General features: G+C 39.4%; 96 protein-coding genes and 1 pseudogene (2 of these 97 running past the window's edge). 51 read left to right on the forward strand and 46 right to left on the reverse strand.

Features of this window, described 5'->3' with window-relative positions; genetic code table 11:
• The 3 genes from V6R21_RS12705 to V6R21_RS12715 form a co-directional block, all read right to left on the reverse strand.
• A protein-coding gene (locus V6R21_RS12705; RefSeq protein ID WP_334243994.1) for an alpha-amylase family glycosyl hydrolase crosses the window boundary here: on the reverse strand, positions 1 to 1,677 show its 5' portion. The gene continues 327 nt to the left of window position 1, outside the view; the window shows 1,677 of its 2,004 coding nt (coding positions 1-1,677); the start codon lies at positions 1,675 to 1,677; the stop codon falls past the left edge of the window.
• 289 nt (positions 1,678 to 1,966) lie between these two features.
• Positions 1,967 to 2,407, reverse strand: coding sequence for an AAA family ATPase (locus V6R21_RS12710; protein WP_334243995.1), 441 nt, complete (start codon positions 2,405 to 2,407; stop codon positions 1,967 to 1,969).
• A 49-nt stretch (positions 2,408 to 2,456) separates the two neighbouring features.
• Positions 2,457 to 3,086 (reverse strand): YdeI/OmpD-associated family protein, encoded by a 630-nt coding sequence (locus V6R21_RS12715; protein WP_334243996.1) that lies wholly within the window; start codon positions 3,084 to 3,086, stop codon positions 2,457 to 2,459.
• Between the two features lie 310 nt (positions 3,087 to 3,396).
• Between V6R21_RS12715 and V6R21_RS12720 the strand changes: the two genes are divergently transcribed.
• From V6R21_RS12720 to V6R21_RS12745, 6 genes are all read left to right on the forward strand, one after another.
• Complete coding sequence (locus V6R21_RS12720) at positions 3,397 to 6,294, forward strand: PAS domain S-box protein (RefSeq protein ID WP_334243997.1); 2,898 nt, start codon at positions 3,397 to 3,399, stop codon at positions 6,292 to 6,294.
• Positions 6,295 to 6,677: 383 nt separating this feature from the next.
• Positions 6,678 to 7,505 (forward strand): hypothetical protein, encoded by an 828-nt coding sequence (locus tag V6R21_RS12725; protein ID WP_334243998.1) that lies wholly within the window; start codon positions 6,678 to 6,680, stop codon positions 7,503 to 7,505.
• A complete protein-coding gene (locus tag V6R21_RS12730) occupies positions 7,502 to 9,517 on the forward strand; it encodes a ComEA family DNA-binding protein (RefSeq protein ID WP_334243999.1) in 2,016 nt (671 codons plus the stop codon). Before V6R21_RS12725 ends, V6R21_RS12730 begins: the two co-directional genes overlap by 4 nt.
• 94 nt (positions 9,518 to 9,611) lie before the next feature.
• Positions 9,612 to 10,478: a metal ABC transporter permease gene (locus V6R21_RS12735; RefSeq protein ID WP_334244000.1), complete on the forward strand. Its 867-nt coding sequence runs from the start codon at positions 9,612 to 9,614 to the stop codon at positions 10,476 to 10,478.
• A gap of 85 nt (positions 10,479 to 10,563) precedes the next feature.
• Entirely contained in the window at positions 10,564 to 11,115 is a 552-nt protein-coding gene (gene ruvC / locus V6R21_RS12740; protein WP_334244001.1) for a crossover junction endodeoxyribonuclease RuvC, read from the forward strand.
• Between the two features lie 158 nt (positions 11,116 to 11,273).
• A complete protein-coding gene (locus V6R21_RS12745; protein ID WP_334244002.1) occupies positions 11,274 to 12,089 on the forward strand; it encodes an enoyl-ACP reductase FabI in 816 nt (271 codons plus the stop codon).
• A gap of 105 nt (positions 12,090 to 12,194) precedes the next feature.
• On the opposite strand, the gene V6R21_RS12750 is transcribed toward V6R21_RS12745, so the two are convergent.
• Positions 12,195 to 12,773: a hypothetical protein gene (locus V6R21_RS12750; RefSeq protein ID WP_334244003.1), complete on the reverse strand. Its 579-nt coding sequence runs from the start codon at positions 12,771 to 12,773 to the stop codon at positions 12,195 to 12,197.
• 489 nt (positions 12,774 to 13,262) lie between these two features.
• On the opposite strand from V6R21_RS12750, the gene V6R21_RS12755 reads away from it, so the two are divergent.
• The 4 genes from V6R21_RS12755 to V6R21_RS12770 all read left to right on the forward strand — a co-directional run bounded on the left by V6R21_RS12755 (position 13,263) and on the right by V6R21_RS12770 (position 20,004).
• Positions 13,263 to 16,196: an FAD-binding and (Fe-S)-binding domain-containing protein gene (locus V6R21_RS12755; RefSeq protein ID WP_334244004.1), complete on the forward strand. Its 2,934-nt coding sequence runs from the start codon at positions 13,263 to 13,265 to the stop codon at positions 16,194 to 16,196.
• A gap of 331 nt (positions 16,197 to 16,527) precedes the next feature.
• Positions 16,528 to 17,406, forward strand: a complete 879-nt coding sequence (locus V6R21_RS12760; RefSeq protein WP_334244005.1) for a peptidylprolyl isomerase — start codon at positions 16,528 to 16,530, stop codon at positions 17,404 to 17,406.
• Positions 17,390 to 18,748: a peptidylprolyl isomerase gene (locus V6R21_RS12765; protein WP_334244006.1), complete on the forward strand. Its 1,359-nt coding sequence runs from the start codon at positions 17,390 to 17,392 to the stop codon at positions 18,746 to 18,748. Before V6R21_RS12760 ends, V6R21_RS12765 begins: the two co-directional genes overlap by 17 nt.
• Positions 18,749 to 19,035: 287 nt before the next feature.
• Positions 19,036 to 20,004 (forward strand): AAA family ATPase, encoded by a 969-nt coding sequence (locus V6R21_RS12770; RefSeq protein WP_334244007.1) that lies wholly within the window; start codon positions 19,036 to 19,038, stop codon positions 20,002 to 20,004.
• 62 nt (positions 20,005 to 20,066) lie between these two features.
• Here the strand turns inward: V6R21_RS12770 and cmk are convergent, their stop codons facing one another.
• The 3 genes from cmk to nagA all read right to left on the reverse strand — a co-directional run bounded on the left by cmk (position 20,067) and on the right by nagA (position 22,752).
• A complete protein-coding gene (gene cmk / locus V6R21_RS12775) occupies positions 20,067 to 20,750 on the reverse strand; it encodes a (d)CMP kinase (protein ID WP_334244008.1) in 684 nt (227 codons plus the stop codon).
• Positions 20,751 to 20,901: 151 nt separating this feature from the next.
• Entirely contained in the window at positions 20,902 to 21,390 is a 489-nt protein-coding gene (locus tag V6R21_RS12780) for an Mpo1 family 2-hydroxy fatty acid dioxygenase (protein ID WP_334244009.1), read from the reverse strand.
• A gap of 204 nt (positions 21,391 to 21,594) precedes the next feature.
• Positions 21,595 to 22,752, reverse strand: coding sequence for an N-acetylglucosamine-6-phosphate deacetylase (gene nagA, locus V6R21_RS12785; RefSeq protein WP_334244010.1), 1,158 nt, complete (start codon positions 22,750 to 22,752; stop codon positions 21,595 to 21,597).
• 479 nt (positions 22,753 to 23,231) lie between these two features.
• Here nagA and V6R21_RS12790 point away from each other — a divergent pair, with 479 nt between their 5' ends.
• Complete coding sequence (locus V6R21_RS12790; RefSeq protein ID WP_334244011.1) at positions 23,232 to 25,463, forward strand: tetratricopeptide repeat protein; 2,232 nt, start codon at positions 23,232 to 23,234, stop codon at positions 25,461 to 25,463.
• A 38-nt stretch (positions 25,464 to 25,501) separates the two neighbouring features.
• Here V6R21_RS12790 and V6R21_RS12795 read toward each other — a convergent pair whose 3' ends face one another.
• A complete protein-coding gene (locus tag V6R21_RS12795; RefSeq protein WP_334244012.1) occupies positions 25,502 to 26,200 on the reverse strand; it encodes an SIR2 family NAD-dependent protein deacylase in 699 nt (232 codons plus the stop codon).
• Positions 26,201 to 26,374: 174 nt separating this feature from the next.
• Here V6R21_RS12795 and V6R21_RS12800 point away from each other — a divergent pair, with 174 nt between their 5' ends.
• Positions 26,375 to 27,268 carry a 1,4-dihydroxy-2-naphthoate polyprenyltransferase gene (locus tag V6R21_RS12800; protein WP_334244013.1) on the forward strand — a complete coding sequence of 298 codons (894 nt, stop codon included), beginning with the start codon at positions 26,375 to 26,377 and terminating at the stop codon, positions 27,266 to 27,268.
• A gap of 135 nt (positions 27,269 to 27,403) precedes the next feature.
• On the opposite strand, the gene V6R21_RS12805 is transcribed toward V6R21_RS12800, so the two are convergent.
• Positions 27,404 to 27,781 (reverse strand): hypothetical protein, encoded by a 378-nt coding sequence (locus tag V6R21_RS12805; RefSeq protein ID WP_334244014.1) that lies wholly within the window; start codon positions 27,779 to 27,781, stop codon positions 27,404 to 27,406.
• A 299-nt stretch (positions 27,782 to 28,080) separates the two neighbouring features.
• Between V6R21_RS12805 and V6R21_RS12810 the strand changes: the two genes are divergently transcribed.
• The gene (locus V6R21_RS12810; protein WP_334244015.1) at positions 28,081 to 28,464 is read left to right on the forward strand and encodes a hypothetical protein; all 384 of its coding nucleotides are present in this window, start codon (positions 28,081 to 28,083) and stop codon (positions 28,462 to 28,464) included.
• Between the two features lie 239 nt (positions 28,465 to 28,703).
• Positions 28,704 to 31,670, forward strand: a complete 2,967-nt coding sequence (gene secDF / locus V6R21_RS12815) for a protein translocase subunit SecDF (protein WP_334244016.1) — start codon at positions 28,704 to 28,706, stop codon at positions 31,668 to 31,670.
• A gap of 501 nt (positions 31,671 to 32,171) precedes the next feature.
• Here the strand turns inward: secDF and V6R21_RS12820 are convergent.
• Positions 32,172 to 33,533 (reverse strand): hypothetical protein, encoded by a 1,362-nt coding sequence (locus tag V6R21_RS12820; RefSeq protein WP_334244017.1) that lies wholly within the window; start codon positions 33,531 to 33,533, stop codon positions 32,172 to 32,174.
• 419 nt (positions 33,534 to 33,952) lie between these two features.
• On the opposite strand from V6R21_RS12820, the gene V6R21_RS12825 reads away from it, so the two are divergent.
• Positions 33,953 to 34,999, forward strand: coding sequence for a glycoside hydrolase family 113 (locus V6R21_RS12825; RefSeq protein WP_334244018.1), 1,047 nt, complete (start codon positions 33,953 to 33,955; stop codon positions 34,997 to 34,999).
• A gap of 45 nt (positions 35,000 to 35,044) precedes the next feature.
• On the opposite strand, the gene V6R21_RS12830 is transcribed toward V6R21_RS12825, so the two are convergent.
• Positions 35,045 to 35,422: a RidA family protein gene (locus tag V6R21_RS12830; protein ID WP_334244019.1), complete on the reverse strand. Its 378-nt coding sequence runs from the start codon at positions 35,420 to 35,422 to the stop codon at positions 35,045 to 35,047.
• Between the two features lie 99 nt (positions 35,423 to 35,521).
• On the reverse strand, positions 35,522 to 37,783 hold the full coding sequence (locus V6R21_RS12835) for an ATP-dependent helicase (RefSeq protein WP_334244020.1): 2,262 nt from the start codon (positions 37,781 to 37,783) through the stop codon (positions 35,522 to 35,524).
• Positions 37,784 to 38,218: 435 nt separating this feature from the next.
• Here V6R21_RS12835 and V6R21_RS12840 point away from each other — a divergent pair, with 435 nt between their 5' ends.
• Positions 38,219 to 38,794 (forward strand): YqgE/AlgH family protein, encoded by a 576-nt coding sequence (locus V6R21_RS12840; protein WP_334244021.1) that lies wholly within the window; start codon positions 38,219 to 38,221, stop codon positions 38,792 to 38,794.
• A gap of 260 nt (positions 38,795 to 39,054) precedes the next feature.
• Entirely contained in the window at positions 39,055 to 41,028 is a 1,974-nt protein-coding gene (locus V6R21_RS12845) for a DUF349 domain-containing protein (RefSeq protein WP_334244022.1), read from the forward strand.
• Between the two features lie 71 nt (positions 41,029 to 41,099).
• Here the strand turns inward: V6R21_RS12845 and V6R21_RS12850 are convergent, their stop codons facing one another.
• From V6R21_RS12850 to V6R21_RS12870, 5 genes and pseudogenes are all read right to left on the reverse strand, one after another.
• Positions 41,100 to 42,824 (reverse strand): hypothetical protein, encoded by a 1,725-nt coding sequence (locus V6R21_RS12850; protein ID WP_334244023.1) that lies wholly within the window; start codon positions 42,822 to 42,824, stop codon positions 41,100 to 41,102.
• 101 nt (positions 42,825 to 42,925) lie between these two features.
• The gene (locus V6R21_RS12855; protein WP_334244024.1) at positions 42,926 to 45,475 is read right to left on the reverse strand and encodes a hypothetical protein; all 2,550 of its coding nucleotides are present in this window, start codon (positions 45,473 to 45,475) and stop codon (positions 42,926 to 42,928) included.
• Between the two features lie 134 nt (positions 45,476 to 45,609).
• A pseudogene (locus V6R21_RS12860) lies at positions 45,610 to 46,994 on the reverse strand (DEAD/DEAH box helicase).
• Positions 46,995 to 47,085: 91 nt separating this feature from the next.
• The gene (locus V6R21_RS12865; RefSeq protein ID WP_334244025.1) at positions 47,086 to 49,287 is read right to left on the reverse strand and encodes a hypothetical protein; all 2,202 of its coding nucleotides are present in this window, start codon (positions 49,285 to 49,287) and stop codon (positions 47,086 to 47,088) included.
• 296 nt (positions 49,288 to 49,583) lie between these two features.
• Positions 49,584 to 51,542 (reverse strand): enoyl-CoA hydratase-related protein, encoded by a 1,959-nt coding sequence (locus tag V6R21_RS12870; protein WP_334244026.1) that lies wholly within the window; start codon positions 51,540 to 51,542, stop codon positions 49,584 to 49,586.
• Positions 51,543 to 52,179: 637 nt separating this feature from the next.
• On the opposite strand from V6R21_RS12870, the gene V6R21_RS12875 reads away from it, so the two are divergent.
• Entirely contained in the window at positions 52,180 to 52,383 is a 204-nt protein-coding gene (locus V6R21_RS12875) for a hypothetical protein (RefSeq protein ID WP_334244027.1), read from the forward strand.
• A 9-nt stretch (positions 52,384 to 52,392) separates the two neighbouring features.
• Here the strand turns inward: V6R21_RS12875 and V6R21_RS12880 are convergent, their stop codons facing one another.
• Both V6R21_RS12880 and V6R21_RS12885 read right to left on the reverse strand, forming a co-directional pair.
• Positions 52,393 to 53,754: a DUF5723 family protein gene (locus tag V6R21_RS12880; protein ID WP_334244028.1), complete on the reverse strand. Its 1,362-nt coding sequence runs from the start codon at positions 53,752 to 53,754 to the stop codon at positions 52,393 to 52,395.
• Positions 53,755 to 53,868: 114 nt separating this feature from the next.
• On the reverse strand, positions 53,869 to 54,795 hold the full coding sequence (locus V6R21_RS12885; protein WP_334244029.1) for an MBL fold metallo-hydrolase: 927 nt from the start codon (positions 54,793 to 54,795) through the stop codon (positions 53,869 to 53,871).
• A 155-nt stretch (positions 54,796 to 54,950) separates the two neighbouring features.
• Here V6R21_RS12885 and V6R21_RS12890 point away from each other — a divergent pair, with 155 nt between their 5' ends.
• On the forward strand, positions 54,951 to 55,565 hold the full coding sequence (locus V6R21_RS12890; protein ID WP_334244030.1) for a DUF4290 domain-containing protein: 615 nt from the start codon (positions 54,951 to 54,953) through the stop codon (positions 55,563 to 55,565).
• A gap of 66 nt (positions 55,566 to 55,631) precedes the next feature.
• Here V6R21_RS12890 and V6R21_RS12895 read toward each other — a convergent pair whose 3' ends face one another.
• The 5 genes from V6R21_RS12895 to ruvX all read right to left on the reverse strand — a co-directional run bounded on the left by V6R21_RS12895 (position 55,632) and on the right by ruvX (position 59,278).
• Positions 55,632 to 56,600, reverse strand: a complete 969-nt coding sequence (locus tag V6R21_RS12895; protein WP_334244031.1) for a calcium/sodium antiporter — start codon at positions 56,598 to 56,600, stop codon at positions 55,632 to 55,634.
• A gap of 72 nt (positions 56,601 to 56,672) precedes the next feature.
• Positions 56,673 to 57,455 (reverse strand): amidohydrolase, encoded by a 783-nt coding sequence (locus V6R21_RS12900; RefSeq protein WP_334244032.1) that lies wholly within the window; start codon positions 57,453 to 57,455, stop codon positions 56,673 to 56,675.
• A 23-nt stretch (positions 57,456 to 57,478) separates the two neighbouring features.
• Positions 57,479 to 57,991, reverse strand: coding sequence for a hypothetical protein (locus V6R21_RS12905; protein ID WP_334244033.1), 513 nt, complete (start codon positions 57,989 to 57,991; stop codon positions 57,479 to 57,481).
• Between the two features lie 158 nt (positions 57,992 to 58,149).
• Complete coding sequence (def, locus tag V6R21_RS12910) at positions 58,150 to 58,710, reverse strand: peptide deformylase (RefSeq protein WP_334244034.1); 561 nt, start codon at positions 58,708 to 58,710, stop codon at positions 58,150 to 58,152.
• Between the two features lie 142 nt (positions 58,711 to 58,852).
• Positions 58,853 to 59,278, reverse strand: coding sequence for a Holliday junction resolvase RuvX (gene ruvX / locus V6R21_RS12915; protein ID WP_334244035.1), 426 nt, complete (start codon positions 59,276 to 59,278; stop codon positions 58,853 to 58,855).
• A 186-nt stretch (positions 59,279 to 59,464) separates the two neighbouring features.
• Between ruvX and V6R21_RS12920 the strand changes: the two genes are divergently transcribed.
• Positions 59,465 to 60,154 carry a hypothetical protein gene (locus tag V6R21_RS12920; RefSeq protein WP_334244036.1) on the forward strand — a complete coding sequence of 230 codons (690 nt, stop codon included), beginning with the start codon at positions 59,465 to 59,467 and terminating at the stop codon, positions 60,152 to 60,154.
• Between the two features lie 51 nt (positions 60,155 to 60,205).
• Here V6R21_RS12920 and V6R21_RS12925 read toward each other — a convergent pair whose 3' ends face one another.
• The 3 genes from V6R21_RS12925 to V6R21_RS12935 all read right to left on the reverse strand — a co-directional run bounded on the left by V6R21_RS12925 (position 60,206) and on the right by V6R21_RS12935 (position 62,484).
• Entirely contained in the window at positions 60,206 to 60,559 is a 354-nt protein-coding gene (locus tag V6R21_RS12925) for an arsenate reductase family protein (protein ID WP_334244037.1), read from the reverse strand.
• Between the two features lie 32 nt (positions 60,560 to 60,591).
• Complete coding sequence (locus V6R21_RS12930) at positions 60,592 to 61,485, reverse strand: bestrophin family protein (RefSeq protein WP_334244038.1); 894 nt, start codon at positions 61,483 to 61,485, stop codon at positions 60,592 to 60,594.
• A gap of 579 nt (positions 61,486 to 62,064) precedes the next feature.
• Positions 62,065 to 62,484 carry a thiol-disulfide oxidoreductase DCC family protein gene (locus tag V6R21_RS12935; RefSeq protein WP_334244039.1) on the reverse strand — a complete coding sequence of 140 codons (420 nt, stop codon included), beginning with the start codon at positions 62,482 to 62,484 and terminating at the stop codon, positions 62,065 to 62,067.
• 194 nt (positions 62,485 to 62,678) lie between these two features.
• On the opposite strand from V6R21_RS12935, the gene V6R21_RS12940 reads away from it, so the two are divergent.
• A complete protein-coding gene (locus tag V6R21_RS12940) occupies positions 62,679 to 63,617 on the forward strand; it encodes a D-2-hydroxyacid dehydrogenase (RefSeq protein WP_334244040.1) in 939 nt (312 codons plus the stop codon).
• Positions 63,618 to 63,699: 82 nt separating this feature from the next.
• Here the strand turns inward: V6R21_RS12940 and V6R21_RS12945 are convergent, their stop codons facing one another.
• The 3 genes from V6R21_RS12945 to V6R21_RS12955 all read right to left on the reverse strand — a co-directional run bounded on the left by V6R21_RS12945 (position 63,700) and on the right by V6R21_RS12955 (position 66,390).
• Positions 63,700 to 64,269 (reverse strand): AP2/ERF family transcription factor, encoded by a 570-nt coding sequence (locus tag V6R21_RS12945; protein WP_334244041.1) that lies wholly within the window; start codon positions 64,267 to 64,269, stop codon positions 63,700 to 63,702.
• Between the two features lie 212 nt (positions 64,270 to 64,481).
• Complete coding sequence (locus V6R21_RS12950; protein ID WP_334244042.1) at positions 64,482 to 64,748, reverse strand: hypothetical protein; 267 nt, start codon at positions 64,746 to 64,748, stop codon at positions 64,482 to 64,484.
• 379 nt (positions 64,749 to 65,127) lie between these two features.
• A complete protein-coding gene (locus V6R21_RS12955) occupies positions 65,128 to 66,390 on the reverse strand; it encodes a M48 family metallopeptidase (RefSeq protein ID WP_334244043.1) in 1,263 nt (420 codons plus the stop codon).
• Between the two features lie 226 nt (positions 66,391 to 66,616).
• Between V6R21_RS12955 and V6R21_RS12960 the strand changes: the two genes are divergently transcribed.
• On the forward strand, positions 66,617 to 67,078 hold the full coding sequence (locus V6R21_RS12960) for a hypothetical protein (RefSeq protein ID WP_334244044.1): 462 nt from the start codon (positions 66,617 to 66,619) through the stop codon (positions 67,076 to 67,078).
• A 75-nt stretch (positions 67,079 to 67,153) separates the two neighbouring features.
• On the opposite strand, the gene lpcA is transcribed toward V6R21_RS12960, so the two are convergent.
• Positions 67,154 to 67,735 carry a D-sedoheptulose 7-phosphate isomerase gene (gene lpcA / locus V6R21_RS12965; RefSeq protein WP_334244045.1) on the reverse strand — a complete coding sequence of 194 codons (582 nt, stop codon included), beginning with the start codon at positions 67,733 to 67,735 and terminating at the stop codon, positions 67,154 to 67,156.
• A 46-nt stretch (positions 67,736 to 67,781) separates the two neighbouring features.
• Positions 67,782 to 68,567 carry an ABC transporter substrate-binding protein gene (locus V6R21_RS12970; protein WP_334244046.1) on the reverse strand — a complete coding sequence of 262 codons (786 nt, stop codon included), beginning with the start codon at positions 68,565 to 68,567 and terminating at the stop codon, positions 67,782 to 67,784.
• 208 nt (positions 68,568 to 68,775) lie between these two features.
• On the opposite strand from V6R21_RS12970, the gene V6R21_RS12975 reads away from it, so the two are divergent.
• From V6R21_RS12975 to V6R21_RS12985, 3 genes are all read left to right on the forward strand, one after another.
• Positions 68,776 to 69,612, forward strand: coding sequence for a mechanosensitive ion channel family protein (locus V6R21_RS12975; protein WP_334244047.1), 837 nt, complete (start codon positions 68,776 to 68,778; stop codon positions 69,610 to 69,612).
• Positions 69,613 to 69,716: 104 nt separating this feature from the next.
• Positions 69,717 to 70,418, forward strand: coding sequence for a RadC family protein (gene radC, locus V6R21_RS12980; protein ID WP_334244048.1), 702 nt, complete (start codon positions 69,717 to 69,719; stop codon positions 70,416 to 70,418).
• A gap of 43 nt (positions 70,419 to 70,461) precedes the next feature.
• Positions 70,462 to 71,097 carry a DUF1684 domain-containing protein gene (locus tag V6R21_RS12985; protein WP_334244049.1) on the forward strand — a complete coding sequence of 212 codons (636 nt, stop codon included), beginning with the start codon at positions 70,462 to 70,464 and terminating at the stop codon, positions 71,095 to 71,097.
• An 82-nt stretch (positions 71,098 to 71,179) separates the two neighbouring features.
• Here V6R21_RS12985 and V6R21_RS12990 read toward each other — a convergent pair whose 3' ends face one another.
• Positions 71,180 to 71,500, reverse strand: coding sequence for a hypothetical protein (locus tag V6R21_RS12990; protein WP_334244050.1), 321 nt, complete (start codon positions 71,498 to 71,500; stop codon positions 71,180 to 71,182).
• A 533-nt stretch (positions 71,501 to 72,033) separates the two neighbouring features.
• On the opposite strand from V6R21_RS12990, the gene V6R21_RS12995 reads away from it, so the two are divergent.
• Complete coding sequence (locus V6R21_RS12995) at positions 72,034 to 72,636, forward strand: YceI family protein (protein WP_334244051.1); 603 nt, start codon at positions 72,034 to 72,036, stop codon at positions 72,634 to 72,636.
• 312 nt (positions 72,637 to 72,948) lie between these two features.
• A complete protein-coding gene (locus V6R21_RS13000; RefSeq protein ID WP_334244052.1) occupies positions 72,949 to 73,917 on the forward strand; it encodes a DUF4178 domain-containing protein in 969 nt (322 codons plus the stop codon).
• A gap of 84 nt (positions 73,918 to 74,001) precedes the next feature.
• On the opposite strand, the gene V6R21_RS13005 is transcribed toward V6R21_RS13000, so the two are convergent.
• The 4 genes from V6R21_RS13005 to V6R21_RS13020 all read right to left on the reverse strand — a co-directional run bounded on the left by V6R21_RS13005 (position 74,002) and on the right by V6R21_RS13020 (position 79,659).
• Complete coding sequence (locus tag V6R21_RS13005) at positions 74,002 to 75,264, reverse strand: asparagine synthetase B (protein ID WP_334244053.1); 1,263 nt, start codon at positions 75,262 to 75,264, stop codon at positions 74,002 to 74,004.
• 268 nt (positions 75,265 to 75,532) lie between these two features.
• Entirely contained in the window at positions 75,533 to 78,058 is a 2,526-nt protein-coding gene (locus V6R21_RS13010; RefSeq protein WP_334244054.1) for a PspC domain-containing protein, read from the reverse strand.
• Positions 78,059 to 78,534: 476 nt separating this feature from the next.
• Positions 78,535 to 79,254 carry a PspA/IM30 family protein gene (locus V6R21_RS13015; protein ID WP_334244055.1) on the reverse strand — a complete coding sequence of 240 codons (720 nt, stop codon included), beginning with the start codon at positions 79,252 to 79,254 and terminating at the stop codon, positions 78,535 to 78,537.
• A 15-nt stretch (positions 79,255 to 79,269) separates the two neighbouring features.
• Complete coding sequence (locus tag V6R21_RS13020) at positions 79,270 to 79,659, reverse strand: YbjN domain-containing protein (RefSeq protein ID WP_334244056.1); 390 nt, start codon at positions 79,657 to 79,659, stop codon at positions 79,270 to 79,272.
• A 228-nt stretch (positions 79,660 to 79,887) separates the two neighbouring features.
• Between V6R21_RS13020 and V6R21_RS13025 the strand changes: the two genes are divergently transcribed.
• From V6R21_RS13025 to V6R21_RS13040, 4 genes are all read left to right on the forward strand, one after another.
• Positions 79,888 to 81,765, forward strand: coding sequence for a glycosyltransferase (locus V6R21_RS13025; protein WP_334244057.1), 1,878 nt, complete (start codon positions 79,888 to 79,890; stop codon positions 81,763 to 81,765).
• 448 nt (positions 81,766 to 82,213) lie between these two features.
• The gene (locus V6R21_RS13030; RefSeq protein ID WP_334244058.1) at positions 82,214 to 84,331 is read left to right on the forward strand and encodes a nitrite reductase; all 2,118 of its coding nucleotides are present in this window, start codon (positions 82,214 to 82,216) and stop codon (positions 84,329 to 84,331) included.
• A 45-nt stretch (positions 84,332 to 84,376) separates the two neighbouring features.
• Positions 84,377 to 85,153, forward strand: coding sequence for a uroporphyrinogen-III C-methyltransferase (gene cobA, locus V6R21_RS13035; RefSeq protein ID WP_334244059.1), 777 nt, complete (start codon positions 84,377 to 84,379; stop codon positions 85,151 to 85,153).
• Positions 85,154 to 85,178: 25 nt separating this feature from the next.
• Complete coding sequence (locus tag V6R21_RS13040; protein WP_334244060.1) at positions 85,179 to 85,745, forward strand: precorrin-2 dehydrogenase/sirohydrochlorin ferrochelatase family protein; 567 nt, start codon at positions 85,179 to 85,181, stop codon at positions 85,743 to 85,745.
• Positions 85,746 to 85,841: 96 nt separating this feature from the next.
• On the opposite strand, the gene V6R21_RS13045 is transcribed toward V6R21_RS13040, so the two are convergent.
• Positions 85,842 to 87,683 carry a fasciclin domain-containing protein gene (locus V6R21_RS13045; RefSeq protein WP_334244061.1) on the reverse strand — a complete coding sequence of 614 codons (1,842 nt, stop codon included), beginning with the start codon at positions 87,681 to 87,683 and terminating at the stop codon, positions 85,842 to 85,844.
• 384 nt (positions 87,684 to 88,067) lie between these two features.
• Here V6R21_RS13045 and V6R21_RS13050 point away from each other — a divergent pair, with 384 nt between their 5' ends.
• The 3 genes from V6R21_RS13050 to V6R21_RS13060 all read left to right on the forward strand — a co-directional run bounded on the left by V6R21_RS13050 (position 88,068) and on the right by V6R21_RS13060 (position 92,211).
• On the forward strand, positions 88,068 to 89,060 hold the full coding sequence (locus V6R21_RS13050; protein ID WP_334244062.1) for a tetratricopeptide repeat protein: 993 nt from the start codon (positions 88,068 to 88,070) through the stop codon (positions 89,058 to 89,060).
• Between the two features lie 46 nt (positions 89,061 to 89,106).
• Positions 89,107 to 90,711, forward strand: coding sequence for a hypothetical protein (locus V6R21_RS13055; RefSeq protein ID WP_334244063.1), 1,605 nt, complete (start codon positions 89,107 to 89,109; stop codon positions 90,709 to 90,711).
• A gap of 129 nt (positions 90,712 to 90,840) precedes the next feature.
• On the forward strand, positions 90,841 to 92,211 hold the full coding sequence (locus V6R21_RS13060) for a coiled-coil domain-containing protein (protein ID WP_334244064.1): 1,371 nt from the start codon (positions 90,841 to 90,843) through the stop codon (positions 92,209 to 92,211).
• Positions 92,212 to 92,250: 39 nt separating this feature from the next.
• Here the strand turns inward: V6R21_RS13060 and V6R21_RS13065 are convergent, their stop codons facing one another.
• The gene (locus V6R21_RS13065; RefSeq protein WP_334244065.1) at positions 92,251 to 92,799 is read right to left on the reverse strand and encodes a thioesterase family protein; all 549 of its coding nucleotides are present in this window, start codon (positions 92,797 to 92,799) and stop codon (positions 92,251 to 92,253) included.
• A 284-nt stretch (positions 92,800 to 93,083) separates the two neighbouring features.
• Between V6R21_RS13065 and V6R21_RS13070 the strand changes: the two genes are divergently transcribed.
• From V6R21_RS13070 to V6R21_RS13100, 7 genes are all read left to right on the forward strand, one after another.
• A complete protein-coding gene (locus V6R21_RS13070) occupies positions 93,084 to 93,551 on the forward strand; it encodes a hypothetical protein (protein ID WP_334244066.1) in 468 nt (155 codons plus the stop codon).
• A 141-nt stretch (positions 93,552 to 93,692) separates the two neighbouring features.
• The gene (locus tag V6R21_RS13075) at positions 93,693 to 94,247 is read left to right on the forward strand and encodes a metal-dependent hydrolase (protein ID WP_334244067.1); all 555 of its coding nucleotides are present in this window, start codon (positions 93,693 to 93,695) and stop codon (positions 94,245 to 94,247) included.
• Positions 94,248 to 95,042: 795 nt separating this feature from the next.
• Entirely contained in the window at positions 95,043 to 95,744 is a 702-nt protein-coding gene (locus V6R21_RS13080) for a helix-turn-helix domain-containing protein (RefSeq protein ID WP_334244068.1), read from the forward strand.
• A 428-nt stretch (positions 95,745 to 96,172) separates the two neighbouring features.
• Positions 96,173 to 96,613 carry a hypothetical protein gene (locus V6R21_RS13085; RefSeq protein WP_334244069.1) on the forward strand — a complete coding sequence of 147 codons (441 nt, stop codon included), beginning with the start codon at positions 96,173 to 96,175 and terminating at the stop codon, positions 96,611 to 96,613.
• Between the two features lie 141 nt (positions 96,614 to 96,754).
• Positions 96,755 to 97,393: a flotillin-like FloA family protein gene (locus tag V6R21_RS13090; protein ID WP_334244070.1), complete on the forward strand. Its 639-nt coding sequence runs from the start codon at positions 96,755 to 96,757 to the stop codon at positions 97,391 to 97,393.
• Positions 97,394 to 97,765: 372 nt separating this feature from the next.
• On the forward strand, positions 97,766 to 98,245 hold the full coding sequence (locus V6R21_RS13095; RefSeq protein WP_334244071.1) for a hypothetical protein: 480 nt from the start codon (positions 97,766 to 97,768) through the stop codon (positions 98,243 to 98,245).
• A gap of 123 nt (positions 98,246 to 98,368) precedes the next feature.
• Positions 98,369 to 98,845, forward strand: a complete 477-nt coding sequence (locus V6R21_RS13100) for a hypothetical protein (RefSeq protein ID WP_334244072.1) — start codon at positions 98,369 to 98,371, stop codon at positions 98,843 to 98,845.
• 388 nt (positions 98,846 to 99,233) lie between these two features.
• Here V6R21_RS13100 and V6R21_RS13105 read toward each other — a convergent pair whose 3' ends face one another.
• From V6R21_RS13105 to V6R21_RS13115, 3 genes are read right to left on the reverse strand one after another with little or no spacing between them, the layout of a single operon-like run.
• Positions 99,234 to 99,926, reverse strand: coding sequence for an IS630 family transposase (locus V6R21_RS13105; protein WP_334242230.1), 693 nt, complete (start codon positions 99,924 to 99,926; stop codon positions 99,234 to 99,236).
• A 17-nt stretch (positions 99,927 to 99,943) separates the two neighbouring features.
• Positions 99,944 to 100,237 carry a helix-turn-helix domain-containing protein gene (locus tag V6R21_RS13110; RefSeq protein ID WP_334242229.1) on the reverse strand — a complete coding sequence of 98 codons (294 nt, stop codon included), beginning with the start codon at positions 100,235 to 100,237 and terminating at the stop codon, positions 99,944 to 99,946.
• Positions 100,234 to 100,872: a carboxypeptidase-like regulatory domain-containing protein gene (locus tag V6R21_RS13115; RefSeq protein WP_334244073.1), complete on the reverse strand. Its 639-nt coding sequence runs from the start codon at positions 100,870 to 100,872 to the stop codon at positions 100,234 to 100,236. Before V6R21_RS13115 ends, V6R21_RS13110 begins: the two co-directional genes overlap by 4 nt.
• A 253-nt stretch (positions 100,873 to 101,125) precedes the next feature.
• Between V6R21_RS13115 and V6R21_RS13120 the strand changes: the two genes are divergently transcribed.
• The 4 genes from V6R21_RS13120 to V6R21_RS13135 all read left to right on the forward strand — a co-directional run bounded on the left by V6R21_RS13120 (position 101,126) and on the right by V6R21_RS13135 (position 105,997).
• On the forward strand, positions 101,126 to 101,662 hold the full coding sequence (locus V6R21_RS13120) for a DinB family protein (RefSeq protein ID WP_334244074.1): 537 nt from the start codon (positions 101,126 to 101,128) through the stop codon (positions 101,660 to 101,662).
• A 148-nt stretch (positions 101,663 to 101,810) separates the two neighbouring features.
• A complete protein-coding gene (locus tag V6R21_RS13125) occupies positions 101,811 to 102,419 on the forward strand; it encodes a fumarylacetoacetate hydrolase family protein (protein ID WP_334244075.1) in 609 nt (202 codons plus the stop codon).
• A 118-nt stretch (positions 102,420 to 102,537) separates the two neighbouring features.
• A complete protein-coding gene (locus V6R21_RS13130) occupies positions 102,538 to 104,469 on the forward strand; it encodes an ABC-F family ATP-binding cassette domain-containing protein (RefSeq protein WP_334244076.1) in 1,932 nt (643 codons plus the stop codon).
• A gap of 148 nt (positions 104,470 to 104,617) precedes the next feature.
• Positions 104,618 to 105,997, forward strand: coding sequence for an HTTM domain-containing protein (locus V6R21_RS13135; RefSeq protein WP_334244077.1), 1,380 nt, complete (start codon positions 104,618 to 104,620; stop codon positions 105,995 to 105,997).
• A gap of 63 nt (positions 105,998 to 106,060) precedes the next feature.
• On the opposite strand, the gene V6R21_RS13140 is transcribed toward V6R21_RS13135, so the two are convergent.
• Positions 106,061 to 106,825: a DUF3592 domain-containing protein gene (locus tag V6R21_RS13140; RefSeq protein ID WP_334244078.1), complete on the reverse strand. Its 765-nt coding sequence runs from the start codon at positions 106,823 to 106,825 to the stop codon at positions 106,061 to 106,063.
• Between the two features lie 45 nt (positions 106,826 to 106,870).
• Positions 106,871 to 107,662, reverse strand: a complete 792-nt coding sequence (locus V6R21_RS13145; RefSeq protein WP_334244079.1) for a coiled-coil domain-containing protein — start codon at positions 107,660 to 107,662, stop codon at positions 106,871 to 106,873.
• A gap of 350 nt (positions 107,663 to 108,012) precedes the next feature.
• On the opposite strand from V6R21_RS13145, the gene V6R21_RS13150 reads away from it, so the two are divergent.
• The 3 genes from V6R21_RS13150 (at position 108,013) to V6R21_RS13160 (ending at position 111,157) form a co-directional block, all read left to right on the forward strand.
• The gene (locus tag V6R21_RS13150) at positions 108,013 to 108,909 is read left to right on the forward strand and encodes a DUF5675 family protein (RefSeq protein ID WP_334244080.1); all 897 of its coding nucleotides are present in this window, start codon (positions 108,013 to 108,015) and stop codon (positions 108,907 to 108,909) included.
• A gap of 137 nt (positions 108,910 to 109,046) precedes the next feature.
• The gene (locus tag V6R21_RS13155) at positions 109,047 to 110,063 is read left to right on the forward strand and encodes a hypothetical protein (protein ID WP_334244081.1); all 1,017 of its coding nucleotides are present in this window, start codon (positions 109,047 to 109,049) and stop codon (positions 110,061 to 110,063) included.
• 98 nt (positions 110,064 to 110,161) lie between these two features.
• On the forward strand, positions 110,162 to 111,157 hold the full coding sequence (locus V6R21_RS13160) for a YhdH/YhfP family quinone oxidoreductase (RefSeq protein WP_334244082.1): 996 nt from the start codon (positions 110,162 to 110,164) through the stop codon (positions 111,155 to 111,157).
• Here V6R21_RS13160 and V6R21_RS13165 read toward each other — a convergent pair.
• Entirely contained in the window at positions 111,144 to 111,920 is a 777-nt protein-coding gene (locus V6R21_RS13165) for a hypothetical protein (RefSeq protein WP_334244083.1), read from the reverse strand. The two genes, V6R21_RS13160 and V6R21_RS13165, sit on opposite strands and share 14 nt — an antisense overlap.
• Before the next feature lie 64 nt (positions 111,921 to 111,984).
• A complete protein-coding gene (locus V6R21_RS13170) occupies positions 111,985 to 112,758 on the reverse strand; it encodes an alpha/beta fold hydrolase (protein WP_334244084.1) in 774 nt (257 codons plus the stop codon).
• Between the two features lie 237 nt (positions 112,759 to 112,995).
• Here V6R21_RS13170 and V6R21_RS13175 point away from each other — a divergent pair, with 237 nt between their 5' ends.
• The 3 genes from V6R21_RS13175 to V6R21_RS13185 all read left to right on the forward strand — a co-directional run.
• The gene (locus V6R21_RS13175; protein ID WP_334244085.1) at positions 112,996 to 113,613 is read left to right on the forward strand and encodes a sigma-70 family RNA polymerase sigma factor; all 618 of its coding nucleotides are present in this window, start codon (positions 112,996 to 112,998) and stop codon (positions 113,611 to 113,613) included.
• A 301-nt stretch (positions 113,614 to 113,914) separates the two neighbouring features.
• Entirely contained in the window at positions 113,915 to 114,475 is a 561-nt protein-coding gene (locus V6R21_RS13180) for a YceI family protein (RefSeq protein WP_334244086.1), read from the forward strand.
• A gap of 130 nt (positions 114,476 to 114,605) precedes the next feature.
• Positions 114,606 to 115,343 carry the 5' portion of a hypothetical protein gene (locus V6R21_RS13185; protein WP_334244087.1) on the forward strand. Its footprint extends 576 nt past the window's final position, so only the first 738 of its 1,314 coding nucleotides appear in the window; its start codon is at positions 114,606 to 114,608; the stop codon falls past the right edge of the window.

A 115,343-nucleotide genomic window follows, 5' to 3' on the forward strand; every position in this document is an offset into this window, starting at 1 on the left:
CTGTTCCCTTAACTCACTTACCTGTTGGATAAATGGAATAATATGGTTGTCAGTATCCCAATTCAAAGCACTTTTGAAAAAGAGGGGAAGTTGCTTGTCTCGGAAGTAGTCATTTTCTTCCTTGGTGAAATTCAGCCCTGTGTTGACAGGCCAGTCTTCAGCCAGTTCAAAACCCTGATGAATCAAAGGAATACAGTTTGGTAGAAAACTGTTAATCACATAAGTACACTTGGTATGTGCGATTCCTCCTCTTTGTGTTGCCCTAGGTGTATTATGTGTTTCAGGAGTTCCATAAAAAGGAACTGCTAACCATTGGGCTGCATCTTCAATTACTCTTTGGATACCATCGGGCTTTGAAGTGACTCTCCATTCGTGTCCCAGTACCGCATTGTAGCCAGCTTCTCGGCTAGCTAAGGTAATGTCAAAATTTTCTTCACAGAATGCGAAATCAGGGTCAATAGCTCTTGCTTTTCCTATAATCTCTTCCATTAGGGGTTGTGGTACAGCATGCCCCATGTCCATCATGACCCCATCAATACCAAAGCTAGTCTGATAATGTGGAATAACACCGGCTAACCTGTCCCAGAGTGGACGGTTAACATTCGCAGGTTTTGCCAATTGCGGATCATAATACCGTATGGTATTGTAAGCGATGTAATTGAAGTCATTCTCGTCCTTCGCAAATGGGTAATTGTACATCCGTAAGTAGGTCACATCTGTCCATGCTGGCTGTATATCGTCTGGCGGCCAATCAGCAAAGGCTCCAGGAATGATTAGTTTCCCTTCTTTTGTGTAGGCAACATATTTTCCATTTTCAATTTTAATCTGCTCGGGTGTTGGAGGCTTTTTGAAAAGCGACCTGTATGTAGTACTTGGAGGAAAGTATGTACCATTTCCCTTAGGGATTTTCTTTATTTCAATTAATTCATCTTCTGGAAATTCTGGACTGTGATATTCATGGGAACGTGTGGCATCAATCCAGTAAAACCATTCAGGGTGCTCCATGACCCAATCACCTCCTAAAGAATTTGTTCTGAGTACAAACTCCATTACTACCCGCATTCCCATCATATGGGCAGCTTCTACAAACGCCTGAAACTGTTCATCCACAGAAAATGGAATAAGCGTGTCTGCTAACAGTTCATCGAGCTTGTATTGGTTTCTGATTGCATATGGTGATCCCAAGTCCCCTCTGTTGCCATCTTCCCCGATACTGGTCAATGGCAGGCAATAGACAGTGTTGATTCCCAAAGATTTGATATATGGCAACAGTGCTATACACTTAAGGAAAGTACCAGTCTCCCTAAAGCCATTCTGACTCATTGTGAGATCATCAGAGTGTGTACCTATTAGCCCATCATTGTCGTGGTCATAGGCAGCAGTCTGTCTTGGGAAAATATTGTAAAAATGTCCTGTATAGGTCCAGTCTCCACCTCTTCCGTGGACTTTATTCTGGATTTTGGAGAGAGGTTTATTGTAATCAATTCCACTTTGAGCACTTGCCAAAATGCCTTCAATTGCCTCTTTAAACCAACTTATTGGATTTACACCTACTGGACCACTTGGGTTATCCTGACTTAACCAAAGACCAGGGACATAGTAAGTCCTTTTTTCTTCGGTTTCATGTTTAGTCAAGTAGTCAAGAATCTTTTTAAGGATAGATTGGTGTGATGTCATGTCAATGTATTTATGAGGTATAAAGCCCAAAAAGTGATGTTGATGTATCTTCTTCGAAATTTTCAGTTTTAAAAAGAATTGGTCATTCTTGATATAGGTGTTTTAGACTTTTTCCAAGAATGTTTAGTGGGGAATCCACTGAATATGTCCGAAAATATTGTGAGGAAAGTTAAGATTACATGATCTCAATCACTTTTTTTGTTAATGAGAATGAAACCATATTTTCAACGGGTTGAAATAAAAGAGAATCGAATGTTTTTTGTACAAACCAAAGAAAAAGAGGAGCTAATTACTCCTCCTGATTTTCATAATATTCCTCATACATTTGCCTGATGACTTCTTCCCCAACGGAGTTTTGCCTTTGAGCATCACGTTGAATACACTCCTCTAGCTGCGTATCAAACTCTTCGATAGACACGGTGACTTCCTCTCCCGTTTCAACCTCTAGCATCTGTGCAATAGCCCTTATTTTCTTGAGGTGTATAGGGGCTAAGTTAGTGTCATCCACTATAACATTCCTGCCAGCCTTGATTGAAGACCTTATCAGCCAGTCTCTCAAAGTGAGGACAAATCGTTCGTTATCTGGAGAGTGAACGGAACTGTCCAACATCTCCCTCATTTCATCTCGGTTGACGCGTTTCCAAACATTAGGCTCTTTTTCAAGCAATGCTTTGGCAAAAGTTGTTTTGCCAGAGGCTGGTAAGCCTCTAAGGACAAGTATTTTTCTCATCTGATAGTGGTTGAAAGTCGTACGGTTAGCTTAATGGCTAAGCCAGTACTTAGGCATTGAGTTTACGCTCATCTTTGAGCAGTTCAATAGCCTTTTTTATTCGTGACTGGATTGTTTCGTCTTTTTTGGCATCACCAATCCACTGTGCGTATTCTTTTCGGTATGTATAAGCCAGCTTTTCAAAAAACTCTTTAGCTTCCGGATTTGCGTTTAGTGCATTTTGAAATACCTCTGGTACCTCAATCGCAGGCCTTCTGACTCCTTGTGTTCTTCGGGTAAGCTTCACATCATTCAAAGGGCGAAAGCGCAGCGCTGACCAGACTTCATCAATGGCAACTTGAGAAACAGGTACATACTGTAAGTTTTCCATAATATTCCAGCCTGTATCACGAGTAATGTCGGTTTTGATACCACTGGATTTTTTAGGGTAGGAGCACCAAAGAATCCCTTTTTTGTCTAAAACCTTTACAGCTGTAGGAACCAGCTTTTTCAGTTCTGCCTTATTGTGAGCGAAAACTTGAACAAACTGATAGGCCTGTCCTTTAGCTACCTCAGTATCAACCGATGAGAGATTCAGTGAACCTAAATAATGAAGGTACTCTTCAGGGGCGTTGATTATCAATATATTGTATTCAGCTTTTAGCTGAAGCTTTTGGGTAATGGCAGAAATATCGATCATATTCTTTGGTTTTAATATCGAACAATGAAAAAGGGTCTTGTTTTCAGGTGAAGAAGTTTATGTTGGGGCTTTCTTCAAATCCAAATTAAATGAAATAAAATAAAGATAAAATGCAAATATCTGTTACTGAAATCTTAAAGATTTGTCTGCGCTAATTACCTTGTGAGGATTGGTAGTTAATAATATTCGTCACTACCTTTATATCTTGGTGATTTAGTAAGACAAAAAATGGGTTGTGAGTTAACCTCAGACCCAAAGAGTAAAGTGCTGTTACTCATAATAGAAAGATTAATTACTGTGACGCTAACTGATGAGTTTTAGAAAGCCTTTGAAAATACGGAACGAGTCATTCTGGTTGATGCTCCTGCTGACAGCCCTTTCTTTCGGCTTGATAATATTTTATGTGTATTATCGGGCAGGGGAACAGGCAAAGAAAATGGCATTTGCTGTAATGACTTCAACAGCCGAAAAGCATGCACAAGGGATCGAAGGAAAAGTTGAGCTGGTTTTGGATCAGGTTGACTATCAGGGTGAGCTTGTTGAGATGAATTGTGAAGATGGAGATTTGGACCTGGATATCCTGAACCGAAGCCTTTTGCATTTGCTTTCTCATAATGGTAGTATCCATGCTACTTGGGCTACGTTTGAACCTGAATACTTGAAAGAAGCAGGTTTATTAGCCAATCAGAATAAAGACAGTGCAGAAGTAAGTCCTTTTTGGTATAGGACCAGAGAAAACGGAAAAGACGACTTCCTTTCTGATGAATTGCCCTACAGAAACGTAATCAATAAGCTGAATCTCAAATCAGATAAAACAGAAATCCTTCATACCCGCCACATCTTCCATGACTATGATCACAAGGTCTCAACTGGTGAGTTTTTTACAATTGTAACCCCCATCACACTTAAAGGAAAAAGGATTGGCTTGGTCGGTGCTGATATCAAAATGAGCAAGATCAAGCAGATGATTAATGGTACTTCCATGTTTTGGCAGGAATCAACCATTTTGATCTCTAATGATTTTCAGATCGTAGCACACCCTCATGAAGAGTGGGAAGGTAAGTATGTGGAAATGCCCGAGAATTTGCGTCGTAGGTTAGCTGCGATGAAACCAATTTCTAGGGTTCATTTTAATAGGGACGGTCAGGAAGAATATTACGAGACATTCATTCCTATGAATATTCGGGGGGTGGCAGAGCCGTGGTTCTTGTCAATTAGAATGCCGATGTACCTGCTGATGGAGACTTCAAAGCAGACAAGAAATTACCTGCTGGTGATTGTATTTGCTGCTTTGGTGGTGATCTCTCTTGGGATGTCCTATGTGGTAAGTAACTGGAGAAGGGAAATCAATAACAGAAAGCAAATCGCGGAAGAATATAAGCATACAAGTGAACTGTTGAGAGATATTCTGGATAACTCAGAAAGGCTACTCATGTTTACAGTTGACAAGGATTTTAAGCTGATCAGTTTCAATGCGGAGTTTGGAAGGATATTGGAAATGATATCAGGAGCTAAAGCACATAAAGGCAATGACATTTTCTCATTTTTCCCTGCCAACTACAAGGCGCTTGAAAGAAAGTATAAAGCTGATGATAGGCACTTCACTTTGGAGAAGTTTGAGTATCATTTGATTAGGGCATTGGATGGCGATGCATTCTCAATTACAGAGCTGTATGGTGAACTGAGTTTCGAGCAGTTCTATAACCCATTCAGAAATCAAGAAGGTGAAATCATCGGTGCGACCTGTTTCTTTATTGATGTAACTGAACTCAAGATAGCAGAAGAACAGCTAATGGAGTCAGAAAGTAAGTTCCGTCAGCTGTATGAAACCAGTGGAGATGGATTTGTGCTGATGTCTGTTGACCGTTATATCACCGACTGTAATGATACATTTGTTAGGATGATGGGGTATGATAACCGTAAGCAGTTACTAGGGAAACATGTCAATGAGTTTACACCAGAGAAATGGCATAGTCTGGTGGAGTATTCACTGAATGAAATTCAGGAAAAAGGTTACTCAGCACCTTACGAAAAAGAATACCTAAGAAGAGATGGAACCCCACTTCCTGTAGAAGTGAGGATCAATAGTATTACAGATGAGTATGGCAACCTGAAAGGTCTTTGGGGTAGTATTCGTGATATTTCAGAAAGAAAATATATTGAGGAGGAGTTGCAGGTTTATCGGGATCATCTTGAGTTGATGGTAAAACAGCGTACCAAGAAGATAGAAAACCAGAAGCTGGAACTGGAGAAACAATCTGAAAGCCTGAAAAAGGCGCATGATGAAATTCAGTCGAAAAATAGTGAGCTAGCCAAGCAACATGATATTGTACAGCAATCCCTGTCTGATTTGGAACAGGCTTATAAAAACCTGAAAGTGATGCAGGCCCAATTGGTAAATGCGGAGAAAATGGCATCACTCGGGCAGCTGACTGCAGGTATTGCACATGAGATCAATAACCCGATCAACTTTGTGTTCAATAACGTGACTCCACTGAAAGAGGACGTGGCAGAGATCAAGGAAGTGATTTCTCGTTATCGTGAAGAATATGCAGGGGAAGAGCTTCAGAAGCTGTGGGAAGAATATGATGTATCCTTCCTGTTTGAAGAAATAGAGTTGCTACTTCAAGGTGTGGAAGAAGGGGCTTCAAGAACTGCCAGTATCGTTCAGGAGTTAAAAACATTCTCCCGAACCAATGATCAGGTTTTTGATAAAGCCAATGTTGAGCTGGGCATAGATGCCACTTTAACGCTACTCAATAACAAGATTAGAAACAAGGTAGAGATCATCAAGGAATACGGTAATATCCCTGAGATTAGCTGTAATTTAGGTAAGCTGAATCAGGTATTTATGAATATCCTGTCTAATGCGGTTCAGGCAATTCCTGATGAAGGAGTAATCACAATTAAGACAGCCATTGCCGAGGGTAAAAAAGTACCTTCAATCAGCATTACAATCCGTGATAATGGTATGGGAATGGAAGAGCAGACTCAGAATAAGATATTCGACCCATTCTTTACGACCAAAAAGGTAGGAGAAGGTACAGGACTGGGCTTATCCATTTCTTTTGGTATCATTCAGGATCATGGAGGAACCATCAAGGTGAATAGTAAAGTTGGAGAAGGAACGGTGTTTGAAATTGTGTTGCCAATTGAGCAACCTGAAAAAAAGTCTAAAACAAAAGATAAGCAACAAGTAGATTTTTAGGATAAAAATAAGCCACCGGAAAAGGGGGGATGACTTTCCGATGGCTATAAAATTGGGGAGGGGGATAAGTTGGCTAGCTTGGAGATTATATATCTTATTTGGTTTAATTGTTAAGGCTTTTTCTATGATTAAATTTAATGGTTGTTCATGAATCCATGAAAGGCTGGATTGTAAAAAATTCATTTTACCTGAAAATTCTTTTTTTAGTGCAATTGTAGTGCTGCTTAGTTGCAAATCAGATTTTTGAAGGGAGTATGTCTTACCGTTAATCACTAACTTCATGAGGCTGTAATTCTTACATGGGTACTCTTCCTCAGTAATTTGACATAAGTATTTGGCGATAGCCATTAGCTTGAAAGTTCAAAAAAACTTTTAGCTAACTTATGAGAATTACCCTAGTCTTGAGCATACTTATTTTCATACCTAATTTCGCTCAACCCCAATCTTTTTTACATCAGGTTTCTGCTTCTAGTGCTTCTACTGGTTATGCGGATATCGCATCAGTTTATAGTAAGAGCATTTCCGGAAATCCTGCCATCATTTCAAATTTCAAGGAAGCTAGCCTACTTTCAGGTTTTGCCTATCGCTTTAATCATCCTTCTTTTTCTACCATGTCTGCTGGAGTGGTGATGCCTGTTGCTTCTCCCATCAGAGTCTCATTGCTTGCTGCCAGATTCGGAGATCGTGCTTTTCATGAGCAAGCTGTATCACTGTCAGTATGTCATCAGGTAGGGGAAACGTATTTGGGGCTCAGCTTGAATGTGATGGAAGAAGGTGGGGAGCAATTACTAACTGAGCGGAGTGCAACAATCGACATTGGAGTAGCTTTGCCATTACTTTCATCATTGAGGCTTGGAGCAATGGTGAAAAATATCCTTCGAACTGCCTATAGGTATGAAGAAAATTCTATCCCCACTTATATCCAGACAGGTATTGCTTATGAACCTTTATCCGATAAGTTAGAGTTACAGTTGGTAATCAGTAAAGAGGTAGCAGGTGAGAAGGCATTACATGCGGGTGTTTTTTATAAACCAATTCCTGAAATAAGCTTACAAACTGGTGTTAGAACATATCCCTTGTCTCAACATTTTGGAATTGGTTGTAAGCTGAATAAGGTCAGTGTCCATTATGTCATTGAGAGAAGCCAATATTTACCTGTCAATCATCTATTGGGAATGTATGTGCAACTTTCTAAGAAAGCGGCAATATGAAAATTGTACTCCTGATTTTCTTGATGTGTCTGTCATATTGGGTATTTCCGCAGTCAAGGCATCCTGCGTATAATACAAAAACAGCTGAGCCTTTTATGGAACAGTACTTGGCAGATGCAGAAACCACTTCTCCTGATTTTGAGCTCCTCATGCATTATTACCTTTCTCCGTTAGACTTGAATAAAGCGGATAAAACAGACTTACAGGTATTAGGTGTGTTGAATAATGAAGAAATTGACGCTCTGATTGCGCATAAGGCAAGGTTTGGAAAGCTACTTAGCATTTATGAGTTGCAGGCAGTGAAAGGGTGGAGTCAGCATACACTGGATAGAATCCTACCATTTGTCAAAATAAGTGATGCTGGAAATGATACTGATAGCCGACCATTACTTGAAAGAATTAGAAAGGAAGAAAATCACTACTTGCTCTTGCGTTGGCAGAGAGCATTGCAAAAACAGCAAGGGTTTATTGACAATAAGGAAGGGAAGTCAGCGTATCTAGGCAGCCCTGATAAACTATTTTTAAAATGGCGGTTGAGTAGACCAAGGGATTTTAGTTTCGGTATTACAGCGGAAAAAGATGCAGGTGAATCATTTAGATATGGAGCTGATTACATATCTGCTCACGTTGGGTTATTTAATAAAGGAGTGCTAAAGTCTTTGATTATTGGAGATTATCAGATGCAGATCGGGCAAGGACTTTTGTATGGAGGAGGTTTTACGACAGGAAAAGGAAGTGAGACCATTCTATCAGCCAAAAGGAACCACATAGGTATATTGCCATATTCATCGTCTATGGAGAGTGGTTTTCTTCGGGGTTGTGGTTTTACCCTAACAAAAGGAGCTTTTGATTTTACAGGTTTTGGTTCTTTAAGGAATTTGGATGCCAATACTGAAGCAGAAAACATTACCATCAAAGAAGACGGTTTTCATAGAACTGAAACTGAGGTTAAAAACAGGAAGCAGCTTACAGAGCTCTTGACGGGAGGACACTTGAGATATCAACCTTCGTTTTTCCCATTGCAAGTTGGATTGACTTATTCTCAAACCCGGTTTTCTCACCATTTATCTCCAACTCCTACTTATTACAATCAATTTTACTTTCAGGGAAAAAGATTAGCCCTTGTAGGTTTTGATTTGGATATAACTTGGCAAAACCTGACCATTTTCTCAGAAGTGGGGAAAGATTTAAATGCAGGGTTGGGGTATTTGGCAGGAGTAATGGCTGGCTTATCTAAATATGCTGACTTGACATTGTTGTATCGGGACTATGCAAGGGATTTTCATACGTTTTATGGAAATACTTTTGGCGAATCTTCTCAGAATATAAATGAAAGCGGGTTGTATGTAGGGTTAAAAGTTTATCCGAACAGACAATGGGAAATCTCCGCATATATTGATCAGTTTAAGTTTCCATGGTTACGTTTTCAGGTCAATAGACCTTCAGTGGGGTATGACAGCTTTCTGAGAGTGAAATGGAAGCCATCTAAAGCAATCGCCATGTACGGTCAGTATAAGTGTGAGGTGAAAGAGAAGAATACGGAGATTTTAGCCAATACGGAAGTGTCCCAATTGACGAAGCAACAATGGCGATTTGATGTTGATTATGGAGTTAGCAAGGAACTTAATTTAGGAGTAAGGTATCAGGCAAGTCAGCAATTGCAAGACGGAGCTGAAAGTACAAGCGGAATGGTCTTGCTTCAGGATGTGAGTTACCAATACAAATCCCTTCGGTTTAGTGCACGTTGGGCAGTTTTTGATACAGACGACTATGATAATAGACAGTACGTTTATGAAAAAAATGTATTGTATGCCTTTTCCTTTCCCGCATACTATGGGCAAGGTATGAGACAGGTTTACATAGTACAATACAAGCCTTCAACCCGAATGTCAATTTGGGGACGGTATGCTGTGTCACACTATAGTAATCAGGAAGTAATAGGGAGTGGTAATGACCTAATTGAAGGAACAAAAAAGTCAGAAGTCACCCTACAGCTTTTACTGAAATTTTGATTTGTATCATCATTGTCCATGCGATTATTTTTATTGAAAAAAACTATGTAATTTTGATCTATTGAAAAATAAATTTAGATAAGTCTAAAAATATATGGATGCATTTTGGATAATTCTGACAGGAGTTTTGGTCGCATCAAGTTGTGGACTGCTAGGTTGTTTTCTCCTTTTAAGGAAAATGACGATGGTTGGGGATGCCATCTCTCATGCTGTTTTACCCGGTATCGTAATCGCATACCTTATTTCAGGTTCAATCAATAATGTTCCAATGCTGGTTGGTGCGGCCATCTTTGGCGTGATTGTAACAGTGCTGATTGAGATGCTAAGTAAGCGAGGAGGACTTCAGGAAGATGCAGCCATAGGGGTTTCCTTTACCGCACTTTTTGCCATTGGTGTTATCCTGATTTCTTTTTTAGCAGGAAGTGTAGACTTGGATCAGGATTGCGTACTATATGGGGAGATCGCTTATGTACCCTTGGATGTGTGGGAGTGGAATGGTGTAGAAATGGGGCCAGCTGCTACTTGGATGCTAGGAGGCAATCTACTATTGGTCATTGCTTTTATACTGTTCGGTTATAAAGGTTTGAAGTTGACTAGCTTTGATCCTGTCTATGCAACCAGTATAGGAGTATCAGTAAACTTATGGCATTATGCCTTGATGGGAGCTGTTTCAATGACAACTGTGTTTTCATTTGAATCTGTAGGGGCTATTATGGTCGTGGCATTTCTGGTAGGTCCTGCGGCAATTGCATACTTACTGACAGAGAAACTTTCCATCATGTTGGCACTGTCTGTTGTGGCAGGGGTTATCGCAGCGATAGGGGGGTACTATTTAGCATTATGGCTGGATGGTTCAATCGCGGGAGCGATGTCTGCAATGATCGGAATAGAGTTTATGTTGGCATTCCTTTTCAGTCCAAGCCAAGGGATTCTCAATAAGAAAAAAAGGTTGGCTGTTTAGGTTCACCTGAGCATTTTGAATAATAGAAGAAGAGGTGTTGAAAATATTCCTTTCCTTTGCAGAAGAATAATGTGATTTTTGACGAATGGAGGAAAGAATAATTCTTGGGATAGACCCAGGTACCACTGTAATGGGATATGGTTTGATTTTGGCAAAGGGAAGTAAGCTATCACTGATTCAGTATGGTGTCATTCATTTGTCAAAGTACAGTAACCACGCCTTGAAGCTCAAAAAGATTCATGAGAGGATTACGCAGATACTGGAAGAGTACCATCCTGATGAAGTAGCTTTGGAAGCGCCTTTTTTTGGTAAAAACGTTCAGTCGATGCTTAAACTAGGTAGAGCTCAAGGAGTAGCGATGGCAGCAGCACTTATTAGGGATATTCCTATTACAGAATATGCACCCAAAAAAGTGAAATCTGCCGTAACAGGAAATGGAAATGCGACTAAAGAGCAGGTTGCCAAGATGTTGATGAACATCCTTAATTTTAGAACAGCAGCCAATGAGTTACTGGATGCGACTGATGCCCTAGGAGTGGCTGTTTGTCATGTCTATCAAAAAGGGGATAATACAAGTAAAACCAAGTCTTGGGGAAACTTTTTGGCACAAAATCCTGATCGAATAGTAAAAAAATAAGTACGAGTTTATAGATTTGTCAAGTTATTAGTCTAATTACGGGCTAATTGCACACATCGCTTTCAATTTTAGTGGCACGCTGATGGAAGAAGACTTTGAGAGAAGGGATTGGAAATGAGGGTGTTGCAATTTTTTGAAACCAAATTACATCGTTAACCATGTCTTATAATCTATTAAAAGGAAAAAGAGGAATTATCACAGGTGCTCTGGATGAGAACTCAATTGCTTGGCAAACTGCTGTCAGAGCAGTAGAAGAAGGTGCTGAAATTGTATTGACTAATGCACCAGTTGCCATGAGAATGGGTAAAATCCAAGAGTTGGCGGATCAGTTGAATACAATTGTGATTCCTGCTGACGCAACATCTTTGGAAGATATAGAAAACCTGTACAAAAAGGCACAAGAGCACTTCGGTGGTGAGAATATAGACTTTATCCTTCACTCAATCGGCATGAGCCCGAACGTGAGAAAAGGTAGAGAATATGGTGACTTGAACTACGACTATTACCAAAAGTCAATTGATATTTCAGCTCTATCATTCCACAAGATGATGCAAGTTGCTGAAAAAATGGACATCCTGAATGAGTGGGGTTCAGTAGTAGGACTGTCATATATTGCAGCTCAAAGAGCATATCCTGATTACAGTGATATGTCACAGGCTAAAGCAGTATTGGAGTCAATCGCAAGAAGTTTTGGTCAGCGTTTGGGTGAGAATAAGAAAGTTCGTGTGAACACGATTTCTCAGTCTCCAACTCCTACTACAGCGGGTCAAGGTATCTCAGGTTTCAATGTATTCCTGGATTACGCAGATATGCTTTCTCCACTAGGTAATGCAACAGCAGGAGAGTGTGCTGATTACATCATCACTTTATTCTCTGACCTGACTAAGAAGGTTACAATGCAAAACCTTTTCCATGATGGTGGTTTCTCAACATCAGGCATCTCACATGCATTGGTAGAGAGATTGAGCAAGTAATTTTATTACTGCTTTAACAAAAAAACGGTTGGTGTTATCAAAACACCAACCGTTTTTTTATGACCATCTTTATTTACTATTAGGAAAGCCAAATGAATAGCATTCCTACTTCAATGTTCCTTTATAAGTATTGTTGTTGAGTTCTTTCATTCGAAGAAGTTCTCCGAGTCTGTGCTCATGCTCATCAACCCACTGAATCTTGTTGTAATCATTGTTTGGATACATGTCAAAGTAGGAAACATATTCACTTCCAGCCTCTTCAAACTTATCCGTAAAGTACATTTCAATCATTACAAAGTTCTTGCTGATGTTACTGACTAGATCCTGATAAATAGGATCACTGGCAAACCTGTTATTTGTTTCAGCCTCTTCTGCTATTTTTCGCTCAATAATTTTCTTTTTAACAGCAGCTCTTCTTTTGTTTTCTTCCTTAATCAGTTTTTGACGCAAACCTTCATAAATTTTGTACTGGTCTTCGGGTAAATCAAATAAGTCTTTACCAAAATAGAGTTTCCAGAAGTAATCGTTGTCAGGCTGAGTTTTTAGTTTTGCCCAAAGTTCAGGCTTCATAAAAGGATCATTCATCGAAGCAATATCGTTCGATACGGTCTGAGCCTTTGCATTGGAAGTAAGAAGGTTAAAGGCAAAAAATAATAATATATAGAAAAAGGTTTTTCCTTTCATTGAATAGCGATAGTTAAATTCAGACATACTAGGTCTTTTGTATAAAACTCAAAACTTGCTGAAATATTTTTCCTGATAGCAGGATTCGCAGTTAAAGTATAATTTCTTGTATCAAATTAAGATTTTTTGTGCCTGTCTTCAAACTCATTTTAAGAAGATACGACGGAAGCGCTTTGTTTATAGGTGTATGCATGGATATATCAGACTAAAAGTTGGAAGATAATGCTCAATCTTCGAACAAGAATGGTCAAATCCTTGATTTCTGTGATGTATTTGATGGCATAAGAACTATTTTTGCACCTTAAAAGCTAATTCAGCTAAACAGGAATAGTACAAAAGCGTTGCCAAAACACTTTTATTTTGCAACTGTCTGTGAGATGGAGAGAAAGTTTTAGGGAAGAGGATTATTACAATATGATAAGGTTATAATTTTAAAGCTGTGCTATATTTGTATGGGATTTTGAGTTGGACCCAAAATGATTGATGAGAATGGACCACAATAAACTGAACAAACTTTCAGCTTCCCTAAAAGGAAAGCTATTGTACAATGATACCATCCGTACATTATACGCCACGGATGCGTCTGCTTACCGAGAAATGCCTTTGGCTGTTGCTATACCAGAAACAGAGGAGGATATCAGAAAGCTTATTGTCTTTGCTAATGAGCACAGCGTCTCATTGATCCCACGTACAGCGGGTACCTCGTTGGCAGGGCAAGTAGTGGGTAGTGGTATTGTGGTAGACGTTTCACAGAAGTTTACTTCTATACTGGAAGTGAATAAGGAAGAGCAGTGGGTACGTGTACAACCTGGCGTTATCCGGGATGAGCTAAATATGCACTTAAAGCCATATGGGTTGTTTTTTGGCCCTGAAACGTCTACGGCTAACCGTGCGATGATTGGGGGAATGGTCGGTAATAATTCTTGTGGATCCAATTCTGTGGTCTATGGAAGCACAAGAGATCACCTGATGGAGGTGAGAGGCTTTTTGAGTGATGGAAGTGAGGTAGTCTTCAAGGATATTAGTCCTGATGAGTTTCTTGCTAAATGTCAAGGACCCGATACGCTGGAAACGAAGGTTTACAATCAAGTCAGGGAAATGCTGTCTGATGAGGTAAACAGGGAGGAAATAGAGAAAGAGTATCCTAAAAAGACGATTCCAAGAAGGAATACAGGTTATGCATTGGACTTGCTGGCAGATACAGAACCATTCAATAACGATGGTATGCGTTTCAACTTCTGTAAGTTGATTGCAGGCTCTGAAGGTACTCTGATATTTATTACGGAAATTAAACTTCATTGTGATCCAACTCCTCCTGCCTATAAAGGGCTGGTATGTGCTCACTTCAATACAATTGATGAGTCTTTACGAGCAAACCTTATCGCATTGAAATATACGCCATCAGCAAGTGAATTGATGGACCATTATGTGTTAGAATGTACAAAAGCTAACATAGAACAGGCGAAAAACCGTTTCTTTGTGCAGGGAGATCCAGGCGCGATTTTGGTAGTGGAGATCAGTAGAGATAGTGAAGAAGAAGTGAAAAATGCTGCTGATGCTATGGTGGAAGAGATGAAGCAAGCAGGACTTGGTTTTCATTTTCCATATGTATTTGGTGATGATATCAAAAAAGTCTGGAACCTGCGTAAGGCAGGGTTAGGCCTATTGTCAAATACGCCTGGAGATATGAAGCCTGTGGCAGTAATTGAAGATACAGCGGTAGATGTTAATGACTTGCCTTCCTATATAGCGGACTTCAATGAGACACTTACAAAACACAACCTGTATTGTGTTCATTATGCTCATGCAGGTTCAGGAGAGTTGCACCTTCGTCCTATTCTTGACTTGAAGACAGAAGAAGGTAACCAAATGTTCCATACCATTGCTGATGAAATAGCCCATTTAGTAAAGAAATATAATGGATCATTGAGTGGAGAGCACGGAGACGGTAGACTCAGAGGAGAGTTTATCCGATTTATGGTCGGGGAGAAAAATTATGAGTTGCTAAAAGAAGTAAAGTTTGCTTGGGACCCGAAAAATGTATTCAATCCAGGCAAAATTGTGGATACTCCGCCAATGAACACAAGCTTGCGTTATATGCCAGGTATCGATACGCCAGATATTGATACAGTGTTTGATTTTAGCGCTACACAAGGTTTGGTAAGGGCTGCCGAATTCTGTAACGGTTCAGGAGATTGTCGTAAGACGGAGCTGTCAGGAGGTACCATGTGTCCAAGCTATATGGCTACCCGAAACGAGAAGCACACGACTAGGGCTAGGGCTAACATCATGCGAGAGTATTTGAGAAAGCCTTATGAGCAAAACCGTTTCAATCATAAAGAGATTTATGATGTGATGGACCTTTGTTTGTCGTGTAAGGCTTGTAAGTCTGAATGTCCTTCCAATGTGGATGTCGCAAAATTGAAGGCAGAGTTTCTACAGCACTACTATGATGCGAATGGTGTTCCTTTAAGAGCGAAGATGATAGCAGGTTTCAGTAAGTTGAATACATTAGCTTCACTAGCACCTTGGGCCTATAACTTTGTTTTCAAGTTTGGTCCTACAGCTGCAATAGCCAAGTCTGTGTCTGGGTTTGCAAAAGAAAGGTCTGTTCCTCTTTTGCATAAAACGACTGTCGATAAATGGTTTAAGAAGCACCAGAAACAACTGAAATCAGCACAGGTCAATACAAAAGGAAAGGTATACCTTTTCAATGATGAATTTACCAACTACAATGATACTCCTGTAGGTATCAAGATGGTATCTCTATTGGAGAAGTTGGGTTATGAGGTAATTATCCCTAAGCATATCGAAAGTGGCAGGACTTACCTTTCAAAAGGTCTGGTAAGAGAAGCAAAAGAGATTGCTATTCAAAATGTAAACTTGCTGAAAGACATCATCTCTGAAGAGGTGCCATTGGTAGGGATTGAGCCATCCGCAATTTTGACTTTTAGGGATGAGTATATTGACTTAGTACCTGATTACATGAAAGCAGATGCTCGTAACCTGGGAGAAAATGCACTGCTTTTTGATGAGTTTTTCGCTAAGGAAATAAAGGCTGGAAATATTACAGCTGACCAGTTTACTGAAAAGCAACAGCTCATAAAGGTTCACGGACATTGTCATCAGAAGTCAATGGCTTCATTGACACCAACAAAGCAGATGTTGTCATTGCCAACAAACTTTGAGGTGCATATGATACCTTCAGGGTGCTGTGGAATGGCAGGGTCATTTGGGTATGAGAAAGAGCACTATGAGACTTCTATGCAGATAGGAGAGTTGGTACTTTTCCCTACTGTTCGTAAGCAGCCAGAAAGTGTGATGATTGCTGCACCAGGAACAAGTTGCCGTCATCAGATAAAAGACGGTACTGGAAAAACAGCACTTCACCCAATTGAAATATTGCATGATGCATTGAAATAATGGTGCTAAAACCATCGCTTATAACAGAAAAACCGGATTTGCTAATCCGGTTTTTTTTATAGATAATCGCTACTTATTACAAAATAGACCTAAGCCCAAAGGAGATTTAAGGAAGAGGAATTTAGTCAATAATAGCGTTTGAAGACAGTGTAATATTTTGAAAACCTGAATAGTACTGTCAATTATTGTAAGTGAAATGGGTATTCGCCATTGTTAGATTCTGCTGTTAAAAAAGGCTAAATAGCATTAAAATCAGCCAACAGATACTAAAATACCTCACAGCCTTTCTACCTTTGTATTAGAACCATTAGAATTTGGATCAATAAACTTTATGAAAAAATATATTCTGCTGCTTAGCTGTGCTTATGCTTTTTGGGGCTGTGACCAGGTTCAGCACATTTTTTCATCTGGTACTGAGGAAGGTGGAAAAGGCGCAACGCTTGCTAGAGTACACGATAAATACCTATATGAATCGGATGTAAATGAGATTCTTCCTGCCCGCATTTCTCAGGAAGATAGTGCCAATATTGTTGGAAGATATATCAATTCTTGGATTAATAGAGAGCTGATTCTCTCCGAAGCTGAAAAGAACCTTGTGATGGATGAGGCGGAGATGGAGAGACGTATGCAGGACTATAAGTTTCAGTTGCTGATGTATGCTTACGAGCGTAAGTACGTAGATGAGCATCTGGACACTACCGTGACTGATACGGAGATACAGGCTTATTATGATGAGAATGAAAAGGAATTTCTCCTGAAATCAAATATTGTAAGAGGCTTGTTTCTGAAATTTCCAAAGGAAGCACCAAAGTTGGACAAAGTTCAGAAATGGATGCGTTCATCGAAGGAAGAGGATAAGGAAGAGCTTAGATCTTTGTCGTACAGTTATGCCGATTTTGCACACCTGAATGATGAGGTTTGGCTTGACTTGGATGAACTCTTGTTCGGAACGCCATTTATGAAAAGCACTTCTGATAAGATTCAGGCATTGAAACGTAACAATTTCTGGTCTGCTGAAGATGGCAGTTATCAGTATTATTTCCTGATTGAAGAATACAAGATTATAGATCAGGTTTCTCCATTGCAATTTGTACAGGAGCAGGTGCGTGAGATTATCATTAACCGTCGAAAACTCCAGCTTGCTAGTGAGCTTGAAAAGAAACTTTATGACCAGGCGACTATAAATAAAGACTATGAGGTATATCGTTAAAGGGATATTTTTGGGATTGCTGCTGATTTTTTGTGGCAGCGTGACATTGTTGGCGCAGAAGAATGCTGTGGTTGACAAGATTGTGGCTAAAGTTGATAACCACATCATTTTACTTTCTGATATTGAAGGAGGCTATCAGCAGATGCTGGCAAATGGACAGTATCCACCCAACACACAAGAAGCTAAGTGTGAAATCCTGAAGCAGTTGATCATGACTAAGGTAATGTATGCCAAAGCACAGATCGACTCCGTTGAGGTAGATGATGCACAAGTGGAAGCTGAGCTTGATCAGCGTATGCAGTATTTTATATTGCAGGCAGGCTCTCAGGAGAAGCTGGAGCAAACACTTGGTTCATCTGTAGCTGACCTTAAAAATGACCTGAGAGAGCAGGTAAAAGAGCAGCAGACTGTTCAGAAGATGCAACGTGATATCTTAGCTGAGGTTAAGATTACACCTGCACAGGTAAAAGAGTACTTCAATAACATCCCTGAAGACAGTATTCCATTCCTTCCTGCCGAAGTAAAAGTAGGGCAGATCGTAATGGAGCCTGAAGTTAGTGAGTCTGAAAAAGAAAAAGTCAGAAAGAAACTGGTTGATATCAAGAAGAGAATCCAAGGTGGCGAAGACTTTGCCCTTATGGCTCAACAATATTCTGAAGACCCAGGGTCTGGCAGAAAAGGTGGAGACCTTGGTTGGCACGGTAGAGGTGAGTTAGTACCTGAATTTGAGGAAACAGCACTGACTATCGAAGAGGGAGAGATCGCAGATCCTATTGAGTCTGATTTTGGATATCACCTGATTCAGTTGCTTGAAAGACGTGGTAACCGCTTCCATGCAAGACACATCTTGGTTCGTCCGCAATCTAACACGCAGGATATGGATAGAGCTGTTGCCAAGTTGGACAGTGTAAGAAATCTTGTGATGGGGGATAGTTTGAGTTTTCCAGAGGCTGCTCAAGAGTATTCTTCAGACCAGTTGACTCGTGCAAACGCAGGTTATTTCAAAAACCAGTCAACAGGTAGCTCTTATGTTTCTACTGAAGAGCTTGATCCAGTTGTTTTCTTTACGGTTGATACGATGAAGGTAAACAACATGACGAAGCCAATGCGCTACAGAACTGATGACGGTAAAGAAGCTGTAAGAGTAATTTATTATAAAGACTATAAAAACCCTCATTACGCTAACCTGAAGGATGATTTCCAAAAACTTTATCAGGCAACCCTGAACAGTAAGAAAAATGAGATCCTTCAAAACTGGGTGAAAAAGGCAAGAAAAGATGTCTACATTGAAATTGATGAAGACTTTCAAGGATGCAGTTTCCTAGAGGAATTTAGGCAGTGATACTACTGTTTGTTAGTCGAAAAAAAATCCATCTTGTAATAAGGTGGATTTTTTTTGTCTTAAAGCTGTAAATCCTATAATTTGATAGTATTAATTCCAGTTGTGTCAAATATTGTACTTTGGTAATATTTAAAGTGAAATTGAACCGATAGTGTATGGTTTGATACGGCTTTTTGGAGATCAGAACCCTTTATTATCCTGTTGCAAATTTTAATCTGCAAAGGTTTCAAGGCTTCTTATCACGATTTTGAAATTTGTTCAGGTGAACTAGAACCAGTCATAAACATATGTCAGTACATTTTCAATCAGACAAAGAAGCAGCTGATGCGCTGCATGCCTCCTACAAAAGATTAAGAGAAGAGATCGGAAAGGTGATTGTAGGTCAGGACGAAACAGTCAAGTTAGTCTTGACATCCATCTTTTGCCAAGGTCACTCCCTGCTTGAAGGAGTTCCAGGGCTTGCGAAAACCCTGTTGATTCAAACTGTATCATCAGTGTTAGACATGGAGTTCAATAGAATCCAGTTTACACCTGACTTGATGCCTTCTGATATTCTTGGTGCGGAAACTATGGATAAGGATAGGCATTTTCACTTTGTGAAAGGTCCTATATTCTCCAATATTGTCTTGGCTGATGAAATCAACCGTACACCGCCAAAAACACAGTCAGCCCTGCTTGAAGCCATGCAGGAGTATTCTGTGACTATTGCCAATAAACACTTTGAGCTGCCTAAGCCGTTTTTTGTGTTGGCTACTCAAAACCCGATTGAGCAGGAAGGTACATATCCACTGCCTGAAGCGCAGCTTGACCGTTTTATCTTTAACATTACTCTTGATTATCCATCTTATCAGGATGAGGTCAACATTGTCAAGAATACAACTACAGATGTACGAGTTAAGCCTGATAAGGTACTGGGCAAAGAGGAGATTATCTATTTCCAGAACTTGGTAAGAAAGGTACCAATTGCTGACAATGTAGTAGAATATGCCGTGAAGCTGGTTGGTAAGACTCGTCCAAACTCTGAACATGCTTCGGATTTCTCAAACAAGTACCTTGATTGGGGGGCAGGTCCAAGAGCATCGCAGTTTTTGGTGTTAGCAGCAAAATGTAATGCACTGCTAAATGGCAAGTATTCTCCAGATATTGAGGATGTACAGGAAACAGCAACAGCTATCTTAAGACACAGAATTGTCAGGAACTTTAAGGCTGAAGCGGAAGGTATTTCAATAGAGGAAGTAGTGAAAAGGCTAATGTAGCCTATAATAGACATATAAAAGAAAAGCACTTTAGATTACATTTCTAAAGTGCTTTTCTGTTTTTATTGAGCTTCTGCTACTTCCTTAGCCAACTGATAGATAATATCAATTTGCTCTTCAATAGTGGTGTTGGTAGTGTCAACAATTCTAGCGTCTTGCGCGACTTTCAAAGGACCTTCTTTTCGAGTTGAGTCAAGGTGATCTCTGTTCTTTAAGTCTTCTAATACGTCCTCAAAGTTCACCTGCTCTCCTTTTGACTCGAGCTCTATCTGTCTTCTTTTAGCCCTAACTTCCACATCCGAAGTCATAAATACTTTCAGTTCAGCATTAGGGAATACGACAGTGCCGATGTCTCTACCATCCATGACGATGCCTTTTTCAGTACCCATTTTCTGCTGCTGATCTACAAGGAAGTGTCTTACTTCAGGAATAGAAGCGACATCACTCACCTTGGAAGTAATCTCCATTGTACGGATTTTGCTTTCAGCAGATTCACCATTCAGGTAGATTTCAATATTCCCAGTCACATCATTTATAGCAAACCTCAATGAAATTTCACCCAGTGCTTTCTTTACTTCCGTTATATCTTGAATATCAATTTTATTCTCCAGAATGTAATAAGTTGTAGCACGGTACATAGCACCAGTATCAATGTAAATGTAGTTCATCTTGCGTGCTACAGCTTTAGCCGTGGTACTTTTGCCACATCCTGCATGGCCATCAATGGCAATTATTATTTTTTTCATCTTAAATCAAGTTCTAAATGTAATTGTAGCTTTGGTTTAAAAGGGATAGGCGGGCAAAGATAAGGAAAACAATGAAGATATTGGAGTCGAAAATTCAACGCTGAAAAGGTAAGAGATCACTACAAGCTGGGTGATCTCTTTTTTTGAAAGGCTAATATTTGATACCTATTTTAGCGAACAAGAAACTCATCACCCAAGCAGGCCCTACCAACAGAAACTGTAAATCTTTCAGGAATGAAGGTTTTTTGCCCTCAACCTTATGGCCATAAAATTGGAATATCCATGAAACAATGAATATCACTAATGAAACCTGCCAAAGTGGGGCAAAAGTGGCTATATAGTGACAGCCTACGATGGAAACAGCAGATAGGATTGCCATGCCTATTGTAATAACCAATGAGAGTCTCATGTAAAACAGGATCAGTATCAATATGCTGAAAAGTGTCGCAAAATGTGCATATGGCAGTAGTTCAGGCATAGAAGTAGGTACAAGCCCCTTTAGGAAATCAGCAGGAATAGAAGCAACTAAACCCACAATGCTGAAGTAAATGAGTGGTACTGCTAAAAAGTGTATGGCTTTATTCAGACTGTTTTGGTGGCTTTCACCGTACTCGCTAAAAAGTTTATCAATCTTTCTCATAGTCATTGTTTAGATAGGTTATGGAATAGTTGTCATTATTACGTGTATTAATGTAAATATTTCAACATTACTTTCCATCATGATTGGTGAGAAATTATTCACTCAATATTGATATTCAGACACAAAAAAAACCGACTCTATTGAGTGTCGGCTTTTCCAGCTCCAAAATATTCAACAAATCATGTCTATCGCAATTACTAATCTTTATACGCTTACTGCTGCCAGGTCGTACTTTATTTTTCCGTCTACAAAAGTTTTTACTATCTCAAAGTCATTGTCTAGCAAGACAATGTCTGCTTTATATCCAGCTTCTAGTTTTCCAACATTTTCAAGGCCTAGACTCTGTGCCTGATTCCATCCTGTGGTCATAACCAGTTTCTCCAATGGGATATTAGTTAGCTGGTAAACGTTTCTTAGTCCTTCGTTAAACTTTAAGGTGCTACCAGCCAAGCTACCTGATTGAAGTCTAGCCTCTCCATTCGTCACTGTCACATCTAATCCGCCAATATCATATCTACCATCGTCCAACCATGCGGCTTCCATTGAGTCTGTAATCAGCATAAGGTTTTCAATTTTCTGTACTTTGAAAATCAGCTGAATCATATCAGGGCAAAGGTGAATCTTGTCACAAATAAGCTCTAGCTTGAGTTCATTGTCCATCAACCCAGCGCCAACCAAACCAATCTCACGGTGGTGCAGTGGCGTCATTTGGTTACAGAAGTGTGTCAGGTGTCTAAGGCCATTGCGTTTAGCCATCTTCAGCTCCTTGAAAGTAGCTTCAGTATGGGCTGCAGAGCACATGATTCCAAGATCAGTAGCCTCCTTCACAAACTCCATAGCACCTTCTTTCTCAACAGCTAATGATACAACTGCTACATCATACAAATCGTTGAGTTCCTTGATCTCAGCACTGTTGGGTAACCTGATGAAATCAGGGTTTTGGGCTCCTGCACACTTTTCATTAATGTAAGGGCCTTCAATATGTACTGCCGGTACCTTCGCATATTCGGGCTTTCGGGCATATTTAGCGACCGCTTTCATGGCCGCTTTCAAATCTTCCTGAGGGGCAGTAAGGGTAGTAGGTAAAAATGAGGTAACCCCTTCTTGTACCTTGGCTCTTGCATGTATGGCAATTGCCTCACTGTCTCCATGCATTACATCAGCACCTAAGGCACCGTGTGTATGTATATCAATAAACCCAGGCATGGCCATCAAACCTGTTCCATCAATCACCTCCGTTACATACGGTATGTCTTTTCCTGGACGATAGACCTTGATGATTTGGTCTCCGTCAATCAGGATAGAAGCTTCCGTAATATATAGGTCCGGTGATACGACAGTTACATTGTTGATCAGTTTCATTATTTGCTTGGATTTAATTGCGAATAATCATTTGTGATTGCTATTTGATACTAATTAAGTGAAAATAAAGGGAGCATGGTTTCACTGAAAATGGTGAGTTTTTGTTTTTGGAATGTAAAATACCTGAAAGCAGTGAGTAGGGGTTTTGCTTTATGTGGCTGAAAAAAGTGAAGGTGAATCACCAATAATTATGAAGCATTGAAAATTTGTGTTTTTTTAAGTCAAATTGTGGTGTAGAACATCAGAACAGAATTAGTAATAAAACTCATGTGAATTTGACTAAATCAGGTTGGGTGGTTAAGTATTATTATCCCGTAAAAATTGTAAACACCTTGAACCCGAAGGTATCTTTAATTTTAACCCTACCCATATTGATTTCATGTCAAACTTAAATCAAAAGAACTCTCACAATTGTTTTACATAAGGTAGTTTGACAAATATCCGTACAAGCGGTATTTACATTTTTAGCATTGCTGATTATGAAACAGGCACTCTTGCTATTATTGCTTTCCTTGTTTACCCTAGGAACAGTGATAGCTCAATCACCCAAAATAGATAGTCTGAAAGATCAACTTGTTGAAAGGAATGATCCAGACAAAATTGAAATTTATGTAGAAATGGCTTGGCTTAGCCGAGACATAGCACCAGGTGCTACAGTTGAGTATGGTGAAAAGGCTTTAGACCTTGCTAGCAATACAGGCAACCTTGAGCTAATACCCAAAATCCTCAACTTTATAGGGATTGGTTACAGAAACCAAGGTAACTACCCAATGGCATTGCAAAGTCACCGAGAGAGCTTGTTACAGGCAGAAGAAGTGGGGAACAAGGTACAAGCAGGGTATGCCTATATTAATATTGCCAACCTTTATTTCTTTCAGGGAAATAATCTTAAAACGCTTGAAAACTTAGCCGAAGCCCTGGAAGTATCTGAAGAATCCGGAGACAAGCGCTTGATGTCATACTGTACACAAAACCTAGGAAATGTCTACTTAGAAGAAGGAGACTACGGAACGGCTCTCAAGTATCAGCATCAGACATTAAAACTACGTGAAGAACTGGCAGATGAAGAGGGGATTGTCTCTGCTATGTACAGTATTGGTGATGTTTACTTGAAAAGAGGGGATTTGGACCGTGCCTTGGATTATTATCACAGTGGTATAGAAAAGGCTCAGGCGATTCATTATCCTATTATGGAGTATATGCTTTACCAGTCGATTGGTAAGGCCTACGTCATGATGCAAAGCGATGATACTAATCAAAAAGCACTAGCGTACTTATTGAAAGCCAAGGAAGGCTTTGCTTCTTTTGGTCGATCTGAGAAGGGACCTGATCTCTATGCTGATATTGCTGAAGTGCTAAAGAAAGAAGGTGAAGTGGATGAGGCAACCAAGTATGCACATGAAGGATTGCTGAATGCAAAACTTATAGGGCAACGGTCTGTAGAGCGTCGACTGATGGGAATGTTGGCAGCGCTCTATGAGGAGCAAGGAGATACCGCCAAAGCGCTTACATACCTGAATAATTATGTAACCTTGGATAAGGAGTTGGATAACCGAGAGCAGATCAGTAAGCAGAATAGGTTACAAACCAATATGGCGCTTACAGAAAAGGAAAGAGAGATAATACGGCTTGAAAGTAAAAACAGTCGTGTATTGTCTGAGCTGAAAGCTCAGCAACTGATCCTATTACTGTTGGGGCTAGGATTGGTAACGTTGACGCTATTTGGTATTTACATTTTTCGATCTAGGAAAAGAACCGAGGAGTTCAATGCTCGATTGGTTTTACAGAATAGACAGATTGAAAGTCAAAAGAGTCATATCGCCGAGGTCAATACTGAATTGGAAAAGAAATACAGTGAACTGAAGACTACGATGGGGCGACTGAAAACAGCCCATAAACAACTATTGGAGGCAGAGAAGATGGTATTGTTAGGACAGTTGACTGAAAATATTACCCATGAGGTAATGGTGCCGGTCAACTTTATAGCCGAAAAATTGCCTCCTTTAAGACAAGATATCCAACATGTAATTGCACTCTTGGCCATGTACAAGGAGCTGACTCCTCAAAATGCAGCGGAGATTTTGAAACGTATTCATGAAATGGAGCAATCCATGGACCTTAACTACTCGATTGATGAGATTGACCAGTTGATTGAAGGAATCGAAAAAGGAACCATCAGGACTCAGGAGATCGTCAATGGGTTGGGGAGCTACACCAAGATGGATAACCTCAAATGGAAGGATGCTGATGTGCATGATATAATAGTAGCAACATTGAGACTGCTAAGAAGGAGAAGCCATGAGCATATTCCAGTAATCAAGCATTTTGCCTCTGATTTGCCACTTTTACGTTGTATACCAGGAAAAGTCAGTCAGGTGATGATGAATATCGTGGACAATGCTTATCAGGCCTTGGAAGGAAAGCAGGATGGGAAAATAGAGATATTTACAGGACTAGTAGAAGGCACCCATGAAGGTGAAGATGACTTTATCTATATCAGGATAAAGGATAATGGTGTCGGCATGTCAGAATATACCCAAAAGCACTTGTTTGAGCCATTTTACTCCACAAAAGAGATTGGAAAAGGCGTTGGATTGGGGTTAGCGATCTCTTATGGGATTATTGAAGAGCATCATGGCAAAGTGAAAGTGTCCTCTCATCAAGGAGTTGGTACCGAGATTACCATCTATTTTCCGGTTTCAGGTGAATAACAGAAATCCCTCATGAATTGAGGGATTTCTGTTGTATATCAATTTTCTTTTTTTAAAATATCCGCAACTTTTTTAAGTCCTTTGGTTGCAACATCTTCGATAAAGAAGAGGTCTGGGGTAGGCGGGAATTCCGTTTTTTGAGGATTGACCACATATATTGGAACTCCTGGGTTCGTCATAAATGCCAAACTTGCGGCAGGGTAAACGAGCATTGAAGTTCCGACCACAATCAGGAAGTCAGATTGCTTGACTACTTTTTCAGCTTCAAACATCATAGGAACTGCTTCCCCAAACCAAACAATATGTGGCCTGAGTTGTGAGCCTTTTTCACAACAGTCACCCATCTTGATTTCCCAGCCTTCTACATCGTAGATAAGTGTTTCATCATAAGTGCTTCGGGCTTTGAACAGTTCCCCATGTAGGTGAATGACATTCGTTGATCCAGCTCTTTCATGTAAGTTGTCTACATTTTGCGTAATGATGGTTACATCGAATTCTGCTTCAAGATCTGCTAAAACCTTGTGACCGTCATTAGGGAAAACCTCCAATGCCTTTTTCCTTCTTTCATTATAAAACTGTTGCACAAGGGTGGGATTACGATGCCAAGCCTCGGGAGTGGCGACATCCTCTACACGGTGTCCTTCCCAAAGTCCATCAGCACCCCTGAAAGTAGGAATGCCACTTTCTGCACTGATACCCGCGCCTGATAGTACGGTAAGTTTTTTCTTCTGAGTCATGGAGTTTTTGGTTGAATGTGATCAAGTATTTCTTTTAATGGCCAACTAAATTTAGTGAATCAGTCAAAAATATAGGAGGAAAACACAACTTTACCCCACTAATCGTTAATTTCGCGATTTTAAGAGACAGATAGAGCTTTTAAGCATTTCGAGAAATGAAATCGAAGAAAAACTATGAAACACTGGATTGAAGCGGCTAGACCTAGAACTTTACCTTTGGCATTGGCTAGTATTGGAATGGGCAGCTTTTTGGCAGCTGGACAAGGCGCATTTAGTTGGGATATTTTTGTACTGTGTAGTTTGACGACTATCCTGTTGCAGGTTTTGTCAAACTTTGCCAACGATTATGGAGATTCCATTCATGGTGCTGACAGTCAAGATAGGGAAGGACCAAGCAGGGCAGTACAATCTGGAGTGATCACATCTACTGGCATGCGCAATGCCGTTATTCTTTTCTCAATATTATCATTGGTTTGTGGTTTATCATTACTCTATGTTAGCCTGAGTAACTGGAATGAGTTTTTAGGTTTCCTAGGGCTGGGCGTTCTAAGTATTATCGCTGCAATCACCTACACAGCTGGTAAAAAACCTTATGGTTATGCAGGGTTGGGGGATATTTCGGTGATCATATTCTTTGGTTTGGTAGGTGTATTGGGTACGCTCTATCTTTATACCAAATCATTTGATTGGGTTTATGTGTTGCCGGCGATAAGCTCAGGCTTGTTTGCAACTGGTGTATTGAATGTCAACAATATTAGGGATATCGAATCAGATATAAAGGCAGGGAAGAAGTCAGTACCTGTCCGATTGGGTAGAGAGGCTGCGGTTTGGTACCACAAGTTTTTGTTGAACGGAGGGATGATTTGTGCCGTGGTGTTTACGATGCTAGATTTTAGAAGCGGATGGCAGCTAATGTTTTTGGTGACTTTACCGCTATTGAGGAAAAATGAAAAAGCAGTAAGAACATTAACGAAACCGTCTGAACTGGATCCATACCTGAAGCAGATGGCTATGACGTCTTTACTGTTTATGCTGACATTTGGAGCAGGTTACGTATTGTCCCGTTAAGACAGATAACAGTTTATATAAAATCAAAATAAAAGCTCTACAAGGACTCATCCATGATTCCTTTGTAGAGCTTTTTTGTTAGTTAAGTTTAGTAAAGTGGTGATAATGGGTATAGATCAAGTTAAACGTAATATTTTATTTGCTTTCAGAAGGAGTGTATTGAGCAATTGATTCCTTCTGTTCATTAGTCTTGATACGTTTTGTTTCAATGGCATAAGTAATGGTGTTCGCAGAAACAGTTATGCCATTAAATGTGATTTTTTCATTTGTGCCATCTGTATAGGCTTTGATGATATTATTAGCCCAGTCTATTTCTATCTTCGGAGCTTGTATTTTATAGTCGCTTCCCTCGATATAAGCATTGCCCACAAGTTCAAGCACTTTTTCCCTCACATCGAAATGGGACTCCTTGCTGTGATAATATGGAGGAGTCGTGTCATCCTTCACAGGGGAGATGGCAAAAGATTGAACTGTAATCAATAAGGCGAATGCTGCAAGCGTGAGTTTATTCATAACCAATTTCATTATTCTTATATTTCTATTGAAGAATTTCAAGTCGTACGATTAGATAAACATGAATGCGTTGTCAAAAGGTTCATTTAAAAGTCAGATTAAAGTTTTAATAGACTTTATTAATTTTCTTTAACTGAATATTCAGCTGTTTTTCCATATTATGTATTGATAAACAGCTCTTTGTTTAAAGATATTAAGATAGTATTGTGTTATTTTTATTTTCTTCTCAAAAGAATATTGTAATGAATTCAACTTTTTTAGTGTAAAAGTCCTATAATCGCCTATATTTGCGATTGATTATGAAAACATCTTCTCAAGACATATCGAAAATTCTGAAGCACGTAGTGCTGGTAATGCTGATTTTGCTGTCAGCATCAGCAGATATGCTATGTCAACAGGTAAGTGTTGAGGCAAGAAAGGTGGTAAGTCAGATGAATACTCAGGATGAGACTGAAGACGACGCAACCAATTCTGATAATGATGTTTTTGTAAAGGCACAAACTACAAAAGCGACTGTTCCCGCATCCTTGCAGGTGGACTTGGTGCGTATCGCCCATGAAGTGGAAGTCGTAGTTTATGAATCAGTATTGATTGAGGAGCCTGTTCAGATGCTGGTGCATCCAACACTATTGGACTATTATCAGCGATTGTTCAGTTACTATATTGTCGCCAACGCTCCATAATTTTTTCCCTTTCTATTTGGAACCACTTTTTATGGTCTCCATACCTTATCTCTTTTCCAATTATTTTATTGAATAGAGTATCATGCATCTCACAGTTGAGTGAGGCTGCTTGCTATACATCACAGAGATGAATTTGCTTGCTGAAGATAAGATTACTTCAGTTTGCAGGTGCTGATCTTTGTAAGACTTATTTCAACATCTATATATCCAAACAAAACACAGTTTAACTATTACTGATCATGAAAAACAGAGGCGGAATTATTTTGCTGGCGGTGATCGTAACAGCGTTCTGTTTGTTTGATTTGTCTTTCACATACGTTTCTAGACAAATCAACAATGATGCAGAAGCTTACGCTACCGATTCAGAGGGACATTTCAACTATTTCAAGAAGCAATCATACGTAGACTCGTTATGGAACGAGCCGGTATACAACTTCTTGGGAGTGAAAGAATATACACTTCGTGAAGTGAAAGAAAAAGAGCTTGCTCTGGGGCTTGACCTTCAAGGTGGTATGCACGTTATCTTGGAAGTTTCTCCAACAGATATCGTAAAAACACTGGCAGGTAACAACGTTGACAAAGCGTTTGAAACAGCATTGGAAAATGCAGTAAAAGAGCAGAGAAACAGCCAAGATAACTTCACTGACCTGTTCTTTAACGAGCTGGATGCTCAGGCTCCAGGTAAGTCATATGCTGAATACTTTGCTACTGCAGCTAACAAAGGTAAAGTAAGCTTTAACTCTTCAAACACTGAGGTGAAAAGAGTAATCGAGGCAGAAGTAAATGATGCTGTAGATAGAGCTTTCCAAATTGTAAGAACTCGTATTGACCAGTTTGGTGTAACTCAGCCAAACATCCAGAAGATCCAAGGTACAAGCCGTATCCAAATTGAGCTTCCAGGTGTTGACTCTCCTGAGCGTGTAAGAAAGCTGTTGCAAGGTGTTGCAAAGCTTGAGTTTATGGAAGTGTGGACTCCACAAGAAGCTACTCAGCACTTGGTAAGACTTAACGATACTTGGGTTAAGAAGCACAAAGCTGAGGAAACATTGGCTCCTAAGACTGAGGAGAAAGTAGAAGAGAAAAAAGGTTCTGAGTCTGATCTGTTCGAAGGTGCTGAAGGTGATTCAGCTACAGTAGCTGAGGCTGACTCTGCAAAGACTGAGGAAACTGCGGTTTCTCCACTGTTCGAATATGCTAAAGGTGGTTTGATCTACTCACTTGAGGACACTGCAAAAGTGAACGAAATGTTGAGAGACCCACAAGTGAAAGAACTGATTCCTTCAGACCTTGAGTTTGCTTGGGAAAACAAAGGTTTTGAGGCAGGTGAAGGTCAGGAGTTGATCAGACTTTACACTCTGAAAAGAGGTAGAAAGTCAGGTCTGACAGGTGATGCTATCGCTGATGCAAGACAAAGCTTTGACCAGAATGGTCGTCCTGCAATTTCTATGTCAATGAACGTAGAAGGTGCTAAGAAGTGGAAAAGAATCACAGCTTCTAACTTGGGTAACCCAATCGCAATCGTATTGGATAATAGAGTTTACTCTGCACCTACAGTACAGTCTGAGATCGGTGACGGTCGTTCAGAGATCACAGGTAACTTCACTGCTGAAGAAGCAAAAGACTTGGCTAACATCCTGAAAGCGGGTAAACTTCCTGCTCCAACTAGAATCGTTGAGGAAGTGGTTGTAGGTCCTTCACTGGGTGAAGTAGCACAGAATCAAGGTCTGACTTCAATCGTAGTAGGTTTGGCACTGGTAGTGCTGTTTATGATTGCTTACTACTCTAAAGGTGGTTTGATTGCTGACCTTGCGTTGGTGGCAAACATCTTCTTTATCTTCGGTATCCTTGCTGAGCTGGGTGCTGCTTTGACATTGCCAGGTATTGCAGGTATCGTACTGACAATCGGTATGTCGATTGACGCCAACGTACTGATTTTTGAGCGTGTACGTGAGGAAATGAGAAAGGGTCTTCCATTGGTGGACGCTGTTAAGACTGGTTACGACAGAGCATTCTGGACGATCTTTGATGCCAACCTGACTACTTTGCTGACAGGTTTCATGCTTTATACATTCGGTACAGGACCAATCAAAGGTTTCGCAGTAACATTGATGATCGGTATTGTATGTTCATTCTTCTCTGCGGTATTCTTGACTAAAGAGGTTGTAGCTTACTTGGTAGCTAAGAAAGGTAACGATGCAAAACTGTCGTTCTCGTCTCCAATTTCATCGAAAGTAAAAGACCTGAACTTCGATTTCATCAAGGGTAGAAAAATTGCTTACATAATTTCAATCGTAACAATCGTTGCTGGTGCTGCAGTAATGGCGACTAACGGTCTTAACCTTGGTGTAGACTTCAAAGGTGGTCGTTCTTATATCGTTCAGTTCTCTCAAGAAGTAACTCCATCAAAACTGGAAGGTACACTTGACAAAGCACTGAAATCAGCTGACGTAAAAACTTACGGTTCTGAAGACGTTCTGAAAATTACTACTGCTTACCTGATCGATGAGGAGTCTGCTGAAGCGGATGCAGAAGTAAAAGATGCGTTGGTAAAAGCTATTGAGTCTCACACAGGTGATAAGTTCTCTAATGCTAAGAATGCATCTGAAGGAACATTTATCATTTCTTCAAGCTCTAAAGTAGGAGCAACGATTGCGGATGATATCGCTAAAGGTGCGGAAGAGGCTGTAGTGTTCTCACTGTTGGCAATCTTCTTCTACGTTTGGGTACGATTCAGCAACTGGCAGTTTGGTCTGGGTGCAGTAGCTGCCCTATTCCACGACGTTCTGATTGTAATCGCAATCTTCGCTATTGCTACATTGCTAGGTGCACCATTTGAGGTTGACCAAGTATTCGTGGCAGCGATCCTGACAATCGTAGGTTACTCAATCAACGATACCGTGGTAGTATTTGACCACGTGCGTGAACACCTTGCTGAAAACAAAGGAACTTCACTGAAAGATACTTTCAACAAGGCAATCAACAATACGTTGAACCGTACGTTAATCACATCACTGACTACCTTGCTAGTAATCGTGATCCTGTTGATCTTCGGTGGTGAAGTATTGAGAGGTTTCTCATTCTCTATGATGGTAGGTATCTTGGTAGGTACATACTCTTCAGTATTCATTGCATCTTCAATTGTTTATGATACAAACAAGAAGTTCAACGTGAAAACTGGTGACAAGAAAGAGTCAGCTAATGCATAAGTGGATTAGCTTATAGATAAAGAAAACCCGAGGGAAACCTCGGGTTTTCTTGTTTTGGAGCTTTTGTAATAGGAGGTAAGTGTTTAGTTAAGCAGATGTATCATTGAAATTGGAAGTTTAAAACGCTTCAATGATTTATAGGTTCAACTCCTTTGGAGTTGGATAAATGGATTTACTTATACCGCAGGCTTTTGCCTACGGCTACTATTATTCAATCCCTTTGGTTTTTTCTTTTACAACAAACCATATTAGCTCCGGATAAAAGACGGATTTTATAGTGTTTTTTATAACAGAACCCTGAATGGGTTGAACAGGATAACATCATCATTTAGTAGATCATAATATGTGAAAGGGTTAGAATAGAAAATCTCTATTCCAATTCAATACTTGCGTAATTTGGCTTTGAATGAATAGCATACTTTGCTTGTTTAGCAGATACAAAAAAACACCTCCGGATATAGCAGAGGTGTTTGTGTGGGTAAATAGGTTAATAAAAATAGGTTACTCTTTGATGACTTTGAAAGTCTTTTGAATTCCTTCTACTGTGACCTGAAGGATGATCATGCCTGTGGTAGCACCTTCCAGAGAGACAGGTAGTAAGGTTGATCCAGTATTGATATAATTGATGTCATTATATATGATTGCACCATTTACCTGAATGCCCATAATGGCAATCTGAACAGGTTCAGGAGCATAAATCTGTAGGAAAACAGAAGTATTATCGGCAAGCAGGTTTGATGACCCCAAGGAAATATCCACATTGGTCATTTCACTATTTCTGATAATTACTGTAGGTGAGTACTCAAACTTATTATTGAAGTCAACTTGTTTTAAACGGTAATAAATCGTGTTAAAGCTGTTGAAGTTATCCTCAAATTTGTAATCGATTCTTGTTTGGCTATTTCCACTGCCTTCTACTTCACCCACTTTTTCAAAAGTCTTACCATCTGCAGATCGTTCTATTTCAAAGTGACTGTTGTTTTCTTCTGAAGCAGTAGCCCAATTTAAGGATACAGACTCACTATTTCTGTTACCAGAAAAGAAGATCAACTCCACAGGGAGTAGCTCATTGAAAATGCCTCCATCCAATCCTTTTGAATTGATGATTTCAATTAGTTTATAAAGGTTTTCATTAAGTTCTATTTCATCTGTAGGTCTAGTATCTCCACTTCCTAACCCACTTCCTGAAGAACTGTCTACGTAAATAGCCGTCTCAATACTGTTTTGAACTTCAGGGTTTTCAGCAATCATATTACCCATAACTACAATATCTCCACTAGAGCCACTATTTACATCAAGGTTTCCTTGTTGGTCAAGAGTGTAGTTATTTAATACAATCAGGTTGCCATTGCCTTCAACTGCTATAGTTGACTTCTGTAGTTGGTGTAGGTTGTAGACAATCAAAGTGCCTCCATCCTCAATCGTAATGTTTGTAAAGCTTGAGCCTCCTCCAATCTCAAGATCCCCTTCTATATAAAGTACCCCTCTTATAGTAAGATTACCGTCATCAAATGAGACTGTACTGCTGATCATATCCGCATTTTCAATGTAGACATAACCATCTGAATAAATCGTTTCATATGACCTGTCTTCTTCAGTTGTATATAATACCGTATCTCCACTGATAATGATACTGCCTATATTTCCTCCACTTGGAACAGGAGGGTAGCCTGAAGGTGGGAAGTCCCATGTGTTGGAATGCGTCCATGTTCCTCCTGAAAAATTGGAAACATAGGTTTGTGCGAATAAGCCTTGAATCGAAAGCAGGAATGTCAAGGTTAACAATAGAGGAAGTAAATAAGATATAAGATTGGCTGTTTTCCCTTTCCTATATGGAGATGAAGAGAATAAATATTTAATCATAGCTTGGGTTCTTTTCGATGGTTGAGTAACTAATCTAAATCGGCAAGTGAATTCGTATGCTTACCATACATCGGGTGATGTGTATTTCATGCTGAGGCTAATTTGTAATGAAGTTAAATGGCTCAGATAAAGTACACTGTAGGAAAAGCAGCGATTTTCTGTCAATTAATGCTGTGTGCTAGTGTTTGAATAGAGATAAAACAATGATAGGGAATTATTGAGGAGGTAGCGTAAAGTTTTAGCAAAGGAATGTAAAGGTGTAAGGTATTTTGCTTTTTTTGAAAAAATGGAGTCTGAATGGTGTTTTTTATTTTGCATATAACACGAATATAGGATGTTACAGATCTGTTTATCGGTTATTTTAAAATAAATGATAAGCTGAAAAAGCATTTACTTATATGCTATAAATAATTCAATTGATGAGTTGTAACTTACAGTTTTTGTGGAGCATGAAAAGCCATTTTTGGGTTGTTATATTTTCGTTATTGGTAGGTTGTACTACAGTTTCAGGAACCACTGATCAAGAGAAAATTAATGGAGTCAACCTTGTAGCCATGAAGCAACAAATAGGGAAGAAGCAGGTTGAGCCTATCAGTAAGTTGGGCGCAAATTGGGTGGCAATTATACCGTATGGATTCACTGACCCAGAACTGTGTAATGTAACATATGACCACCCAAGGCAATGGTATGGAGAGACTAGCAAAGGGGTACGTGAATATGTGGAGTTGTCAACTCAGGAAAAAATGGAAGTGATGCTAAAACCTCACCTTTGGGTAAAAGGACAAGGTTGGGCAGGCGATTTGGAGTTTGAGTCTGAAGTGGAATGGCGTAAATGGGAAGACGGCTACCGTAAGTATATACTTCATTTTGCTGCAATGGCAGATTCGTTAAATATCCCGTTGTTTTGTATAGGAACCGAGTGCCGGAAGGCAGTAACAAAGCGAGAAGGTTTTTGGAGAAGTCTGATTAAGGAAGTGAGAGGTGTGTATAATGGTCAAGTAACATATGCAGCCAATTGGGATAACTATGATAAGGTCCGATTTTGGGACGACTTAGATTTGATAGGGATTGATGGCTATTTTCCTGTATGTACTGATAAAACACCTGAAGTAAATCTGCTTGAAAAGGGATGGGAATCCGTTATGCTAAATCTGGAAGAATTGGCTGAGCAATTTCAAAAGCAGGTCATTTTTACAGAGTTTGGATATCAGAGTATAGACTATGCCGCAGATGGTCATTGGAAACACAATGGAGACACTTTACAGGTTAATCAGCAAGGTCAAGCGAATGCATATCAGGCTATATTCAACTGTTTCTGGAAGGAAGATTGGTTTGCTGGAGGTTTTCTTTGGAAATGGTTTCCAACTCACGAAACGTTAGGGGAAAGGCAGGATAAGCGTTATACTCCTCAAGGGAAATTGGCAGAAGAGGTAATCAGGAGTTTTTATAACAAAAGAATGGATTAAAGATAAAGCGTCGCAATAGATCACTCAATATTGCGACGCTTTATTTTAGTTGACTGCGATACATGAAATCTCAACATTCACGTCTTTAGGAAGTCTAGCGACCTCTACAGTTTCTCTTGCAGGAGCGTCATCACCAAAATAACTGCCATAAGCTTCATTGATCTTGCCGAAGTCATCCATGTTTTTGATAAAGATGCTGCACTTTACCACGCTGCTGAAATCCATTCCTGCTTCTTCAAGAATAAAGCGAAGGTTTTTCATTACCTGATGCGTTTCTTCTTCGATACTACCGTTAATCAGGTTGCCTGAAGCAGCATCAAAAGGAATCTGTCCAGAAACATATAAGGTGTTTCCTGCCAATATAGCTTGGTTATAAGGCCCGATAGGAGCAGGAGCCTTGTCACTTGTGATAATTTTTTTCATTTGTCAATTGGTTATATAAAATGAGAAATATATAGGATCCAAATATCTGTAAAGCATAAAGCCATTCTCCTGTAGGTAATGGCTTTATGCTTAATTTAATCAGTTTAGAATCATCAGTTTGGCAAAAGCCAAAATAAGTGTCTTCTCACCTTCACGGTCAAACCTTACCTTGGCACGTTTGTCTGCGCCATCAATTTCCATTTTAGTAATGATACCTTCTCCAAACTTGACGTGCATTACACGCATTCCTTCCTTCAAGTCATTTGGATCACAAGCAACAAAGTTATCAGGCACCTGAGTCGTCTTCTTGTTAAAACCTGAGGTTCTTCTTTGGTTAAGGTTTGTAGGTTGATTGTTGTTGCTTCCTACTTTGGTAAAGCCACTTGGTACACGAGGTGGTTCATTGCTAAAGCTGCTTGAAACAACACCTCTGGCATTGATAAATGTACGGTCAATCTCACCAAGGAAACGGCTAGGTTCACACATGATCAATTTGCCAAAACGGTAACGTTGTAGTGCAAATGACAGGAAGAGTTTCTTTTTGGCCCGTGTCATGGCTACATAGAACAGACGGCGTTCCTCTTCAAGGTCAGCCCTGCTTTCCAGCATCATTTGTGAAGGGAAGAGATTTTCTTCCATACCAACAATATACACATGATCAAACTCAAGTCCTTTTGACATGTGAATGGTCATCAGAGTAATGGTGTCTTCGTCGGCATCCTGATCCGTAGAGGTGATCAATGATACTTCCTGAAGGAATGAGTCCAGACTTTTATCTTCTTTTTCAGGATCTTCTGAAAATGCCTTGATAGCGTTCAGTAGTTCTTGAAGGTTTTCATAACGTACTTTTCCTTCAACAGTCTTGTCGTCATACAGCTCTCGAAGCATACCAGAGTTTTTGGCAATGAGGCTGGCAGCTTCAAAAGCGTCCTTCTGCTCCACAGTAAACTGGAAGGCTTTGATCATATCAGCAAACTGCTCTATAGATGTAGCGGCACGACCACTGATAAAGCGTCTGATATTTGAGACAACATCCCATATTTTCAGGTTGTTCTCATTTGCAATAACTCTCAGTTTGTTAACGGTAGTTAGACCAATACCTCTTTTAGGGTAATTGATAATCCTTTTGAAGGCTTCCTCGTCAGCAGGGTTCATGACAAAGCGCAGGTACGCTACCATGTCCTTGATTTCCTTTCTTGAGTAGAAAGACAAACCACCAACAATCTTGTATTTGATATTGGTACGGCGAAGGGCTTCCTCTATCGCACGTGACTGGGAGTTGGTACGGTAGAGGATGGCGATATCACTGTTCCTAAGGCCATGTGTCATTTTCTCTTCAAAAATGGAACTGGCTACAATTTTCGCCTCTTCATTGTCTGTCGCTGTCTTGAAGATTTCAATCAGAGCACCTGCATCATTCTGGGTCCAGACGTTTTTAGGAAGCTGGTGCTGGTTGAAGCGGATAATGGAGTTAGCCGCCTCTACAATGTTCTGTGATGAACGGTAGTTTTGTTCCAGCTTGACCACCTTCAGGTCCGGATAGTCTTTCTCAAAGTTCAGGATATTCTGAATGTTAGCACCACGGAAAGCATAGATTGACTGAGCGTCGTCACCTACGACACAGATGTTCTGGAAACGGGCAGCCAGCTTTTTGGTAATGACATATTGGGAGATGTTCGTATCCTGAAACTCATCAATCATTACATAGCGGAACTTGTCCTGATACTTGTTCAGTACATCCGGAAACTTGTGGAACAGTACGTTGGTATTGAAAAGCAGGTCATCAAAGTCCATGGCATTTGCCTTGAAGCATCTGATCGCATACTCTTTGTATATTTCCGAGATCTTGTGTCTGCCGGAAGCCTCATCTTCAATGCGAAGCTCATTGTTGTTCTCATACATGCGCCAAGATATCAGGTTGTTCTTGGCACTTGAGATGCGGGATAGGACAGAATTGGGTTTGTATAGTTTGTCATCAAGGTTCATGTCTTTGACAATGCCTTTGATCACAGATTTAGAATCTTCGGTATCATAGATGGTGAAATTGCTCTGATACCCCATTTTGTCAGCTTCAAAGCGAAGAATTCTGGCAAAGATGGAGTGAAATGTGCCCATCCAAAGGTTTTTGGCATCACTGCCTACTACCTCTTCGATCCGCTCACGCATTTCACGGGCAGCCTTATTGGTAAAAGTCAATGACAATATATTGAAAGGCTCGACACCCTGTTCCATCAGATAGGCGATCTTGTAAGTCAGTACCCTCGTTTTGCCAGAGCCTGCACCAGCTATAATCATCATTGGGCCATCGTTGTAAACAACAGCTTCTCTTTGCGGTTCATTTAAGCTTTCCAGATAATCCATACTACTCTAAGAATCTATGCAATAAGGGGTTAGCCCCTATGGTTGTGCCATATATGTTGTTAACAAGGCGATCGTTTCCATTTTCCAATAATTATAAAGGGGAAATGAGTCGCCAATAGTTGCGCAAGTTAAGTAATTTTTGACGAGCAAACGGATATTTCCCATCTTAGATATTAGGCAAAGACGGCATTAGACTTGCTATAATTTAATTTGTAAGAAAATAGGTGTGTTTTTTTAAGCCTAAATTGTGTTCCTAAAAGATAGGAATAGTGTAATTAGGAATTTATCGGGATATCACTTTTGTTTTTTTACAGAACTTTTCAATTTGTATTGACTATGAAGGCAATTTAGTTACTAACAAATTAAATTGATTAACTTATAGGAAAGGCATCTACCTGCCGATTTATGTTTCTTGAACATTTTAAAGTTCCTGCCATGGATTTCGATCTGAATTTTAGTCAAAATGTAGCGGTGAAAAAGGGAGACCTTTTGGTAGCCGAGCCTTTCTTGAAAGACCCGAATTTTGAGCGTTCTGTAATCCTGATCTGTGAACATACTGATGAGGAAGGGTCCTTTGGTTTGATTCTGAATAAACAGTCGCTTGTCAGTGTGGAGCAGGTGACCGATCAGCTCCAGCTCAATTCACCACTCTATGTAGGGGGCCCTGTAGAGCAGAATACTTTGTATTACATCCATAAGTTTAAGGATTTGGATGGGGCTTTGCCGCTGAAAAATGGACTTTACTGGGGAGGTAGTTATGATCACCTCAAGGAGTTGAGTACTACGGGGCAAGTTAGTACCGAAAATTGCCGCTTTTTTATGGGTTATAGTGGTTGGGGTAGCTTTCAGCTGAAAGGGGAGTTGGAAAGAAACTCTTGGATCGTCACACATGCCAACCTTTCAGGTCTTTTTGATATTGATCCTGATAAGTTATGGAAAAAGGTACTTACAGCGATGGGCGGCAAGTACAAGGTCATTGCCAATTATCCTATGGAGCCACGAATGAACTGAAACATCCTCTTAAACAGGAATCGTTTTTGAGGAGATATAAATAAGTTTGAAAAGAAAAATTATTCTGATAGAACGGAATTAGGTAAAATGAATTTTGGACAAATCCATTTAATTCATTTCAGTTTAGTAAGAAATTGCTAATTTTGAATTGAATAGAATCGGATTTTTAACCTCAATGTAGGCGCTGTTTTTAAGTACAGTTTCTTTTGTCCGATAGTAACAGACGGTACTTGCATTGAGTTTTGAAAGGTACGTTTGTTATGAGTACACATTCGGAAGAAGATCGTAAAGACAAAGCTCAAAATGTGGAGGCCGGAAACAATTCTAGTGAAACAAAGGGAGCTGTGAATCAAGAAAACAGGGATTCAGATAATAAAATCTTGGACATGGAAACTGAAAAGCAAAAGGTAGAAGAATCGGTGGCTGCTGATAAAGCAGCTGAGCAAGCAAATGTGGAAGCATCGGCATCTGCTGAAAATGCAGATTCTCACGAGCATGAGGATGACCTTGAAGAGGACCGTGATTACTCAGGTTTATCCAAAAAAGAATTGATTAAGGAGAGTGAAAAACTACTCCACCACGCTGATGTTGTCAAAGCTGAAAAGCATGCACGTCAGCTGAAAGAGGCGATGGACCATATCCGTGATGAAGAGCGTGAGGTGGCAAAAGCTGAATATGTAGAAGCACAAGGTAATGATGAGGGGTTTGAGTACCATGACACAGACCTTGATGTTTTTTACACCAACTACAAGGCAATCCGTGAGCGCAAGAAGAAGCATTTCGAAGAGATGCAACAGATGCGTGAGTCTAACCTGAAGAAAAAGCAGGCAATTATTGACAAGATCAAGTCACTGATTGAAGAGACTGACCAGAAAGGGATTATGGCTAAGATGAAAGACCTGCAAAAGCAGTGGAAAGAAATCGGTGCTGTCCCTCAAATGGAGGCGGATGAGCTATATAAAACTTACAGTGCATTACTCGATATGTTCTATGACCAAATGAGCATTGAGTTTGAGCTGAAAGAGTTAGACAGAAAGAAAAACTATGAGGCAAAAGAAGCCCTTTGCGATAGAGCAGAGAAGCTGATTGAGCTTGAAAATATCAACGATGCCGTTGCACAGCTGAACTTGCTGCACGACGAATTCAGGTCTTACGGTCCTGTCCCTAGAGAGCAGCAGGAAGAGATCTGGAAACGTTTCAAGGAAGCTTCAGACAAGATTTACGATAAGAAGCGTGAGTTTGCTGAAGTATTCAAGCAGCAGCTTAACGAGAATATGAAGCAGAAGCAGGAGCTTTGCTTGAAAGTGGAGCCATTTGCTGAATTCAATTCTGATCGTATCAAGGAATGGAATGCTAAAACAAAAGAACTGTTAGCAGTTCAGGAGGAGTGGGAGAAAGTAGGACCACTTCCAAGAGAAGTTGCCAAAGAAATCAACAAGCAGTTCTGGGGTAACTTTAAGCAATTCTTCCACAACAAGGGTAAATTCTTTGAAGAACTGGAAGCACAGCGTGCAGAAAACCTTCAAAAGAAAGAAGCTCTTGTACTGAGAGCGGAAGAGCTGAAAGAAAGTGCAGACTGGAATGCAACAGCCAACAAGCTGAAAGGCTTACAGCAGGAATGGAAAGGCATTGGTCCGGTTCCTGAAAAGCAAAGGGATGAGGTATATGCTAAGTTCAAGGCAGCATGTGATTACTTCTTCGAAAGAAAGCGTAACAAGCGTAAGGAGGAAGACAAGGTCTTTATCGAAAACCTGAAGAAGAAAGAGGAAATCTGTCTGGAAATTGAAACAATGGCAAAAGAAGGACAGCCTTTCAGCATGGAAGTGCTTGAACAGCATATCGATAATTTCTTTGCAATTGGTTTTGTTCCAAGAAGAGACAAGGATTCTATTCTGGAGAAATTCCTGAAAGTTGCAGAAGGCTATATCGATAGTGCTAAAGTAAGCGAAGAGGAAATGGAAGACCTGAAACTGAAATTCCAGGCAAGCGTGATCAGACACGTACCAAATGGTGCCAAGAAATTCAGACATCAGGAATCAGGTTTGCGTCACAAGATCACAAACCTTGAGAATGATATCGCACTTTGGCAAAACAACTTGGCATTCTTTGCTCATTCAAAGACAGCCAACCAAATGAAAGAAGAATACCAGAAGAAAATTGAGGATGCAAAAGCTGAAATCGGTAAGCTGAAAGACAAGCTGAAGATGATTCAGAATATCTCAGATGCTGAATAAAAGCACTCTTCTGATCAAACATATAAAAAGCACCAGTTTGCAAAAACTGGTGCTTTTTCTTTTATCAGATATCAGACATGCCATCGGTTCAGTATTTTACCAATTACCTGTTGGAGTGGTTTGGCTGAATCAGGTTTGCTCTCAACCACGCCTATGATGGGGAGGAAGTCTTCATTGTAATTCAGCTTCCATATTGGGTACTGCATCGAGTCTGGACAGAGTAACCAAAGAAAGTCAGGTTTGAGGTGATGACTTGTTCCGAACACCCTCAGGCAGGTGTAGTACTTCAAGGCTGCATCCTTGATGTCTTGTTCCACAACCACCTTTGCTCTTTTGTATTTGGCATCAATGACTGCATAACGGATGTCATGCTTTTGAGAATACTCTAATACAAAGTCAGGAGTATAGTAGTGGTTTTTCTTGTCTACTTTTCCATGAAGTACAAGGTGGGTGTCTCCAGGATCACGTTCTATTTTAGGGTTGTAAATCATATTCAAGACCCATTCTTTCCCATTCTTTTTCCCTGTAAAACAGACATACTTGTGGATCATGCCTTTCCTGTGCTTGAACTCTATCTCATATTCTTGGTTTTTCAAATAGTCCTTGATAACATCAATGATTCTATAATAATTGAATAGCTCATAGAGTTGGTCAAGGAAGTTGAGATTCATGACACTGCTCTGGTTGAGGTTGAGCACAAATTGTCTCATTGAGCAAATGGCAGTATAGACCCTTGAGTAGTGTCTTTTCTTAAGGAAAACATGTGTGACTTTTGGGTATTCGTTCAATGGGCGAACCCCTTCAAATAGCTTGGTATAACGCTGTTCAATAGCATAAAACTTATTTCTGAGCTTTTCCAACTCATCCATTGAGCGTTTGTAAAAGATAAATTGTACTGCTTTGTAGTTGGCGTGTTCGGTGCTTTCAAAGTTTTTTCCCTCCAAAAAGCTTCGCAGGAACTCATCTACCTTGTTGATGATCTCATGAACTCTTTCTAGTGCACCAAGGATGGTTTCATTCTCATAGGTGCGGTAGTCATGGGTATTAACTTCTGAGGCAACCCTGTCCAGTACTCCGTATTGTGTGCCCACTTCAATGGCTTCAGGCCACTCGGCAAAGGAATCATCAAAATGGACTTCATCCAAGTGGCTAAGTAGCCATTCAATACTTTTACTCCCAACAGATCTTGCCCGATATGGTTCTACAACAAGTTTCTTTCTGATAATGGAGTGGGGGAGTTTCCAGAAGTCATAATACAGCTCTTCCATTACTTCCAAAAAGTCATAGATGACCCCCAAATTGCGAAGCGTTAGCTCATTTGTTTTTTTAGGCTCTACTTCGATTGGTTTTTCATCTTCACGCTCTTTGTCGGTGCGTTTTATTTCTCCTGAAAAAAACTTGAGCAAAAGGTCCTTGTTCTTGTCATATAGGTATGAAAAGAGTTGTTCTGCCTCAGAACCTGTCAGTTTTGATGCATCTACCCTGACCGTGAATTCATAGCCACAAAACCAGATTGTGATATACCCCAGCCTGTTGGAGAAGAACTGCATCATATTCGCCTTGATATAATGTTCTTCTTCGTGTTTGGTCAGGTATAATGGATCAATAAGGTCTCCGTCAATTGCTAAGCCGAAGTCTATTGGAATCTCTTCATCCTTATAATGCAGTTCCATTTCGTAGAAACGATGCTCCACTACAATAAGGTCGCCGTCGCTGTTTGGGGCAATTTCATCACGGATCACCTCATAGGGAGGGTCAGTATTCTTACGTAAGGAAAAAATTTTCAGTTCGAGCATATAATAGTGAGACTGAAGATAGGAGACTGAAGACCAGTGTTGTCAGATATATAGTTAACTAATTTCTGAAATTGCTTTTTCTAAAATCTCCTACCTATTGGTTAGTCCATCATAAAGTAATTGAAGTAGTTCTGTGAGTAGCCTTCCCGTTCTCCTTTTGCAATTATGCGGGATAAAACAGAGGCTGCACGTGAGTCTTTCAGAGAGAACTCATTGATTTGCTCCAAAAGCTTCTTAAGTCCGTCATGGGCTTCATGACCTTGAAGATCGATTTTGGTCAGTATTCTTTGCGCAATGCAATAATCCAATGGCCTTAGCTGCTCACTCATTACATGGTGTGCCACGTTACAGTATTCTACAATTGATTTTTTAACCCTTGGACTGATGTAAATGCCAAGTTGCCTCAATGTTGTTTCAATGGCATCATATTTCTCCTCCAACTCAGGGTCGTCAAATTCCATATACTGAAGGCTTTGTTGTTGCTTAAAGTCGGGCAAATCAAACAAGTCCCGCATCAGTTCAAAAGGAAGGTTTAACGGTTCTATCTCAGGTACTTCAAATGTTGGAAACTGCATCTGTCTAGGTAAATCCAGTCGAATGATTGGTGTACGGTCTAGCAGTCTTGGCGAAATTTCTTCAGTTGTTCGGTCAATATTCATCGTACCAATAAACCTTAGGTTATTGGCATAGGTGATTTTCTCTCCGTCACCAAGGTCAATACAGATAGGTTTTCCCTCATGGGCATACGAGTCGGTCAGGTTGTAAAACAATCCCCAATAGTGCTCCATAGGGCTAAGATTGGCCTCATCCAGAATTATGTAAGAGTAGGGTGACTGCAAGTGAAGAGACTCGTTCATCTCCATATTCAATTGAGATAGCAGGTCGTAAACTCCAGTAGAAGACTTGTGAAAACGCTTGGAGATTGGATTTGCAAAGCCGATCAGGTCTTTCTGTGATGTCCACCCTCTGGCAACAGGAACTTCAACAATCCTGTTATTTGGAACCAACGATTCGGTTACCTTCTTGGCTAGAGAAGTCTTTCCGGTGCCAGGAAGTCCCCAAAGTAAGGTCAGTGAATTTTGATGAACGGATATGAGTAGGTTAGCAACAAAATGCTCAGGGTAATTCCTGCCTGCCTGTACCATTTTCCTGTGTACAGCTTGAGTCAACTCTTTTAGTGTCTTGATCTCAGGAATTCCTATTACAGGCTGCTTGATGAACTTTGGCTTGTCTGAAGGTCGATCAGAGAAGTTTCTACCTGTCAGGAAGTCAAAATGTGTTTTTGTCTTGATCAGGTCGTGCAATACCTGCTTGGACTTATTTTGGGTGTCAATGAACTCATCCTGAAGAATACCGATACTTTTTTCAAGATCAGCCTTGAACAGGTTCAGTTCTTCTATTTCTTTCTGTAAGCCTTGGAGGTCATTATAGGTCTTGGCAATTTCAATCTCTGCGGCTCTTTCCTTTAGGTCTAAACGGACTGTTTCCAGCTTTTTAAGTGTCTCATCCAGCTCACGGTTGATCTCCTCTTCTCGCTCTTTTAAAAGCGCTTCACGAATTTTTTCCTCGTCTTCCTGAAGGGAGTTGATATTTAGCTTGATGTTTTCAACTTCATGCTTGAGTTGGTCAATAGTGGAAAGTTCTTGGGATTTGACGAGTCGTAACCTGTTCAGTTCATTTTCAAGCTCCAGCTTTTGTTTTTCGATATCGCCCAGTTCACTTTTGAAGAAGTCATTTTTGGCAAGTCGGCCTAAGAACAGGCGTATCTCATCTACATTTTCCTTTCCCTTGTCAAAAATATCTTTCAGACGCTCATAACGGGAAGAAACGCTCTTGATGTTACTGTTGCGTGCAATAACTTCCCAAAGGTTTTCACTCTTGTCAAAATAGCTCTTGATTTCCAGTTGCTGCTCAACCCAGTCAAAAAGCTCTCTTCTGCTTAGAAAATCGATTCTTTCTGTAATATATAACTCAATATCCTGATAGGACTTTACCAGCTTGCGTGAAAGGCGCCCATATTTGCCCAAATCCAGTTCCAGATACAGGCTTTCAGGTAGATTGAATATTTCTACCTGCTTTTTCAGTCCCATAGATATCTTGATGGACTTTGTCTCGGAGTTGGTCTGAACACCCGTAAAAGCACCGTAGATCTTTCCGTTATCTGTATCTTCTATCAGAAACTTTTTGCTGTGGGTTACATAAACTTCTTCAATCAGGTCATAATACCGCTTATCAGGGTAGAATAGCTGGCGATCCAAGTCCAGTTTGCCTTTGAAAATATCAAGGATGTGATCTTCATAGAGGTGGTCCAGTTTATCGGCGTGGGTTACATATTTGGTTAATGAGTTATCGGAGTTGTATTGTTCGTCTTCGGTTCTTTTAGCATTGGTTCTAAGTCCTTTAACCTTAATCAGTTCATCGGGGAGGTATTCAGTTTCAAGTGGTTTACTGGCTAGAAATATGCTGTTGCCCAAATCATTAAAATCCAATTTTTCCCAATTTTCCCCATCATAGTAAAATAGGGGAATAATGAATTTTTTGCTTGAACGGTAGCTTTTGGAATCTTGTATGGCAATAATGTAACTATCTTCGTCTAAGGCATAATTATTATCATAATTGTCGAAAACATTTGAGATCTGGTTTATTTTCATGAGTTATATATCTTTTTAGCATGGCTATCTTATTTTTTTCCAATTGGAAATTACGTAAGGGAGGTAACAAATAAAAGTTGGACAAAGAAAAACCCTTAAGGAAAAATATTATCCTTAAGGGTAATTTAGTGTTATTATCTTTTGTTTCTTTTAGACTTAGGTGAGCCTGAGCTTCTTGACTTTCTTTTACTACTTGAATAGGCTGTCAGCTTACCAGCGTCACGCGCTTTCTTCAGCCTGTTTTTTTCCTTATGCTTAGCCTTCAGCTTAGGATCTTTCTTCTCATGGAACGCACCTTTAAATGTTGGATCCTCTTTTTTACGCTGATTATCGATCTCCTTTGCCATAAACTGGCGCTCATCTTTAGGCGTCTCCGTGATTTCAACATCAGCAGGCATATCAATCACTGGAAGAGGAATGCGAATCATTTCCTCAATTTTCTTGATATGATACTTTTCGGCAGGGTTGCAGAATGTAATCGCAGTACCAGTATTGTTAGCGCGTCCTGTACGACCTACCCTGTGTACATATTCCTCATAAAGGATTGGTACATCAAAGTTGATCACGTGGCTTACCATGCTGACGTCAATTCCCCTTGCGGCGACATCTGTAGCTACAAGGAAGCGGATATTACCTTCCTTAAACTCGTTGATGGCATTGATACGTGAGTTCTGTCCTTTGTTGGCATGGATAATCCTTGTAGCCCCTGCATCTATGCGGTCAAGGTATTTACCTATGCTATTGGCATTTTCTTTCTTACGAACAAAAATGATCACCCTGTTGAAAGCTTCCTCATCTTTGATCAGCTCTGTCATCAGGTTCAGTTTTGTGCGGAAGTTAGGTGCGTAATAGACAGACTGCTCAACCATCTCCGCAGTAGTTGACTGAGGCGTGATCTCAATTGTGTGTGGAAAATCAAGAAACTCCTGACTAAGCTTATGTACGATGTCAGGCATAGTGGCTGAGAAAAGCAGGTTTTGCCTTTTGGTAGGCAAGATTTCCAGCATTCTTCTGATTTGAGGCATAAAACCCATATCCATGATACGGTCTGCTTCATCCAGAACCATGTACTTGATTTGCTTGAGTAATAGCTCACCTTTTAGGTAAATATCCATTACCCTACCTGCGTACCAATCAGTATGTCAATACCATTCTGAATGGTTTCAATCTGTGTTTTTGGACCTATACCACCATAAACGGCAGTGTGTCTGATGTCTGTATATTTAGCTAGCTGTGTAAGGTGGTCGTCCACCTGTATCGCTAACTCTCTTGTAGGAACAAGAATCAGTGCACGAGGCAAGTCACCTTGTGCATATTTTATTTTCATCAGAATAGGCAAAAGGTAGGCAGCTGTTTTACCTGTACCCGTTTGCGCTACACCCAATATATCCTGCCCACCCAAAGCAGGTGGGATTGTTTGTTCTTGAATAGGAGTTGGCTGCTCGAACCCTTGCTCTTTGATAGCGTTCAGCAGCTGTTTATTTAATTTGAAATCTTCAAATGTCTTTTTCTCTTCCATTACCTATATGCTATATAATCGAACAAAGGTAGTGATTATGACTGAATACTTCCTGTTGTATAACAAAAGTGATAAGAAGTAAGTGTTTGCCTTAAATGCTGACCCTAATACCTGGGCCCAACATTACAAAGAAAGTTTCATCTTTGATCAGGTATCCCCAGCCGAAGTAAATTGGAAGACTGAGTTTTCGCCCGGGTTTGTCCAACGGGTGCAGCGAGAGCAAGGTAATCAAACCCAAGTCTCTGTCTTGGTTATCATCACTCAGGTTAAAAGCGTTGAGGGCGATACTGCCCACACCAATACGATAAGGACGTAGTTTTCCGATAGTGCCAGGTTTATAGAACTTGAACTGGGCAATGGCAGCAATACTTACACCACCAAGACCCCCGATGTCCTCTTCTCCAAAACGCTTTACCAACAGACCCGCAGGGAACGATACATCGATATCAAAACTGCTTTTCTTACTTAAGTATAGAATGACCTTCTTCTGATAAATGCTTTCAGCGTATCGGTCTCTCTTGTGTTTGATATTGATTTCAATCCTTGACCATTCTTCCAATCTATATGTTTTCAGACCTAAATGGTTATTCAGGTTGATACTCGTCCCTGAACAATCTTGTTTCTCGTAGTTGAAATACCTAGGAGAAGTCTCATCAGGGCAAACAACAAACTCATCAATTTTAGCAAGCTCAATTAGCTGTCCTTGGCTTCCCAGTACCCTGACATCTAGCTCAAGGTATTGTTTGCCAAACAAAAGTCCATTGGCATCGAGTGCTTGCGTATCGAAGTAAAGGATAACGTCCCGAACACTTTTATTATAGAAAATAGGCTTCTCGATTCTGTCAAGAGGTAAGCGATTGTATTCATCATACTCTATACTGACAAAATCAAAGTCTCTTGGCCTTTGGTATTCCTTTATCTTTAGTGAGCGTCCTGTTGGTTTGCCACGGTCATAGATTTCAATTTCTGAACGGTTGATGTCCATCGGTATCTTGAGACGGGCTGTTTGGACATTGGCACTTTTGACCAATGAGTCAATACTGCTTTTGTATAAACCTTCAAACTGGTATTCGGCTTTCTGCAACTCTTCACCTTCAAACCGGACTTCTACCTCTTCTCCTGGATTTACTGTCAGGTTGGTAGTCCAGTTACGGCCACGTCTTAGGATACTGACCTTATGCAAGGTTGCATTGGAACTAATGGAGAAGTTGGTGATGAAAACAGCTTTGTCTCCATCCTTGATATAGAGATATCCCTGAGACGCATTGTGCTTAGAATAAACCCTCAATTGGCATAATACTCTGTTGTTACCCAAAAGTGCTTTGGTAAAGAGTTCTGCAACTAAAGCACCACCTTGTTCTTCTTGGGCCTCCAATCTATAGGTTTTCTGAAGGCGCAAGTTTGGGTGGTTCTGAATTTGAATTTCGATACCCTTCACAGACGAGTCCTCTGTTTGCGTGACATCTTTACGGTCTGTGCTCAAAAAAGCCAAACGACTTTTCTTGACAATGAAAGAAAGGTTCAAAGGATTGGTCTGAAATTCCTGAAGGTCAGATATCAGGTTTGGTTTAAAGGTCTTCAGCCTAAAAGACAATTGCTGCTTTTTGAGGTCTTGTGGCAATACATGAAGGAACAGCTTTGCGTCTTTTTTGGTAATCCGATAATAAAGACCATCAGACTCCTGCCACAGTTCCATTGGTCTAATATTTTGGGTATGGTTGCTGAGCAACTCAAATACACGCTCTTCCCCCACAAACAGCTCACGTGGTTCATAATTATAATCTGCAAGCTCTATACGAGTCTCGGTATACGGCAATAGCTCAATCTCCTGAATGATTTCCTTACCATCCAACGTCCATATTGCAAATGAAAGACTAGGGAATTCGGACTTGACAAGGTCTTTGAATCGAATTTTTAGCCTGAAATAATCATCATTGAAGTTGAACGGTTCTTCCACTATCTCAAACTCAGGAGAAGAAAGGATTTTCACTTCTGATATATTCCGCATGTTGCGGAGCGTCAACCTGATTTCGGCCAATTCATTTCCATCCTGAAACCTGAAAGGAAGTACCTCTCTTTGCCCTGTTTTAGCCCTAGGCTTTTTTAGGTTGAATGTTAAGGTATCAATGCTCAGTGATGCATTTGAAATATAGTTGGTGGTATATTGATTTTGAGCTGATACAGGCTTTGGGCCCAATAAAAGCAGGAGCAGCAGCATCACAGCTGCTGGAAACAATTTATTACCTGTTGAGATAAATAGAAGTTGCGTTTGATTTAGTATTCTGTTAGTCATTCTCCTTCGTCTTCAAAATAATTGGTGCACTTGGGTAGAGTGGAGTGGTTTATTTGTTAGGGCGTTACTGAGTAGTATGAATGCCTTAACATTTCCATCCAATCCATTGAGTTTTCTAAGAATAATTATAGATAACACACGAACATTTATAATAACGCAATCTCGTCAATGCAATTATTCTTTTCTAAACCGATTGCAAAGGATTGTCTAAATTTTTGTTAAGTATTAAAGGTTGACTTCAATCCTGTCAAGAATTGATAAAGTCAACCTTTAATACTTGTAGGGAAATTCGATCTTTAATTGATTGTTCTTTTGGAGAGGTAGCTGAAAGGGCCTCCTAAAAATGGCGGATAACCTGCGCCGAAAATAGCTCCAAGATTTCCTTCTTTTTCTGAGAATAGAAGGTTATTGTCTTGGCATTCTTGCACTTCAGCAAGCATTTGCTGATGGAGGTACTCTCCAATATCAGCAACTTGTGAGTCATTGGTTTGGTCAAAAAGCTGTAGGACATCAGGGTTACTTTTGAGTTTTCTGATTTTCTTATCCTTTTTATAAAGGTAAAAGCCTTTTAAGGTACTTTTACCCATAAATCTTTTGTCAGCCATCGAACTTAAAGATGCTTGAAAATCACCTTGCAGAAGTGAGTTTACAGCTTCAATGCCAAGCTCATCCATCCATTCAAATGGGGCGAGTGAAAACCCCTTAACTTTAGCTTGCTTATCAATGTACGCTATGGAGTTTCCAGCTTGAAGCAATTGGAGTGCAGCTACAAAGTAACTCTTGAGCAGTTTTGGAACGAAAGCTTCATTTTGAGTGAAAATGCAGTTTTTGCCTTGCAATGAACCAACTATCCAAGCTGTGCCTTTCGCCTTGTTGGTATTCGTTTCTGTTAAAATAATTTCCAGAAGCGGTGATTTGTCAACTGGAGATCCATACTGAAAACCTACCAAATCAGGGAGTTGTTGGTTCAGTTCAGAAAGCGGTTTACTAGGGTTGAAACAGGCAACGATTGTGTTTTCAGGTACGGAGACGGATGCCATAGACTGCTCATCAATAATCAGGAAGTCTAGGTTTTGAGGAACTTCTTTGTCGATGGTATGCGTGAGTTTTTCAAACATGGAGTTGGCTTTCTCCTGAGTCAGAATTCCTTTCCTTTTTTCGTTTTCAATAAGCTTTCCCAAACCCTTTTGAATATCATCAACCTCATGCTCATCAGCACTGAGGATGCATACATTACAATCTTTTTTTAGCAAGGAAAAAGACAGTTTGGTAGCATTGTCTTCATTGAGCCTTAACCCAATACTTTTTGGCGCTAAAGCTTTATCGTTATACGGATTTTTCTTTAAGTCTGTAATTGTGAAAAAGAGTTGGATCAGCTCTTGGGCTTCTGGTGTTTGAAGCAATTGACAGAACAGGTTTATTTCATTTTCAATACATTGATCCAAGTTGTGTGAGGTGTTGAATTCAATACTGTCAATGATAAGTGGTAAGGCAGGGTACAATCCCTTGGCCTTTCGCTGAATGGTTTTGCGAGCAAGGTTAAATACTAGTTTTCTTGTCAGTGGGTTAGAATCCAAAAACTTGCTTAAGCCATTTCTTTTGTCCACTTTATTAAAAGTACCAGAAGCTAGGTCTCCAACCATTTGGATCGCAGTTTCAGTCAATTGTGCTGGATTGCATAGTTTGTCAGCAAGTCCCAGTTGGTAGGCTTTTTTAGCATAGACGTTTTTACCACTGAGCGTGATATCCAGTGCTTGTTGAGTACCCACTCTTTTCCAAAGTCTGATAGTTCCTCCCATACCTGGAAGTAGTCCCAGTTTAACCTCAGGAAGTGCCATCATTGTAGAAGGATCCTCAGAAACCACAATGGCAGTACAGCCTAATGAGATTTCCGTGCCACCTCCCATACATGCGCCATGAATGGCAGATACAATGGGTTTGGGAAATAAGCTGAGTCTCTTGATCAGTTGATGTCCTTCCGCTGCGGCTTTTCTGACTTCTTCATTGGGTAGATCGATAAATTGCTTGATATCAGCTCCTCCCATAAAACCTTTCTTTTTACTGATGAGCACGGCACCTATCAAAGTAGGGTCTGTCTCCACTTCGTCCAATAGACGATGGAAGTCAGCAGCAAGGGATATGTCAATAATATTGACCTCTGAGTCGGGTTTGTCAAAGCATAGGAAAGCAATGTCTCCTTTTCTTTCAAGGTAGATCAGTGAAGATTTTTCAGTCGTAGGATTGTGGTTATTCATTGTCGAGTACATTGTCTACCTCTTTGCTTAAGGTGTTAAGCAGAAGAAGTGTATAAATTTGATAAGTTGGTTACATGAAAACTTGTTACTTATAAAGATAATGTACGACTTGAATAATTTTGCGAAAAAGTTGAAGTAAAATTCTACTAGAAAGAGAGGAGAATAGTGGGTAGAAAAAATGTGGGTTAAAAAGTGTTTTTAATTTTATTAAAAAATGGTTCCTATTTTTATAATCTAATTAAAAAAGTGAGCTGTTTTTTGGTTTATATTGATTAGACTCTATATTTGCACTATCAAGAATTTTAAAATTGTACTAAAAGCTGAATGAATTTTTATGGCGGACGTCTTGTTCTTGTAAATGTGCACAGATTGAAATTTGAGCACAACTTGAACCCACTGCCATGAATAGGATCTTACAGAAATATGATTTATACATCTCAATATATTGTCCAGCATATGACCATGATTATCCGTTGTAACGGATAGCAGTGGCCTGGCGGTTTATTGATTTGTATTAACTGTATATAATTGTATTTAGCCGGTCACTGCTGAGAAAAGAACAGCAATGACCGGCTTTTTTATTTGTCTGTGGCCAACCTAAGCAGGCAACATTATTGACCTTAAACTTACTGATGCAATGAAAGACAAATTCACTTTTGAGCTAAAGACTTCTGACGGGGTATTCCTGTCTCTGGATGTTTTAAATAGCGAAACTTTTGAAGACGCAAGAGAAGCCGTACAGAAACAGTGCCCTGGCGCTAGAATCGTTTCGGTATTTGAATACAAAAACGGTCACATGGTGAAGCAACACAGTCATCGCATCAAGAAGGTGAAGGTCTAGCCAAGGTCTTTATCTCTTAAACTCATCCTTGTAAATTGGAATTCTGAAATTGACAAAGAGATTGGTTAGACTATTTTCAGAGTCAAACAGTTTCGAGATAAGAGAATAAGACCCTACAGATATAAATCGCCATCTACCTCCAATACCTACATTCAGTTTCTCTGCAACATTGTTGTAAGTGAGCGGTAAGTAGGTGCCCCAGCGTAACTTTTCGTATCTGGGAATTACATTGAGCGCAAAGATATTGTCAAGCCTTTTTGATAGCAGATCGAAATCAGGAATAGTCAAGGCAGGGCTAACATGGAGATAGAAGTTATTCCCAAAATTATAATCAAATTGCAGGATCAGGCTGAGTGGCAGTCTGATCCTGTAATCAGTATTGGTTTCTGATGTGATATCAAAAGTTTTTTCCAATGCATCAGCAGCTTCCTCCAGTGTGTGGATTCCTGCAAAATTTTCTGTAGCTGCCGAGTCAGCTGATACGGATATAGATTGAAGCTGCCTGCTGTCTTTATATTTGATACTCCCTATATCATTGACTGTAAACCCAACCCTGAACTGGTAGTCATCGCCATATTTCTGATTCTGCGGACGGTATTCATATACAGCGCCAAAGTCAAGACCATACCCTATACTTTTGAATAAGTCGACAGACTCGCCCTCAAATAAATCATTGATGGTATTGTCAAACCCGAAATCAATTTCAGCATTGATATTTTGCAGTTCTGAATTGATATCAGACTCTAAGCCGATGTTATCAATATCAAAAAAGGCTGAACCTGTACCTGAAAGTATCTTGAATTTACCTCCAAACTTGACCCTGTGATTTTCTGAAATATCAAATGACCTTGCGTAACCTGCACCAATTTCCATCCACATATTCAGGTAACCTGTTACAAACTCTCCATCAAGTACTTGTTGGGCAAGATCTGATGCTCGTCCGGATATAAGATCAAATAGCTCTAGCTCAGATACATTGTAAATGCCAAAAGCCCTTATTTCCCATGTGAGGGATACAGCCGAGCGGTCGTTTATGGCATAAAGGACTGATGGGAGTTGTATGTTACCTGTAATGAAAGCCCTGCTGTTATCTACCGTAAAGACATCATCAATGTTTTCAAGTCCACCTGCCTGAAGTTTATTGGCAATGTCAAAACTAGGCAAGTAATTATTTGAGAGTGCTGAGATGTTAGCACCTGCAACATTGATGTCTAGTTTGAAAGGTGTATCCGCAGTATTGGCTGGCTGATACCTCATACCTCTAATGCCGATATACCTGCTGGAAATATCTGGTTCAAACTGAGCTTGCAGCGGTAAATTGAAAATTGCTAACAGTGCAGCAATGATGAGCAGTGAAGATTTGTTAGGCATGATAGCAGTCATTGTGGTGGTAGAAAGTTTGAGAATATGCCCAAAAGGGTACTATGACTACAGTAAATCAATCCAACTTACAACACTGAACATTAAAAATCGATGACATAAATGCTATTTGCCGAAATGGTTGGCAATGCTGTTCACTAAGTTGTAATCAGCCTGTTCATAATTGGGATAAAGTTTCCTCATCTCTTGTTCTGCTTCCTTGGCTGTTTTAGATGAAGCGATAACCCTTAGAAACTCTTGAAGGTACACGATATTCTCATCAATTAGCTTCATATCAGCGGGAGGTCCATGGCCTGAAAATACCTTAGGTTGACTGCTGTTGTATTTTTTCTTCAATGTCTGTAATTCCTGAATCCAATTGATAATGCATTGTTTATCGACACCATAGCCTAACCACAGATGTACTTTGTTGTAGCAAAGGTCGCTGACAAATAGTGCGTTGAGATCATGAATGTAGACTGTAGTGACATGAGGGGCTTCAGCAGATGCATAGTCACTCTTTAAAAGGAGTTGAGTTCCATTAGGAAGGGAGAGTAAGGTGTCATTCAGTACCTTTATTGCCGCTAGGAAGCTAAAGTCAGGTATGGAGTCTTTTTCAGATACCATATCTGGTAATATTACATCTGCAGCTGGACGCTTCAATGCTTCCATCATTTCCTTGATATCTTTCTTGATAGAAGAGGTTGCTGTAACCGTGTTTGCTTCAGGAAAGCTTTGCAGAATCGTTGGCAAGCCTAGGAGTTGACCAGGGTGTCCGTGTGTAATTAGGATTTCCTTGGGTTTTCTCTGCCTGTCGTTAAGTCTCCGGACAATTCTTTTTGCATCCTTTTCATTGCGGAAACAATCGAGTAGGATAGCTGACTGACCGTCATAGATGATATAGGAGCTTAAACTTCCAGACAAGCTTTTGATCCATTCTATACGGGCTTTGGGAGCTTTGTCTTGCGCTTTTGAATAAAAAGGCAATTCCATAAAAAACAGTGTGGCACATATTAAGAGAAGGAGAGGTGCCAAAAATAAGTGGCGTTTCATGATTAGCTGGTTGGTTATCAGTTATCTGTGTGGTAGATTGCACTGAACAAGTTAGGAAAAAAAGATGAGGTGTTGAAAACAGGACCTTCTCACTCTTTATTTTTGAGAATAGTTTCCTAAATTTGTCTTTGTATACTGCAAAAATCAGATTGAATATGACAGATCCCAATTATAATACAGCTAGGCCCGAGCTAAAACTGAAAGAATACGGTAGAAACGTACAGATGCTTGTGGAATACATCTCAGAGCTTGAGGATAAAGACAAGCGTACAAAATATGCCAATATACTCATACAGTTGATGAAACAGCTGAACCCAAATGTAAATGCTGGCACAGATAGCCTTCAGCGTACATGGGATCACCTTTATGTTATGTCCAGTTTTGATTTGGATGTTGAAAGCCCTTACCCAATTCCTGAAGAGGATGTTTTGTGGAGAAAGCCACAGCGCATTGCATACAAGGATGGTGAAATGAGGTTCAAACATTATGGCCGCAATATTGAGATGCTGGTAGGTAAAGCACTTGATGAGGAAGACGAAGATGTGAGGTTGAAAGCATTTGCCAATATTATGCGCCTGATGAAAAACTTCTATCAGTCATGGAATCAGGAAAACCCTGATGAAGCTGTAATTATGCAGGATATTGAAACTATGGCGAAAGGTGGTGTTGATATGATGGTAGTGCTTGATAAGTTCCCATTCTTGGTGGACAAGCGTAACTACAATGATGTGATCAAGAAATACAACAGCAGAAAAAGAAAGAAGTATTAGTCTAATACATACTGAATTCATAAAGAAAAATCCTTCCTGAATATGGTAATTTCAGGAAGGATTTTTTTATCCCCTTACGTAGACGAAGGTCATGTACACAATGAAAATTAGCATAAGCATTCCTCCTTCAAACCTGCTCAATAGCTTTTTTCTTTGGGTATGGGAAAAAAGAAAAACGAGTACAATAGCCATGATTTGTACTATCAAATCTGTGTTGAGGTGGTAATGGTAGGGCATCTTACCCATTAGTCTTGTTACAGGAAGAATAAAGACGATATTGAAAATGTTAGACCCTGTTACATTACTGAATACAATATCCATCCGCTTTTTTCTGACAGCCATAATGGAGGTTACCAATTCGGGCAGGGAAGTACCTGTTGCCAAAATAAAGATGGCGATAAATTCCGTACTCTTGCCTATGTATTGACTGATTTCCAGTGATTGTGTAACCGTAAGGTAACCACCAGCTGTGATGGTAACCATACCAACCACAATATCCTCAAAAATCAGTAGGGCAGGCAGCTCTTTCACTTCCGTTACTAATAACTCATTTTCTTCAGGTTCATGGGTGACCAAGTACAGCAGGAATACGATAAACAACAGAAATATTAGTCCTGCCTCCAAAAAGCTCAATGTGTCTGCATACTCTTTTCCAAAAAAGTAGGCATCATTGACCAAAACGAACAGCATTACCGTTACAATCAGTGCGTAAGGGATATCCCTCCAGATATTGTTACGGTTAATCATTATGGGAGAGATCAGTGCTGTGAGTCCCAGAATAAATAGAAGGTTGAAGTTATTACTGCCTATGATGTTGGCAAATACGACATCTGTTTCGCCATACAAATGGGCTACAATACTTACCGTTAGTTCTGGAACGGATGTGGTGAAGGCAACAAGGCTTAAGCCAAGTGTCACTTCTGAAAGTTTGTATTTCTGGGCAAGGGAGGACGTACCTTCCAGGAATTGGGAAGGACCTTCGATAAGAAGCCCAAAGCCAAGAAGTAGCAGTAGTATGTTAAGCCAGATCTCCAAGTTTAGTTTTCAGGTAATGGTATAGTACTATTTGTTGAATCGAAGGGCGAAGTTAATGTTTTTCTTGTTCACTTATATCAGTTTAAAATGGTCAGCATCTAAATGTGCTGGGAACTTTTCTCTAAACTTTGAAAGTATATCTTTTTCGAGCGTCACCTGCCAAATACCTTCTTGTTCTTGAGGTGCTAAAAGAGCTTCTCCTTTAGGTGAGTAGGCCGCTGTATGTCCATTGTAAGGAATACCATTTCCATCGGTACCCACTCTGTTGACACCAATACAATATGACAGGTTTTCAATAGCCCTGGCAGCCAGTAATGTGTCCCATGCATTGACTCTGGCAGCTGGCCAGTTGGCAACATAAAGGAGCAGGTCATAGGATAGTGATTGGTTACGTGACCAAACAGGGAATCTTAGGTCATAACAGATTAGAGGGCATATTTTCCACCCTTTTAGGTCTACAAGTAGGGAATCCTTTCCAGCAGTGAAACTGAGGTGTTCATCAGCCATACTGAATAAATGGCGTTTGTCATACTGCTCATAAGTGCCGTCAGGTCTCATCCAGATCAGCCTGTTATAGCAGTTACCATTTTCCTTGACAACATAGCTACCTGTTACTACTGCACCAGTTTGAGCAGCCTGCTGCTTCATCCATTTAAAGGTAGTAAGGTTCATAGGTTCAGCCAGAGAGGCAGCTTCCTTTGCAAAACCGGTATTGAACATTTCAGGGAGTACAATCAGGTCAGTTGGAGAGGGGATTTGCCAAATCATTTCCTCCAGCATAGCCAAATTGGCTTCAGGAGAAAGCCAATGTAAGTCTGCTTGTATCAGTGTTATATTCAGGGCTTGTGTTGTCATTGAATGGTTTTTGTTTGCCAAATTTAGTTTGCATCTACAAATACGAGCATAAAGTAGAAAAGTCCACGATCGTTCTGAACGGCTGCCGCACTCATATAGTTAAAGTCAGGGTAGTTAATGTAGTTGCACCCTCCTTCCATAAATTGGGAAAATGCTGTGCCCGCAGGATCAAGGTTGTCATTGAAAGCATAACATCCTCTTACAGTTCTTACCGTAGTACCAAAGTTGGTTTTAATGGTATTGAAATATGGTGCTGCCAAGTCATCATTTTCAGCATTTGACCTGAACAATACAGTGTTGTAAAGTGCGTCACCCTCTGTACAGCGTACAAGGTATCGTTTAGCTTGCTGAAAAATCAAGAGGTCATGCTTTAACTCAGGTAAACCTGAAGCAGTTCTGTTAGCGTTGATTTTGTCAAACAACTGAGTTTCGATATAAGATCGGTTAGCAAAGTCGATTTCTCCTCTTTCCTCACAAGCTGAGAGAGAGAACAAGGCTGCCATGTATAAAACGAAAAAATACTTGAGTTTACTCATACCAAATGGGCTTTCTGCTTTGTCACAAATATAGGTAACCAGCTTGTATAACTAAAAAGTAGATGTGAAGTGGCTAACTAATATAAATACTCCTTAAACAACAAGACCACCCAAGAGATGTTGGGTGGTACTTGAAATTTTTAATGTATTGTCAGAATCTACTTCTTGTAGAATTTCATTTTATAGTCGTAGTTACACTGGCCTTTAGTAATCTTGTCCAGTTTACCTTTCAACAGGCGTCTTTTCAGAGGGCTTAGCATTTCTGTAAACAGGATGCCATCCAAGTGATCATATTCGTGCTGAATTACACGTGCAGTCATCCCATCAAACTCCTTCTCATGCTTTACCCAGTTTTCGTCAAACCATGAAAGCGTGATACGTTCAGGTCTGAAGATTTCTCCTCTGATACCCGGAATACTCAAACAACCTTCCTCATAACCCCAGTCATCGCCATCTTCTTCAACGATTTCAGGGTTAATGAATACCATTTTCATTCCTTCCTCTTTGGAATCTTCGTCCAGCATAAGGTTTGAGTCGATCACGAAAATTCTTTTGCTGATACCTACTTGTGGACCTGCAATTCCAACACCACTTGCTTCGTACATTGTATCAAACATATTGGCAGCGATTTCCTTTACGTCAATGTCGCCTTCTTGCTTGATTTCTGCTGCTACTTTTTTCAGGATCGGATCACCGTATGCTATTACTGGATATATCATGATTAAATTTGAAATAAAATATTGATCGCCATTCAGTACGTCATCATCAGGAAAATGAATTACTGCTGAAAGCATTCTGAATAATCAGGCGTATTTGATGCTATGATTTGAACTACAAAATTACGTTTTTCATTACAATTTTTTAGAACAGGGAGTTCCCTTTTTGTTCCAAATACGATTGCAGAATAATAACAGCACTGACTTTGTCAATGTTTCCTTTATTACGTCGATCCTTCTTTTTGGAGCCGCTTGCAATCATGGCATCCAAAGCCATCTTGGATGTGAAACGTTCATCAATCAGGTGAACAGGCTTGTCCGGAAAAATCTTATTCAACTCCTTCTCCAGTTTCAGTACAGGCTGTGTTGTATGTGTATCTTCTGTATTCAGTTTACGAGGATGTCCCAACACAATAGCCTCTACTTCTTCCTTTGCCATATATTCTTTGAGGTAAGGGATCAGCTTTTTGGTTTCAACTGTTTCAAGCCCACTTGCAATGATCTGCATTGGATCTGTAACAGCAAGTCCTGTTCGTTTGAGTCCGAAATCTATACTTATAATTCTAGCCATTGTAGATGTTTGTTTGGTGCAAAGGTAATGCTTTTAGTAAAGAATTCACTTTAAGGGGGTAAAACTAGTCTTAAGAGCGCATCTGAAGAAAACACAGGTTCGCACTTAATGGGCGCAATCATTGTTTTGATAACAATGTGCTTCTCTGTTTAGTTGTAGCCCTCAGTTTTGGATTCCATGATGCATATGCTTAAAATTTACTTTACTGCCATTTTACTTTTAATCTCTGTTTTGCCTGCTTTTTCCCAAAAGGAGCAGGTGCTGGCTGTATTGGATAAATATGGCTTATACCTTTCAATGCTTGAAGCAGGGTTAAAAGAGGAGGGAGCGGAGTATTATTTCAAATGCTCAACTACTATTGAAAGTAAGTCAAAGGTTATGAAATATACCTTTGAGTTTGACCCGAGAAGGTCTGCTGGTGCATTCTGGGTGGGCAGTAACGGGGGAGAAGAAACTACAGACAAGGAGACAAGACAATTGGAAACGTATTTGAATGAAAAGGTAGCAGAAGCAACGGCAGACATAGATGAAAACTCATTACAACTTGAGGCTGATACGGAAGAGGAACTGGTGATCTCTTTTAAGTATTCAACAACCACACTTCCTTCCTCATATGCATTTTTTGCTGATTGTCTTGTAAAAGCTCATATCAATAAAGCGGAAAAGGCTTTCACTTTTATCTCTTTTGAGAGTTTCCGACCGACTGTGCTAATGGGGAAAAAGGTTGAAAAACTGAAAGGGTATGGAACATTATGTACGCTTCATGGCAGTCAGGGGTGTTTTTTTGATCAGCTGTTTATCAATGCAGCGTCTACATGGCTGGGGAAGGATTTTAGACTGCTATCTAGGTACTATGATTATGGTAAAACACTTTAAAAAAAGTCCTCTTACGATTTTCTGAAAACCTATAAGAGGACTTGTCAAGTTTTATTCAGCGATCTTAGCTGCAATGGCTTCAACCGTCTTTTTAGTGTTTCCGATAAAGATTTCACCATCAATTATAAAAACAGGACGCTTCAGGAATGTGTACTCTTCCAATATCAGCGACCTGTAATCATCTTCATTCAGCTGCTGATCCTTTAAGCCTCTTGCTGCATACTGACGAGAGCGACGGCTGAATAGCGACTCATAGCTACCTGCAAGTGCTTTCATCTCATCTAGCTGCTCAGTTGTGATAGCGGCAGTCTTAATATCCTGTTTTTCAAAATCCTCTCCGATTCCCAATTCCTTTATAATTCTTTTGCAAGTGTCACAAGTGGAGAGGTGATAAACTTTTCTCATAGCTACAGATAATATTTAAAACATTAAAATTATTAGACCACCACCTGGTAGTCAGGTTGTTTGTATTGTATTTCTTCAATATTGCCTTTTATCATATGAGCCATTTTATCTGTAGGGAGGTCATTTGGGTCATGTCCAAATGGATCCTCAATTTCCTCAGCAATAATCACAAGGCTCATGGCTACATAGTAGATGATCAGTACCGGAACAAATGTCCACCAACCCAGCTGGTCTATAAACCCAATCGGCATGATCATGGCATAAATCCAAATATAAATTTTCAGTAAGTAGGCGTGAGCAATAGGAATCGGTGTATTGTGAATACGTTCACATTTACCAAGTACAACCAGCAAGTTGTCGGTGTATTCCATAAACTTGATGCGCTGGAAGTCTGATAGGTTACCACGTTCGTACTCATGTTCTATCACTTGAAGCATCATTCTGACCAAACCATTAGGGCGGTGTTGCCATTGTTTGAGTTGTTCAAGGATATCGTCAGGAAGGAATGTTAGTTCCTCAAAAATAACTCCTTTCCTAAGGTGTTCTTTCAGTACAAAAGGGAATGCCTTAAGCATAAGAAACAACCGCTTTTTATTTTCAGATTCTTCTATTTGCATGTGGATATGCAATGCAAAGTGCCTGCAAATATTGACCATTGAGCCAAGAACTTTACGGGCTTCCCACCACCTGTCATAAGCTGTGTTTGTTCTGAATACCAACAAAACACCTAAAGCAGCTCCCAATAATCCTGGCAGTGAAAAACTGCTGGCAAAGTTGAATTCTGTTAGCTCATGTATCGCGCTGAATAGCAGGCAGGGAATGGCAATGCTGATTAGGTTACGGGCAAGTTTTCGGACTAGATAGCCTTTGAACTTGACAATCAGGAAGATAGTAGAGTTGAATAAATCTTTAGAATCTTTTTCCACGATAGTAGTAGTTTTAGCTTAAATGATGATGAGATCTACACTAGGTGCGTTCATGCTATTGTTAGTTACGATTTGGGTTCTTTTCCTTCAACTTGATAGACAGAATGTGAAAGGTGAACATTTGAATAATTAAATGTACCTCTTGTAACATAATGGCAAAATTGGAAATAGTCCTGTTTCAGCCAGAATAGGTGCTAAAAGCCACTTCAAAGGACTGTCATTTGTTTTTATTTAGAATGACGCTTTTTATAGTACAGCAAATAATTGTGAATATCCAAAAAAGAGGAGGAATTCCAAAGGGTGGGCATTTGTTTTTGAAAAGAAGGCAGTTTACATTTGTTCCATCTTAAAAAGCAGCTAGCATTTGCTGATCAAAAGATAATTTCAATTTAGACTTTCCACCCTTCGTATTTAGGGTTGTATATAAAAGTATAAGGTGGAATGTTTTTTGTGAACTATTGTAAAAATTCGAAACAAAAAACATTCGAAACCATTAAAGCATTAAGAGAGTTAAACTTTTTTCATTTTCATATTTACTGGACTAAGGGCTTCGTCAATGATGAAGTCCTTTTTCAATTTTTAGGCTTTTGAAGGGCTGTCATATGATACAAACCTTTCTTTAAGTTCGGGAGTTGGCAGACGGCATGCATCTCTTTTTCCAAACCACTTATATCTGTTTTTGGCAATTACTTTATAGACAAAATCACGAATTGGTCTTGGGACTATTATGAACGCATACAATATCGACCAAAATCCCCCCAATCCTTTAGCCACTTTTAAGGCAGCTGTAGAACGTTGGCTCACTTTGTCGCCCTCTACCAATACAAAGCTGTCAAAATCATTTTTGTCAAGGTCATGCTTTTCAAGAAATTGCTGTCCCTCTTCGGACTGAAGTGCTGCAAACTTGAAGCGAGCATTTTTGTCATGGTCAATTACAAAGTTGATAGCCCCATTGCAAAGGTTACATACGCCATCAAATAAGATGATTTTCGGATTCATGCCAGTTCTTATCTTACGCTCGTGAGTTCTTGAATTAATTCCTTTTTATGGTATAAAAATCACTACAAACATTTAACTTCCCATAGACTTTAATGTTTTTTTTGAGAAAGTCTTCAACGTAAAGGTCAATTATACTTACGACCATTCAATTACAGGAAACGAGTGGTTGTTTTACTATTTTTTTGAACAAGCATATGAGAGAAATCGTTTTTCTGGATACCCTGACAATGGGAAAGGTTTCCAACCTGAAAGTCCTCGATAAGTTTGGGCATGTTACCTATTATGAAACCACTTCAGCAGAGGAAGTTTTTCCACGGATAAAAGGAAAAGAAGTAGTGGTGACAAACAAAGTGGTAATCAGTGAGGCCCATATGCGGGCATGCCCTGAACTGAAGCTGATTTGTATTGCTGCAACTGGAACCAATAATGTAGACTTGAACTATGCTGAAGAGGCAGGCATTGCTGTAATGAATGCGGTGGACTATTCTTCTGACAGTGTAGCTCAGTTTACGGTAGGGATGTTGTTGCACTTGCTGAATAAAACCACTTACTACGATCAGTTTGTACATAACGGTGCATATAGTGCACTACAGATATTTACCCATATAGGTCCATCGTTTTTTGAGTTGAAGGATAAGAAAGCAGGCATTGTAGGGCTGGGAAATATAGGTGGTAAAGTTGCACATATATTGGAGGCTTTTGGGATGGAAGTGTTGTACTATTCATCTTCAGACACGAGTAGAAGCAACAAGTACAAGAAGGTAAGTCTGAAAGAGTTGATGAGTAACTGTGATGTGATAAGTATCCATGCTCCACTGACGGATAAAACCAAAAACCTGATAGGAGCTGAAGAACTTTCCTTGATGAAATCTCATGCCTTGATTTTGAATACAGGTAGGGGAGGGATTTTAGACGAAGAAGCTTTGGTGGAAGCGATCAACAATGGTGAAATTGGAGGGGCAGGGATCGATGTATATGAGAAAGAGCCACTTCCGAAAGGGCATATTCTGCTCCAATGTAAATTCCCTGAAAAGTTATTGCTGACACCTCATGTAGCTTGGGCCAGCCAAGAGTCAAGGCATTTACTGATGGATAGAGTGGCGGAAAATATCCTTAAGTTTTACGAAAGCTGAAAATGAAAATAGCCTGTCAGTGAAAACACATTGACAGGCTATTTCAGTTGTAACAACACTTGCTTTTATCTTTCTATCCGGATTAAGCTTCTTCCTGTGTGTTACCTTTAATATTGGAGGTCTTGATTTTGTTGAGACTTTTCGTTTTGCCAAAAAGCTCAATGGATTTGTTATTGTAGGCCAATGCCGCTTCTTCTGCAGTTTTGAAACTTCCAAGAGGAATAGGCTTACGGTCTTTGTAAATTACAGCTCTGTAATTGTAACGGTCTTTGAATACACCGATATATCCCGTTTTATTACGTGTAGAGCCAATGTTACGTTTGATGTCTGAGCGGTTACTCCACTCTAAGTTTTTCACGCGACAATCAAGCCTATTGCCGTTGATGATTTTAACAAGGTCGCCTTTTCGAGTGTTTTCTTTTTCAAGAAACTTTTCGGCTACCAGTTTGTGTAAGTAAATAGTCTCTGTTTTGTATTTACCCGATTTCTGTTTCCATGATTTCTGGAATACAGCCCTACCTGATGAGTGTTCTCTAAGATTGTGTATAAAGTCCAGGCTTTTCAGATAAGGGTTGTCTCTTAGGTAATCATACACAAAGTCATCAACAATCACCTCTTTTGGTGAGTTTTTCAACTGCAGTTTGACAAGCATAGGAATAGTTATTTATAAAGGGTTGATCTGTTCAAAAAAATGCCTTACTCCGAGAGGAGATCCAGCTTCAATTTTTTTGACTGATTCGGTTTCAAAAAAAAATGGTTTCAGTTAGGTTCAGAATAGTTGCTAAGTGCAAAATTTCCGAATAATAACACAATTATAGGCTAAAAGACAGAATAACACAATTTGTTTGTGAGGATTGTTGAATTTTACTCTTTATCCTTACGCAGTTTTTTAGCTTCCTCGTGCTTGTCTTTTCCCTCATGCCAGTACTTGCCTGCAATCTCAATAATCTCTTCTTTTTTCTTAGGAGTGATGTCCTGGAACTTGCCCATTTTTCTTCTCCCTGCACGTTTCTTAACTGAGTTACACGCACGCTGAAAACCCAGTTCTTTTAACTTTTCAGCTATCTTGAGAAAGATGAGTCCAATTTGTTGTTCGTCAGTTTCTCTGATTAGCTGATTTCGATAATTCATCAAATTCCCTAAGATAAGTCCATAATCTTTTGTTCCGATTACTCTCAGATCTCCAGGTAGTTTTTACGTTGTCTCATTTTAGTAAAAAGCTTGTCGGTACGGGTTATTTATGATTAAATAATTCCTTGAAAGTAGTATATGAGTGATCAAAGCTCAAAAAAATTGCTTTTACTCTCTAGCTAAATAAAGCGAAAAATATGATTTAAATCCAATATTTTTATAAAAAAAATTCAATGAATAGTGTGATTAATAGGCTTTTATAAGGTTAAAACATTGACATTTAGATAGTTATGTGTTATTTAGTTTTATGCTTTGTTGCGTGTAGTATATTAAAATACCGCCGATTATAATCGGCGGTATTTTGTTGAAAACACAAATTTTATATGGTTTCCATTTCTTTTTCCATCGCATTCATTCGCTGTAAAAGCGGTGGGTGCGAATAGTGGAAAAATACAAAAGCAGGGTGGGGTGTCAGGTTGCTCAATGAGTCCACCGTAAGCTTCTTCAAGGCACCAATAAGTGCTAGTCCGGATGAGGTCTTAGTAGCATAAGCATCAGCCTCATATTCATTCTTTCTAGAGAATAGATTCATCAACAGTCCAGTAACCAAAGATAGTGGGCTGTAGAGAAGTGAGAAAGCCAATAGACCAAGGTGGAATTTAGCTTCACCTGCTCCTAATGCTACTGAAAGCGCTTCCAGATCAATTACAAGGCTAAGTACATAGAGCGTAACGAACATGTTTATAGCAGTAATCACAATGCTCTGCAAAGTGTGTTTTTTCTTGTAATGACCTACCTCATGAGCCAGTACTGCTACAATTTCATCTGTATCAAGCTTTTCAATCAAGGTGTCATAAAGAACGATATTTTTATTGCTGCCTAGTCCACTAAAGAAAGCATTGGCTTTTGTGCTTCTTTTAGAACCATCCATAACCATGATTTTTTTCAGAGGGAAATTAACGGTAGCGGCATATGCCTCAATAGCAGCCCTTAATTCGCCTTCTTCCAGTGGTGTAATCTTGTTGAACAGTGGAAGCAACAGGTTAGTGTAGAACATGGTGATGAGTAGCATTACAGCCATTATAATTCCCCAACCATACAGCCAGAACATAGACGGGTAGCTTTGGTAAAACCAGATAAAGGCAGAAAGTAAACCTCCTCCTACAATGGCGCCTATTACCCAACCTTTCACTTTATCAGCAATAAAAGTAGCAGGTTTCATTTTGTTGAAACCGAATTTCTCTTCAATGACGAAAGTGTTGTACAGTTCAAAAGGAATACCAATGATGTCTGAAATAAGTGCCAGTACACCAAAGAAAAATATAGCCTGTAGCATTGTGTTTTGTGTCCATTCAGACACAAGTCCGTCAAGCCATCCGTACCCTCCAAAAGCCAACATGGCAATCGTAAACAGGAAGGTAACTGTACTTGAAAACAAACCAAACTTGCTTTTTACAGCACTGTATTCTTGTGATTTTCTATACTTGTCTTCTTCGTAGATGCCAGTCAGTTTTTCGGGTAATGGATTGCTCATGTTTTTGCGGTTGAGGAATGAAAGGACTCTCTCAAGCACAAACTCTGCAGTAACAATGGCCAGAATAACCAGTAGTATAATTTGACCTTCTGAATTTGTTTGATACATGGATCTTAACTTTTTATCTCATTTCGTGAATTGCAACTCCATACATTGTTTCAGATAACCTTACATGGTACGCAAAGTTGCAGAATTATCATATTGCTAATTGCAAATCTAAGAAACATTCCCATTAGGCGTATAATGAATTGGACAGAAAAGCGAACATTGTGTACTATCTATACGTTTTAAATGGGTAGAAGGCATATCATCAACCCAACACAACCGACAGACTATGAAACACTTAATTATCACTTTGCTTCTGACGCTCTCAGCGTCCTTTCTGTGGGCGCAAGACCCATTATTCAATAAATATACCTCGCAAAGGGTGAAGGAATATTTAGAAGAGTTTTCGCATCCAAACAACCAATGGATGGAAATAACACGACAACTTCAGGAAAAGCCTGTTACGCTAAGTGACTTGCAACAGAATGAGTCTGCTCAGCAATTGTCACAGGGACAGTCTTTTGAGCAGGCAGTGGATAAAATCGATGACGGTGACTTACTGGATGAGTACTTGGTGCCATCTAAAGGGTTTACTGTTAGGGGAGAAGAAAGGAAGGTGTACCACTTGAGAGGGGAAACGGCAATTCAGCTTTACAGTGATGGTACATTCCTGTATATACCTGGTACGAACAGGATACTGCATAGGACTGAAGCGGTTCCCTTTAGGTTTTCTGTGATTCAATTGAAATAAGGTAGCTCAAATTACCAAAAGAAAAACGCCTGTCATTTAAGCTATGACAGGCGTTTTTGGTTAAGTCTCTGAATGCTATTCAACCATCATCTTTTCGATCAATAAAATCAGGATATGGATGATTTTTATATGGACTTCCTGAATGCGGTCTGCATAGCCAAAGTGAGAAACCCTTAGCTCTATATCAGCCATGCCTTCCATCTTTCCACCGTCCTTACCAGTAAGTACAATTACTTTCATACCTTTTTGACGGGCGGCTTCTATCGCACGAATAATGTTAGCGGAATTTCCACTTGTACTGATTCCGAAAAGCACATCACCGTTTTGTCCTAAGCCTTCAATGTATCTCGAAAATACATGATCATAACCAAAGTCGTTACTGACACATGACATATGACTTGGGTCAGAAATGGCTATGGCTGGATAGGAAGGGCGGTTGTCCCTGTAGCGTCCAGTTAGTTCTTCAGCAAAGTGCATGGCATCACAGTGTGAACCTCCATTGCCACATGAAAGTACTTTGCCGCCTTGCTTGAAGCTATTTGCCAATGTTCGGGCAGCTTGTTCTATGCAGGCTATGTTTTCAGGATCAGCCAAAAAGTTGTTCAGTACAACTACTGCTTCATCCAGTTCTTTTTTGATTATATCTTGATATTGCATGGCAAAAAATTTTCGGTTGGCAAGATAAGAAAGTCACTTGCGGTTTTCAAAGCTGATCTGTCATTTCCCTAAGGCCATTAAGGTATTGACCCGTTTTCAATAGCCGACTTCCATACCATGAGAAAAGCTCCCCGTCAACAAGGAGTACCTTAGATGCCGGCAACTGTTCCTGAAGCTCATTGATATGCTTTTCCTTGAAAGGATATGGTTCAGAGGACAGGAATATAAGGTCAGGATTTAATTGTTGAATCTCTAGAGTGTTTATTTCAGGATATCGTGTGTCAGAGACCACATTTGTCCATCCAGCTGCTGAAATCATATGGTCAATAAAGGTTTGTTTTCCTGCTGCCATATAGGGATTTTTCCAAATCAGGTACAGTACAGATTTAGAGGAATGTGAGCCTTTAAGTTGCTCAAATTCGGATAGTATACTTTGAGTCAGTGTCTTAGCTTTCTCTGATTTTCCCGTGATGGTCCCGACCTGATTGATCATGTCTATAGCCTCATCGAGATTGGCAATATCACTTGTCCAAACGGGATATTTTTGTCGTAGGGTCTCAATTCCTTCTTGATAGTTCTCTTCCTTGTTCCCAATGATAAGGTCAGGTTTTAGTTCATCAATGGTATCCATTCGGAACTTTTTAGTGCCTCCTATACAGGTTTTTTCCTGTTTCCAGCTAGAAGGATGAATACAAAATTTTGTAATTCCAACCACTTCATTTTGAAGTCCTAGTGTGTATAGCAGTTCAGTTTGAGAAGGAACAAGCGAAACAATTCTTTTAGGTAGGTTGTCTAATATAATGCTGTAGCCAGTTTGATCTGTGAATTGCATGTTAAAATTAAATATTAAGAAAAGTTATCACTTGGTTATTTTCAATTTTGCTTACAATTTAAAAGATTGAACTATCAAAAGATATAATTTGTATAATCTAGGAAATATTGGTAGGTATAAGGTGGGTGTTTAGCCCTCTTTTTGAAGGGAAGAATTACCAATATTTCGCTTTTTTAAATTAGAACAGAAAAAGAGTAAAACAAGTAGCATGGAGCAAGTTCAGAAATTTATAGTAGAGGATTTGCCAGCAATGGTAATGAAGTATGGGGTGAAGGTAATTGGCGCTGTAGCACTATTTATTGTTGGTTGGGTTGTAATTAACTCGTTCTCTAGGGTTGTTGCCAACCGAATGAAGAAAAGAGCTGACAATGAAGCGTTAGTTGATTTTATCAAGACAGCACTGAATATTACGCTCAAGGTGTTGCTGATTGTAGCCGTAATTGGTATGATTGGCATTCAGACAACCTCATTGATTGCTGCTTTGGGATCAGTTGGTCTGGCAGTAGGTTTAGCGTTGCAAGGTAGCCTTTCAAATGTGGCAGGAGGGGTACTGATTGTAGTGCTACGTCCTTTTAAGGTTGGTGATGTGATTCAGGCACAAGGTGAAGTAGGAAAAGTGGAGGCGATAAGTCTTTTCAATACAACAATTACCAACCCGCAGAACAGAAAGGTGGTGATACCAAATGCACCGCTCTCCAATGGTGTTATTACCAACTTCACAGAAAGAGGCTCAGCAAGGTTTGATGTCAATATTGGTATTTCATATGATGCAGACGTAAGAGTGGCACGTAAGGTATTACTTGAAGTCATTAAAAGTGATGAAAGAGTATTGAAGGATCCAGAGCCACAAGTAGTGGTGAATGCATTTGGTGATAGCTCGGTTGACCTTATCGTGAGAGGACATGCAAAAGTAGATGACTATTGGCCAACTTATTTCAGTGTAATGGAAAACTGTAAGATTGCCTTGGATGAGCATGGCATTGAAATTCCTTTCCCACAACGTGTATTGCATGTAGTGAACTCTGAAAACAAAAACTTGGCATAAGTTTACTTTTCTTACATAGCAAAGCAATCCTCCCCCGAATAGACCAGTTCTTTTCGGGGGATTCTTTTTCTATAATGCTGTTTGATTAATTGTTTTGAACAGCTATGAATGATACCTCACAAAGACTGACCATTAAAAAACTGGCTGAAGAAGACAGGCCAAGAGAAAAGATGATGCTAAAGGGCAGACACGTCCTGAGTGATGCTGAACTGATCGCCATTCTGATAGGATCAGGAACCCGAAATGAGTCTGCAATTGAAGTTGGTAGAAAGTTACTGATCAAGGCTGATAATGACTTGTACAAGCTTTCACGTATGGGCATAAAAGAGATGAAATCAGTTGATGGAATTGGTGAAGCAAAGGCAATCACCATTATCAGTGCTTTGGAACTTGGGAGAAGACGAAAGGAGAGAGAAAAGCCTAACCGTGATAAGATTGGGCAATCAAAGGATGTGTTTGACTTGATGTCACCTGTTTTATCCGATCTAAGTCATGAAGAGTTCTGGGTACTATTGCTGGATAGGGCAAACCACGTATTGCGTAAGGAGCAGATTAGCTCGGGAGGTGTTGCAGGTACGGTTGCTGACCCTAAACTGATTTTCAAGAAAGCCTTGGATTGTTTAGCTTCGGGCGTAATTTTGGTTCATAATCATCCTTCTGGTAACACAACTCCAAGTCAGGCTGATATGGAAATAACCAGGAAGGTCTGTGAAGGGGGCAAATTGCTTGATATTGCTGTACTGGATCATATCATCTTTGCAGACGACCTGTACTATAGTTTTGCTGATGAAGGAATGATGAAATAATGTGTCATTATAACCAGTTAACTGTCAAATACTTTAATAATAAATGAAGAAGGTAATCGGAATTATCGTATTGCTTGGAGTAGTCGGAAGTGCATTTTATATGCTTAGCAATACGAATAATGAGCAGAATGTTGAAATGTACATGGCAGAGATCGAGGCTTTCAGAAAAGAAAACCATGAGAAGTTCTTGAAAGAGAGTGAGTCACCACTAGAGCAAGAAGACCGTGCTTACTTTGAAGGTCTTAAATACTTTGAGCCAGATCCTGTATTTAATGTCAAAGCCGACCTTGAATGGGTAGGATTCAAGGATGTAATGACGGTCAAGACATCAAAAGGCAATGATCGCCGATATGTCAAAAAAGCATATGCTGTATTTACCTTGAAAGGAGAGGAGTATAGAGTAGCGCTTTTGCAGGATGAGTTCCCAATTAAAGGAATGGAAAACTTGTTGATTCTCGCTTTCACTGATGAAACCTCAGGACATGAAACCTATGGGGCAGGGAGATACATTAATTTGGAAGTGAAAGGTAACCAGAAGCAGGTTGACTTGGACTTTAATAAAGCCTATAATCCATACTGTGCTTATAATACCAATTATGATTGTGTTATTCCTCCGCAAGGCAACCATTTGGATATACAAGTACTAGCCGGTGAAAAGACTTACAAATCCCATGATTGAGTGAGTAAGTCTGGACTAAAACAAAAAAGGAGTCAACTGTAATGAAACGGTTGGCTCCTTTTTGCTTAACAAGTTATTCAGCTTATGCTTTATAACGGTTAAGGAAATTCTCTAGTGTTTGCGATAAAACCACGGCATTTGACTCTACCTGAAGAGTCGCCTGTAGAGTCTCAGTCCTTAAATCATTAAGCAGAATACCTGCATTTGATTTAATTGACATGATCTGACGGTTCAATTCCTTGAACCCTTTCTGGAAATCAACAGACAGACTGAAACTCACATCGTTGAGCAGCTGCTGTTGCATTTTGGTCAGTTCTTCAGTCACGTAAAGCAACCTTTTCTGTGCCTCCTCTACTGAAGAAGGCATCTTTCGTGTCGAGAATCGGTTGATAGTAGTCGTCATATTCGGGGTGTTGATCTAGTGAAAATACCTTTCGCAATCGGTTGTACTACAAATTTAAGTAGGGAATGTCATATTCCCATCATAATCAGGACAAAAAATGTAATATTGAGGTAATAATTCTCTTCTTTTTAGCGAATAAATAATCTAATGTATACTGTGTTATATTTAAATGTTACCTGTACACTTAAATGTTGGTGGAATAAAATATGGTTTAATCTTTTTGAAGTTTAAACATTGAATATTTTGAATTTTTTTTGATAAGCAATTAAAAAAGCAGATCAGTAAAATAGTTTGGGTACTAATCTAGTGTGTACTGATGGTTAAACTTTCTTAAGTCAAATCACCATTATTAAGCGTGTTAAAACTGTTTTTTAGATTGGTAATGAGTAGGAGAGGTTAGGTATAAGGCTATGAATATGGGGAGAATTGTCTCAATTGAAAAAAAGAGCTAAATTTTATATTAGTCAATTCAAACGGTTGTTTTAACATCAATAAAAACTATTGGTGAAGTGACACCATTAACAGAATCTGCTATGAAAACTACTCACACAATTATCCTGCTGCTGACCTGTATGGTAGTAGGCATAACATCTTTTAAACTATATGAGCCAAAATCCACTTACAAGGTCGATTCCGAAGCGAGTAAGATGGAGTGGGTTGGGAAAAAAGTGACAGGACAGCATACAGGAACAATCAAGATTTCTGACGGAGCAGTTGAAGTTTCAGACGGAAAGTTGGTAGGAGGTAACTTTACCATTGATATGTCCACCATCAACAATACTGATCTTGAAAGTGCTGATGATAAAGCCAAACTGGAAGGACACCTGAAGTCTGATGACTTTTTCTCGGTAGAAAAGTTTCCTAAGGCGACTTTTGAAATTGAGAAAGCGGATGAGAAAGGTGGTGGTGAATATGAGATTACAGGGAACATGACAATCAAAGGTATTTCAAACAAGATCTCATTCCCTGCATCAGTAACCATAGAAGACAACAAACTTACAGCTGCAGCAACAATCACTGTTGACAGAACGAAGTTTGATGTCAAGTATGGCTCAGGAAGCTTCTTTTCTGATCTTGGAGACAAGATGATTTATGATGACTTTGAAATCAACCTTGACTTGGTAGCTAACCAATAATTAAGATAAATATCATTTTATGAAGCCTACCTATGAATATAAATAGGTAGGCTTTTTAGTTCTCTGGAACATAAGGTGCTTTTTACTGATTGCTTCTACTAACCTTTATCATTTCCGTATTTACAGTTATATTAAAGTAGCTACTAACGGCACATTATCAATAGTCAGAAAAGACATTGCAAAGAATCCTCTGAACTCACTTATCGGTGGGCTGGTTTTTGATTTAATGTCTTTTACAATTCAACAGCATGCTGCATTTCTATCGTAACCTTAACTAATTGTACCTCAACCACACAGTCAACCCAATCACTGATGGAGAAAGCTTTTGAAAAAATATCAGCCTTTTTCAAGGACATAAAAGATGGACTGGAAACCCATATTTGGCCTTCATTCGGTCAGATTCAGCCTGAGGCAGAGCTAGAGGACAAGCTCAAATCATTGCCAGGGAAATTCCAGAATGAATATTATATCTGCCTTGAGAGGGAAATCCAACGCCAGCGAAGACACCGGAATGTAATCACTTTTACCACTTTTTTTCTGGTAACACAGGCTGAAGTGTTTTGGCCTATGGCAGCCGCAGGAGCCTACTATTGGTATACCAAAAACTTTACAATCCCCCAACTTTCTCATAATGTTTACAGGAAAGTGATGTTAAAATATCGACTTGCCAACCATGAACGAATAATGGATCGGAGCAATGTGGCAAGGAGTAACCGTATGTTACCTCGTTCAATGGAAATACCTTTTGATCCTTCCAATTTGACGCTTGAACATCTGAAAACGGGGTATTTACTGGATTTTGAGATGAAGACTTGGTGCGTGACAAGGCATATTCAGTATGATTGGGATAATGGAACTTCAGAAAGGTTCTTTAAGTTGATGCAGCACACAGACCAAAAGCTGCTGATAGTTAGGAAAGAAAGTGAATACCTTCAGTTGATGGTAGGAGATAAGGTGAATGTTTATGCTATAGATGAGGATATTGATACTGATATTCTGATGAAACAGCGACCTAAAAATGTCTTGAGTTATAAGGGGGAACGCTACTTCAGGGATGAACATAGAGAAGGGTATGCTTTCAATATTACGGAAAGGGAATTAGGAATCAGAACTAATATTTGGGATTACTATAATGAGGAGCGAAAGAAGATGGTTAGGGTAGAACAAGTAGAGAGAAGGGAATTCAAGGCATTTTACGCAGAAATAGTTTCTCCTTACAACTTTACTGAGATATTACCACCTCAAGACACCGATAATCCTCATGACGATGATATGTTCTAGTGTTTTGAATTGATATTAAAAAGGAAACCACATCTATATCAAGAAATATAAATGTGGTTTCTTTCTTTTTATACCTTATCAAAATCAGGTTTTTTGTTTCTTTTTCTTAGCTGCAGGGAAAAGAATATTATTTAGAATAAGCCTATACCCTGGAGAGTTTGGATGAAGGTTCAAGTCCGTAGGTTCCTCTTCAACAAAATGCTGGTAATCTTCAGGGTCATGACCACCGTAGAATGTCCAAGTACCTTTGCCATATGTTCCGTGAATGTATCGGGCTTCATTGATCTCTTTGTTTTCACCCATTATGATGACATCACTTTTGATCAGGTTTTTCTTGAATGCAGTTGTCTGTCCCATAAACCCTTTGATGATTCTTTGGTGATTCTGAGTCAACATGGTTGGAATTGGATCCCATTTTGCAGAAAACTGAAAGAGTTTAAAGTAGTCATTTTCTTCACTCAACCCTCTTTCAAATACCTGATTGTCAATATTAGAGTATTCATATTTGTAAGGGTTCATAAAGAGTTCAAAATCTTTGAATGCAAATGTTTTCCCAAAGTCAATTTTTCTTTGTGCGTTAGGGTCGGGAGGATCTCCATCATACATGTAGTCACAAATGTCAACGCCTTCAGCTGAGAGTGCTATATCATAAGTGTCAGAGGCTGAACACATGGCAAACAGAAAGCCTCCACCTGAAACGAAGTCACGAATTCTATGGACTACAGCCAGTTTCAGTTGAGATACTTTTGCAAAGCCATGCCTGTTGGCTGACTGCTCAAAGTTTTTCTGGTTATCGATGTACCATTTCTTTCTGCCATACACTCTGAAGAACTTTCCGTACTGCCCTGTGAAGTCTTCATGATGAAGGTGTAACCAATCATATTGAGGTAGTCTGTCCAACATCACCTCATCGTCAAAAATAACATCGTAAGGGATTTCAGCGTAGGTAAGTACCATTGTTACAGCATCATCCCACGGCATTTTGGCAGGGGGAGAATAAACTGCAATTTTTGGTGCAACCTCAAGCTTCATCACATCCATATTGGCTTCTGGATTGGAAATGAATCGCTTGATCTCGACCGCTTGAGCATCTGAAATGACTTCGTAAGAAACATTTCTGATGATTAACTCATTTTCAAACTCTTGTATATATTCAAACAAAAAGCTTCCACCTCTATAGTTCAAAAGCCATTCTGCTTCTACTTCTTTTTGCAGTACCCAATAGGTGATACCATAAGCTTTTAAGTGATTGGTTTGCGATTCGTCCATCGGGACGAGTAAATAGGATGCCTGCAATGGAATTTGAAGGCACAACAATGTAAGTAGTGTCAGTATGGTTTTTTTCATGACTGATATACGGATTTCTTTTGAATTGTAATGTCAGTTTAGTCAGCCTTAAAATCAGGTCTGACCGACAGGTTTATTGAATCCTCCTTATATACAATTACCGAATCCTAAGGTAAAATCCAAAACTTTGTTCCAATGTAAATATAAAGCCTTCTTATCAATTGCACTAAACATTGGAAAAATGAGCATGTTCAAAAAATAAAAAAACCGTTCCCATACCTTATAAGAAGGAGGAACGGTCCTATTTTATTTAGACATTTTAAGTAAATCAATTTTCTGTATGCAGCATAACGGAAGGGTTACCCTGTACCTGAACATTGGACGATGGGTTGCTGAATACCTCTGCACGTTCATCAGCATAGACTATGACATTACAATTGCCCGATGTCTTAACCTTGATATTATCCACTTTGAAATCACTAGTGATGGCATTGGCATATCCTCCAACTTTCAGTTGTAGAAAATCTCCAGTACCAGCAATTATTACATTAGCATAGTCTGACGAGGTAACCACCAGCTTTTCTGCATTTACCACAGCTGAAGTATTGACAGTGCCTTCTAAGTCCATAGTGAGGCATGGTGATGCAATCTCATCTAAGATCAGTTGTCCACTACCATTATATTTGATACTCGATAGGTCTTTGATATAGACAACAATTGGCAATATATCCTGTTCTGTCTGCCCATTTCCTTTTGAAATATGCAGTTCATTGTTTTTTACCCTAAGCCTTAAAGAACGGTCAATTGGCTCTGGCACCTTTACATAATGCTTGTTGCCTTGCTTTACTACCACTGTAATATTCCCTTCGATACAAACAGATTTGTAAGGGTCTAATACCTTTTTGACCATTGGCAAGTGTGCTAACAACGCATCTATATCTGTTATACTTTGCACAACGGGTGGAGCCATTTGAGGTGTAGGTGGAGTAGGAGGAATGGCTGGGTGTTGCAGATGAGATGCATTGAGGGAATCCATATTCACGTCATACTCCTGCAAGAAGTTCTCTTCTGTAAATACCCACATTCTGTTTTGCATGAATGGATCGAAGAAGCCAACACCTTTATCTTCTAATAGTGTTTTAGTAGCATCTTCAATCATGAAAGGTACACCTGAAGGAATCATAAGTGTCAGGTGTAGCTTTTGTTTTTTGTATGGCGCGCCATGAGTCAGCTTGAAATGAGAGTTTATATTCAAGACATCATGGTCATATTTAATATCATGTATGATAGTTCTGGCATTAGCAATGGCTAACTGTCTGGTTTTTCCTTTGGAAGAAAAATGATTGATGATTTTAAGGTCATCGCCATTATACCCTTTTATGTCAAGAGAGACCTTAGTAAGGTCATTCATTCCTAGAAAATCGGAAGTAATGCGCAGGTAAGGAGTTGTAATTGGAATTTGTACATCTTCCTGATATGAACCTGAGGCATTGTACTCAAGCTGAAATGCTCCAATGCTAGTGCCTGTTACAGCCAATGAGGCTAGCCAAATACCTCCCATTACAATATGGGTTTTCTTACCGATTACCCACTTTGATGCAATCATTGAAATGCTTACCAGTCCCATATATATGAGGGGTAGCATTACCGCTAAGGACATCGCAATGACTAACGTGTTGGGTAAGGTATACTGGAAAGTATCAATTAGGGCTACATCATATGGTAAAAGCTCTTCATTGTTGATATTGAGGATCGTTTCATCTCCTAAAAGTTGAGAAACGGTAAATAGCTTTAGACCAAAGGCTGATGCCAATCCACTCATCGTAAGCATGACAAAGAGCACAATCATCATGATGAAACCTGCAAAAATACCTACAAGCCTCATCAATTTGACCAGAAAACTGTCATTATTAAAAAGGTCAGATACTTCTGAGCTAATTCTTTGTCCTGTACGCTTGAAATTTTCTGAGCTAAAACGTTCGCTAGAGTCAAATCCTGCAAACTTCTTTTTGACAAAATGCTCAATATTCTCAAGGTTTATGGCTTGCCCGCTACTTTGCATCTTGTCTTTTAAAGACCTAGCCTTTGGTGAAATCATCCACAAAACGACGTAAAGAAAGAAACCAAGCCCATTGATAAGGGTGGTGACCACAAAAATAAGCCTGACAGGGACTATACCGATGCCTAGATAATTGCTGACACCAGCTGCAACACCAGCTATCACTTGCTGGTCAGGGTCTCGGAAAAATATCTTTGTTCTTTGATCTGGTTTCAGCTCGCTGCTTCCAGGAATGAACATCCATGCCACTATATAAAGAATGGATAAACCTAAGCAGAAGTAAAAGCTATCATAGAAATGGAAAAGCGGTAAAATTATGCCAAGCCTAACCCAAAGTGGGTCTATATGGAAGTAATGAGCTGTACCTGCACAAACGCCTCCAAGAAGCTTTCGATTCATGTCACGGTACAAATGAAGATTTTCGTTTTGTGCTGTAGCAAAAGTATCTTCTTGATAAGCTCGTTTTTGTGAAGTATGAGAAGACTGAAATGATTGGTCTGCCTCATTTTTTCGATAAAGCGGTTCATCTGTTTCGTCAGCAAACCCTTCAATACTGCCCATTGACTTGATCAAGTCATTGACGTCTTCAACAGTGATAAACTGTTTGCTGGCACTAACTTTTGACAGGAAAATTTCTGCAATGCGGCTTTCAATATCGTGAATGATCTGATCGCTTTGCTTGAATTCTGCAAAATATTGGTCAACGGCGAATTTATACTTGATAAACTTTTCTTTCGCATCAGCTTCAATGTAAAAAATAACGCCACCTATGTTAATGCTTTTGAATTGATCCATTTCCTCCCTTATCGCTAATTAAAATTATATTCATTCTATTTGACACTAGAAATAGCTTGAAAAGTAAGTCAGGTGTTTATAAAATCCTGCTTATCACATTCCAAGATACATTTTGTGTATAACAACTTCAAAGCCATATATGGTGCGTTAAAGCCTAACTATGTATAAATCATTGATAATGAGCAACTATGGAGGGGTTGTGTGTAGTGTTTTAGGACTTTTCTTATTTATAAAGCAATTGTGAAACTGTCCGTATTTGGACGTAAATCCATAAAAATGAACATGCTTACATGTTTTTCTTAGAGAAGAAGAACTGATTACAATCTCTTGTTTTAGAAGTAATTTTTTAACAATAAGCGAAACAAATATGATTGGTGAGAATTAAAATAATGGCAGGTATTTAAGGATGGAGTAGGAGGTAAATAAAAAAGGCTACCATTGAGTGGTAGCCTTGTATTTTATTAAAAGAATAAATCTTATTCTTCGTTTTTCTGATTCAGTCTAAGCTTGGCTTTCAATTCCTGAAGAGCAATAGAGCTAGAAGCGGTATTGCCTGGGCCTATTGCTTTATTGATTTCATCATCAATACTAACATTGGCGTCAGAAATTTGTCCGTAGGATTCAGCAAGTGCTTCTTTCTGTTCTACTTTCTCTTTCATGCGCTCAAGCATGTTCAATGTGCTAGAAGAATCAATATTAGCTAAAGTCTTATTCAGTTTAGCACTAGCCTCACTTACTTTAGCACGTGCCTTCAGCGTTTTCGCCTCGTTCTCCCATTTCGAAATCTGAGATTTCAGCTTTTGAACATTTTGTTCCATTTGAGCCACTTGAGACTCATTTTGCTGAAGCATTTTCATATGAGTAGCAGCCGCTTGCGCTTCTTGCTCTTTTCTGTTCAAAGCTTCAGTAGCAAGTCTGTCAGCTTCCGAAGGGTCCAGTTGCCCTGTTTCTGCTTTTTGCAGCAGCATCACAGCCTTCTGCTCATAGCTGATAGCAGTTTCTTTATGCTGCTCATACTCTTTGCGGGTACGGATCGTCACAGCCTTTACCTCAGCCAAAGATTGTAAACTCTTGTTCAGGTCAGTTTTTAGGTCTCTGATTCCCTGTTCAGTCATTTTGATGGGATCTTCCAGCTTGTCAATAGCAGAGTTGATCTCTGAAGAGCCAATCCCGAAAAGTCTTTTAAATATGGACATAGTCTAATTATGTGTTTAATTTTTTGCGTATTCGATAAGTTGGTTGTAATACTCTGAAAGCAAAAGAGCCAAAGAGTTAAGAGAGCCTTCCAATTCATTTAGGTCAAGATTCTCAAGCTGTAAGGTGTCTCTGAAAATCAGTTTCTTGCCATCATTGTCCAATGTAAATGCGCCATGTACAATTTCTCTGTTTTTGATCAGCAGTTCTTTGTATACACTTGCATCATCCTTGATTTCAATGATCGGCATTTCAATAATCAGGATAGGATCTTCACAATCAACAATTACATTCATCAAGTTTTTTTCCTCATCCTGAATCACAAACAGCTCTTCAGTTGAATCTTCATGCGTGATGTTGTACCCTAAGTCTAGCAGGTAGTCACGAACTTTTTCAAAATGGTTCATCTCAGATTTTAAGGTTTAAGAATAAGCAAAATTGCATTATTACGTGATTTTACGGATAATATCTTATAAAAGTTATCATGTAGAGAAGTTAGTTGCTTTTCGTAAAAGTTACAATCAATAATAAGTTTTCATTACAGCGTCATTTTTTAGTATAATTTCTACTTTTCTTGTAATTTCATTACAGAAATCGGTTGCGAATTATCATTATCGAAAAATGTCTTAGCAAGCATGACATCTTACATCAGAACAAAAACCAATGATCCCTTATCCTTTTCCAAAGAAGTGAGTAAAACATTATTGCTGGAGATAGCCTGGGAAGTATGTAACCAAGTTGGAGGTATCCATACTGTGATCCGTTCCAAAGTCCCAACAGCCATTTCACGATGGGGGCATGAGAATTATTGTCTAATAGGCCCATATATTCATGGAAATGTAGCAGCGGTGTTTGAACCAATTTCAGATGATGGCAATGACCTTGTCAGTAAAGCTGTCAAAGCCATGAGAGGTATGGGGTACGAAGTACATTATGGGTACTGGCTGGTAGCGGGCAGACCCAAAGTAGTGCTTTTTAACCCATGGAATGAAGCCTGGAAACTGGTGGAATGCAAAAAAGACCTCTGGGAGCGGCATAAAATTCCTAGTGGAGATGGCAATCCTTTGCTGGATAATGTCATCATGCTTTCGGAGCAGATCACTAAGTTTATCGAAGTTCTTTCGGATATCAACAATTATGAGAAAAATGTTATAGCCCATTTTCATGAGTGGATGGTAGGTTTGTCCATTCCTGAAATTAGGCGAAGACAGCTTCCTGTGATTTCGGTATTTACAACCCATGCGACGATTCTCGGACGTTATCTGGCCATGAATGATCCCAATTTTTATACTAATCTGACAAGAGATAGGTATGCTTGGGACTTTTGGGCTACGCATTACAATATCATGCCTGAAGTGGCCATAGAAAGGGCGGCAGCACATGGAGCACATGTCTTTTCTACAGTAAGTAGGGTGACAGCCAATGAGTGTCGTTACTTATTGGGTAGAGAGGTGGATGCGGTGATGCCAAACGGAATCAACTTGGAGCGTTTTGAGGCTATGCACCATTTTCAGAACCTGCATATTGAGTACAAGAAGAAAATCCATGAGTTTGTAATGGGACACTTCTTCCAGAGCTATAGTTTTGATCTGGATGATACCATGTATTTCTTTACTTCTGGCAGGTATGAGTACCGTAATAAGGGTTTTGACCTGACATTGGAAGCACTGGCAAGACTTAATGCCAAGATGAGGTTCCACGGAATCAACAAAACAGTTGTAGCCTTCTTTATTACAAAACAGCCTTACTATTCCATTAACCCACATGCCTTGCAGTCACGGGCAGTAATGGGGGAGATTAGAAAAACTGTAGACCAGATACAGAGGGAAATAGGCGATAAGCTGTTTTATAAGGTTACACGGAGTAAAGGCAACGTCATGCCTAACTTAAATGAGTTGGTAGACGAAAGCATGAGACTCCGCCTTAGAAGGACAGTGCAGTCGTGGAAAACGGATAGTTTGCCAATGGTGGTGACTCACAATCTGATCAATGATAGTCAGGATGAAATCCTTGATTTCTTGAGAAAGGCCAACTTGGTGAATAATGCGCATGATAGGGTAAAAGTAGTGTACCATCCTGACTTTGTTTCATCCATAAATCCACTTTTTGGAATGGAGTACAATGACTTTGTCAGAGGTTGTCATCTAGGCATATTCCCTAGCTATTACGAACCTTGGGGGTATACCCCATTGGAATGTGTGGCGAGTGGTGTACCTGCCGTAACAAGTGACTTGGCAGGTTTTGGTGATTTTGTAGCCAATAATTTGAGCAGATCAGACTACGAAGGTATCTATGTGGTCAAAAGAAGGCACGGTAACTTTGACCAGTCGGCTGAAGATTTGGCAGAGACGATGTTCCGTTATGTATGTTTGAACTTGCGTGAGCGAATTGACCTTCGGAACGCTACAGAACGCTCATCAGTACATTTTGACTGGGAAGAGCTGGAGAAGTATTATATAAAAGCCTATAGAATGGGGCTTGAAAAGGCTAAAACAGACTTTAAAGTGGTTTGATAAGCTATTTATCAGACAGGTATCTGAACTTTATTTAGCTACCTGTCTGTTATTTTTTTATTATTTGATGTAATATTTCTAAATATTATTTCCATTTTTGTAGCCAATGTATTAGACTTGATGTCTGAAACGAACATTTGAATTGATTTATTAAAAAATTCACAATAAAGTCTTAGCTATTATGAACGCAAGCCTGTTTTACCAAATGCAACGAATGTGTTGCTGTCAGAGATAAAACCTTTGTAGCTTGCCTCACTGTGAACATTTTAGGAAACCCAAGAAAACATTTAACTCACTCCAATAGTTAATTCCTGTATTCTTATTGGTTCAACCTCACGGCAAGTCCTCGAGGTTTTATTTTAATTTTTAAAGCCACATACTCTATAGAAATTATAGGGTAAATAGATTAAGTAGAATAAAAGTATCAGAATTATAAATTGCTTGATAAATGAGAAGCTTCAGAACAGAACTGGAAGATCCGATAGTTGAAAATGATATCATTGAGTTGGAGAAGAAAATCCGCTTGTTTAAGGATGGTAAGATAGATGATGAAAAATTCAGAAGCCTTAGGTTGGCACGTGGTGTCTATGGACAGCGTCAGCCAGGGGTTCAGATGATCAGAATCAAGATCCCTTTTGGTAAGCTGACTGTACGACAGTTGAGGAGAATCAGCCAAGTAGCAGACAAGTATTCCAATGGTCACCTTCATATTACCACTCGTCAGGATATTCAGATTCACTATGTGAGTTTGGAACGTACTCCAGAGCTTTGGGCTGAACTTGAGCAGGATCAGGTTACATTGAGGGAAGCTTGTGGTAACACAGTACGGAATATTACAGCATCAGCAAAGGCAGGTGTGGATGCTGCAGAGCCTTTTGATGTATCTCCATATGCGCATGAAATGTTTACTTACTTCTTGAGAAACCCAGTTTGTCAGGAAATGGGTAGAAAGTTCAAGATTGCTTTCTCGTCATCAGATAAAGATTCTGCATTTACGTTGATCCATGATGTTGGGGTAATTCCAAGGATCAAGATTGTAAATGGTGAAGAAGTACGTGGCTTTAAGGTGTTAGTTGGTGGTGGCTTGGGTGCCCAGCCATCTTTGGCACAAGTTGCCTATGACTTTTTGGAAGAAGATAAGCTGATTCCATTTACAGAGGCGCTGTTGAGAGTATTTGACAGGCATGGTGAACGTCTGAGAAGACATAAAGCAAGAATGAAGTTCTTGTTGAATGAGATCGGTCTGGAGGCTTTGATGAGTCTGGTTGAAGAAGAATGGACTGCACTCAAAAACAAGTCTTATAAAGTAGCTGGCAATGCAGGGAATACTACTGAAATTGTTTTCAGCGACCAATATGGTAACTATGAGCAAGTAGAGGAACCAACTTCTGAAAGGTATCAGAAATGGTTGGAAGCCAACGTTTTTGAGCAGAAGCAAAAAGGTTACTATGGCGTATTCCTGAAAGTTCTATTAGGTAATACAGATACAGATACTGCCCGAAAACTGGCAGAAATAGTAGAGCGTTATGCAGCGGATGACCTTCGTCTGACAATCAACCAAGGTGCCTTGCTGAAGTATGTTCGTAAAGAGGCTTTGCCTGCTTTATACAGAGAGCTGGATGCGCTTGGTTTGGCAGTGCCTGGTTTTGATACCACAGTAGATATTACAGCTTGCCCTGGAACAGATACTTGTAACCTGGGTATCTCAAGCAGCACAGGTATTGCAAAAGTATTGGAAGATGTCATTGAGAAGGAATATCCTGATTTGATTACCAATAATGATATCAAGATAAAAATCAGTGGTTGTCCGAATTCATGTGGTCAGCATGGTATCGCAAGTATAGGCTTTCATGGTAGCTCACTGAAAAACAGAAAGAATGGTATGGTGTTGCCAGCCCTTCAGGTACTTCTTGGCGGAGGTATAGATGGAGAAGGTAATGGCAGGGTTGCTGAAAAAGTAATCAAAGTGCCATCTAAGAAAGGTCCACATGTCCTTCGTTTTGTTTTGGAAGACTACGACGAGCATAAACTGGATGGTGAGTACTTCAGTGATTACTTTGAGCGTCAAGGCAAGAACTATTTTTATGAGTTGCTTAAGCCATTGGCTGACTTGGATGCACTTGAAGCTGCCGATTATATCGATTGGGGTCGTAAAGAGCAATTTGCTGTTCAGACTGCTGTAGGTGAATGTGCTGGCGTCATCATTGACCTTGTAGCTACATTGATCTTTGAAACAGAAGAGAAATATGAATGGGCTCAGGAATCCTTTGCGAAAGGTCAATATGCAGACGCTATCTACCATGCATACAATGTGTTGGTAAACGGAGCAAAAGCTTTACTACTTTCAGAGGATGTGAAACTGAAGTCACAGGCTACTATCCTGAAGGCATTTGATGAGCATTATGTAGATGCTGGAAAAATAAAACTGGATAGCTCTTTCACTGATCTGGTACTTCAGATTAATAAAAATGAACCAACTAAGGAATTTGCTGAGACTTTCATTGCTCAGGCAGCAACATTCCTGCAAACAGTTAAGGATCTTCGTAGGCAAGCCATTTCAGCGTAAGCCCATCGGGATTTGATTGATGAGAACTTAAAAGACCGAATTGACATGGCGACAACCAACAAACGTCCACACCTTACCCTTTTGGGAGCTGGAATAGGAGATCCTGACTTGATTACTGTTAAAGGTACTAAAGCATTGGCGCAGGCTGATGTGGTATTGTATGATGCATTGGTAAGCAAGGAATTGCTGGATTATGCACCTGCTCACGCAGAGAAGGTTTTTGTAGGAAAGAGAGCAGGGCACCATAGTGTAAAGCAGGAAGATACCAATAAGCTTATTGTCTCCTTTGCATTGTCAAAAGGACATGTTGTAAGGCTGAAAGGTGGTGATCCTTTTATTTTTGGTAGAGGACATGAAGAAATGCAGTACGCAGAGAGCTTCGGTATTCCGACCACTTATATACCGGGTATTACAAGTTCAGTTGCCGCAGCAGGGTTACAGAATATTCCTTTGACCAGAAGAGGTATCAGTGAAAGCTTTTGGGTTGTGACAGGTACAACAAAATCTGGTGAACTTTCATCAGATCTTGCATTGGCAGCTCAATCCACTGCAACTGTGGTGATTCTGATGGGAACAAAAAAGCTACAGGAAATCATGAATGTCTTTTCCGCTTTTGGAAAACAAGATATGCCTGTTGCAATCATACAGAATAGCTCTATGCCAGACGAGAAAGTGGGAGTTGGAACAGTGAGTTCGATTGTCGAAATTGCTGAGAAAGAGCAACTCGGTTCGCCTGCTGTAATTGTGGTAGGTGAGGTTGCCGCTTTGCACAAGGAGTTTCCGTTAGAAATTTCGGAAAAGGTCAAAGCTTACTCATCATAAACTTGAAGATTTAAAACAGAATTAGATGAATACACTTTATCCTATTTTCCTGAAACTGGATCAGCTGGAGCTGCTAATTGTTGGGGGTGGTGCAGTTGGGCACGAAAAACTGTCAGCTGTACTGAAAAACAGCCCTGAAGCTAAGGTGAACTTGGTTGCTCCAGAAATCAGGAAAGAGGTAGAAGAACTGGCAACAGATTATCCTACAGTAAAGTTGCATTACCGAGAGTTTCAATGGGAAGACTTGAATGGGAAACATTTGGTTATTCTGGCTACTGATAAAAGGGAGTTACACGAGGAAATCAAAAAGGTGACAGCAGAAAAGCATTTGTTGACCAATGTGGCTGATACACCTGATTTATGTGACTTTTATCTGAGTTCAGTAGTGCAGAAAGGTGACTTGAAGATTGGTATTTCTACCAATGGGAAATCACCAACGCTTGCCAAAAGAATTAGAGAGTATCTGGAGGAGGCATTGCCAGACGAGGTGCAGGAACTAATGGATAATCTTCAGGTATTTAGGTCTAAACTGAAAGATGATTTCGCACATAAAGTCAAAGCATTAAATGACTTGACAAAGAAAGTGTTTTAAATGGTACACACTTCTGCTTATTTGAATAATTGATTTAGAAAACCCTTCAACTGTTACAGTTGAAGGGCTTTTCTTTTATGAATGGTATATACCAGTTTATTGTTCAGCAGGAGGTGTCAGGACATTGTCAATAGTATGGATAACACCATTGTTAGCTTCTTGATCAAATGGAAAAATGACAGTAGCCGTATTATTGAGGGTAATTTGTTCACCTGCAGTTACTGAAATAGAAACACTTTCATTGGTAGTGGTATTTGTCAGCAATGTAGGAATGTTTGAGGAGGTTAAGGTTGATGAAAGCATCTTACCTTCTCCAATATGGTATAACATTATTTGACTTAGGTTGCTTTGGGCAAGCAGGTCTTCAACGGAATTGATATCATCTCCTTCCATTGCGATGAATGTGTCAAAGGCATTGTTGTCTGGTGCAAAAACCGTGAATGCTTGGGAGTCATCTTGCAATGTGCCTAGAACTCCTGAAGTAATAAGTGCTTGTACAAATGTTGAATAATCAGGATTTGCCACCAGTTGATCAGCAATGGTATTTGGTGCAAGTACTTGGTCAATTACATGAACTACCCCATTGGTGGACAGAAGGTCAACCGGATCAAGCACAGCATTGTCAACACCACCTTCATTCAGGATACTGATTGCGTCAGATTCATCTGTCTGGAAAGTAATGAAATTGTTATTGAGGGTAATCAAGGTGTCACCATCTGAAATGGAGTTGGACGGGTGGAACGAGTTGACAACATGATAATTTAGAATTCTGGAAAGTATGGCTCGATTCGCTGGTGAAAGTAATTCCTCAGCAGTAAGGCCAACTTCGTCCAGATATGCATCAAAAGCCTCATTGGTAGGTGCCAAAACCGTAAATTCTCCTGATCCCGAAAGGGTGCTTAACAGACCTGCCGAGTCAAGGGCAGCTACTAGGGTTGTAAGCCCATTGTCTGTAGCGATTTGAGCAGCACTACTGCTGGATGGAATTAGAATGCCATCAATAGTATGTATATAACCATTATTGGCAGGGATATCGGTTTCTATGACATTGACATCACCAATGGAAATATCACCACCTTCAGTTACGGTTACTTGAAAACGAGTATTGTTATTGGTTAACAAGAAGTCTCCATCACTTAATGAAGTGGAAACGACACTCCCGATTATGAGGTGGTGCCTTAAGTAAGCTTCTAATGTTTCGGATGGAATATCGTCGATTGATTCAAAATCACTATCAGTAAAAAACAGGTCAAATGCAGTATTGCCAGGAGCAAATAATGTGAAGTCCTGTGACGGATTGTCTAGCGTTTGAACTAGAACTGGGTATTTGTCAATGGCGGTAACGAGTGTTGAAAATGAATCAGTGTCGACTAGGAAATCATAGATAGTTGGAGATGGAGCAGTACCTGATGGTGGAAGAATGATTTCATCAATAATATGTAATACCCCATTGGTTGCTTCCAAATCTCCTCTTGTAATGGATGCAGCTGGATCAGTGCCGTTGCCTACCATAATATTTCCACCTGAAACACTTACAGATAAACTATCTCCTACAACAAGGGTGGCAAGCCTGTCTCCATCACTAAGGTCATTTGTTCGCAATGAAGAAGGCGTAACATGGTAACGAAGTATCTTGCTGAGCACATCTTCAGGTATATCAGCAATGTCACTAATGTTTTCAGCAGTCATATATGCTGAAAATGCCTGATTGCTGGGGCCAAATACAGTTCCAGAACTGATTGTACCGACAGCAGCATCAAGTCCGGTATTTTGGAGGGCTCTGGCAAGGGAATCGGTTGTGCCTGTTTGTGATTGAATAATATCGAAAAGGTCATCATTCGGGTTAATATTTCCACCGCCATCATCATCACCACAACCTGTCAATATCGTTGTCAAGATGATAAGAAATGATAAGGTTTTTGAACTGAGTATTTTCATCGTTGAAAGGGTTAGTATGTGTATAGATTATTGATCTGAATTCGGGGGTTTTTTGGTATGGTATAAGAATGTTAATGTGAGAATAATGTTATGGATTATTCTTGAAGGATGAGTTTGTATTTTAGATGCAGAAAATAGTAAAGAGTCTTGGATTATTATATAGGCTCAATGGTTTTCTCCGTTAGAGATAAGAATGGTGAAATCTACAGTTAGAAAAATTCAATACTTAAATGAATTTTAATGGTGATTTCTCTTTCTTTGTAGTAAAGGAATTAAAATAAGATAACCTGACTTTACATTTGGGTGAAATCTGTTGATGATTCAAAATTACTCAATGACTATTTAGCTATTAACTTTACAGTTTTTTTACTGATTAACGATACAATGAGAATTATTTGCTTACTGCTACTGTTTCAGTTTGTTGCGTGTTTCTATTCTTTTGGGCAAGATGATGTCAATGGTTCATCAAGTAGTGATGCTATGTTGACAGATGAGGTGGGCAGCAAGATTATGGTCAATCCAGAAACAGCGACAGACTTCTTCAATCGGGCAGTATTCAAAATGCACAGAAATGTGATTGATGGCGCCATAGCTGACCTGACAAAAGCTTTGGAGGTAAAACCACTGCATTTGGAAGCCTTATTCCTAAGAGGGAGACTTTTTGAGCGTACACACCAATCCGAGAAAGCATTCATAGATTTTTCTGAAGCTATTAAGATAAAGGCAGATTATGCGGAAGCCTATTATGAAAGAGGTAAGGTTGCTTTCAGGCTGGAGCGTTTCGAGCGTGCATTGGGTGACTTTAGTCAGACCTTGCTTTTCGAGCCTGAGTTGGCAGCAGCATACAATGATAGGGGAAGTACTTTCCGTAAAATGGGCATGAAAGAACAAGCCTTGGATGACTTTACTTCTGCGATCAAATTAGACCCATCAATGCCTGTTTTTTACCATAACAGGGGAATTACTTACCATGAACTAAAACAGGACGAGAAAGCTTTAACAGACTTTGATATGGCATTGGAAATCTTACCTGATTATGCCAAGGCTTATGTGAGCAGGGGACTACTTCGATTTGAATTGAAGAACTATCAAGGTGCTTTGGTTGATTTTACAAGCTGCCTTCAGACAAATCCAGATTATCCAATAGCTTACCTAAACAGAGGATTGGTCTATTTCCAGATGAAGCAATACAACTTGGCAATGAAGGATGTGGAGAAAGCCATTGCGATTGATGCCTATTATGCGAAGGCTTATCTGGCTAGGGGCATGATCAAAGAAATGATGATGGATGCTGAAGGGGCTTGCAATGATTGGCGATTGGCTGAGGAGCTAGGAGCATATGAGGCAGCCGATTATATAACGGAGGCTTGCCGTTAATACATTTTACTTGCACAATGATAATAACCTGAAACCAACATTTTGGATGAGCTCTAATACTAACTTTTTATATATAAATATTCAACAGCCTCGATTTAGAGGGCTAATTGTTCTTATTGCCTTTCTGTTGATAACACCTTCGGTGAGTTGGGCACAGATTGAATGTGATACTTGTGGGGTGAAGTTTTCAGAAAACAAGTTTTTGGACGCTTACAGGAAAAAGGCCGTATTTGTGACGGATTCAGCCGAAAGCTTGCTAGATAAAGCCCGATTGCTGATCAATATGGGTGATGATATGCAACGCATATATAGTCAGCCTGATGAAGCACTAAAGTATTACTTAGGAGCTTATGACTTTCTTTCAGATGACGCAGAACTAAACTTCAAGGTAGGTAAAAGCTTGGTGATGTCAGTTTCTGAAGATAAGACCTCTGCAATTCCATTTCTGAGAAGGGCTGTAGAGCTTAACCCAAATGTAAATGATAGCTTGAGCCTGTTGTTAGGCAGGGCTTACCATTTGAATTACCAATGGGATTCGGCAATGATATATTACCATCAGGCTGAAAAGAAAGTTGGACTTAAAAGTGATTGGAAAATCTCAAAATATATCAAGGAGTGTGAGTCTGGAAAGTGGTATGCAGATAAGAAAAACAGGACCTTGATCAAGAACCTTGGGCCTGCCATCAATTCCCGTTTCTCGGATTACGGCTTAATGATCGATGCGGCAGGAAAGCAGATTTTCTTTACCTCAAGAAGGCACGAGTTCAGGTCAGATAACCCCGATGTAAGGACTCACCTGACAGAGCATATTTACAGTGCCAAGGTGGAGAATGGTAAATGGTCACAGCCAAAACCTGTAGAAGGATTGGCGGATGACAACCAGCACAACGCAACAGTTTCGTTATCGGATAACGGGGAGCATATGATTCTCTATAGGGAGGAGGATCTTTTTGTTTCTCATTTTGGTGAAACCGGATGGTCCACGCCAAAGAAACTGTCTTCAAAGATTAACTCACCTTATCTGGAGACTTCAGCCGCTTTCAATAATGGGGGAGATACACTTTACTTGGTTAGTGATCGTCCAGGTGAGTCTGTTGGCGGGTTGGATATCTTTATTGTTACCAAAGAAAACGGCAAGTGGAAGTATCCAGACAATATTGGGGAACATATCAATTCCGAATATGACGAAGAGGGTGTATTTGTAACTGCTGATGGGCAGTACCTTTATTTCAGTTCGAGAGGCCATGACTCAATCGGAGGGTACGATATTTTCCGTTGTGAAAGAAAAGAGGATGGCAGTTGGGGAAAGCCTATCAATATGGGGATGCCACTGAATACACCGGACGATGACGTGTATTTTGTATTGGAATACAACGGCAGACATGGTTACTACTCTTCGGTAAGGAATGGCGGTTATGGCGAAAAAGACCTTTATAGGGTGACCCTGTTGGGTAAAGAAAAACCATTGCCTTTTGACAATGAGGAGGAATGGCTGACGGAAGATGCTTTTGAAAGGGATGAAGATAGGTTTGCAGGACCTAAAATTCAGGAGCTGATCCAGCACATCATGAATGGAACAGGTACGATGTTGATGGGAATTGATGAAGTCATTCAGGAAGTCAATAAGGAGGCATTACTGAGAAAAGAATAATATAAGACGGTTGGGGGATTTCTGTCAGAAAAGTAGTGGATATTGGCTATATTCTTTCTGATAAAAGGCTGACGTACTACTCAGGCAATCGAACCAAGAAATTTACTGCAATTAACCCAACCGTAATTTATGTACAAGTGTGTAAACGAAGGCAGTTTTACAGCCGTAAAATTCACGCACAAGTTCTACAGCAAATATGCATTCCTGCTAAAAACTGACCGAGGAATAGAAGTTACTGGCTATGATCTGCTCACTTCAGAGGAAGTAAGGAAAGTCGTCAGGGATTTTTTGGTCGAGAGTAAAGGGAGGTGGCTTGTCGAAACGGTAATGCATAACCAGTTAAGGCTCAGAAATGACGAAAACCTTTCTGACAATATTCAGGATTGTCTGCAACTTTTTGAGCGGATGGCTGAATTGTTGGAAATGAAGAACGAAAAGAAACGTGCTGCAATTTGGCAATCGGAATCGGATGGACATACAGGTGAAGTAAGTATTTTTGGTCCGCATGCACCTTTACCCATCTTCAGTCTACCAACGCAAGAAAAGGAGACACCGGTGGTCAGTTCTCTGTCTGATCATGATAATGTCAAAAACCTACCTAAATTCTTCCAAACAAAATATCAAGTATTAATTACCATTGGGGCATTACTGCTGGGAGTTGTCATTGGGCGACTTTGGACAGGTTTTGACAACCATGAGGTCGATGCTATGTCCCAGTTACAACATTTAAGGCAAACCGTATTGATGCTTTCTGAAGATCGAAAGCAGTTAGAGGAAGAAGCCGAAGCTTTAAGAAATGAAAAACTTGTACTTGTTGGACAGCTAGATATCCAATCCAAAACCTTGGAACCTGTGATGGAAGAAATTCAGAACCTGAAAAAGGTTTCCTCAGAAAATGATGTAGAAGTACATAAAGAAATCAAGCAACTAGAACAGGAGAATAAGCGCTTGGAAGAGCAGCAATCAATTTCAAAATCAGCTGTAGAGAAATTAAAGCAACAACTGGAAAAAGCCGAAGATCAAATAGCAGAAACACAAAAGCTTTTGGACTTGAAAGAACAGGAAGTAGAAGGGATAAAGGAAGAGTTGACAGCTTCTCGTGAAATGCTTTCGGAGAAAGAAACGAATGAAAAGTTGTTGTTACAGACGGAGAAAAACCTGAATAAGGAAACGTCAAATATGCAGAAATCAGTAGCAAAACTACAGCATGAGTATCAACAGCTTTTAAAACTGAAGCTCCAGAAAGAAAAAGAATTGCTTGCTGTAGAACAGGAGAATAAAAGGCTTTGGAAAGAAAGTCTGTCCTTAAGTACAAAACTTAAGGACTTGCAAAAAAAAGGTCAAAAACTGGAAAGAAAAAACGAAACCCTGACAGCCAAGGTCGAGTGCTATATCAGTTCTCAATATTGGACGTTGACAACACCTGAAACAGCATGGCGAGAGTATTGTAACAGAAAAGGAATTCTACTGGATGCAGAAGGATTGATTGTCAGTCAGTAGAATTGCTTTCAATGTTTTCGTTTATCAATGCACGTTAGGTTATACACTGACAGCTCCAGCAGTATTTTCCTGCTTTTTGTTGTTCAGCATGGATTTCCATGTCGTGATTTTGGTAGGCTCTTCAGGAGATACAAGACCTTGTCCTGAGAGAGAGACCACCTCATCAAAAGGAACCACCTTATTTTTATACAGGTAAGTAGCCCGAAACATGGCAATCGCATAAGGTTTGCCATCCTTATTTACATAGCGCTGCTCTAGGTAGCAGTATTTGTTGTCCCAGCAAAGTATTTCTGTCTCTACCCAGAATTTTTTGAGAGGTAAAATGGGTCTTATAAAAACAATTTCTTGTGCATTGACTACAGGAGCCCACCTATTTTTGAAAAGCTTTACAATCAATCCCATATGCGCAACTGCATAAAACCGTCCAAGATCAGCAAAACTGAAATACCTGGAATTGGTTACATGAAAGTTGAAATCACAGTCTGAAGGTAAAGCGTAAAACGATGTTTTCCATACGCTTAGTCCCTCAGTTTTCTTCAGGAAAGGTATGCGTAAAATAAAAGTAAAAAGCCTAAGGTAAAGGTTCATACAATAAATGAGTGAATGATCACAATATTTAGATGATCCGAATATAAATAATCAATTGTATAGTAGTGTGCTTAAGCGTAATATATTCCGAAAAGAACTATTCATTTTATAAAAAAATAGATAGGGGAAATTAGTTTCTGAAAGAGACATTTTAACGTTATGGGATTTTTTTAGCAGATAATCTGTTTGTTCTCTAAAAGAGACAAGTTCAAACATTTGCGTGTGGTGTTTTGAAACAGAGACCCAAACAAATAGCAACGATTATCAGGATAAAATAAGGTGTGATGGATAAATTAGAGACAAAACAGAGAATCATCGATAAGCTGCACGAAGAAGTAAACCTGTTAAAAGAGAATTTTGAGGGGCAGTTCAAAAGAAATTTTCAGGAAGCCGCAGATCAGGTAGATGAACAAGCATCCTATGATGAAGGAGGGTTTTGGGATGTACAGGCAGAAGAAAATGCCGAAAAGATGTCAATTTATGAAAAACAGATGGAGAGTCTGGGTAATGCTATCAATAAGCTCAACCAAAAGCAGGTGAAGCTAGAAGACTCAGTAGCATTCGGGAATGTGGTGCATACCAACAATGGGAACTTCTTTGTGTGTTTTGCATTTGAGCCACTGAAAATAGATGGCGTAAAGTTTATTCCAATAGCAAAATCTGCCCCGATTTATGAAGTGCTTCAGGGAAGAAGAAAAGGGGAGAAATTTCAGTTCAGGGACAAAACATTTGAGATACTGGATGTGTATTAAGAGCTACTTAGATTATAAATATTGAAAAGGTGTTCCCGAAATCGGAATGCCTTTTTTTATTTCTATAGGGGTTCATTTTAGAAACGGATTCAACTATATTTAAATCCTAAATTTTTTATGATAAACTAACGAAAAGAACAGATGGCTTCAGCATTCGGACATGCATTGACTGCAATTGCAATTGGGAAGGGGTATCCCAAAAAAATGATCACATGGAAATTTTGGTTTTTAGGGGCAATCTGTGCCATCATTCCTGATGCAGATGTAATCACATTCAAATTTGGCATTCCATACGAAAGTTTTTGGGGACACAGAGGTTTTTCACATTCATTCCTTTTCGCACTCCTTCTAGGTATTTTGGTGACGGTTATTTTTTATAGGAAAAAGTTGAAAAACTGGCAGTCAATAGGATACATCCTTTACTTCTCTTTATGTACAGCATCCCACAGTATTTTGGACGCCATGACGACTGGTGGTTTGGGAGTTGCTTTTTTCTCACCGTGGGACAATACCCGATATTTCTTTCCGTGGAGACCAATAAAGGTGTCACCAATTGGCGTAGAGAATTTTTTTAGCGAGTGGGGAGTGAAAGTGATTCTGAGTGAGCTAATTTGGATAGGAATACCTTGTTTGACTTATATATTTCTGATGGCAATTCTAAAACGAAACAATACTTCACAAAAGCTGAAAGCATGATTTTGTTTGATTCAAAACAAAAAACCAAACAAATGAAATTGAGTACAGCTGTGATATTATTTGTTTTGGACTATTAAGCAGAGGTATAATTGAAGTCGGAAGTTTTAAACTCATCGATGGTTTATAGGTTCAACTCCTTTGGAGTTGGATAAATGTAATTTACTTATACCGTAGGCTTACGCCTAAGGCTACTATTGTTCAATCCCTTCGGGATTATTTTTCATATAGAAAACACCGTTTCCGAAGGAAACAAACCATATTAGCTCCAGATGGCAATCTGGATTTTACAGCAATCAATATATCATAACCCTGAAAGGGTTGAACAGGATAACATCATTTAGTACCTCATAATATGAGAAAGGATTAGAGTAGGAAATCTCTATTCCAATTCAATACTTGCTTATCTCCATTGTTTTTTCTCATTCTTAAACCATTGGAGTCAGGTGGTATTGGTTTGGTATAAAGTGAGTTATGGATTAAGTCGTTACTATTTCGCCCTTTCAGGGCAAAAGTCCTGAAGGGATAAAATATATCAGCGATGGACTTTAGTTCTTCGTCATACAAATGATAATTTTAGCCCTGAAAGGGCGGTATAATCCATAATTCACGTTGCTTGAATGTTCGGTTCTATTCGGAAATTATAATTTCGTGTCGTAATCCCAGTTTCTCCCAAATTAAAAGCACAACTTACATTTGGCAATTCTGATCGCAACTTTATGATATATACAGGTCTTGATTTTTTGTCGTTGAGGGTTTAAAGCACACTTTCCAAGTCTATAGACCATCCCAATAAAAATGGCTCACCTGAAATATTCTCAACGCCAAAAAATTGAAGCATTGCTAGCCGAAGGAATTTCTCAATCGGAAATTGCTAGACAGCTTTGTGTAAGCCGTGCTACCATTAGCAGGGAGATCACACGTAATCAGTCTGAAGATGGGAATTATGTAGCCAAAAAAGCAGAGCATAAAAAAGAATTGAGAAGGTATATTGCCAATCAGCAGCAGCGGGATACAATAAAAGGAATACACCTCAAGCATAAATACCCAAAACTGGTCAAGCAGAAGAAGGTAAGACAATATCATAATCCCTTCCTGATATTTCTGGCTGCTACAAAACTCAAGCAAAGACTTTGTTTGGCCCGATTCAGAGTGGAATTGCGAGTTCTCAGGACTGATACGAGAGGTTATCGTGAACTGAGAAGCAAAACGCTTCGATTTAATCCTGATGGGATACAACAAAGAAATTCGCTAAACAAGATTTCGGTGATCAAAAGGTTTTATCGTAAAAGGTTATTGCACCCATTCGGAGGACGGGTACACCAAAAATTCTGGATGGACTACCGGTATTTTTTGCAGGCATTCCAATATTATGGAGAAAAACAAGTGAGATATTACAAGCTGCTTACTTGTATAAAAAACTCGGAGAGGAATGTGAAATTATATGATGTTGAGCTTGAGTCAGCCAAGATATTGGTTGATGGAATTTCAGCAGCCTAGAAAAGGAGAAACATATTCTTAAGTTGAAGATTCGATAGACCTATAAGGTCTTTTTTTTTGTGACAAAATTAAAGCTAACTGGAGATCTATTTTTTTAGAGAAACATTTAAGACAAATAAGACAGTCTGTTGCAATTTGGAATTGGGTGGTGGCAATACACGAAAGTAAATGGAAAATTAGATAGCTAAATAATAGACTTTGCCACGATTAACACTTTACAGCGAATGACGGTGATTGAGCGAAGCCGAAGTCACAATAAATAATCCCTTCGGCTTCGCTCAGGGAACATCAAAAGAATTTGATGAATGCTAATTTAAAAGCTAAACATTAGTAGCTGAGTGTATTTATGCTGAGCGTGGCGGAGTAGTTATAGTTTTTCGTTCTTAGGCATCTTTCAGAAACTACTCTACAATTGTAATAAAATATAAATGAGGCATTTAGGATATACAGAAAAATGGATTCAATACGGAATTATTGAAAAGGAAACTATTGAATATCAATTGGATGCATTACGCAAAGGAGAAGATCAAAACCCTGAGTATTACAGGTACCAAGCATTGGTTAATTGGCTGAAACCTAAAGAATTTTTGACGGATGAAGAGGCTGAAAGATTTATTGAACTGACAAAAGAGGATTCTGATCAGGCGATGGCGGGTACAGCAGTAAAAGTCTTGCTTACATTCGATTCGCTAGCAGATAACCAGTTTGACTATTTATGCGCTGAATTTTCAAATTTTAGAGAATGGACTGAAAAAGTAATAGGCAGGGAGAGAATTAAGAGGCAAGTCTTATCACAAAATATGACATATGAGCTTTTTGAAAAATGTTTAGCACACTGTCAGCAATTCAATGAAAAATTTATAATTTAATTGGTTGTTCAAAATACAGATAATCTAATTATTTTGAATGAAATTATCGGGTGTGATTTTGGAAAGCATATTAACAAAATGGCACAGTCAAAGCTAAAAAAAGGAAATGTTATAGGGTAGTAGTAAGTTTTTTGAACTATTATGAATACAGTTATATTATTAATTCCAGCATTATTTTTATTAATGCTCTTTCTTCCTACAATTGCTTTTATGTTGAAAGCTAGAAGGTATGGTGCAAAATTTACAATTTATGAAGCATTACTAAGAGCTTTTAGGAAGATAAATTATGAAAAACTTTTTAAGGCATTAGCAGTGGTTCAAAATGAGGGGCTGGATATCAAGTTGACTGAGCTTGAAACACATTTATATGCTGGGGGAAATCCTGAAATGGTAGTAATTGCTTTTTTGAAGTATCGAAACCACCCAGTAGTCAATTTTACAATACTCACGGTATTTGACCTAATGGGAAAGAACGTGTTGGAAATAGCAGAAAACGGAATTCCTGAATATGAATTAAAAATTATAGGGCACAAAGTTGGGAGGGTACAGGTTAACTATTCAGTGAAATTTATGGCTAAACTTTATGATTTGGAATATAAGGTTCAACTTGATGTGATTGAAAATGAAATAATACAAAAATTAGAGCAGTCTTCTTGGCAATGGGATTTTCAAGATAAGCAACGGACTAAAGAATTTATTCTATCCAATGTCTTAACCAAATCATATTGGGATGATATACTTTGTTTAAACCTGATAGAGCAACGGGTGTTTGTTTATTAGGGGTGTAGTAATTTTTATTTTATGGTCTTATATCAAAAAATTAAAAGTCAGTATGCTATAAAATTAATGGCAATTGTCAGTTGTGTGATGTTTATTTGTAGTGGTAATGCTGCTTAGTCAATACAGAGATGTTTTGTTTGGTTATGTCAAAGGTTATGCTCCTCATAATTTTGCATTTAACTTTTCATTTTTTCTTACTGCAATGCTTATTTCATTTATTCTGAGCATTACAGCATTGATAAGAGGCTTTTTGAATAGGGGGAAGTTTTCAGAGCCATCCGATAAGTATATAGTTATAGGTGGCTCTATGCCAATTGTGTTAACTTTTAGTTGGTTTATATTCAGGATATTGAGTGTTATTTTTTTAGACGTATGATCAGTTTTAAGGCTACTACTTTTTCAAGACAAGGTTATTGGATGTATCTACTCAAGCAGTGGGGTAGTCGAGTTTTATTATGTGCTGCAGGAATAGCCATTTACCGTCATGTATATCTCGAAGAACCATTTAACCTTGGAAGATTGTTTGCAGCATCAATTTTTTTGATAAGTTTTCCATATCTAAGACATGATAGGATAGAAGAAGTGGTGATCAATGATGACTTGAAAAGAATTAAATTAGTCTATTATCGGTTGATTTTTGGTAAGGATGAATGTAGTTTTTCATTCGATGAATCAAGAATCAAAGTGAAAACTGATAAAGAGTCATTTAAGATAGAATTTGGAATAAAGCAAGGTCAAAAATTTATTCTGAAGCAGGCGAAGGATGGATTTACTATTGAAACATTATCTAAACTATTAGATGAATTAAAGAATAGGCAATTGGTTTTAATACCTGATGATGACGCCTCCTGAAGGAGTTGAATTGTGACCCAAATGCTAATCATAAACAGTAAATAAATGTTTGCCTTTCTTCAGTATTATCAGACGGCCTTAAAAAAGGTTAGTTAAAGTATTGTCAACTATAAACTAATTTTTATGGGTTTTAATATCGCAGGTGTAGTAATCAACAAGAACTACAAGGATAACCTGAATCAGTTAAATGAGGATATGGGTCTTGATTTTTCAAAAGCAGAAGAAATAACTTTTGAAGTAGCAAGTAGTAATTGGAAGGAGGAGGGAATATGCGATGCCTACTTCTGCGAGATGGGAACAATTCTGTTTATGAATCATGAAAATTGTTTGGAAGGTACTTCTATAACTAATGGGATTAACGTTTTTACTTTTGCCATGTCAGAAGTTACCATGACATTTTTGTTTTCTTATTATGAAGGAGAGCTGTTAGTTAGGGAATTTATGGCACATGAAGGTGAAAAGGAAAACGAATTGGGGGAACCATTGCCTTCAGAAGCAGGAACAGATGAAAGCGGAGCTACATTTAACCAAATAGGGGCAGTTTTAGGTAAATCATTTTGGGATATTGACTTAGCTGAAAAGGCTTATAGATTATCATAAATCCAATTAGTTTTTTAAGCTATATGAAGGAATGGTATTGAAAGGCATTCCTTTTTTTATTGGAATGATAAACTAATCTTCCTTGAAATAGGAAACTTTTGCTCCAAATTTTGATTGAATAGGCTCAAGTTTTCCATTATTATATGTCTTTTGAATTATCCAATTCGTTCCAAAAAACTTGGAATAAGATACAAACTCACTGTTATGTTTTTTGCGGGCTTCAATTTTGGTGTCTAAAGGAGTATTGGTTGGAGTATAAGGCAGATAATCTCCATTTTCATTATAGTAGCCAATTAAATCGATACCAATAAAACAGCCATTCTCAGGGAATTCAATATTATATTCTGAAAGGTCATATTTGATTTTTCTGGCTCCTTTACTTAAGCAACTATTGAAATGAAATGGAGAATTTCTCTCCTATGTTTTCAAGGATATAGATTATCTGTTTTTCTAGGTCTTGTTTAGAGGTATAAGCATACTTAGGCAACCATGTATATTTTATTTCTTTCCAGAGTCTTTCAATCAAATTAAGCTCAGGAGAATAAGGAGGGATAAAGAAGAGTATAAGTCCTTTATCCCTCCATTTTTCGATTTGTTCCTTGAATCTATGACTTCGATGTGTAGGTGCATTGTCTAACACGACAATGGTTGGACGAATTATGTCACTGGCAAAGCGATCAAAGCACTCAATAACTATTTCAGAGTTGGCAGCCCCTTGAAAGAGAAAAGACTTGAATGATTGTGTTCTACTCATAAACCCGAGTACGGTCAGATTTGCACTTGGCACGGAAGGAAGCAATATCCTTTTACCTTTTAGTTGCCATGCATAAGGCACACTTGGGATAAGGTTGACGCCCATTTCATCAAAGAAATAAAGATCGATTCTTCCCTGCTCCTCCTTTTTCTTAAGTGTATTCAGCCATTGGTGGGCTTTTTCAAAGTCTTCCTGATTCCGTTTATGCAGCAAGCTTTTGCGGCTTCTTTTCCATCGGTAACCCCATTTCTTCATCCAACGTCGTAGCGTTGAGACTTTCACCCACTTTTGACAATGCTCCTTGATGTAGGTTTGAACTCTTGACAAGCGCTGTACGCCATCCTTTAGGAAATCAATGATTTTTTTTCCTCTGACGCCTTGAAACTTTTGCGGGGATGCTGCTGTGGCTTGCTATCATACAGACCTGAAAAGCCGTGCTGTTGCCAATGCTGAATCCAACGGCTAACCGTTTCGATTTTATTCACTTGCAAGATCTCAGTTAACTGTGTAAAGTTAAAGCCTTGGGCGTAAAGCAGGACTGCATGAGAACGGAGGCGTACCCGTGAGGAGGTATCGTACTTATACAGCTTTTCGAGCTTGCTGCGATCTTCTGGTGTCAGAGTCAGTTGTGGTTTCATGATATCACAACAAAACTTCCGTTTTCAATTGTTCCTCTGCTTAATCTGATATTGATTGGGTGAACAAGTAAATCTTCCCCTGATTTGTCGTTTTGGTTGTAATACACTCTAATTCGAACCAGTGATTCCCACCTACCATACTTTTTGGGTTCTGGATTTACATCAAAGTAAACCACCTCAATAAAGCCTGAAGCTTTTCTTTTGTTTGGAAGGTACATGGCGTACTGATTTGAACCACCAGTTAGTATAGACTTTTTTTCATTATTCTCAATTTTGTCACTGTACATTGATTGTTTGCTATTTACGGTGACTTCATTGAGGTTCAATGTGATTTCCTGTAAGTGTATTTCGATTTCATTTGACTTTTCTGTTATTGGATTTGGCAAGATATATTCTTTGTATCCAATATGTGATATGATAACAGTATCAGTAGGATTCATTTTTAAAGAAAACCAGCCCTTTGGATTACTGGTAGTGCCATTTGTTGAGCCAAGAACACCTATTTCAGCAAATGGGATAGGTGCGTGACTTTTCGCATCTAAAACTAGACCTGAAAAAATATTCTGACCAATTGCCTTGCTGTATGACAATGAGAGAGCAAGAAAAAATAGGAGTTTGGTAGTAGCCTTTATCATTGATATATATTGCTGTAGCCTAAATCAATTTTTAAAAAAATGAAGTTTATTTAACGCTTGCTAGCTGTAATAGCTTTTTAAGAGTATTACAGGAATTTCTGTCTAAGATAGAGTAGAATAACCACCTTGGCGAGCACTTCATTAAAATAATCTGACCATCGCTGTTTTGATAATTCCTTTCTCTCGTCCTAAATTCGCCGCAAGAAGGATGTTTCAACATTCAGATATTGTTTTACCAGAACTAACTTAGCAAATGAAATTTTTTTCAATGATTGCGTGTCTGTTTTTTATCACTATGATTAATGTACAAGCGCAGGAAGCTTCAGCTTTTCACCAGTCTTTTGCAGAAAAGTGGGAAAGGTCAAAGGCTTATACCTTGGCGGTAGCAGAAGCAATGCCGGAGTCTGATTATGATTTCAGAGCGGCTGAAGGGATTATGACCTTCAGAGAAGAGCTACAGCATATGGCAATGAACTTTGTCTTTTTGCAAGCATATGTAACTGGAGAGAAGGAGTGTGCTATCAGTCATGTCTCAGAAGGGTTTGACCATATGTCAAAAGCGGAGGTGATCGAGGCTTTGAACACAAGCTTTGATTTCGTGACTACAGTTTGGGAAAATACCCCTGAAAGTGCAATGAGCGATAAAGTGGATTTCTTTGCTGAAGGCGTGAACATGAATAAGGAAGGGATTTTCCACCTGATGCGAAATCATGTGACACACCACCGTGGGAGATTGACGTTGATGTTGAGATTGAAAGGGATTAAGCCTCCTCGTTATGTGGGGTGGTAATTTCATAAGGCTTTAGAATAGAGAAGCTGGATACTAGACTTTATTAACAGCATTTTATTTGCTGTGGTGAAGCTCAATGTATACCAGCTTATCTTTTGTCTTGGAACTTCTTATATTTGTAACCTTAAAAACGAAGAAATAAAAGCACATGAAGATTATTGCGATTGGCAGAAACTACGCTGAACATATAGCTGAACTGAATAACGAAAGACCGGACGAGCCTGTAATTTTCACAAAACCTGATACGGCTATCCTGAAAAACAACACACCATTCTACTATCCTGATTTCACAAAGGAAATTCACCATGAGGTGGAAGTTCTGATCAAGATTTGTAAGGAAGGAAAATATGTCAACCCTAAGTTTGCAAGCCGCTACTATGATGAGATCGGTTTGGGTATTGACTTCACTGCCCGTGACTTGCAGGCTAAGGCAAAAGACAAGGGATTGCCTTGGGCATTGGCAAAAGGCTTCAACGGTTCTGCACCAATCTCAGAGTTTGTTTCTAAAGAAGAGTTTGATATGTCCAATCTGGATTTCAGCCTGAACATTAACGGGGAAGAAAGACAGAAAGGCAATACAAGCATGATGCTTTGGAACTTCGATGAAATTATTTGCTACATCTCTCAGTTTATCACATTAAGAAAAGGTGATATTATCTTTACCGGTACGCCAAAAGGTGTTGGTGAAATCAAGGTAGGAGACAGGCTGGAAGGCTTTATCGGTGAGAGAAAAATGCTTGATTTTGAAATTAAATAAGAAACTGGAATATAGAAGCTAGATGCTAGAAACTAGAAAATAGATTATGTATTGTCTTTTCTCTAGCTTCTTCTCTCTAGATTCTAGGCTCTAGGTTCTTGACTCTAGAATCTATACAATGCTTACAATACAAAACCTATCTTTCCACTTCGGCAGTCGCACCATGTATGATGAGGCGTCACTGCATATCAAGCCCAAAAACAGGATTGGGGTTATTGGTTTTAACGGAGCCGGAAAGACTACGCTTCTAAAATTGATTTACGGTCAGCTTCAGCCTGACGGTGGCACTATCAGCAAGCCAAACGATTGTACGATTGGTTTCCTGAATCAGGATATGCTGTCTTATGAGACAGGACAGAGTATCTTGGAAGTGACCATGGAAGCATTCGGAGATATTATCACGCTTCAGGAAGATATTGATCAAATCCTGAAAGAAATGGAAACCAACTACCGTGATGAGTTGGTTGGGGAGCTGGCCAAGAAGCAGGAACGCTTTGAAGCAATGGACGGTTATACTGCCAAAGCAAAGGCGGAAGCTATTCTGGAAGGATTGGGCTTTTCGACAGCTGATCTGGAGCGACCACTCAGAAACTTCTCTGGTGGTTGGCGTATGCGTGTGATGCTGGCAAAATTGCTTTTGCAAAAGCCATCGGTCCTGATGCTTGACGAACCTACCAACCACCTTGACTTGCCGTCAATCCAGTGGTTGGAGCAATATATTTCCAATTATGAAGGAGCAGTACTGATTGTTTCTCACGATAGGGAGTTTTTGGATCGTGCTGTCAACTCAATTGTGGAAGTTGCAGGCGGTAAGCTGATCCAATACAGCGGAAATTATACCTTCTATTTGCAGGAGCGTGAGCAGCGCATGGAAGTGCAGCGAAATGCTTTCGAAAACCAGCAGCAGAAGATCAAGCAGACCGAGCAGTTTATCAACCGTTTCCGTGCCAAGTCTACCAAGGCGAGACAGGTACAGTCAAAGGTGAAGATGCTTGAGAAAATGGATATGGTGGATGCCGTCCATGAGGAAAACCCTGAGATGAACCTGCGTTTTACCTTTAAGCAGCAGTCAGGCAAGATTGTTTCGGAAATGAAAAACGTAACCAAGGCATATGGTGAAAATGTAATCTTCCGTGACTCTTCACTGCATATCGAAAGGGGAGACAAGATTGCTTTTATCGGTGCCAACGGTAAGGGTAAGTCTACAATGCTTCGTGTCATTGATGGCTCAGAACCTATACAGGAAGGGGAAACCAAGAAAGGTCACAACGTGATCACCACTTTTTATGCACAGCACCAGCTGGAGTCTCTGACATTGGACAATGAGATTCTGGATGAGCTTAAGCAGGCAGGATCGGAAAAGACAGAGCTGGAGTTGAGAACAATTTTGGGTGCATTCCTTTTCTCCGGAGAGGAAGTGAACAAAAAGATCAAGGTGCTTTCTGGTGGTGAGAAATCTAGAGTGGCATTGGCAAAAACGTTGATCTCGGAAGCCAACTTCCTGATGCTTGACGAACCTACCAACCACTTGGATATCCAGTCTGTCAATGTACTGATTCAGGCATTGCAGCAGTATGAAGGTACTTATATTGTGGTTTCTCACGACCGTCACTTTATTTCCCATATCGCCAACAAGATTTGGTATGTGGAAAATCAGGAAGTGAAGGAGTTTCCAGGTAACTATGAGGAGTTCTGTTACTTTATGGAGCAACGTGAAGCTGAACAGCAGGGAACAGACAGTACACAATCGTCCAAGCCAAAGAAGGAGAAGAAACAGCGATCAGACAGCGAGCGTAAGGAGTGGCAAAAGAAGGTGAACCAAACCAAGAAGAAGCTTGAAAAAGCCGAAGAGTTGGTCATGGAACTGGAAGAGAAGAAGGAAGCGTTGGAAGGCGAACTTGCCAACCCTGAAATTTTCAGTGATTCTAAAAAGCTGCAAGAGCTGAATGCAACTTATGAGCAGACCAAGTCAGATTTGGAGACAGCCAATGAGGACTGGGAAAACCTGATGTTGGAACTGGAAGAATTAGAAGAACAAGATAGCAATTAGTACTCAGTAAGGTACTTACCAATATTTTATGGCCCTTGGGAGATTTTATTTGATCTGCCAAGGGTTTTTATTTTGTATTTTCAGTAAAAACAATCAAACTTGAATTAATTCAAGGAAATTAACCCAACTACGAACTGTTACTTGTACGATGAACCAGATTCCAACCCCTCCAGCATTGGAAAAGCCATCTGTTTTTCAGCAATTTTTTGCATGGCTAAAACACCCCATTGACATTGCTCCATTGGTATATTTCCGCATAGTAGGTGGAGCTCTGATGACCATAGAACTTACAGGTGGGATGTTTACCAGCTATATTAAAAACCTGCTGCATCCCGGATTTCACTTTTCCTATATGCTATTTCCATGGATAAAGCCTTGGTCTGAGCCATGGATGATGTACCTGCATTTCTGTCTGAATGTAGTATTGGGGGTGATGGTAGTTTTTGGTGCTTATTATCGTATAGCCACCTTACTGCTGTGCCTGAGTGCGACCAGTATTTTCTTGATGGAAAAAGCACTTTATATAAACCATATCTACCTGTACTGCTTAATGGTTTTTCTGTTGAGCTTACTTCCGGCCAATAGGGCATTTTCTTATGACGTTAAGCGAGGTAAGGTAAAAGAAGTGTCTGAAGTTCCAGCTTGGACAGTTTATATTCTGGCTTTTCAGATTGCAGTAGTCTATTTTTTTGCAGGAATCGCCAAGCTTAATAGTGATTGGTTATATGCCCAGCCATTGAAGATTTGGTTTGCTTCCAAAGGGGATCACCCAGTGTTAGGATGGCTGTTGGTAAAAGAGTGGTATCCATATTTGGTGGCTTATGGAGGTTTGTTTTTTGACTTATTTGTAGTACCATTTATGTTATGGAAAAAGACAAGGAAAGCAACATTTTGGATAGCTTGCTTTTTTCATGCTACCAATGCCCTGACTTTCGGGATCGGAACTTTCCCTTGGTTTTCGGCTGCTGCCACTTTACTTTTCTTCCCTGCAGACTCTTTCAGGAATTGGAAGTGGCTCAACAAGCATTTGCCTGCAAAAGGAACGGCTGCTTTCCAATTTGATTCAGCTAATAGAATGGTTTACCCAATCGTTATCAGTTATCTGATCATTCAATTGGCAATGCCTTTTAGGCAGTTTTGGTATGAGGGGAATACCAGTTGGTTTGATGAGGGACATAATTTTTCATGGCATATGATGTTGCGTTCCAAATCTGGCAGGGCTTTCTTCTTCGTTAAAGATGGCGTAACTGGTAAAGAGGAAAAAGTAAGCCCAACAAAGTACCTAAATCGGAAGCAGTATGGCAGGATGATTGGCAAACCCGATATGCTGTTGGAGTTTGCACACTTTATAAGGGATGAATATGTAAAGAAGGGATGGCAAGAGGTGTCTGTATCAGCTTATTGTAAAGTCAGTCTCAATGGTAGGGATTCACAAATTATGCTCGACAGAAATGTGGTACTGACTGAGCAGGAGCGAGGCTTGCATCATTATGACTGGGTCAAGCCATTGACAATGCCGATCAAATAAAAAAGGTCTCTACTTAAAAAGTAGAGACCCGAATTTTGGATAGTTTATTTAGTAACTCATCAGTTAATTTGTAGGGAAAGTTTGAGCCTCAGCTTCAAACCTTTTTCTAATGGTTGGAGGTAAAGTATCCACCAGTACACTTCTGGCAGGATGGTGCTGATCGTAAATCAACCATTCAAATTCTTCATCTTCCAAGACCTCAGGTTCTCGGGTCTTTATTTTACAGATATAGTCTTTACCCTCTACCTCATATCTGAATTTTAGCTCGTGAGTTGTATGGTGGTTTGACTCATAAGAAATTTCAGATGATACCAGCTTACCCGTTCCCAGCTTTCCATTATGTATAATGCTTATTTTTTGAATTGCTTCCTTGAGTAACCAGAGTATAATACCGAATCCCAATAGTATCAGCATCGCAGCAAAAAGAATCGTACTCATATTGACATGTACATGTTTTTCGTTGGCAATGGTGGCAATTGAAGGATCTTTAGTGAGGTATTCTACCTCAATGGTTTGTCCTTTGCTATAGTCCCGATCTTCAAGAATAGTTTCTTTAGTATAAGTTTTCTCAGCTACCTTATATTGAAAATCATAGTGCTTTTGGTTGATAAATTCCCCTTCTTCGTTATTAAAAGATACATCTTCTACCGAGACAACTTCACCTTGACATACACTATTTTGATTGAGAAGTAATTGGAAGTGATGAGCATCAGATTCATCCCAAAGCATGGAGACTATGACAATGCCTACTATAATTGGTGCAATACCGTAGGAGTGTCTGTAGTCTTTAAAGAAGATGCCTAACATCTCCAAAAAAGTGATTTTCATATTTCTTGGTTTTTAGCTATTTCCCTTAACAAAAGGGTCTGTAAGTTATGAATATGGATCCTGACTTTTTTTGTGGAAAAAGGTATTGGATCTGTTCAAATAAATAAACGTAAATGCAATTATGCAAAGTATACATGTAATAGCTATACTAAACGTAGAAATTAATTTGAACAGCTTTGGATACCACAACCAAGAGATGGTTGTGTCAGGCATTTTTCCTTCCAGTACGTCTGTTTTGAAATCTGGGAAATTAAGGTCGCTGTTCGGTTTTGGGGATAAGTAATGATTTTGGTTTTTAATATGCTCAATATCTTTTTGAGTAGCCTGAAGTACCTTGTCCTGATGGTTTATCTTCGCCTTAAGTAGTTCCATATCGTCTTGAAACTGTATTGTCAGTTTATTCAGAGACCTAAGTTCCTGTATAATCTGTCTGTTGTAATGATTGTTTTGAGATATAGCTGTGACAAATTGTTCCCGACTGTCATTCATGATGACAGCTTGTTTGTGCAATTCAAGCAACTCATTGACGTGATCTTGCGTCTGTTGAAATTCTGAAAAGGCTTGAGGAGGAGTTTTAAGGAGTGTTTCCAAACGGGTGATTTCTTTTTCAAGCGACCGTATTTTGAACTCTTGACTTTTAATCATGTCCTGTTGTCCTGCATTCTCAGCTTCAAGTTTTGTTTTTTCATTCTTGAGTAATTCAGTAAGTAGCTCAATGTCATTACTCTTCAAAGTGCCCAAGTAAAATGCAGCCATAAGTCCTAAAACTAATGTGGATGGTTTTGCGAGACTTTTCAAATTGTTCAACAGCATTTGGTAGTGTAGATTATTCTTCATTGACAGGGTTTATGTTAAGATTTTGGTTTCTGCCATGTGTATGGCGATAGGTTAGTGTCAGTAAGCAAATTGCGCTTAGGATATGTTGGATTAGCCTTAATTCCTTCTCGTGTATGATTCATATGGAATTACTAATGAATCAATATAATGTATTAGATATTTTGCGTTCTCAGTTTTGGGTTTCCTTGTTGTTGTGCCATGTAAATAATTGATTATGACAATTTATTATTTACATCAATAATGCCAAATCCTGATAATTTTAGATAAAATCGCATTTTTGTTAAAATAATATTTTTTAATTGTGCCCAACTGCTATCAATTAGTTTTAAAAGGCATTAAGTAACTCAAAAATGAAAGCAATACTACGTAGAAACGAACATTCAAACCTTCAGACATTAGGCGAGTTCCAACTTTTTGATGGGGAAGAATTGGTTATGGAATGCAAGACACTGGAGCTTCCATGGAAAGACAATCAAAACAGTATCTCTTGTATCCCGACTGGAAGTTATAAGGCTGTTTTCAGGGATTTCGGAAATTATGCAGGCAGGGCATATCATATTCAGGAGCTGGATGGAAGCGAAGTAAAAGGAAGGTCAGGAATCCTGATACATTCAGGTAACTTTTTTACTGATACAAGAGGCTGCATATTACTCGGAACAGGTTACGCTGACTTAGAAGTCAAAAGTAAGGGGATTAAGAAGGATGGGGTTTTAGACCTTGTTAATTCTCGAAATACCATAAACAAGCTTATAGAGATTGTCGGTGACAAAGAACTTACTTTGGATGTGATAGGAGAGCCGGAGTCTGAAATTACTGTAACAACAATCGAACTGGATTTGGAAACAGCACCGTTTCAGCCTAATGACAGAGCAGTAGTGAATGTGAAAACTATATTGAACTTTAGGTCCGCTCCAGAGAAGTCAGCTCCAAAAGTACTTGCGTCTGGACTTGCAAACGGGACCTTTGTTCAAATCCTTGAGATGAAGGGTGAGTGGGCGAAGGTTTTTGCGCCTACTGTTAGAGGATGGGTACATGGTAATTTTGTCAAGAAAGATGGAAAAGAAGCTGTTGTAAATACTGAAAGCGGTAGGTTAAATGTAAGAACATTACCTGAAGTATCATCACAGGCAATTAATGCACTTGAAAAGGGTACACTTTTGGAAGTGTTGAAGGAGCAGGATGAGTGGCTTGAAGTGACCGCCTTATCAGTAGAGGGGTATGTATATGGGGAATACCTCTCTAAGTGATACGATTGCAAGCATTGGGGGAATGAAATAACAGAAAGAAATATTTATATGATCAATAACATCATGCAATACGAAATTAAAAACTCGTATTGCATGAATTATTTAGCTGAATACTAATACTATTAACCATCTCACCAATGAATTTCTTTGTAAGTACGATTACTTCACTTTTCCCCGATTCGGTGGAAGAAGTGCTCAACCTCTCATTTCTTGTCAGAAACTCCTTAACAATTGGTTTTCAAATTATTTTCCTGCTTTTGTCGCTATTTCTTCTAATAGGACTGGTAAAGCCCGGTTTGGTTCTTTGGGGTTCTGACACACCCAAAAGAAGAAATGTACTGATTTATTTTATGGCTGCTGTTTTTTCCTTTTCGATGATTTATGGAGGATTTGATTATGCTAGGGTAAAAGGGAAAGACTTGATGATCGCTCAGGTACAACCAAGTCCTAAAGTTGTAATTGCTGCTGCGGATTGTGACTTCTATATAGAAGGAAAGCTGAACAAGCCATATTTCATACAGAAAGTAGCAAATGCACTTTTGGATAAGGCTTATGAGAGTCCGTGGAGTGTAAAGTGGCAAATGCAAAGTATGTTTTGGGATTGTGATTTTTATGCCACATCAAGTTTGGAACAAATCCTTTCAGAAGTGTCGGGTATCGCTTATCAAAAAAAGGTAACCAAGCATTATACTTATTATAACCCTGCATTTATTAAATGGGGATTTAGGTACCTGATACCGGAAAATGCAGATGCCGAAAGTCAAAGTCTCTATGAGATGTATTTTAAAAATTGGGTGAGGGCATATGTTCAAGGGTATATGTACCTACATTATAATGAGCTTTTTGACAGTGAACTAAAAGCTTATAGGAGTGCTATTTGGCATGGAGAACTTTCTGGCTCAGAATACCTTCACATGCGGTTTAAAAACAATGAATTGACTTTAGGTAAAAATGTTAGCGATACTGCTCCTGAAATATTGGGTTTTTGGCTGAGAAGGCACAATGATGATACAGCGCCTATTATTTGGGAAGAAGTCCGAAGAAAATTAGAGCTGTTTGACAAATTCTGGTTTGATCAGGAAATCATCAGGCTTGAAACCGTGGCAAAGAATACGGATATGAAGATAGATCCAAAAGGTGAGCTACACCTGTGAGAAAAGTTTTAGGAACATGCCTAAATGTCATTGTTAGGGAGCTTTCTGTTTTGCTATCTTGAATAAAGTCGTTTTACCCAAGATTTAACTGAGTATCCATGGAAAAAATTTTCAGTGCCCTTGTTGTTAGGGAACAGGAAGCCGGAAAGTTCACCCGATCATTGGAGCAAGTCAAAATGGAAGATCTTCCTGATGGTGAAGTATTAATAAAGGTACATTACTCTTCTCTGAATTATAAAGACGGATTGTCTGCAGTGGGAAATAAAGGGGTAACCCGTAACTATCCGCATACTCCAGGTATTGATGCGGCAGGAACAGTAGCCTATAGCAGTGTTCCTGAGTTCAGTAAAGGTGAGGAAGTGATCGTAACGGGTTTTGACCTTGGAATGAATACAAATGGAGGTTATGGAGAGTATATTAGGGTACCATCTGCATGGGTCATTCCATTACCCAAAGGATTGACGTTGAAAGAAAGTATGATTTTCGGTACAGCTGGACTGACGGCAGGGTTATGTACTGAAGCACTCATAGCACATGGTATTACACCAAGTAAGGGACCGGTTTTGGTTTCTGGTGGGTCAGGTGGTGTTGGTAGTCTTTCTGTAGCAATTTTGAGTAAGTTGGGATATGAGGTTATAGCTGTTACGGGAAAGAAAAAAGCCCATGAAATACTGAAAAGTCTAGGTGTAGGCAAAATTATCAGTAGGGAAGAGGCCGTAGATTCATCAGGTAAGCCATTACTGAGACCCATTTATGCTGGAGCCATCGATACTGTAGGTGGTTCGATCCTGACTACTGCTATGAAAAGTCTAAAATATGGGGGTAGTATCGCTTGTTGTGGGTTGGTATCTTCACCTAAAATCGACCTTACTGTATTTCCATTTATCTTAAAAGGAAATAATCTATTGGGGATAGACTCTGTAGAGTGTGAAATACAAAAGCGTATTGATGTTTGGAATAAGTTGGCAGGACCTTGGAAGCCTGATCAGCTTAGCAAAATAACAGAGACCTGTAATCTGGATCAGTTAAGTGATAAGATTCAGCAAATCCTAAAGGGTGAATTGATGGGTAGGACAGTAGTTAGTCTTTATTAGCTTCATCTGGGGCAGCAACTTGACCACCTTTGTAAACCATCTCTTCATAACCATTGGTGTGCTGATATTCCCAATCAATATCTAACAAGACTCCTTTCATCTGTGGTGAAGATTCCAGCATCAGGATGAGGGAGTCTTTTGTACGAATACGGAGATCAGCTTCAAAAGTACCCTCATGAGCTTCTCCTAATTGAAGGAAGCTCTTACCTCTAAGGCTCCATACTTTTTTGAATTGTGGCGCAAATTCCTGACGCTGCTCAATGGCATTGAGGCAGCGTGATAGTTCCCCACTGTAATCAGTTTTGGAAGTGATTGTCTGAAAATCCTGTTCTTGTAAGTCAATAAGGCTAGGAGCTTCCTTTTTTTGGACCATAAGTACTTCATCACCTTCGTCTGATAGAAAAGCTTTTTCCTCTGAGTAGATATAGTGGTTGCCTTGATAAAACCTTTTGTCTGTGCCAACAAAGACAAGCTGGTCATCTTTCAGAAAGTACCTTTTCTTTAGGTTTCCATACTCCCCCATATTACCAACTTCTTCCACCAGTTTTAACTTATTGTCCTTGTCAAAAAAGGAAGTGGCAGAGAATGTATAATCCCCTAGAGAAAACATCATACTCCGTTTGAAATCATAGGAAGGGTAAGTTTCCTTCACCTCTTCAACATAATCTTGAATTTTTGAGATCTTGGCGTCTTCATTTTCGAGCTGTTTACAGCCTGTCCAAAGAATCATGATGAAGAGAAGAAGTAGAACTGATCTATTCATATTGGTTGATTAGCGTTTCATATTGAAAGTGTCAATAATTAAATTAAAAATTTTTCCACTCTTGCTAAAGTACCTTTCTAATAAAGGTTAACATTTGTTTAAGTGTCGCCTCTTTAGCTTGAATATGCGGAGTATGACCACAATTTTCGATCATAACAGAAATGGCACTTTCTCCTATTAGGCTGACAATTTTAGTTACTTGTTCTTGGGTGGCATATTCGTCATCGATACCTTGTATGATAAGGGATGGACATTGAATGTTATTTACCTCTTTTTCTATATTCCAACCTATAAATTCAGGTGTAAGCCAAGTGTCAGCCCAAGCGTAAAATAAAGTGTCTGTTTTTTCTCCATGGTATTTATACAGCTTGTCTTTTATTTTCGGATATGCAGCTACCGCATGTTTGATTCCTTCCAATGTAACTTCCTCAACAAAAATATGAGCCGCTTCCGTTACTATAGCCCTTGTTGGATGATGGGCTGCGTATAATAAAGCAATACTGCCTCCGTCACTATGACCGATAAGAATAGGGCGAGAGATACCTAGCTTTTCAAGTAATAAGGGTAAAACGAGCTGTGCCTCATGGTGTAAGTACTCAACAGTCCGTGGAGAAGATAAGGGATCGGACTGACCGTGCCCTTGTCTGTCATAGGATAATATGTTTAAACCTGTTTCCTGAGCCAGTAAGCTTGGGACATCTTTCCAAAACTCTATACAACCAAGCCCTTCATGAAGAAAAACAAGTGTTGGTGCCGCTGGATCTGTATTTTGTTTTAAGTGTTGAAACCTGATTAATGTACCATTAACTTCAATAGTCTGGTTATTATGAACACACATATCTTTATTATAGTTGCTTTATTAAAGGACATATCATTTTAAAAAGCTTCACAAAATGAAATGTTAGAAGCATTGTCAATTTTGTTCAAAAAAATGAAGAAATGTGAACTTTTTAAAAACATCCAATTGGAAAACCGCTTGAAGATCTCTATTCTTGTAGGCAAAAGAGGAATAATCGTCCAATATACCTACTTGAACTAATTAACGATAGCGTGTGAACAGGATTTTGACATAATTATGCATAACCAAGATATTCTGATAAAATACCAGCCCCTTCTTTATGCCATAGCCAACAAAATGGTAGGTGTTGGAATGGATGCCGAAGATGTAGTGCAGGAGACTATGGTAAAGCTATTGAAGGTAGATTTCTCGAAAATTGAAGACATCAAAAATTACCTGGCAAGAGCGATCACAAACAATTGCTTGAATTATCTGGAAAGTCTGAAAAGAAAAAAAGAAGTTTCTTTACAGAATGTGAAAGCGCAATTACCTGCTACAATTCAGCATATCGAACAAAACCTATCAAAGTTTGATATGGCCAATGAGCTTTCTGTAGGGATGAGAAGGCTGTTGTCTAGACTGACTCCTTCTGAACGTGGTGTATACTTGCTCAAAGAAGTCTTCAATTATGACTACACCGAGATTACAGAAATTTTCGAGAAGAAAAAAGATCACTGCAGACAGTTGGTGAAAAGAGCCAAAGACAAGATGCAGGAAGGGAAGGAACGCTTTAAAGTAGATCCTGAACATTTTCAAGACCTTTATAGCAAATTTCAAGATGCAAGTCTCAAAGGCAATATGAATAGTCTGATTGAGTATTTGCAGAATGAAGTAGGAAATAAAAACAGTGATTAAATAACCGCTTCAATTGTTACTTCTATCTAAAGAGATATAAAAGCCCTAATTACAGCTGTAATTAGGGCTTATTTTTTAGGGTGAATTCTATATTTGATCTCTTTTTGAAAAAAAACAATATTTTTTTCATTATATAAATTCTCTTAAATAAGGCTAAAATATTGAAAATAAGTAAGTTGAAATTGTATTGATGAAAGTCACTCTTTTCTAATCAGGCCAGTCACCTCCCACGGATCATAAGTGATGTTTATTTGTGTAACAAAAGAAAAACAAAGCACAAGAAATAACTATTAAACACCTTATGAAAAGCATTCTACAACCAATTGTATTTCTGATTTTAGCGATGATTTCACTGAATGTGTCTGCCCAAAATTCAGAAAAGGTAATCAACCTAAAAAAACAAAAGATTCAAATCCACGGAACTTCCACTTTGCATGACTGGACGTGTGACGTTACCGAATCGGCTATCAAGGTAATAGCAGACTTTGATGGAGCGGGTGTAACAACTTTGAAAGGCGCGACAGTCAACATTCCAGTAAAGGGTATCAAGAGCGGCAAAAGTGCAATGGACAGCAACACTTATAGCGCGCTTAAGATGAAAAGCCATCCAAACATTATTTTCAAGCTAAATGCACCTACAGAAGGCTCAACTTTGAAAGGAACATTAACCATAGCAGGGACTTCGAATCCAGTGACACTGAAAGCTGACAAGAAGGGAAATACCTTTAGTGGTAAATACACTTTCAAGATGAGTGAATTTGGAATTGAACCTCCAACTGCCATGTTCGGAACTGTCAAAACTGGTGATGAAGTAACCATTGAATATTCGGTTGACTTGGACGCTGGTACAGAGGTTCAATAAGCTTTATAACAAGGTAAATAATTAGAATTCAAGGTAAATAGATTTCATTTTCGCAGCTCATTTCACTGAGCTGACTATGAACCATATTGTTTAATATCAAAAATCTTATCCACTTTTAATCATAATCACCATGCGCAAACAAATACTTAGACCAATCTTAGCGCTTTTATTATCAGGAATCATCGGCGCTACAGCTTTTGCTCAAGACCCTATCAAAAGCAACAGAAATGTAGGTCAAGCAGGCTTGAACCAATTTGAAACTCCAAAAGAAGATTACAGCGATTTTGATGGTGTAAAAGTGAAACTTGGAGGTGATTTCGCACTTCAGTTCCAAGGACTTGACCACTCAAACGATGCACAGGATGTATTGGGAGCTGATGGTAGTGTATTGGTTAACAACACACTGAAGGAAATTCAGCCATACTTCAACAACGCCACTGCAAACATGAACATTGATGTTCAGTTGGCTCCAGGTGTGAGAATGAACTTGGTAACATACCTGTCTTCTCGTCACCACACAGAGGCTTGGGTAAAAGGTGGTTACATCCAGTTTGATGCACTGCCATTCCTGAACAGTGAGTTGGTAGACAAGATCATGAAGGACGTGACTATCAAAGTGGGGCACATGGAGATCAACTACGGTGATGCACACTTCAGAAGAACTGACAACGGTAATGCCATCTACAACCCATTTGTAGGTAACTATATCATGGATGCATTTGCAACTGAGATTGGTGCAGAGGTTTACTACCGCAAAAATAATATCATCGGTATGATCGGTGTATCTAACGGTGAGATCAAAGGTGATGTAGTGAAAGTTGATGACAGACAGCCTTCAGTTTACGGTAAATTAGGTTATGACAACCAA

Origin of the sequence: Limibacter armeniacum, assembly GCF_036880985.1 — a bacterium.
Classification (GTDB): domain Bacteria; phylum Bacteroidota; class Bacteroidia; order Cytophagales; family Flammeovirgaceae; genus Limibacter; species Limibacter armeniacum.

Coding starts and splice junctions, on each gene's coding strand:
- V6R21_RS12710 (WP_334243995.1), bottom strand. CDS start 2,407: ATGAGAAAAATACTTGTCCTTAGAGGCTTACCAGCCTCTGGCAAAACA.
- V6R21_RS12715 (WP_334243996.1), bottom strand. CDS start 3,086: ATGATCGATATTTCTGCCATTACCCAAAAGCTTCAGCTAAAAGCTGAA.
- V6R21_RS12720 (WP_334243997.1), top strand. CDS start 3,397: ATGAGTTTTAGAAAGCCTTTGAAAATACGGAACGAGTCATTCTGGTTG.
- V6R21_RS12725 (WP_334243998.1), top strand. CDS start 6,678: ATGAGAATTACCCTAGTCTTGAGCATACTTATTTTCATACCTAATTTC.
- V6R21_RS12730 (WP_334243999.1), top strand. CDS start 7,502: ATGAAAATTGTACTCCTGATTTTCTTGATGTGTCTGTCATATTGGGTA.
- V6R21_RS12735 (WP_334244000.1), top strand. CDS start 9,612: ATGGATGCATTTTGGATAATTCTGACAGGAGTTTTGGTCGCATCAAGT.
- ruvC (WP_334244001.1), top strand. CDS start 10,564: ATGGAGGAAAGAATAATTCTTGGGATAGACCCAGGTACCACTGTAATG.
- V6R21_RS12745 (WP_334244002.1), top strand. CDS start 11,274: ATGTCTTATAATCTATTAAAAGGAAAAAGAGGAATTATCACAGGTGCT.
- V6R21_RS12750 (WP_334244003.1), bottom strand. CDS start 12,773: ATGAAAGGAAAAACCTTTTTCTATATATTATTATTTTTTGCCTTTAAC.
- V6R21_RS12755 (WP_334244004.1), top strand. CDS start 13,263: ATGGACCACAATAAACTGAACAAACTTTCAGCTTCCCTAAAAGGAAAG.
- V6R21_RS12760 (WP_334244005.1), top strand. CDS start 16,528: ATGAAAAAATATATTCTGCTGCTTAGCTGTGCTTATGCTTTTTGGGGC.
- V6R21_RS12765 (WP_334244006.1), top strand. CDS start 17,390: ATGAGGTATATCGTTAAAGGGATATTTTTGGGATTGCTGCTGATTTTT.
- V6R21_RS12770 (WP_334244007.1), top strand. CDS start 19,036: ATGTCAGTACATTTTCAATCAGACAAAGAAGCAGCTGATGCGCTGCAT.
- cmk (WP_334244008.1), bottom strand. CDS start 20,750: ATGAAAAAAATAATAATTGCCATTGATGGCCATGCAGGATGTGGCAAA.
- V6R21_RS12780 (WP_334244009.1), bottom strand. CDS start 21,390: ATGAGAAAGATTGATAAACTTTTTAGCGAGTACGGTGAAAGCCACCAA.
- nagA (WP_334244010.1), bottom strand. CDS start 22,752: ATGAAACTGATCAACAATGTAACTGTCGTATCACCGGACCTATATATT.
- V6R21_RS12790 (WP_334244011.1), top strand. CDS start 23,232: ATGAAACAGGCACTCTTGCTATTATTGCTTTCCTTGTTTACCCTAGGA.
- V6R21_RS12795 (WP_334244012.1), bottom strand. CDS start 26,200: ATGACTCAGAAGAAAAAACTTACCGTACTATCAGGCGCGGGTATCAGT.
- V6R21_RS12800 (WP_334244013.1), top strand. CDS start 26,375: ATGAAACACTGGATTGAAGCGGCTAGACCTAGAACTTTACCTTTGGCA.
- V6R21_RS12805 (WP_334244014.1), bottom strand. CDS start 27,781: ATGAATAAACTCACGCTTGCAGCATTCGCCTTATTGATTACAGTTCAA.
- V6R21_RS12810 (WP_334244015.1), top strand. CDS start 28,081: ATGAAAACATCTTCTCAAGACATATCGAAAATTCTGAAGCACGTAGTG.
- secDF (WP_334244016.1), top strand. CDS start 28,704: ATGAAAAACAGAGGCGGAATTATTTTGCTGGCGGTGATCGTAACAGCG.
- V6R21_RS12820 (WP_334244017.1), bottom strand. CDS start 33,533: ATGATTAAATATTTATTCTCTTCATCTCCATATAGGAAAGGGAAAACA.
- V6R21_RS12825 (WP_334244018.1), top strand. CDS start 33,953: ATGAGTTGTAACTTACAGTTTTTGTGGAGCATGAAAAGCCATTTTTGG.
- V6R21_RS12830 (WP_334244019.1), bottom strand. CDS start 35,422: ATGAAAAAAATTATCACAAGTGACAAGGCTCCTGCTCCTATCGGGCCT.
- V6R21_RS12835 (WP_334244020.1), bottom strand. CDS start 37,783: ATGGATTATCTGGAAAGCTTAAATGAACCGCAAAGAGAAGCTGTTGTT.
- V6R21_RS12840 (WP_334244021.1), top strand. CDS start 38,219: ATGGATTTCGATCTGAATTTTAGTCAAAATGTAGCGGTGAAAAAGGGA.
- V6R21_RS12845 (WP_334244022.1), top strand. CDS start 39,055: ATGAGTACACATTCGGAAGAAGATCGTAAAGACAAAGCTCAAAATGTG.
- V6R21_RS12850 (WP_334244023.1), bottom strand. CDS start 42,824: ATGCTCGAACTGAAAATTTTTTCCTTACGTAAGAATACTGACCCTCCC.
- V6R21_RS12855 (WP_334244024.1), bottom strand. CDS start 45,475: ATGAAAATAAACCAGATCTCAAATGTTTTCGACAATTATGATAATAAT.
- V6R21_RS12865 (WP_334244025.1), bottom strand. CDS start 49,287: ATGACTAACAGAATACTAAATCAAACGCAACTTCTATTTATCTCAACA.
- V6R21_RS12870 (WP_334244026.1), bottom strand. CDS start 51,542: ATGAATAACCACAATCCTACGACTGAAAAATCTTCACTGATCTACCTT.
- V6R21_RS12875 (WP_334244027.1), top strand. CDS start 52,180: ATGAAAGACAAATTCACTTTTGAGCTAAAGACTTCTGACGGGGTATTC.
- V6R21_RS12880 (WP_334244028.1), bottom strand. CDS start 53,754: ATGCCTAACAAATCTTCACTGCTCATCATTGCTGCACTGTTAGCAATT.
- V6R21_RS12885 (WP_334244029.1), bottom strand. CDS start 54,795: ATGAAACGCCACTTATTTTTGGCACCTCTCCTTCTCTTAATATGTGCC.
- V6R21_RS12890 (WP_334244030.1), top strand. CDS start 54,951: ATGACAGATCCCAATTATAATACAGCTAGGCCCGAGCTAAAACTGAAA.
- V6R21_RS12900 (WP_334244032.1), bottom strand. CDS start 57,455: ATGACAACACAAGCCCTGAATATAACACTGATACAAGCAGACTTACAT.
- V6R21_RS12905 (WP_334244033.1), bottom strand. CDS start 57,991: ATGAGTAAACTCAAGTATTTTTTCGTTTTATACATGGCAGCCTTGTTC.
- def (WP_334244034.1), bottom strand. CDS start 58,710: ATGATATATCCAGTAATAGCATACGGTGATCCGATCCTGAAAAAAGTA.
- ruvX (WP_334244035.1), bottom strand. CDS start 59,278: ATGGCTAGAATTATAAGTATAGATTTCGGACTCAAACGAACAGGACTT.
- V6R21_RS12920 (WP_334244036.1), top strand. CDS start 59,465: ATGCTTAAAATTTACTTTACTGCCATTTTACTTTTAATCTCTGTTTTG.
- V6R21_RS12925 (WP_334244037.1), bottom strand. CDS start 60,559: ATGAGAAAAGTTTATCACCTCTCCACTTGTGACACTTGCAAAAGAATT.
- V6R21_RS12935 (WP_334244039.1), bottom strand. CDS start 62,484: ATGAATCCGAAAATCATCTTATTTGATGGCGTATGTAACCTTTGCAAT.
- V6R21_RS12940 (WP_334244040.1), top strand. CDS start 62,679: ATGAGAGAAATCGTTTTTCTGGATACCCTGACAATGGGAAAGGTTTCC.
- V6R21_RS12945 (WP_334244041.1), bottom strand. CDS start 64,269: ATGCTTGTCAAACTGCAGTTGAAAAACTCACCAAAAGAGGTGATTGTT.
- V6R21_RS12950 (WP_334244042.1), bottom strand. CDS start 64,748: ATGAATTATCGAAATCAGCTAATCAGAGAAACTGACGAACAACAAATT.
- V6R21_RS12955 (WP_334244043.1), bottom strand. CDS start 66,390: ATGTATCAAACAAATTCAGAAGGTCAAATTATACTACTGGTTATTCTG.
- V6R21_RS12960 (WP_334244044.1), top strand. CDS start 66,617: ATGAAACACTTAATTATCACTTTGCTTCTGACGCTCTCAGCGTCCTTT.
- lpcA (WP_334244045.1), bottom strand. CDS start 67,735: ATGCAATATCAAGATATAATCAAAAAAGAACTGGATGAAGCAGTAGTT.
- V6R21_RS12970 (WP_334244046.1), bottom strand. CDS start 68,567: ATGCAATTCACAGATCAAACTGGCTACAGCATTATATTAGACAACCTA.
- V6R21_RS12975 (WP_334244047.1), top strand. CDS start 68,776: ATGGAGCAAGTTCAGAAATTTATAGTAGAGGATTTGCCAGCAATGGTA.
- radC (WP_334244048.1), top strand. CDS start 69,717: ATGAATGATACCTCACAAAGACTGACCATTAAAAAACTGGCTGAAGAA.
- V6R21_RS12985 (WP_334244049.1), top strand. CDS start 70,462: ATGAAGAAGGTAATCGGAATTATCGTATTGCTTGGAGTAGTCGGAAGT.
- V6R21_RS12990 (WP_334244050.1), bottom strand. CDS start 71,500: ATGACGACTACTATCAACCGATTCTCGACACGAAAGATGCCTTCTTCA.
- V6R21_RS12995 (WP_334244051.1), top strand. CDS start 72,034: ATGAAAACTACTCACACAATTATCCTGCTGCTGACCTGTATGGTAGTA.
- V6R21_RS13000 (WP_334244052.1), top strand. CDS start 72,949: ATGGAGAAAGCTTTTGAAAAAATATCAGCCTTTTTCAAGGACATAAAA.
- V6R21_RS13005 (WP_334244053.1), bottom strand. CDS start 75,264: ATGAAAAAAACCATACTGACACTACTTACATTGTTGTGCCTTCAAATT.
- V6R21_RS13010 (WP_334244054.1), bottom strand. CDS start 78,058: ATGGATCAATTCAAAAGCATTAACATAGGTGGCGTTATTTTTTACATT.
- V6R21_RS13015 (WP_334244055.1), bottom strand. CDS start 79,254: ATGTCCATATTTAAAAGACTTTTCGGGATTGGCTCTTCAGAGATCAAC.
- V6R21_RS13020 (WP_334244056.1), bottom strand. CDS start 79,659: ATGAACCATTTTGAAAAAGTTCGTGACTACCTGCTAGACTTAGGGTAC.
- V6R21_RS13025 (WP_334244057.1), top strand. CDS start 79,888: ATGACATCTTACATCAGAACAAAAACCAATGATCCCTTATCCTTTTCC.
- V6R21_RS13030 (WP_334244058.1), top strand. CDS start 82,214: ATGAGAAGCTTCAGAACAGAACTGGAAGATCCGATAGTTGAAAATGAT.
- cobA (WP_334244059.1), top strand. CDS start 84,377: ATGGCGACAACCAACAAACGTCCACACCTTACCCTTTTGGGAGCTGGA.
- V6R21_RS13040 (WP_334244060.1), top strand. CDS start 85,179: ATGAATACACTTTATCCTATTTTCCTGAAACTGGATCAGCTGGAGCTG.
- V6R21_RS13045 (WP_334244061.1), bottom strand. CDS start 87,683: ATGAAAATACTCAGTTCAAAAACCTTATCATTTCTTATCATCTTGACA.
- V6R21_RS13050 (WP_334244062.1), top strand. CDS start 88,068: ATGAGAATTATTTGCTTACTGCTACTGTTTCAGTTTGTTGCGTGTTTC.
- V6R21_RS13055 (WP_334244063.1), top strand. CDS start 89,107: ATGAGCTCTAATACTAACTTTTTATATATAAATATTCAACAGCCTCGA.
- V6R21_RS13060 (WP_334244064.1), top strand. CDS start 90,841: ATGTACAAGTGTGTAAACGAAGGCAGTTTTACAGCCGTAAAATTCACG.
- V6R21_RS13065 (WP_334244065.1), bottom strand. CDS start 92,799: ATGAACCTTTACCTTAGGCTTTTTACTTTTATTTTACGCATACCTTTC.
- V6R21_RS13070 (WP_334244066.1), top strand. CDS start 93,084: ATGGATAAATTAGAGACAAAACAGAGAATCATCGATAAGCTGCACGAA.
- V6R21_RS13075 (WP_334244067.1), top strand. CDS start 93,693: ATGGCTTCAGCATTCGGACATGCATTGACTGCAATTGCAATTGGGAAG.
- V6R21_RS13080 (WP_334244068.1), top strand. CDS start 95,043: ATGGCTCACCTGAAATATTCTCAACGCCAAAAAATTGAAGCATTGCTA.
- V6R21_RS13085 (WP_334244069.1), top strand. CDS start 96,173: ATGAGGCATTTAGGATATACAGAAAAATGGATTCAATACGGAATTATT.
- V6R21_RS13090 (WP_334244070.1), top strand. CDS start 96,755: ATGAATACAGTTATATTATTAATTCCAGCATTATTTTTATTAATGCTC.
- V6R21_RS13095 (WP_334244071.1), top strand. CDS start 97,766: ATGATCAGTTTTAAGGCTACTACTTTTTCAAGACAAGGTTATTGGATG.
- V6R21_RS13100 (WP_334244072.1), top strand. CDS start 98,369: ATGGGTTTTAATATCGCAGGTGTAGTAATCAACAAGAACTACAAGGAT.
- V6R21_RS13110 (WP_334242229.1), bottom strand. CDS start 100,237: ATGAAACCACAACTGACTCTGACACCAGAAGATCGCAGCAAGCTCGAA.
- V6R21_RS13115 (WP_334244073.1), bottom strand. CDS start 100,872: ATGATAAAGGCTACTACCAAACTCCTATTTTTTCTTGCTCTCTCATTG.
- V6R21_RS13120 (WP_334244074.1), top strand. CDS start 101,126: ATGAAATTTTTTTCAATGATTGCGTGTCTGTTTTTTATCACTATGATT.
- V6R21_RS13125 (WP_334244075.1), top strand. CDS start 101,811: ATGAAGATTATTGCGATTGGCAGAAACTACGCTGAACATATAGCTGAA.
- V6R21_RS13130 (WP_334244076.1), top strand. CDS start 102,538: ATGCTTACAATACAAAACCTATCTTTCCACTTCGGCAGTCGCACCATG.
- V6R21_RS13135 (WP_334244077.1), top strand. CDS start 104,618: ATGAACCAGATTCCAACCCCTCCAGCATTGGAAAAGCCATCTGTTTTT.
- V6R21_RS13140 (WP_334244078.1), bottom strand. CDS start 106,825: ATGAAAATCACTTTTTTGGAGATGTTAGGCATCTTCTTTAAAGACTAC.
- V6R21_RS13145 (WP_334244079.1), bottom strand. CDS start 107,662: ATGAAGAATAATCTACACTACCAAATGCTGTTGAACAATTTGAAAAGT.
- V6R21_RS13150 (WP_334244080.1), top strand. CDS start 108,013: ATGAAAGCAATACTACGTAGAAACGAACATTCAAACCTTCAGACATTA.
- V6R21_RS13155 (WP_334244081.1), top strand. CDS start 109,047: ATGAATTTCTTTGTAAGTACGATTACTTCACTTTTCCCCGATTCGGTG.
- V6R21_RS13160 (WP_334244082.1), top strand. CDS start 110,162: ATGGAAAAAATTTTCAGTGCCCTTGTTGTTAGGGAACAGGAAGCCGGA.
- V6R21_RS13165 (WP_334244083.1), bottom strand. CDS start 111,920: ATGAATAGATCAGTTCTACTTCTTCTCTTCATCATGATTCTTTGGACA.
- V6R21_RS13170 (WP_334244084.1), bottom strand. CDS start 112,758: ATGTGTGTTCATAATAACCAGACTATTGAAGTTAATGGTACATTAATC.
- V6R21_RS13175 (WP_334244085.1), top strand. CDS start 112,996: ATGCATAACCAAGATATTCTGATAAAATACCAGCCCCTTCTTTATGCC.
- V6R21_RS13180 (WP_334244086.1), top strand. CDS start 113,915: ATGAAAAGCATTCTACAACCAATTGTATTTCTGATTTTAGCGATGATT.